At 63.9% G+C, this 112,039-nt stretch carries 100 protein-coding genes, 3 tRNA genes and 1 riboswitch (1 of these 104 cut by a window edge); of the genes, 62 read left to right on the top strand and 41 right to left on the bottom strand.

All coding sequences use genetic code 11. The features are described 5' to 3' along the window. Positions 1–170: 170 nt before the first annotated feature. Entirely contained in the window at positions 171–431 is a 261-nt protein-coding gene (locus PGP17_RS12070) for a hypothetical protein (protein ID WP_270375612.1), read from the bottom strand. 225 nt (positions 432–656) lie between these two features. Between PGP17_RS12070 and PGP17_RS12075 the strand changes: the two genes are divergently transcribed. Then, positions 657–1,103 carry a YybH family protein gene (locus tag PGP17_RS12075; protein WP_270375613.1) on the top strand — a complete coding sequence of 149 codons (447 nt, stop codon included), beginning with the start codon at positions 657–659 and terminating at the stop codon, positions 1,101–1,103. A gap of 95 nt (positions 1,104–1,198) precedes the next feature. Here the strand turns inward: PGP17_RS12075 and recQ are convergent, their stop codons facing one another. Both recQ and PGP17_RS12085 read right to left on the bottom strand, forming a co-directional pair. Further along, positions 1,199–3,037, bottom strand: coding sequence for a DNA helicase RecQ (recQ, locus tag PGP17_RS12080; RefSeq protein ID WP_270375614.1), 1,839 nt, complete (start codon positions 3,035–3,037; stop codon positions 1,199–1,201). 79 nt (positions 3,038–3,116) lie between these two features. Beyond that, positions 3,117–3,323: a hypothetical protein gene (locus PGP17_RS12085; RefSeq protein ID WP_270375615.1), complete on the bottom strand. Its 207-nt coding sequence runs from the start codon at positions 3,321–3,323 to the stop codon at positions 3,117–3,119. 271 nt (positions 3,324–3,594) lie between these two features. Here PGP17_RS12085 and PGP17_RS12090 point away from each other — a divergent pair, with 271 nt between their 5' ends. From PGP17_RS12090 to astB, 7 genes are all read left to right on the top strand, one after another. Next, positions 3,595–4,803 (top strand): CaiB/BaiF CoA transferase family protein, encoded by a 1,209-nt coding sequence (locus PGP17_RS12090; RefSeq protein WP_270375617.1) that lies wholly within the window; start codon positions 3,595–3,597, stop codon positions 4,801–4,803. Positions 4,804–4,946: 143 nt separating this feature from the next. Further along, a complete protein-coding gene (locus PGP17_RS12095) occupies positions 4,947–6,026 on the top strand; it encodes an OmpA family protein (RefSeq protein ID WP_135943448.1) in 1,080 nt (359 codons plus the stop codon). A 239-nt stretch (positions 6,027–6,265) separates the two neighbouring features. After that, positions 6,266–7,558, top strand: coding sequence for a cystathionine gamma-synthase family protein (locus PGP17_RS12100; RefSeq protein WP_135943449.1), 1,293 nt, complete (start codon positions 6,266–6,268; stop codon positions 7,556–7,558). A gap of 37 nt (positions 7,559–7,595) precedes the next feature. Next, the gene (locus tag PGP17_RS12105) at positions 7,596–8,855 is read left to right on the top strand and encodes a hydrolase (RefSeq protein ID WP_270375619.1); all 1,260 of its coding nucleotides are present in this window, start codon (positions 7,596–7,598) and stop codon (positions 8,853–8,855) included. Between the two features lie 12 nt (positions 8,856–8,867). After that, positions 8,868–9,878 (top strand): arginine N-succinyltransferase, encoded by a 1,011-nt coding sequence (locus tag PGP17_RS12110; protein WP_135943451.1) that lies wholly within the window; start codon positions 8,868–8,870, stop codon positions 9,876–9,878. Beyond that, on the top strand, positions 9,878–11,329 hold the full coding sequence (gene astD / locus PGP17_RS12115; RefSeq protein ID WP_270375620.1) for a succinylglutamate-semialdehyde dehydrogenase: 1,452 nt from the start codon (positions 9,878–9,880) through the stop codon (positions 11,327–11,329). Before PGP17_RS12110 ends, astD begins: the two co-directional genes overlap by 1 nt. A 6-nt stretch (positions 11,330–11,335) precedes the next feature. Then, positions 11,336–12,679, top strand: coding sequence for an N-succinylarginine dihydrolase (astB, locus tag PGP17_RS12120; RefSeq protein WP_270375621.1), 1,344 nt, complete (start codon positions 11,336–11,338; stop codon positions 12,677–12,679). 28 nt (positions 12,680–12,707) lie between these two features. Here the strand turns inward: astB and phhA are convergent, their stop codons facing one another. From phhA to PGP17_RS12140, 4 genes are all read right to left on the bottom strand, one after another. Then, positions 12,708–13,592 (bottom strand): phenylalanine 4-monooxygenase, encoded by an 885-nt coding sequence (gene phhA / locus PGP17_RS12125; protein WP_135943454.1) that lies wholly within the window; start codon positions 13,590–13,592, stop codon positions 12,708–12,710. Positions 13,593–13,680: 88 nt separating this feature from the next. Beyond that, the gene (locus PGP17_RS12130) at positions 13,681–14,595 is read right to left on the bottom strand and encodes a beta/gamma crystallin-related protein (protein ID WP_270375622.1); all 915 of its coding nucleotides are present in this window, start codon (positions 14,593–14,595) and stop codon (positions 13,681–13,683) included. Positions 14,596–14,724: 129 nt separating this feature from the next. Then, entirely contained in the window at positions 14,725–16,521 is a 1,797-nt protein-coding gene (ggt, locus tag PGP17_RS12135) for a gamma-glutamyltransferase (RefSeq protein ID WP_270375623.1), read from the bottom strand. Positions 16,522–16,611: 90 nt separating this feature from the next. Continuing rightward, a complete protein-coding gene (locus PGP17_RS12140) occupies positions 16,612–18,744 on the bottom strand; it encodes an AsmA family protein (RefSeq protein WP_270375624.1) in 2,133 nt (710 codons plus the stop codon). Positions 18,745–18,942: 198 nt separating this feature from the next. Between PGP17_RS12140 and PGP17_RS12145 the strand changes: the two genes are divergently transcribed. From PGP17_RS12145 to PGP17_RS12195, 11 genes are all read left to right on the top strand, one after another. Further along, positions 18,943–19,710, top strand: a complete 768-nt coding sequence (locus tag PGP17_RS12145) for a M48 family metallopeptidase (protein ID WP_135943458.1) — start codon at positions 18,943–18,945, stop codon at positions 19,708–19,710. Positions 19,711–19,828: 118 nt separating this feature from the next. Further along, positions 19,829–19,905 (top strand) — tRNA-His (locus PGP17_RS12150). 126 nt (positions 19,906–20,031) lie between these two features. Continuing rightward, on the top strand, positions 20,032–21,099 hold the full coding sequence (locus tag PGP17_RS12155) for an efflux RND transporter periplasmic adaptor subunit (protein ID WP_270375625.1): 1,068 nt from the start codon (positions 20,032–20,034) through the stop codon (positions 21,097–21,099). A gap of 75 nt (positions 21,100–21,174) precedes the next feature. After that, entirely contained in the window at positions 21,175–21,882 is a 708-nt protein-coding gene (locus tag PGP17_RS12160) for an ABC transporter ATP-binding protein (RefSeq protein ID WP_270375627.1), read from the top strand. Beyond that, entirely contained in the window at positions 21,879–23,036 is a 1,158-nt protein-coding gene (locus PGP17_RS12165; protein WP_270375630.1) for an ABC transporter permease, read from the top strand. Before PGP17_RS12160 ends, PGP17_RS12165 begins: the two co-directional genes overlap by 4 nt. Positions 23,037–23,041: 5 nt before the next feature. Continuing rightward, complete coding sequence (locus tag PGP17_RS12170) at positions 23,042–24,220, top strand: ABC transporter permease (protein ID WP_135943462.1); 1,179 nt, start codon at positions 23,042–23,044, stop codon at positions 24,218–24,220. A gap of 91 nt (positions 24,221–24,311) precedes the next feature. Continuing rightward, positions 24,312–24,519: riboswitch (cobalamin riboswitch) on the top strand. Between the two features lie 151 nt (positions 24,520–24,670). Continuing rightward, on the top strand, positions 24,671–26,479 hold the full coding sequence (locus PGP17_RS12175; RefSeq protein WP_270375631.1) for a TonB-dependent receptor plug domain-containing protein: 1,809 nt from the start codon (positions 24,671–24,673) through the stop codon (positions 26,477–26,479). Positions 26,480–26,484: 5 nt separating this feature from the next. After that, positions 26,485–27,330: an ABC transporter substrate-binding protein gene (locus PGP17_RS12180; protein ID WP_270375632.1), complete on the top strand. Its 846-nt coding sequence runs from the start codon at positions 26,485–26,487 to the stop codon at positions 27,328–27,330. After that, positions 27,327–28,331, top strand: a complete 1,005-nt coding sequence (locus PGP17_RS12185; protein ID WP_270375633.1) for a FecCD family ABC transporter permease — start codon at positions 27,327–27,329, stop codon at positions 28,329–28,331. The genes PGP17_RS12180 and PGP17_RS12185 overlap by 4 nt, the downstream gene beginning before the upstream one ends. Next, complete coding sequence (locus PGP17_RS12190) at positions 28,328–29,080, top strand: ABC transporter ATP-binding protein (protein ID WP_270375634.1); 753 nt, start codon at positions 28,328–28,330, stop codon at positions 29,078–29,080. The genes PGP17_RS12185 and PGP17_RS12190 overlap by 4 nt, the downstream gene beginning before the upstream one ends. 256 nt (positions 29,081–29,336) lie before the next feature. Further along, positions 29,337–30,020 (top strand): hypothetical protein, encoded by a 684-nt coding sequence (locus tag PGP17_RS12195; RefSeq protein WP_270375636.1) that lies wholly within the window; start codon positions 29,337–29,339, stop codon positions 30,018–30,020. Here PGP17_RS12195 and PGP17_RS12200 read toward each other — a convergent pair. Continuing rightward, a complete protein-coding gene (locus PGP17_RS12200) occupies positions 30,017–30,394 on the bottom strand; it encodes a DUF6491 family protein (protein ID WP_135943468.1) in 378 nt (125 codons plus the stop codon). The two genes, PGP17_RS12195 and PGP17_RS12200, sit on opposite strands and share 4 nt — an antisense overlap. A 68-nt stretch (positions 30,395–30,462) precedes the next feature. On the opposite strand from PGP17_RS12200, the gene PGP17_RS12205 reads away from it, so the two are divergent. From PGP17_RS12205 to PGP17_RS12215, 3 genes are all read left to right on the top strand, one after another. After that, positions 30,463–31,608, top strand: coding sequence for an NAD(P)/FAD-dependent oxidoreductase (locus tag PGP17_RS12205; protein WP_270375638.1), 1,146 nt, complete (start codon positions 30,463–30,465; stop codon positions 31,606–31,608). A 69-nt stretch (positions 31,609–31,677) separates the two neighbouring features. Next, on the top strand, positions 31,678–32,469 hold the full coding sequence (locus tag PGP17_RS12210; RefSeq protein ID WP_270375639.1) for a transglycosylase SLT domain-containing protein: 792 nt from the start codon (positions 31,678–31,680) through the stop codon (positions 32,467–32,469). A gap of 62 nt (positions 32,470–32,531) precedes the next feature. Then, positions 32,532–33,698 carry a DUF2336 domain-containing protein gene (locus PGP17_RS12215; protein ID WP_270375640.1) on the top strand — a complete coding sequence of 389 codons (1,167 nt, stop codon included), beginning with the start codon at positions 32,532–32,534 and terminating at the stop codon, positions 33,696–33,698. Positions 33,699–33,776: 78 nt separating this feature from the next. On the opposite strand, the gene PGP17_RS12220 is transcribed toward PGP17_RS12215, so the two are convergent. The 3 genes from PGP17_RS12220 to PGP17_RS12230 all read right to left on the bottom strand — a co-directional run bounded on the left by PGP17_RS12220 (position 33,777) and on the right by PGP17_RS12230 (position 35,646). Then, positions 33,777–34,271 (bottom strand): Hpt domain-containing protein, encoded by a 495-nt coding sequence (locus tag PGP17_RS12220; RefSeq protein WP_135943472.1) that lies wholly within the window; start codon positions 34,269–34,271, stop codon positions 33,777–33,779. A 23-nt stretch (positions 34,272–34,294) separates the two neighbouring features. Then, on the bottom strand, positions 34,295–34,813 hold the full coding sequence (locus tag PGP17_RS12225; RefSeq protein WP_270375641.1) for a response regulator: 519 nt from the start codon (positions 34,811–34,813) through the stop codon (positions 34,295–34,297). A 74-nt stretch (positions 34,814–34,887) separates the two neighbouring features. Continuing rightward, on the bottom strand, positions 34,888–35,646 hold the full coding sequence (locus PGP17_RS12230) for an NAD kinase (protein ID WP_270375642.1): 759 nt from the start codon (positions 35,644–35,646) through the stop codon (positions 34,888–34,890). Positions 35,647–35,852: 206 nt separating this feature from the next. Between PGP17_RS12230 and PGP17_RS12235 the strand changes: the two genes are divergently transcribed. The 4 genes from PGP17_RS12235 to PGP17_RS12250 all read left to right on the top strand — a co-directional run bounded on the left by PGP17_RS12235 (position 35,853) and on the right by PGP17_RS12250 (position 41,883). Next, on the top strand, positions 35,853–36,623 hold the full coding sequence (locus tag PGP17_RS12235; protein WP_270375643.1) for a class II aldolase/adducin family protein: 771 nt from the start codon (positions 35,853–35,855) through the stop codon (positions 36,621–36,623). 111 nt (positions 36,624–36,734) lie between these two features. Continuing rightward, a complete protein-coding gene (locus tag PGP17_RS12240) occupies positions 36,735–37,535 on the top strand; it encodes a hypothetical protein (RefSeq protein WP_270375644.1) in 801 nt (266 codons plus the stop codon). 107 nt (positions 37,536–37,642) lie between these two features. Next, the gene (locus tag PGP17_RS12245) at positions 37,643–38,761 is read left to right on the top strand and encodes an efflux RND transporter periplasmic adaptor subunit (protein ID WP_270375645.1); all 1,119 of its coding nucleotides are present in this window, start codon (positions 37,643–37,645) and stop codon (positions 38,759–38,761) included. Then, a complete protein-coding gene (locus PGP17_RS12250) occupies positions 38,761–41,883 on the top strand; it encodes an efflux RND transporter permease subunit (protein WP_270375646.1) in 3,123 nt (1,040 codons plus the stop codon). Before PGP17_RS12245 ends, PGP17_RS12250 begins: the two co-directional genes overlap by 1 nt. 14 nt (positions 41,884–41,897) lie before the next feature. Here PGP17_RS12250 and PGP17_RS12255 read toward each other — a convergent pair whose 3' ends face one another. Then, complete coding sequence (locus PGP17_RS12255; protein ID WP_270375647.1) at positions 41,898–42,620, bottom strand: acyltransferase; 723 nt, start codon at positions 42,618–42,620, stop codon at positions 41,898–41,900. 21 nt (positions 42,621–42,641) lie between these two features. Here PGP17_RS12255 and PGP17_RS12260 point away from each other — a divergent pair, with 21 nt between their 5' ends. The 3 genes from PGP17_RS12260 (at position 42,642) to PGP17_RS12270 (ending at position 44,708) form a co-directional block, all read left to right on the top strand. Beyond that, positions 42,642–42,899, top strand: a complete 258-nt coding sequence (locus PGP17_RS12260; protein WP_270375648.1) for a DUF3253 domain-containing protein — start codon at positions 42,642–42,644, stop codon at positions 42,897–42,899. Next, positions 42,889–43,488: a uracil-DNA glycosylase family protein gene (locus PGP17_RS12265; protein WP_135943480.1), complete on the top strand. Its 600-nt coding sequence runs from the start codon at positions 42,889–42,891 to the stop codon at positions 43,486–43,488. The genes PGP17_RS12260 and PGP17_RS12265 overlap by 11 nt, the downstream gene beginning before the upstream one ends. Before the next feature lie 158 nt (positions 43,489–43,646). After that, the gene (locus PGP17_RS12270; protein WP_270375649.1) at positions 43,647–44,708 is read left to right on the top strand and encodes a Leu/Phe/Val dehydrogenase; all 1,062 of its coding nucleotides are present in this window, start codon (positions 43,647–43,649) and stop codon (positions 44,706–44,708) included. Here the strand turns inward: PGP17_RS12270 and PGP17_RS12275 are convergent. The 4 genes from PGP17_RS12275 to PGP17_RS12290 form a co-directional block, all read right to left on the bottom strand. Further along, positions 44,705–45,748 carry an ABC transporter ATP-binding protein gene (locus PGP17_RS12275; RefSeq protein ID WP_270375650.1) on the bottom strand — a complete coding sequence of 348 codons (1,044 nt, stop codon included), beginning with the start codon at positions 45,746–45,748 and terminating at the stop codon, positions 44,705–44,707. The genes PGP17_RS12270 and PGP17_RS12275 overlap by 4 nt on opposite strands. Next, the gene (locus PGP17_RS12280; protein ID WP_270375652.1) at positions 45,745–47,388 is read right to left on the bottom strand and encodes an ABC transporter permease; all 1,644 of its coding nucleotides are present in this window, start codon (positions 47,386–47,388) and stop codon (positions 45,745–45,747) included. The genes PGP17_RS12275 and PGP17_RS12280 overlap by 4 nt, the downstream gene beginning before the upstream one ends. After that, on the bottom strand, positions 47,379–48,425 hold the full coding sequence (locus PGP17_RS12285; RefSeq protein WP_270375653.1) for an extracellular solute-binding protein: 1,047 nt from the start codon (positions 48,423–48,425) through the stop codon (positions 47,379–47,381). The genes PGP17_RS12280 and PGP17_RS12285 overlap by 10 nt, the downstream gene beginning before the upstream one ends. Before the next feature lie 400 nt (positions 48,426–48,825). Beyond that, positions 48,826–48,900: transfer RNA gene (locus PGP17_RS12290), tRNA-Val, on the bottom strand. A gap of 265 nt (positions 48,901–49,165) precedes the next feature. Here PGP17_RS12290 and PGP17_RS12295 point away from each other — a divergent pair. After that, positions 49,166–49,384, top strand: coding sequence for a phosphoglycolate phosphatase (locus tag PGP17_RS12295; protein WP_135943485.1), 219 nt, complete (start codon positions 49,166–49,168; stop codon positions 49,382–49,384). Here PGP17_RS12295 and PGP17_RS12300 read toward each other — a convergent pair. After that, positions 49,381–50,082 (bottom strand): HAD-IA family hydrolase, encoded by a 702-nt coding sequence (locus tag PGP17_RS12300; RefSeq protein ID WP_270375654.1) that lies wholly within the window; start codon positions 50,080–50,082, stop codon positions 49,381–49,383. The genes PGP17_RS12295 and PGP17_RS12300 overlap by 4 nt on opposite strands. 106 nt (positions 50,083–50,188) lie before the next feature. Here PGP17_RS12300 and glmU point away from each other — a divergent pair, with 106 nt between their 5' ends. From glmU to PGP17_RS12345, 9 genes are all read left to right on the top strand, one after another. Then, entirely contained in the window at positions 50,189–51,556 is a 1,368-nt protein-coding gene (gene glmU, locus PGP17_RS12305; protein WP_270375656.1) for a bifunctional UDP-N-acetylglucosamine diphosphorylase/glucosamine-1-phosphate N-acetyltransferase GlmU, read from the top strand. A 10-nt stretch (positions 51,557–51,566) separates the two neighbouring features. After that, positions 51,567–53,036 (top strand): NAD-dependent succinate-semialdehyde dehydrogenase, encoded by a 1,470-nt coding sequence (locus PGP17_RS12310; RefSeq protein ID WP_270375658.1) that lies wholly within the window; start codon positions 51,567–51,569, stop codon positions 53,034–53,036. Next, positions 53,033–53,731, top strand: coding sequence for a ribose-5-phosphate isomerase RpiA (gene rpiA / locus PGP17_RS12315; RefSeq protein ID WP_270375659.1), 699 nt, complete (start codon positions 53,033–53,035; stop codon positions 53,729–53,731). Before PGP17_RS12310 ends, rpiA begins: the two co-directional genes overlap by 4 nt. A gap of 527 nt (positions 53,732–54,258) precedes the next feature. Next, entirely contained in the window at positions 54,259–55,647 is a 1,389-nt protein-coding gene (gor, locus tag PGP17_RS12320; RefSeq protein WP_270375660.1) for a glutathione-disulfide reductase, read from the top strand. 119 nt (positions 55,648–55,766) lie between these two features. Beyond that, entirely contained in the window at positions 55,767–56,750 is a 984-nt protein-coding gene (locus PGP17_RS12325) for a class I SAM-dependent methyltransferase (protein ID WP_270375661.1), read from the top strand. 108 nt (positions 56,751–56,858) lie between these two features. Beyond that, complete coding sequence (locus tag PGP17_RS12330) at positions 56,859–57,350, top strand: potassium channel family protein (RefSeq protein WP_135943492.1); 492 nt, start codon at positions 56,859–56,861, stop codon at positions 57,348–57,350. A 112-nt stretch (positions 57,351–57,462) separates the two neighbouring features. After that, positions 57,463–59,490: an acetyl-CoA carboxylase biotin carboxylase subunit gene (locus PGP17_RS12335; protein WP_270375662.1), complete on the top strand. Its 2,028-nt coding sequence runs from the start codon at positions 57,463–57,465 to the stop codon at positions 59,488–59,490. 95 nt (positions 59,491–59,585) lie between these two features. After that, a complete protein-coding gene (locus PGP17_RS12340; protein ID WP_270375663.1) occupies positions 59,586–60,095 on the top strand; it encodes a DUF805 domain-containing protein in 510 nt (169 codons plus the stop codon). 90 nt (positions 60,096–60,185) lie between these two features. Continuing rightward, positions 60,186–60,704 carry a hypothetical protein gene (locus tag PGP17_RS12345; protein WP_270375664.1) on the top strand — a complete coding sequence of 173 codons (519 nt, stop codon included), beginning with the start codon at positions 60,186–60,188 and terminating at the stop codon, positions 60,702–60,704. 57 nt (positions 60,705–60,761) lie between these two features. Here the strand turns inward: PGP17_RS12345 and lipB are convergent, their stop codons facing one another. Continuing rightward, positions 60,762–61,454 carry a lipoyl(octanoyl) transferase LipB gene (gene lipB / locus PGP17_RS12350; protein WP_135943497.1) on the bottom strand — a complete coding sequence of 231 codons (693 nt, stop codon included), beginning with the start codon at positions 61,452–61,454 and terminating at the stop codon, positions 60,762–60,764. Between the two features lie 102 nt (positions 61,455–61,556). Between lipB and PGP17_RS12355 the strand changes: the two genes are divergently transcribed. The 8 genes from PGP17_RS12355 to PGP17_RS12390 all read left to right on the top strand — a co-directional run bounded on the left by PGP17_RS12355 (position 61,557) and on the right by PGP17_RS12390 (position 70,963). Continuing rightward, positions 61,557–61,802, top strand: coding sequence for a FliM/FliN family flagellar motor switch protein (locus tag PGP17_RS12355; protein WP_135943498.1), 246 nt, complete (start codon positions 61,557–61,559; stop codon positions 61,800–61,802). Between the two features lie 80 nt (positions 61,803–61,882). Continuing rightward, positions 61,883–61,969: transfer RNA gene (locus tag PGP17_RS12360), tRNA-Leu, on the top strand. 140 nt (positions 61,970–62,109) lie between these two features. Continuing rightward, positions 62,110–63,873 (top strand): polysaccharide deacetylase family protein, encoded by a 1,764-nt coding sequence (locus PGP17_RS12365; RefSeq protein WP_270375666.1) that lies wholly within the window; start codon positions 62,110–62,112, stop codon positions 63,871–63,873. A 115-nt stretch (positions 63,874–63,988) separates the two neighbouring features. After that, the gene (mgtE, locus tag PGP17_RS12370; protein ID WP_135943500.1) at positions 63,989–65,380 is read left to right on the top strand and encodes a magnesium transporter; all 1,392 of its coding nucleotides are present in this window, start codon (positions 63,989–63,991) and stop codon (positions 65,378–65,380) included. Positions 65,381–65,437: 57 nt separating this feature from the next. Continuing rightward, positions 65,438–66,430 (top strand): Kelch repeat-containing protein, encoded by a 993-nt coding sequence (locus PGP17_RS12375; protein ID WP_270375667.1) that lies wholly within the window; start codon positions 65,438–65,440, stop codon positions 66,428–66,430. A gap of 61 nt (positions 66,431–66,491) precedes the next feature. Further along, the gene (locus PGP17_RS12380) at positions 66,492–68,165 is read left to right on the top strand and encodes a glycoside hydrolase family protein (protein WP_270375668.1); all 1,674 of its coding nucleotides are present in this window, start codon (positions 66,492–66,494) and stop codon (positions 68,163–68,165) included. 99 nt (positions 68,166–68,264) lie between these two features. Further along, positions 68,265–69,437, top strand: coding sequence for an isovaleryl-CoA dehydrogenase (locus PGP17_RS12385; protein WP_333485402.1), 1,173 nt, complete (start codon positions 68,265–68,267; stop codon positions 69,435–69,437). Positions 69,438–69,589: 152 nt separating this feature from the next. Next, positions 69,590–70,963 (top strand): class II 3-deoxy-7-phosphoheptulonate synthase, encoded by a 1,374-nt coding sequence (locus tag PGP17_RS12390; protein WP_270375670.1) that lies wholly within the window; start codon positions 69,590–69,592, stop codon positions 70,961–70,963. A 75-nt stretch (positions 70,964–71,038) separates the two neighbouring features. Here PGP17_RS12390 and PGP17_RS12395 read toward each other — a convergent pair whose 3' ends face one another. Next, positions 71,039–71,305 carry an HU family DNA-binding protein gene (locus PGP17_RS12395; protein ID WP_135943505.1) on the bottom strand — a complete coding sequence of 89 codons (267 nt, stop codon included), beginning with the start codon at positions 71,303–71,305 and terminating at the stop codon, positions 71,039–71,041. Between the two features lie 80 nt (positions 71,306–71,385). Between PGP17_RS12395 and PGP17_RS12400 the strand changes: the two genes are divergently transcribed. Continuing rightward, positions 71,386–71,715: a hypothetical protein gene (locus tag PGP17_RS12400; protein WP_135943506.1), complete on the top strand. Its 330-nt coding sequence runs from the start codon at positions 71,386–71,388 to the stop codon at positions 71,713–71,715. 127 nt (positions 71,716–71,842) lie between these two features. Here PGP17_RS12400 and PGP17_RS12405 read toward each other — a convergent pair whose 3' ends face one another. Both PGP17_RS12405 and PGP17_RS12410 read right to left on the bottom strand, forming a co-directional pair. Continuing rightward, the gene (locus PGP17_RS12405) at positions 71,843–72,850 is read right to left on the bottom strand and encodes an NADP-dependent oxidoreductase (protein ID WP_270375671.1); all 1,008 of its coding nucleotides are present in this window, start codon (positions 72,848–72,850) and stop codon (positions 71,843–71,845) included. Positions 72,851–72,861: 11 nt separating this feature from the next. Continuing rightward, positions 72,862–73,644: a hypothetical protein gene (locus PGP17_RS12410; RefSeq protein WP_270375672.1), complete on the bottom strand. Its 783-nt coding sequence runs from the start codon at positions 73,642–73,644 to the stop codon at positions 72,862–72,864. Between the two features lie 125 nt (positions 73,645–73,769). Between PGP17_RS12410 and PGP17_RS12415 the strand changes: the two genes are divergently transcribed. Further along, complete coding sequence (locus PGP17_RS12415) at positions 73,770–74,717, top strand: Gfo/Idh/MocA family protein (protein ID WP_270375673.1); 948 nt, start codon at positions 73,770–73,772, stop codon at positions 74,715–74,717. A gap of 87 nt (positions 74,718–74,804) precedes the next feature. Next, complete coding sequence (gene gltX / locus PGP17_RS12420; RefSeq protein ID WP_270375674.1) at positions 74,805–76,157, top strand: glutamate--tRNA ligase; 1,353 nt, start codon at positions 74,805–74,807, stop codon at positions 76,155–76,157. Positions 76,158–76,223: 66 nt separating this feature from the next. Here the strand turns inward: gltX and PGP17_RS12425 are convergent, their stop codons facing one another. Beyond that, a complete protein-coding gene (locus PGP17_RS12425) occupies positions 76,224–78,284 on the bottom strand; it encodes a S9 family peptidase (protein ID WP_270375677.1) in 2,061 nt (686 codons plus the stop codon). A 69-nt stretch (positions 78,285–78,353) separates the two neighbouring features. After that, the gene (locus tag PGP17_RS12430) at positions 78,354–79,805 is read right to left on the bottom strand and encodes a hypothetical protein (RefSeq protein WP_135943513.1); all 1,452 of its coding nucleotides are present in this window, start codon (positions 79,803–79,805) and stop codon (positions 78,354–78,356) included. Between the two features lie 68 nt (positions 79,806–79,873). On the opposite strand from PGP17_RS12430, the gene PGP17_RS12435 reads away from it, so the two are divergent. Next, the gene (locus tag PGP17_RS12435; RefSeq protein ID WP_270375678.1) at positions 79,874–82,390 is read left to right on the top strand and encodes a TonB-dependent receptor; all 2,517 of its coding nucleotides are present in this window, start codon (positions 79,874–79,876) and stop codon (positions 82,388–82,390) included. Positions 82,391–82,548: 158 nt separating this feature from the next. Here PGP17_RS12435 and aceB read toward each other — a convergent pair whose 3' ends face one another. From aceB to aceA, 3 genes are all read right to left on the bottom strand, one after another. Further along, positions 82,549–84,159, bottom strand: a complete 1,611-nt coding sequence (aceB, locus tag PGP17_RS12440; RefSeq protein WP_270375680.1) for a malate synthase A — start codon at positions 84,157–84,159, stop codon at positions 82,549–82,551. Between the two features lie 11 nt (positions 84,160–84,170). Further along, the gene (rraA, locus tag PGP17_RS12445; RefSeq protein ID WP_270375681.1) at positions 84,171–84,668 is read right to left on the bottom strand and encodes a ribonuclease E activity regulator RraA; all 498 of its coding nucleotides are present in this window, start codon (positions 84,666–84,668) and stop codon (positions 84,171–84,173) included. Between the two features lie 72 nt (positions 84,669–84,740). Beyond that, positions 84,741–86,036: an isocitrate lyase gene (gene aceA / locus PGP17_RS12450; protein ID WP_135943517.1), complete on the bottom strand. Its 1,296-nt coding sequence runs from the start codon at positions 86,034–86,036 to the stop codon at positions 84,741–84,743. 139 nt (positions 86,037–86,175) lie between these two features. Between aceA and PGP17_RS12455 the strand changes: the two genes are divergently transcribed. The 3 genes from PGP17_RS12455 to PGP17_RS12465 all read left to right on the top strand — a co-directional run bounded on the left by PGP17_RS12455 (position 86,176) and on the right by PGP17_RS12465 (position 89,432). Further along, positions 86,176–87,588, top strand: coding sequence for a helix-turn-helix domain-containing protein (locus tag PGP17_RS12455; RefSeq protein WP_135943518.1), 1,413 nt, complete (start codon positions 86,176–86,178; stop codon positions 87,586–87,588). 63 nt (positions 87,589–87,651) lie between these two features. After that, positions 87,652–88,752 carry a hypothetical protein gene (locus PGP17_RS12460; protein ID WP_270375682.1) on the top strand — a complete coding sequence of 367 codons (1,101 nt, stop codon included), beginning with the start codon at positions 87,652–87,654 and terminating at the stop codon, positions 88,750–88,752. 20 nt (positions 88,753–88,772) lie between these two features. Further along, a complete protein-coding gene (locus tag PGP17_RS12465) occupies positions 88,773–89,432 on the top strand; it encodes a hypothetical protein (RefSeq protein WP_270375683.1) in 660 nt (219 codons plus the stop codon). On the opposite strand, the gene PGP17_RS12470 is transcribed toward PGP17_RS12465, so the two are convergent. Genes PGP17_RS12470 through purM form a run of 4 tightly spaced genes read right to left on the bottom strand, consistent with a single transcriptional unit; the run spans position 89,433 to position 92,625 of the window. Then, positions 89,433–90,452 (bottom strand): ligase-associated DNA damage response exonuclease, encoded by a 1,020-nt coding sequence (locus tag PGP17_RS12470; protein WP_270375685.1) that lies wholly within the window; start codon positions 90,450–90,452, stop codon positions 89,433–89,435. 33 nt (positions 90,453–90,485) lie between these two features. Then, a complete protein-coding gene (gene arfB / locus PGP17_RS12475; RefSeq protein WP_270375686.1) occupies positions 90,486–90,902 on the bottom strand; it encodes an alternative ribosome rescue aminoacyl-tRNA hydrolase ArfB in 417 nt (138 codons plus the stop codon). Between the two features lie 26 nt (positions 90,903–90,928). Further along, positions 90,929–91,588: a phosphoribosylglycinamide formyltransferase gene (purN, locus tag PGP17_RS12480; protein ID WP_135943523.1), complete on the bottom strand. Its 660-nt coding sequence runs from the start codon at positions 91,586–91,588 to the stop codon at positions 90,929–90,931. A 5-nt stretch (positions 91,589–91,593) separates the two neighbouring features. Continuing rightward, a complete protein-coding gene (gene purM, locus PGP17_RS12485; protein WP_135943524.1) occupies positions 91,594–92,625 on the bottom strand; it encodes a phosphoribosylformylglycinamidine cyclo-ligase in 1,032 nt (343 codons plus the stop codon). A 184-nt stretch (positions 92,626–92,809) separates the two neighbouring features. Here purM and PGP17_RS12490 point away from each other — a divergent pair, with 184 nt between their 5' ends. Genes PGP17_RS12490 through PGP17_RS12505 form a run of 4 tightly spaced genes read left to right on the top strand, consistent with a single transcriptional unit; the run spans position 92,810 to position 98,497 of the window. Continuing rightward, entirely contained in the window at positions 92,810–94,054 is a 1,245-nt protein-coding gene (locus PGP17_RS12490; protein WP_135943525.1) for a DUF2066 domain-containing protein, read from the top strand. After that, complete coding sequence (locus PGP17_RS12495; protein WP_135943526.1) at positions 94,051–94,743, top strand: hypothetical protein; 693 nt, start codon at positions 94,051–94,053, stop codon at positions 94,741–94,743. The genes PGP17_RS12490 and PGP17_RS12495 overlap by 4 nt, the downstream gene beginning before the upstream one ends. A 44-nt stretch (positions 94,744–94,787) precedes the next feature. Beyond that, the gene (locus PGP17_RS12500) at positions 94,788–96,977 is read left to right on the top strand and encodes an RNA degradosome polyphosphate kinase (protein WP_135943527.1); all 2,190 of its coding nucleotides are present in this window, start codon (positions 94,788–94,790) and stop codon (positions 96,975–96,977) included. Next, positions 96,974–98,497 carry a Ppx/GppA family phosphatase gene (locus PGP17_RS12505; RefSeq protein ID WP_135943528.1) on the top strand — a complete coding sequence of 508 codons (1,524 nt, stop codon included), beginning with the start codon at positions 96,974–96,976 and terminating at the stop codon, positions 98,495–98,497. The genes PGP17_RS12500 and PGP17_RS12505 overlap by 4 nt, the downstream gene beginning before the upstream one ends. Before the next feature lie 7 nt (positions 98,498–98,504). Here the strand turns inward: PGP17_RS12505 and rnd are convergent, their stop codons facing one another. Genes rnd through PGP17_RS12525 form a run of 4 tightly spaced genes read right to left on the bottom strand, consistent with a single transcriptional unit; the run spans position 98,505 to position 102,390 of the window. Next, complete coding sequence (gene rnd / locus PGP17_RS12510) at positions 98,505–99,662, bottom strand: ribonuclease D (RefSeq protein ID WP_270375687.1); 1,158 nt, start codon at positions 99,660–99,662, stop codon at positions 98,505–98,507. A gap of 50 nt (positions 99,663–99,712) precedes the next feature. Further along, positions 99,713–101,032, bottom strand: coding sequence for an MFS transporter (locus PGP17_RS12515; RefSeq protein WP_270375688.1), 1,320 nt, complete (start codon positions 101,030–101,032; stop codon positions 99,713–99,715). Next, a complete protein-coding gene (locus PGP17_RS12520) occupies positions 101,029–101,742 on the bottom strand; it encodes a lysophospholipid acyltransferase family protein (protein ID WP_135943531.1) in 714 nt (237 codons plus the stop codon). The genes PGP17_RS12515 and PGP17_RS12520 overlap by 4 nt, the downstream gene beginning before the upstream one ends. 45 nt (positions 101,743–101,787) lie before the next feature. After that, positions 101,788–102,390, bottom strand: coding sequence for a TetR/AcrR family transcriptional regulator (locus PGP17_RS12525; RefSeq protein WP_270375690.1), 603 nt, complete (start codon positions 102,388–102,390; stop codon positions 101,788–101,790). 174 nt (positions 102,391–102,564) lie between these two features. Between PGP17_RS12525 and PGP17_RS12530 the strand changes: the two genes are divergently transcribed. Together PGP17_RS12530 and PGP17_RS12535 are read left to right on the top strand one after the other, a co-directional pair. Next, on the top strand, positions 102,565–104,220 hold the full coding sequence (locus PGP17_RS12530; protein WP_270375691.1) for a DUF885 family protein: 1,656 nt from the start codon (positions 102,565–102,567) through the stop codon (positions 104,218–104,220). A gap of 150 nt (positions 104,221–104,370) precedes the next feature. Further along, on the top strand, positions 104,371–105,321 hold the full coding sequence (locus tag PGP17_RS12535) for a class I SAM-dependent DNA methyltransferase (protein ID WP_270375692.1): 951 nt from the start codon (positions 104,371–104,373) through the stop codon (positions 105,319–105,321). 140 nt (positions 105,322–105,461) lie between these two features. Here PGP17_RS12535 and PGP17_RS12540 read toward each other — a convergent pair whose 3' ends face one another. From PGP17_RS12540 to PGP17_RS12555, 4 genes are read right to left on the bottom strand one after another with little or no spacing between them, the layout of a single operon-like run. Further along, entirely contained in the window at positions 105,462–106,214 is a 753-nt protein-coding gene (locus tag PGP17_RS12540; RefSeq protein WP_270375693.1) for an ABC transporter ATP-binding protein, read from the bottom strand. A 10-nt stretch (positions 106,215–106,224) separates the two neighbouring features. Further along, on the bottom strand, positions 106,225–107,001 hold the full coding sequence (locus PGP17_RS12545; protein WP_135943536.1) for an MlaE family ABC transporter permease: 777 nt from the start codon (positions 106,999–107,001) through the stop codon (positions 106,225–106,227). Further along, positions 106,998–108,047 carry an alanine racemase gene (alr, locus tag PGP17_RS12550; RefSeq protein WP_270375694.1) on the bottom strand — a complete coding sequence of 350 codons (1,050 nt, stop codon included), beginning with the start codon at positions 108,045–108,047 and terminating at the stop codon, positions 106,998–107,000. The genes PGP17_RS12545 and alr overlap by 4 nt, the downstream gene beginning before the upstream one ends. Positions 108,048–108,087: 40 nt before the next feature. Then, positions 108,088–109,578: a replicative DNA helicase gene (locus PGP17_RS12555; protein ID WP_270375696.1), complete on the bottom strand. Its 1,491-nt coding sequence runs from the start codon at positions 109,576–109,578 to the stop codon at positions 108,088–108,090. A 137-nt stretch (positions 109,579–109,715) separates the two neighbouring features. Between PGP17_RS12555 and PGP17_RS12560 the strand changes: the two genes are divergently transcribed. Both PGP17_RS12560 and PGP17_RS12565 read left to right on the top strand, forming a co-directional pair. Beyond that, positions 109,716–110,279, top strand: a complete 564-nt coding sequence (locus tag PGP17_RS12560; RefSeq protein ID WP_270375697.1) for an RNA polymerase sigma factor — start codon at positions 109,716–109,718, stop codon at positions 110,277–110,279. Further along, the gene (locus tag PGP17_RS12565) at positions 110,272–110,652 is read left to right on the top strand and encodes a DUF6768 family protein (RefSeq protein ID WP_270375699.1); all 381 of its coding nucleotides are present in this window, start codon (positions 110,272–110,274) and stop codon (positions 110,650–110,652) included. Before PGP17_RS12560 ends, PGP17_RS12565 begins: the two co-directional genes overlap by 8 nt. 282 nt (positions 110,653–110,934) lie before the next feature. Here PGP17_RS12565 and rplI read toward each other — a convergent pair whose 3' ends face one another. The 3 genes in view from rplI to rpsF are tightly spaced (at most 23 nt apart) and all read right to left on the bottom strand, a layout consistent with a single transcriptional unit that may run on beyond the window. Then, complete coding sequence (gene rplI, locus PGP17_RS12570) at positions 110,935–111,564, bottom strand: 50S ribosomal protein L9 (protein ID WP_270375700.1); 630 nt, start codon at positions 111,562–111,564, stop codon at positions 110,935–110,937. Positions 111,565–111,576: 12 nt separating this feature from the next. Then, a complete protein-coding gene (rpsR, locus tag PGP17_RS12575; RefSeq protein ID WP_174234987.1) occupies positions 111,577–111,822 on the bottom strand; it encodes a 30S ribosomal protein S18 in 246 nt (81 codons plus the stop codon). 23 nt (positions 111,823–111,845) lie between these two features. Then, on the bottom strand, positions 111,846–112,039 hold the 3' portion of the coding sequence (gene rpsF, locus PGP17_RS12580) for a 30S ribosomal protein S6 (RefSeq protein WP_135943542.1). It continues 154 nt past the right edge of the window; the window shows 194 of its 348 coding nt (coding positions 155–348); the start codon falls outside the window, past its right edge; it ends in the stop codon at positions 111,846–111,848.

The following is a 112,039-nucleotide window of genomic DNA, read 5'->3' on the forward strand; positions in this document are numbered from 1 at the left end:
GTTCCCGCCGATGCCGACCTCACAGGCCCGGATTATCCCGATACTGACGCGGAATTGCTCGCCGCCGAGGATGCTGCGGAGCGCTACTCCCGGCTCTTCGCTGGTCGGGGATTGCGGGAGGCGCGGGAGGCCGAGCTGGTTGCCAAGCTGGAGGCTTGCCGGGCGCCGGACTAGCTCCAGCCGCTCGACCGTGTCGGCACAGGTTGCCGTTCGCCGGGGACGTCCTCGGGCGCACCGGCCGGCACGCGGCCCTGATCGTCCGCCCATATCCCTTCGACCCCGACCCCGATTCCGCATTTCTTGCACGGCCGGTTAAGCCGCTTGTGCAGGCTCGGCGTGTCCGCGCCCGGCCCGGCCGGAATCCAGACAGGCTCAAAGCAACCCTGCACGCAGGTCACGCGGTATCCCGCAATGTGGTTGTACTGGCCCATGGCTCGGAGCTTAGTCGCGCCCTCATCACTTTCCAACATTCTCGATACGTTCACGGGGAATTTCGGCTCCGATTGTTGGAAAGATCGTTGTTTTTATTGAAACTGCCATTGTCTTTTAATCAGTAGGTCCAGGGTTCGAACCCCTGCCGGCTCACCATTTCTTTCAGGATTTGATACCCTCCCGCCGGGTCGCGGATTTGCCGCCCCGGATAAAAGGGATTCGCCGTGAATTTTCTGGCCGCGATTCTGTCACTTGCCGCTGTCCAATCGTCAGACTGCCAGGCCGAAGGCCTGAGCGGCGAAGAGATTTGCGCCGTGATTTCTGCCCAGCAAGAGGCCTGGAATTCCGGGGACATCGAAGGCTTCATGGCCGGCTACTGGCAGGACGAGGCTTTGCGCTTCGCGTCCGGCGGCACGGTGACCCATGGCTGGCAGCCCACGCTGGAGCGATACCTGGCCCGCTATGACACGGCGGACAAGATGGGCCGGCTCGTCTTCTCCGATGTTGACGTGACCTTGCTGTCGGAGACTGCCGGGACCGCCTTCGGCCGCTGGACGCTTGAACGCGAGGCCGACCGCCCGACCGGGCTGTTCACCCTGGTGTTCGAACTGAAGAACGGTGAATGGGTGATCGTGCACGACCATACGTCGGCGGGAGACGCGGGAGACTAGAGCAAATTCATCCGCTCTCGATGAACTTGCTCTCACCGATCGGTCTGGAATATTTTCGAACCGAAGAACCGGTCCCCACTTCTGCTCAGAATGTTCTAGATGTGCTGCTCGACGACCTCGAGAAAGCCCTCGCCATAGCGTTCCAGCTTGCGCTCGCCCACACCGAACAGATCGCCCATCTCCACCACATCGCGCGGCCGCTCACGCGCCATCTCGATGAGGGTCCGGTCGGAGAAGACGGTATAGGCCGGCTTGCCGGATTCGCGTGCGAGTTCGGCGCGGTGCCGGCGCAGGGCCTCGAAGAGTTCCTGGTCCTGGGCGGACAGGTCGGCTTGCGGCCCCGAGGAGCGCATGCGGGCGACTTTTTCGGCCCGGCGTTCCTGAGGCGGACGGAGCCGGATCGGCGCGCGGCCAAACAGGATTTCCTTGCCGCGCTCGGTAATCAGCCATTCGCCATAGCCGTCAATCGGCTGGTCGATCGCGCCCGCCGCGAAAAGCTGGCGAAACACGCTCATCCACTGATCCTTCGACAGGTCCTCACCGATACCGAACGTGGGCAGCTGGTCATGGCCGCGTGCGGTGATCTTGTCCGTCTTCACCCCGCGCAAGACGCCGATCAGGTGCTCCAGACCGAAGCGCTGACCGGTGCGCGCGATCGCCGACATGGCCTTCTGGGCCAGGACCGAGCCGTCGATAAGGGCCGGGGGATCGTCGCAGAGATCGCAATTGCCGCACGGGTCTATCGTGTCGCCGAAATAGGAGAGCAGGGACTGGCGGCGGCAGGAGGGCGCTTCGCAGTAGGCAATGAGAGCGCCGAGCCGGCGCGTCTCCATGGCCTTGCGGGAGTCCTCGGACTCGCTCTCGGCGATCTGACGGCGGCGCAGGGCCGCGTCGCCGAGCGACCAGAGCAGCAGCGTATCGGCCGGTTCGCCATCGCGCCCCGCACGTCCGATCTCTTGGTAGTAGGCTTCCATCGACTTGGGCAGGGCGGCATGGACGACGAAGCGCACGTCCGGCTTGTCCACGCCCATGCCGAACGCCACGGTCGCGCACATGACCATGGACTCGCTGGCCACGAACCGGTCCTGCCTCTGGCTGCGCGTCTGCGCGTCGAGTCCGGCGTGATAGGCGCCCGCATCAATGCCTTCGCCCTTGAGCCGGTCGGCATAGTCCTCGCACGCCTTGCGGCTGGCGCAGTAGACAATGCCGGCCTGGCCCGGGCGCGCCTTGATGAAGTCGCGCGTCTGGTTGAAGGCGGACTGCTTGGCGGCAACGGCGAGATGAAGGTTCGGCCGGTCGAATCCGGAGACGAACTCGCTGGGCGGACCGGCAAAGAGGCGCGCGGCGATGTCGCGCCGGGCCGCGGCGTCGGCCGTCGCGGTGAAGGCGGCGATCTGGGGGCGGCCCGCGGCGTCGGCCAGCTCGCGAATACGCAGATATTCCGGGCGGAAATCATGGCCCCACTGGGACACGCAGTGGGCTTCGTCCACCGCGATCATCGTCAGCCCGCTGCGGCCGAGCTTTTCGGCCAGTCCCGGAACAGCCAGGCGCTCCGGCGCCAGGTAGAGCAGGCGCAGCGTGCCCTGTTCGAGCTTCTGCCAGGTCTCCTCGCGGTCCTGCGGGCTGTCGGCCGAGCTGAGGCTGGCGGCTTCGATCCCGTTCGCACGCAACGCCAGGACCTGGTCGCGCATCAGGGCGATCAGCGGGGAAATCACCAGCGTCAGGCCGGGCCGGATCAGAGCGGGAATCTGGTAGCAGAGCGATTTGCCACGCCCGGTCGGCATCACGGCGAGCACGTCTTCGCCGGCCAGCACGGACGCGATGATCTCGCCCTGGCCGGGACGAAATTGCTTGAACCCGAACACCTCGCGCATGGTCTTTTGCGCGTGGCTCAGATCGGGCCGGGCAGGGGAGCGGGAATCACCGGAATTCATGACCGGCAAGCTAGCGGGGTGACGCGTGGCGGCAAGAGATCGCGCTGCCTCATATCGGGGCGCACGCGCGTTATTCGCACTACCAGAAGAGGCGGACCAGAGCGTAGAGGATGACCGCCCACACCGCAGCCGAGAACACGCCGGCGAGAATCGCGCCGACCCAGAAGGACAGCGGATGGGATGTGTCCGCGCGGTCATGGACGCTGGACGCGCGCGAAAAGGCCGATCGTCCGGACCGGCCCTGCGCGCTTTCGGAGGATTTGGGCGAGTCATCGAACCTCGACACGGTTCGCGCTGATCTTCGCTGCGGTTCGATCGATAATTCACGCATAATCGATAATTCACGCATAATTGTTCGTGGCTCCCCCGACCCAATCGACATTTGCTCTATTGCAGCCTGAACTGCGCAAGGCAAGGCCGATAACGCCGTCATCGAGCGGCTGGCGTGCATGTGTGTCCGCGCGGTTGCAACTCTGGCGATGTGGGACCGCCTCGACTTGCCCGGCCCGGCCGGGGTCAATAAGGCTGGCCGCCGAAAGCTTGAGAAGGAAGTCGCCGTGACCCAGAGCGCGCTGTCGCACATCCGAGTGCTGGACCTGTCCCGCGTCCTTGCCGGGCCGTGGTGCGCCCAGATCCTGGGCGATCTGGGCGCAGATGTGATCAAGGTCGAGCATCCGCGCTCCGGCGACGATACGCGCGGCTGGGGTCCGCCTTTCGTCACCGAGGCCGATGGCACGTCCGGCGACGCGGCCTATTATCTGTGTGCGAACCGGAACAAGCGCTCGATCGCGGTGGATATTTCGACCCCGGAAGGCCAGGGCGTGATCCGCGATCTCGCTGCCAAAAGCGATGTGGTGATCGAGAATTTCAAGACGGGTGGACTGGCCCGGTATGGTCTCGACTACGCGGCCCTGAAGGCGGTGAAGGAGGATCTGGTCTACTGCTCGATCACCGGATTCGGGCAAACCGGGCCGCGCGCTCAGCTGCCCGGTTACGATTTTCTGATCCAGGCGATGGGCGGGCTGATGTCTATCACCGGGCATGACCGGCCGACCAAGGTCGGCGTCCCGCTGGTCGACCTGTTCACCGGGGTCTACGCCTCGACGGCTATCCTGGCTGCGCTGGCGGCACGCGACCGGGGCGCTGGCGGGCAGCATATCGACATGGCGCTGTTTGACGTGCAGGCGGCGCTGCTGGCCAATCAGGCCATGAATTTCCTGGTTGGCGGGGCGGTCCCGGGACTGCCCGGCAATGCCCATCCCAATATCGTGCCCTACCAGGATTTTCCGACGGCGGACGGACGCATCGCGCTGGCAGTAGGCTCGGACGGCCAGTTCGCGCGGCTGGCGGCGGCGCTGGATCATCCCGAATGGGGCGAGGACCCGCGTTTCGCCAAGAATCGCGACCGCGTGGCCAACCGCGGCGTCCTTGTTGCGATGCTCGAAGCGCAGTTCGCGCGCCATGACACCGGGCACTGGGAAGCGATTCTGCACGCCGCCGGCGTTCCGTGCGGTCCGATCCAGTCGACAGATGAAGTTTTTGCAGACCCGCAGACAGTGGCACGCAATCTTTCGTTAAAAATGCAACGAGACGGGGGGGAATCGGTGCCTCAAGTGGCCAGTCCGCTACGTCTGGGGGGCACGCCACCCGTGTATCACCGTGCCCCGCCTAGGTTTGGCGAGCACACGGACGAGGTGTTGCAAGAGAGCCTCGGCATTGACGAAAAATGTCTCAAAGATTGGAAAATACGCGGGATCGTCCGCTGAAAAGCCACGATTGCGATGATAAAACGTGGAGGCGATGGATAAAATCGGCTAACCAAGCGTTAGGAACATCGCGTCTGAGGTTCCATACACCTTCCAGGTGTTCAATGTTCACACGAAGGGCTCCGGCCCGGAGGGGATATATAATGAAAAAACGGCTTCTAACAGCTGCGGCTGTCGGGGCCTTCCTAGCTGCGCCATCGGCGTTTGCTGAGGAGGGCTGGTACGTTCGTGGTGCGCTGGGTTACGGCGCTCCGAGCGATACCGATGTTTCCGGCTCGCTGAATGGCGAAATTCAGGGCGAAGGCGATCTGCGCGAAGCGCTTGCCGTCGGCTATGAGTGGGCAAACGGCTTCCGTCTGGAAGGTGAACTCGCTCACCGCTTCAACGATACCGGTGCTGTCGGCAACCTGCCCGAGAGCTCTTCGGACATCCAGGCCTGGTCCGGGATGCTGAACGGTATCTACGAGTTCAACCAAGGTGCCTGGTGGCGTCCGTACCTGGGCGCTGGTGTCGGTTGGGTCGAATCCAGCGTTTCCATGGCCGGTTACAGAAATGCGGCGGCCTATGCCGCGGCTCCGGCCTCGAACGCGACCGACTACTTCACGGTCGATGATTCCGATAACGCGCTGGCCTACAACCTGATCGCCGGTGTTGCTTGGGATCTGTCCCGGAACCTCGTTCTGGACACCGAGTACCGCTACTTCGGCTATGGCGAAACCGACTATGATCCGTCCGTGACGATGGATCGTATCGGTGGCCACGAGGCCTGGATCGGTCTGCGTTATCAGTTCGCAGCTCCGCCGCCGCCTCCGCCGCCCCCGCCGCCGCCGCCCCCGCCGCCGCCTCCTCCGCCTCCGCCGCCGCCTCCGCCGGCCGCTGACTGCGAAGATATCGGCCGCGTGGTCTACTTCGAATGGGATCGCTCCAACGTCACCGATCAGGCCCGCTCGGTCCTGAACGCGGCGATCAGCGATGCCCGCGATTGCGGCGTGTCGTCCGTGGAAGTTGCCGGTCACGCTGACCGCTCCGGTGCCGCCAGCTACAACGTTGGCCTTTCCGAGCGTCGTGCCCGTGCGGTCCGCGACGAGCTGGTTCGCCTCGGCGTCCCGGCTTCGGCTATCTCGCTTGAGGCCTATGGCGAAAGCCGCCCGGCCGTCGAAACGCCGGATGGCGTGCGCGAGCCGCTGAACCGTCGTGCGGAAGTGACGATCGACCTGCGCTAGATCGCGCACGTCGTCTCACTGTCGAGACAAGGGAACGGCCCGGCACTTTGCCGGGCCGTTTTCTTTTGCCGTCATGCTGCATCGCAGCGAATACGAGCTTGCCTGCCAGTCGCCAGTCCGCGGCTTGACCAAGGCCGGTCCGCAGGGGCAAGACAGCGCCATAGCCTCTCGTCATTTCTGCGCCGCCGCCCCCGATCCGGGGTTCGACGCCGGCGCACTCACGAACAAGGACCATAGTCATGAGCAAGCCAGACACCCCGTATCGCAAGCGCGCCCTCGGCAATCGGCCGCTGTCGCCCGAAACGCTGGCCATGAGCTATGGCTATGACGCGAAACTGTCGGAAGGTTCGATCAAGCCGCCGATCTTCCAGACCTCCACTTTCGTGTTTTCCTCCGCAGAAGAAGGCGCGTCCTTTTTCCGGGTCATGGGCGGGCGTGCCGAAGAGGGCGATCCGGCGACGCCCGGCCTGATGTATTCGCGGTTCAACAATCCCAATGTCGAGGTGATCGAGGACCGGCTGACCGTGTTTGAAGACGCGGACGAGGCCTGTGTCTTCTCCTCGGGCATGGGCGCGATCTCCACCGTGCTGATGGCGTTTGCGAATGCAGGCGACGTGATCCTGCAGTCGACTCCGCTCTATGGCGGAACCGAAACGCTGATCCGCAACGTGCTGCCCAATTACGGGGTGAAGAGCCATGACTTCGTGGCCGGTGCGCCGGAAGCGGAAATCCGCCAGAGCCTGGAAAACGCGATGAAGGACGGCACGGTCAAGGCGATCTATACCGAGACCCCGACCAACCCGACCAATGAAGTCGTCGATCTGGAACTCATGAAGACGCTGGCCGACGAGCTTGGCGAGCGTCAGGGCTACCGTCCTCCGGTAATCGTGGACAACACGGTGCTCGGCCCGATCGGCCAGAAGCCGCTGTCCTGCGGTGCGGACATCATCGTCTACTCGCTGACCAAATATGTCGGCGGGCATTCGGACCTGATTGCGGGCGCGGCGCTGGGCTCGAGCGAATACATGAAGCCGGTTCGCAAGCTGCGTTCCGCCATTGGCACCAATCTGGACGCCAACACGTGCTGGATGCTGGCCCGCTCGCTCGAAACGGTGACCCTGCGCATGAAGGCGGCATTCGAGAACGCGCGCAAGGTGGCGGAATTCCTCAACGACCATCCCAAGGTCGAGCGCGTGCGCTATCTCGGTTTCCTGGAAGAGGGCAGCCGGGACCACAAGGTCCATACCCGTCAGGCCGGGGACTATCACGGGTCCACCTTCTCCTTCGATGTGGCCGGCGGTCAGAAGGGGGCGTTCGCGATGCTGAACGCACTCCAGGTGGTCAAGCTGGCGGTGTCGCTGGGGGGAACCGAGACGCTGATCTGTCACCCGGGCAGCACGACGCATGCCGGCGTGGATCCCGAACTGCGCAAGCGGCTGGGCTTCACCGAGGGCATGGTCCGGGTCTCGATCGGTATCGAGGACCCGGAAGATCTCATCGCGGACTTCGATCAGGCCTTGTCGAAGATCTGATCGCCCGTCTTTCCCGCAGCTGCCCGATGGGGTGTTCATGAGCGACTCCACGCTCAACGCTGACGAAACCGCCGTCCTCGACTGGATCGAAAGCCGTGGCGATCACATGATCGCCACGGTCAAGGACTGGTCCAGGATCAATTCCGGCAGCCATAACGAGGCCGGGCTGAACCGTATGCGCGGTGTCCTGAAAGACGCTTTCGGCGAACTCGACGCCCGGATAGAGGAGGTCGAGCTTCCTTCCTCCCAGGTTGTCGAGCGCACGGGCGAAATTCGCGATATCGCCTACACGCCTGCACTGAAAATCTCCCAGCGGCCGGACGCCCCGATCCGCATCGTGCTGACGGGCCATCTCGACACAGTCTTCCCCGAAGATGCCGGGTTCCAGGACTGGACGCTGTGGGACGAGGATACAATCAACGGCCCCGGGGTTGCCGACATGAAGGGCGGCCTGCTTGTCATGCTGCATGCCCTGCTGGGGCTGGAGCGTTCGCCCTGGCGCGACCAGGTCGGGTATGACGTGCTGATCAGCCCCGATGAAGAGATCGGATCTCTGGGCTCGGGACCCAAGCTGGCGGAGCTGGGCGCGCGCGCCGATGTGGGCATGACCTACGAGCCCGCGCTGGCCGACGGTTCCCTGGCGGGCGCCAGGAAAGGCTCGGGCAATTTCTCGCTGCGCGTGCGCGGCCGGGCCGCCCATGCCGGACGCGAACACCATCTCGGGCGCAACGCGATCGTGGCAGCGGCCGATTTTGCCCGCCAGCTCGACGCGCTGAACGGCAAGCGCGAGAACGTGACCTTCAATGTCTCGCGCATCGAAGGCGGCGGCGCGCCCAATGTCGTTCCAGATCTCGGAATTGTCCGGTTCAATTGCCGCGTGCCGGCCAAGGACGATGCAGACTGGGCCACGGCCCGGATGAAGGAGCTGTGCGCCGGGATCGATGCCCGCGACGGAATCACCGCCGACCTTCATGGTGGATTTACGCGCCCTCCCAAACCGATGACTCCCGCCAATCTGCGCATGTTCGAGTGGACGCGCACTGCGGGCCGCACCATCGGTCTCGACCTTGTCTGGAAGGATACGGGCGGGGTGTGCGAGGGCAATAATCTGTGGGCTTCAGGGTGTCCGAACGTGGATACGCTCGGCGTGCGCGGCGCGGATATTCACTCCGACCGCGAGATCGCCAAGCTCTCGAGTTTTCCCGAAAAGGCGAAACTGTCTGCGGTCATGCTGATGAAGTTCGCCCAGGGCGACTTTGACGCCCGCGAAGCGCGCGCGCTCGCGCGCGGCGAATAGAAAGGACGATTGATGCTGGTTGTTCGCGCCGCCCGGCGGGCGGATCATGAGGCGTTCGTCACGCTCGCCCGGAATGCCGGGTCGGGCTTTACCAGCCTGTCGCTCGACGATGACGCGCTGGCCGCCAAGCTGGCCCAGTCCGAAGACAGCTATGCGCGCCGGATCGAGGATCCATCCGATGTGAGCTATCAGCTCATGCTGGAAGATTCAGAAAGTGGCCGCGTGTTCGGCACTGCGGCGGTCAAGGCGTGTGTCGGGGTCAAGAAGCCGTATTTCGACTTCAAGATCTTCACATTGGCGCAGGCCTCACGCGAGGCCAATCAGCGCTTCGACATGGAAGCCATGCTGCTGGTCAACGACTTTGCCGGATCGACCGAGGTCGGATCGCTCTTCGTCGATGACGGGGTGCGCGGCAGTGGTGCAGGTCGCCTGATCGCGCAGTCGCGCTACATGCTGATCGCCGCCGATCCGGCGCGCTTCGGCCAGCGCGTGGTCGCCGAGCTTCGCGGTGTCGTGGATGCCGATGGCTATTCGGTCTTCTACGAACACGTCACGCGGCCTTTCTTCCGGATGACCTTCGACGAGGCGGACCGGCTGAGTGCGGCTTCGGACAACCAGTTCATCCTGGATCTCATGCCGGTGCACCCGATCTATGTGGACCTGCTGCCGAGCCAGGCGCGCGCCGTTATCGGTCAGACCCACCCGCACGGCGTGAATGCGCGCCGGCTTCTGGAGTGGGAAGGGTTTGAATACCACCGCTATGTCGACATCTTCGACGCCGGACCGCTGATGTCTTGCCGGACCGAGAATACCCGCACGGTCCGCGACAGCCGGAGGGTGACGGTGGGCGCGGTGCAGGGCGAGCCGGTCCAGGCCGTGGTTTCCACCGACGCGGTTGACGATTTCCGGTGCGTCTTCACCGAAGTGACCGTTCAGGACTCCACCGTCGGCCTGAACGACGAGGCGCGCCGTGCGCTCGACCTGACGGACTCTGAAGCAGCTCGAATCTGGATTCGCGAATAATGGCTCGTAATACGCTCTATATCGGCGGCGCCTGGAAAGCCGGGCGCGGGGATACATTCACCTCAACCGACCCGGCCAAGGGCGGGACGGTCTGGGAGGGCGCATCCGCAGATCCGCGCGATGTTCGCGACGCCTTCGCCGCCGCGCGCAAGGCGCTGGGTGAGTTCGCCCTGATGGGGTTCGAGCGCCGGCGCGCAATCGCCGAGCGCTATCGCGACATCGTCAAGGCCAAGGCCGAAGAGATCGCCCTGCATATCGCGCGCGAGACCGGCAAGCCCTTGTGGGAGTCGCGGACCGAAGCGGGCGCGATGGCCGGCAAGATCGACGTCTCGATCCAGGCATACGAGGAGCGGACCGGACGCAAATCCTTCAACACCGATTTCGGCGAGGCCGTGCTCGACCACAAGCCGCTCGGCGTGATGTTCGTGCTCGGTCCGTACAATTTTCCGGGCCATTTGCCGAACGGACACATCATTCCGGCGCTGCTGGCCGGCAACACGATTGTCTTCAAGCCATCCGAGCTGACGCCGAGCGTCGGTGCGCTGATGGTTGAATACTGGGAGGAGGCGGCTCTGCCGGCCGGTGCACTCAACCTGGTCCAGGGCGCACGCGAGACCGGTGCCGCGGCGCTGGACGATCCCGATCTCGACGGGGTCCTGTTTACCGGCTCCTGGCAGACGGGTTCGTTCATCCACAAGAAATTTGCCGGGCGGACCGGGGTTCAACTGGCGCTGGAGATGGGCGGCAATAACCCGCTTGTGGTGTGGGACGCGGAGGATGCAGAGGCCGCGGCGCGGATCTCGCTCCTGTCCGCCTTCATCACCACCGGTCAGCGCTGCTCGTGCGCACGCCGCCTGATCGTGCCGCAAGGCGCCAAGGGCGATGCGATCGTGGATGCGGTCGCGGACATGGCCGCGCGGCTGCCGGTCGATGTCTGGGACGCGGACCCGGAACCCTTCATGGGCCCGCTGATCTCCGAACGCGCCGCGGCTGCCGTGATCGACGGGCAACGCGACTGGGTTCAGGCGGGATGCAAGACCATCCTGGAGGCGAGGGCCGGGCAGGGGCCGTGCTTCGTGACGCCGGGCATGGTCGACGCGACGGGTGTGAGCACGCCGGACGAGGAGATTTTCGGCCCGCTCCTGAAAGTCTACCGCGTGGCCAGCTTCGATGAGGCGTTGAGCGAGGCCAACAATACCGCGTACGGGCTTTCAGCCGGGCTGATCAGCGATAACGAGGCGCTCTGGAAGCAATTCTGGGCGGGGAGCCGGGCCGGGATCGTGAACTGGAACCGGCCGACGACCGGGGCGGCGTCGACCATGCCGTTCGGCGGGCCGGGGCAGTCGGGTAATCTGCGCCCGAGCGCCTATTACGCGGCCGATTACTGCGCCTACCCGGTGGCGACCCAGGCCGCGCCGACGCCGGAACGCATGGCCGTAAAAGGATTGTAGGACGCGATGAGCGCGACGGTGGAAGCCAATTTCGACGGCCTGGTCGGCCCGACCCACAATTACGGGGGGCTCGCGCCGGGCAATCTGGCGAGTGCGACGAACAAGGGTGCGGTTTCCAGCCCGCGCGCCGGCGTGCTCGAAGGCCTGGCCAAGGCAAAGCGCCTGCACGACGCCGGGCTGATCCAGGGCTTCCTGCCGCCGCACGATCGGCCTTTCATCGCCGGGCTGCGCGAGGTCGGCTTCACCGGCAGCGACCGGCAGGTGTGGGAGAGCGCCTTCAAGAGCGATCCGGTCCTGGCGCGCAACATGATGTCGGCCTCGTCCATGTGGGCGGCCAATGCGGCGATGGTTTCCCCGAGCGCCGACACGCGCGACGGGCGTGTCCATTTCACGCCGGCCAATCTGATGACGGCGCTGCACCGCTCGATCGAAGGCCCGCAGACGCGGCGCGCGCTGGACCGCATTTTTCCCGACTCGGGATGCTTCGCCGTTCACGATACGCTGCCCTACCAGTCCGATTTCGCCGACGAGGGCGCAGCCAATCATGTGCGGCTCTGTGCAAGGCATGGCGAGCCCGGCGTGGAGCTTCTGGTTTTCGGGCGCGATGCGCATGAAAGCTGGCAGGCGAAATATCCCGCCCGCCAGACCAGGCAATCGGTGGAGGCGATCGCGCGCCGCCACGGTCTGGATCCGGCCCGCACGGTGATTGCGCGCCAGTCGCGCACGGCCATCGAGGCGGGCGCCTTCCACAATGATGTGGTGTGCGTGGGCAACGAGACGGTGCTCTTCCTGCATGCGCAGGCCTTTGAGGACCAGGCAACGGTCTACGAGGATATCCGCAAGGCCGCGGACGGGCTGTTCGAGCCGGTCTTCGTGGAAGTGCCTGCGAGCGAGGTTCCGCTGGAGGACGCGATCAGGTCCTACCTGTTCAACTCCCAGCTCCTGACCTGGCCGGGCGAGGACCGCATGGTTGTCCTGGCGCCCAAGGAGACCGAGGAAACCGGGTCCACGCGCGCCTATTGCGAAAAACTGGTCGCCGGCAATGGCCCGATCGGTCGGGTGGACTATGCCGATGTGCGCCAGTCCATGCGCAATGGAGGCGGGCCTGCCTGCCTGCGCCTGCGCGTCGTGCTGAGCGAGGCGGAGCGCGCGGCGGTCAATCCGGGCGCGATGTTCAGCGATGGCTTGTATGAAGAGCTGACAGCTTGGGCCGTTGCGCACTATCGCGAGGAGCTCGCTCCGGGCGATCTGGCCGACCCGGACCTGGTCGACGAGGCGCAGGGCGCGCTCGACGCCCTCACGCAGATCATGAAGCTGGGCAGCGACTTCTACCCGTTCCAGCGGGCGTAGGCAGAGCGGCCGCGAAAGCGGAGGCGGGTCAGACCCACTCGGCCTTCTTCTCGAGCCCGCCAGCCTTCGCGTATTCCTGCGTGCCCTCGTGATAGACCTTGTCGCTGGGCAGGACTTCGCTCGCCTTGTAGTCGGGCAAGCCCTTCAGGCGTTCGTAGATCGGGCCGAAATCGACATTGGCTGTCGATTCCATGAGTTCCTCATAAGAATCGATCACGAAATAGGTCTGCTGGAAATCGTCGTAGCGATAGTCGGTGCGCATGATGCGCTCGAGGTCGAAATGAATCCGGTTGGGCGAGCGCCCTTCGAGGCAGAAGCGGCTTTCCGATTGGGACGACACGATACCAGCCCCGTAGATACGCCGGCCCTCCGGCGTGTTGATGAGCCCGAATTCGACCGTGTACCAGTAAAGGCGGGTCAGGTTCTCGATCATGTCGACCTTCATCGCCTTCTCTCCGCCCTGGCCGTAAGCCTGCATGTAGTCGGCAAAGGCGGGCAGGGTGAGAAGGGGCACGTGGCCAAAGACATCGTGAAAGATGTCCGGCTCGGGCAGGTAGTCCAGCTTGTCCGCGTCGCGGATGAAGCGGCCGGAGACGAAACGCCGGTTGGCCAGATGGTTGAAGAACACGTCGTTCGGGATCAGGCCGTGAACGGTCACGACCTGCCAGCCGGTGAGCGCGTAGAGCTTCTCGTTCACCTTGCGGAAGTCGGGGATGCCGCCATCGTTCAGATTGAGCAGTTCCAGCCCCTTGAAGTGCTCGGGCGCGGCGCGGCCCTTGAGCACCTTCATCTGGCGATCATAGAGCGTGTTCCAGACGCCATGCTCCTCTTCGGAGTAACGATCCCAGCATTGGTCGATCGTGTGGTCTGCGGCCGGAGTCTGTTCGGCGACGACAGGATCGTTCACGGGCATGGGCAGGTAAGCTCCAGTCTGCTCTCAGAGGCGACCTCTATATAACGAAAGGCCCTCTCATTGCGAGAGGGCCTGCGCTATCGAGCACTTAGCGTGTGCACAAGACGTCGGTCAGCACCTCGTTGGCGCGTCCCGGCCTGCGGTCATCGAGATACCAGGCCTCTGCGCCGCGCGCGCGGGCCACCTCGAAATGGACGGCGGCGCGATGGCCGGCGATGCGGCAAAGCTGGTCGGCCGCTTCGTCGCCGCACCGATAGCTCTGGCCGTAGGAGCAGGCCGCCACTTCGAGGCCCCGGATGCGCGGGGTGGGGAAGAAGACGGTGCTCACGCCGCGCACCTCGCCATCGATCTCGCCCCCGTGACCGGGCCCGCCGGGATAACCCGGTTCCTCGTGACGGCCCGAGCGCACAGAGGTGATGCGGCGATCCAGCCCGAGGCGGGACAGGTTGCTGACGCTGCGGTCGATCGTGCGGCATCCGCCCTCGTAATCGTCGTCCACGCAAACGGTCCAGACGCCCGAGTGTACCTGGATGGACCGCGCCTGGTCGTTGAAGCCCATGCGTGTGAGGTTCGGCGTGCCATCGGTCAGCGTCACATTGCGCCCGGCATAGTCGGTGCCGGCGTAAAGCGTGATGCCCGCATCACTTCCCGGACCCCTGAACTGGACCGAGCGGACCGAACTGATCTGATCGTTGAACGCCCAGTTGGCCATGTTGGGCAGGTCTTCGGTGACCACGTGGCAGCTGCCGCCGTAATCGGCATGCACGCAGACCTCCCAGCGCCCGCCTTCCAGGCGGATGGAGCTGGCCATGTCGTTGAAATTCATCCAGTCCAGATTGGGCGCGTCGCCATCGATCCGCGCCGACCGCCCCTGGAAATTGGCGTGCTCATAAAGAACGATGGCCCCGCCGCGACCCCCGCGCTGGGCTTCGGCTGGAGCGCTCAGGCCGGAGAGGCCGGCGAGGCCAGCAAGAACAGCGAAGGCTGAGCTGCGTAAAAACATGGGTATTCTCCTGTCCTGACTAGTGCGACTACGATGACCGGGCCGGGCTGAACCGGCGATGAAGCCGGTCTTGAACTTGCGTTCACAAAGGACGTGCTCGCCGGTGTGGCTCACCGGTATCCGGTTGGTCTAATAGCCCATGGCCGAGCCATCCTTGCGGCTTTCCGAGGCCGCGGCGTAAACGCCGGTTTCGGGGTCACGCATGATGGCCTGATATCCGCCGAATCCTCCATCGCCGTCCTCGATCACGTGTCCGCGGGCGCGCAATGCCTCGCGCACCTCTTCGGAAATACCGCTCTCCACCGCGACAACACCCAGTCCGCCTGCTTCAGTGACCGGGTCGGTGGGCTGAGTAGAGCCCTGATGGCGCCAGCGCGCCGCGTCGCCGGCATCCTGCACGTTCAGGCCGAAATCGATCATGTTGGTCAGGATCTGGACATGGCCCTGCGGCTGCATGGCGCCGCCCATGACGCCGAAGCTCATCCACGCCTGGCCATCGCGTGTGACCATGGCCGGGATGATGGTGTGGAAGGGGCGCTTGCCGGGCGCGTACACATTGGGGTGGTCGGGATCGAGGCTGAACAGCTCGCCGCGATCCTGCAACATGAAGCCGAGACCGTCAGGCACGAGACCCGAGCCCATGCCGCGGAAATTCGACTGGATGAGGGAGACCATCATCCCGCTGGAATCGGCCACCGTAAGATAGGTCGTGTCGCCATGCTCGATGGCGGCAGGGTCTCCGTGTGGAACGGTCTCGCGTGCAGTGTCCGGGGAGATCAGAGACCGGCGTTCGTCCGCATAGGCCTCCGAAATGAGCGTCTCGACCGGAATGTCGGCGAAATCAGGATCGGCGTAGAACCGGGCCCGGTCCTCGAACGCCAGCCGCTTGGCCTCGATCATCACGTGGAGCGCATCCGCGCTCATGAAGCCCATTCCGGCCAGATCGTAGGGTTCGAGGATCTGGAGCATCTGCAACGCGGCGATGCCCTGACCCGGCGGCGGCAATTCCCAGACGTCATAGCCGCGATAGTTGACGCTGACCGGTTCGATCCATTCCGAAGAGAAGTCGGCAAGGTCTTCCGCGGAGAGATAACCGCCGATCCGTTCCATATACGCGTCGATGGTTTCGGCAATTTCGCCTTCGTAGAAAGCGTCGCGTCCGCCTTCGGCAATCAGGCGCAGCGTGTTGGCGAGGTCGGGGTTCGTGAAAATCTCGCCTTCGGCCGGCGCCTCTCCCTGCTCGTTCAGGTAGGTCATGCGCGCATTGTCGAATTCCTGGATCTCCCCGGCTTCGAAGCGCTCGGCGAAGATGGACATGTTCCGGTTCCAGTAATAGGCGATCAGCTGGGTCACCGGGAAACCGTCCTCGGCGTAGCCGATAGCCGGAGCGAGGATGTCCTCCATCGGTAGATTGCCGAAGCGCTCGTGCATGGCAAACCAGCCATCCACTGTCCCAGGCACCGAGACGGGAAGGACGCCGAGCGGCGGAATGCTGCCGTCCGGGCCTCCCACTTCTTCGAGCATCTGCTCGTAGCTCAGGCTTCGGGGCGAGGGACCGGCCGCGTTCAGCCCGTAGACCTGTTGCGTAGCCGGGTCGTAGACGATGGCGAACAGGTCTCCGCCGACGCCGTTGCCGACCGGCTCCATCAGGCCGAGAGCCGCGTTCGCGGCAATAGCTGCGTCTACCGCGCTTCCGCCCGATTTGAGAATTTCGATCGCGACCTGGGTGGCTAGCGGATGGGCCGTTGCCGCTGCGCCGTTGCGCGCCAGCACCGGCGAGCGGGTGGCGAACGGCATTCCGCTGATGCGATCGCCGCCTGCATGGCTCATCCGGGGATCGGAGGGAGTATCCTGAGCCGATGCGGGAGCTGACAGTGCCAACCCTGCCAGCGTGCTCGCGAGAAGGCTTGCGGTCAGTCGGATCATCTCTCTCCCCCGTGTATGAAGCCGGCGTCATTGCGCCAACCGTGCTTTGTGGGGGCAAGTAAACAGCTGCGCCTGCGCGCGATCAAGCCATTACCGGTTCGGGTTCTCCTCGGCCGTCTCGGTTTCGGTGTCCGATTGATTGTCGCGGGCAGCGCCCAGGAAACCGCGGATCAGGCTTTCCGCCCGCTCGCGGTCAGTCGGTTCCTCGGCCGGTTCTGCGGTCTCGGTCCCGGCTTCGCCGGAGGCGGATTCGTCGGGGCCGGCGGCGCCGGGGCCGGCTGAGCCCGCCCCGGTCAGGATGTCCAGAAGACCCGCGGCGCCATTCTCGCGGACACGGTCCAGATCCAACAGGTCGCCGAGGTCGCCAAGTTCACCGCGGGCTCGCGCCTCGACCAGCCCGCGGGCGATCGCGGCAAAATCCAGCGTCACGCGCGGATCGGAGAAGCTGCCGGAGATGATGACGGGGACCTGGATGCCCTCCAGCTCCGCTTCTCCCCCCTGACCCGTGAGGCTGGCGACGGCGCGCGGAGTCAGCCGGTAGTCCAGATTCAGCCCGCCGAAGTCGATCTCGCCCTGGCCGCCCACGCGCAGAAGCGGGCTGAGCATGGTCAGATCCTGATTGAGGACCACACCATCGCGGATGGCAAAGCTGCCGCGAAGTGCGGAGAAGTCGGTCTCTTCCGTGTCGCCAAAGCCTTGCGGCAGCTCGCGGTTCTCCACGGCGGTGAGCACGCCGCGAATGACGCGGGCCAGGTTGACGCCCACGATGGCGCCTTCGGCAAAATCGAACTGACCTTGCCCCTGCAACCCGTTCATGATGGCGGCGGGGCTTTCACCGCTACCCGTCACATCCAAGGTCAATGTGCCGATCCCGCGCAGGCGGTCAAAGCCGGCTGCGGCGTCCAGGAAGGGTTGCGCCTGCAGCGTCTCGAGCCGCCCCTGGAAGCTGTAGGACGGGACGGTGCTGCGGCTGTTCGCGACGAGGTTGGCCGAGCCCCGGCCGCCATAAAGCCCGAAGCCGGGCAAGGTGGCCGACAGGCGGCCGTCCGAGAGCGTGGCGTCAAGCTGGGCATCGGTCACCACAACATCATTGAAGCGCAGCTCGCCAACTTCGGCGTCCAGCTCGGCATCGAAAAGGGAGAGGACGGACAGGTCGAGCGGCGCATCGCTCCATTCTGTCGGCGCGCCGGCCGGGCTCTGGTCGGCTTCTGCCTTGGGCAGGTAAGGATTGAGGTCGAGCACGGGGATCGTGAGCGTGGCATCCAGCAGAGGGGTCGGGCGGTCGTAGGCAAAGCGCAGATCGCCGTTCGCGGCGATGGCATCCAGCGCGAGGTTTGCGCCCGTGAACACGACCTCACCCGGCGCTCCGCGAAGCTGGCCATTGGCGGAAAATGTCTGGAAAACGTCGCCTTCGGCCAGCTGGCTGCCAAAGAGCGCCGCGAATTGCGGCAGCGAGAGATCGACATCGGCCTCGCCTTGGAACTCCAGGTCGGCGCTTTCCAGAATCTCGCCATCGAAAGATATGTCACCTGCCGGGCCGCGTACGGAGACGGTGGCAGGGACGCGCGCGCCTTCGAAGAAGCCTCGCAGCGAGCCAAGCTCTGCATCCAGATCAAGTCTCTGGCCCTCCAGGCTGACCTGTCCGGTGAGAGTGAAGGCCTCGTCGACGCCGGGAAGGGCGATGGCGAGATTGACCGCGTCGAGCCGGTAGTCTCCAGCCTCGCCGAGATAGATCAGCGTGCCGTCCACAATACGGACATCGCCAAGACTGGCCTCGATCGGCAGAGCGCCCGGCTGGCGGAATCCGCCCGCATTCGCGGGCTCTGCCTCAGCCTCGTCGCTCGAGAACGTCCAGTTATTGCGGCCCTGATGCTCTTCGAGCCGGATCACCGGTTCGACGAGGACAAATTCCTCGATCACGAAATCGCGCTGGATCAGGGGCAGGAGAGCCAGCGCAAAGCGCATCTCGCCCATTTCGGCGAAAGCCGCGTCACCAAAGCCGGCCGGGTTGGCGATCGTGACGTCATCGGCCCGCGCCTGGATGCGGGGCAGCAGCGCGAAGGAAATATCGCCGTCTATCGAGACCTCGCGTCCCAGTGCGTTGCTTGCCGCAGTTTCGAGCCGTCCCCGCCAGGTGTCCGCCGGGACGATGGCGGGAAGAATCGCCGCCGCTGCGATCACCAATGCGATCAGGACCAGAACGATAATCACAAGCCGGCGCATCTCTGTTTCCTCGAACGCGTTAGGTCGAATACCAGCGCGGCAACGACCGGACGTGAATATGGTTCCGGCGCGCCGCCAACAAGGCTAGGATTAGCCTGATGGCCGTTTAATGGCGAGCCGGCGATTTGATGCCGGTGCGTGTTTTTGGGGGCCGAGGCAAAACCAGATGAGGGTCTGAGCATGGAAAACGTCGTTAGCATGAGCCGCCGCCAGCTGGTGCGCGGACTGGCGACCGGAAGCGTCGTCGCCTTCGCCGCGGGCTGCGCAGAGAACACGGCGCTGGGCCGCAGCCAGCTGATGCTGGTTTCGGAGGAGCAGATCGCGCAGTTGTCTGCACAGGCCTGGCAGCAATCGCTCCAGCGCGAACGCATCAGCCGCGATCCCCAGCTTAACGCGCGCGTCGAGCGCGTGGGCGCGCGCGTGACGCGTGCCTCCGGTCTGAACTATCCTTGGGAATACGTGGTGTTCGATTCCGATCAGGAAAATGCGTGGGTCCTGCCCGGCGGCAAGGTCGCCTTCTACCGCGGCATCCTGGAAACCATGGAGAATGACGACCAGATCGCCACGGTGATGGGGCATGAGGCGGCCCACCTTGCCGGGCGCCACGCGGCAGAGCGCGCGTCCCAGCAACAGGCCGCAGGCATCGGTCTGGGCCTGGCCTCGGTCGCGCTCGATGCGGGCGATGTGGAGAATACCGCGCAATGGGCTGCAATTCTGGGCGCCGGGGTGACCTTCGGCGTCATCCTGCCCTATTCGCGGCGCCACGAGCTGGAAGCGGACCGTCTCGGCGTCGAGTACATGGCGCGCGCCGGCTATGATCCGCGTCAGGCCCTGCGTTTCTGGGAAAGCAAGGCGGCCCAGAGCGCCGGCCGCAATGCCACGCCGGAATTTGCCTCGACGCACCCGTCCGATGCGACCCGGATCGCGGCGTTGCGCCAGTACCTCGCCGAGCAGAATTACATCTAGCTTGCGATCCGGTGGCGCGAGTGCAAGAGGGCGGGGTGACCCTCTTGCGCCGCGCAGCGCCCGGCGATAGTTTCCGCCGCCTCGCTGACGGGATCAAATGCGTCCCCGCGAGGCGTGTGCCGCCTTAGCTCAGTTGGTTAGAGCGCTAGATTGTGGATCTAGAGGTCTCTGGTTCGATTCCAGAAGGCGGTACCATTTTTCTTTCAAGACTTTAGCTGGTGTTCCGAACTAGTCATTCCGAACTGCGCGTCTCTTTCGGATGGGCGTGAGTCCGGCTCGCTCAATTCGCCTCGCCGCCGGCGATCGCGAGATGGCTTGGCGATGCGGTCCGTGCTAAATGCGGGTCGGGACAACCGGGGCGGGCACATGCAGGATCGGGTCGATAAGCTTCAGTCTCTCAGCATTGATCGGAGCGGGGAGGAGCAGCGCGGCGGTGGAGTGCCGGTTGTGGCGGTGCTGGTCCTCGCGCTGGTTGCGGCCGGACTCGGCCTGGCTGCGGGATGGCTTCTGTCTCCCGAGGCACCGCAGGGCGAGGTGCGCACAGACGCCCCGGCGGATGCATCAGGTACAACCGCGCCCCCCGTGGCGGCAGCCTCGGCACCGCGGTCCCGCGGGCTCGTGGCGTCAGGCTATGTCGTCGCACGCCGTCAGGCCACGGTGTCGGCCGAGATCACAGGGCGCATCCGTGACGTTCTGATCGAGGAGGGCGCGCGCGTCGAGGCAGGCGAGGTGCTGGCACGCCTCGACGATGACCGGGCGCGGCTCGATCTGGAACTGCTGGAGACCCAGGCCCGTGCGGCGCACCTGCGCGTGGACGCGCTGCAAGCCCAGCTCGCCGAGGCGCGCACGGTGTCCGACCGCGCCCGGCGTCTGCAGGAGCGCGGTTTCGGTCCCGTCGCCGCGGCCACGGCAGCCCAGGCCCAGGTCGACAGCCTCTCCGCTCAGCTCTCCGCGTCCCAGGCGGATGCCGCCGCCGCCGACGTGCGGGTGGCCAACCAGCGCGACCTGGTCGAGCGCCACGTCGTGCGCGCGCCGTTCGCGGGTGTCGTCATCGCGAAGAATGCGCAAGTGGGCGAGATTCTTTCACCGGTTTCGGCCGGGGGCGGGTTCACCCGGACGGGTGTCGCCACGCTCGTGGACATGGGATCGCTTGAACTCGAAATCGACGTCAACGAGGGCCAGATCCAGCGCATTCGTCCCGGTCAGCCGGTCGAGGCCGTGCTGGACGCCTACCCGGACTGGGATGTTCCCGCGGTGGTCGAGGCGATCATACCGACGGCCGATCGGAGCCGGGCGACGATCCAGGTGCGCGTCAGATTTCTTGAACTCGATCCGCGCCTTCTGCCCGATATGGCGGCCCGGGTCACTTTTATCGAAAATGGCGAGTAAGCAATATACAGGCCCGAACCAGCTGAGCTAAGGTTCTGACAAGGGTACAGGTCAGGCAAGGGGGTTGGTCGGCAGATGACCGAAGATTTACGTCAAGACACGCTCTACCAGCTCGACCACGTATCGAAGTCGTATACGCGCGGGAAAGAACGGGTCGACATTTTCACCGATCTGACCATGCAGATCGGCCGGGGCGAATTTATCGCCATCATGGGGCCGTCCGGCTCGGGCAAGACGACCATTCTCAACCTGCTCGGCGGGATCGATCGTCCGAGCGCGGGCGAGATCGCGTTCAAGGGCCAGCGCATCGATAATCTTGGCCAGGGCAAGCTGGCCACCTGGCGCGCGCACAATGTCGGCTTCATTTTCCAGTTCTACAATCTGATGCCGACTCTTACCGCCATCGAGAATGTCGAGCTGCCGCTTCTCCTTCTCAAGATGAGCGGCAAGGAGCGCCGGCGCCGGGCCGAGACGGCGCTTGATATCGTGGGGATCGCGGATCGGGCCGGGCACAAGCCGCGCCAGCTCTCCGGCGGTCAGCAACAGCGCGTGGCCATCGCGCGCGCCATTGTCGCGGACCCGGCGGTGCTGATGTGCGACGAGCCGACAGGCGATCTGGACCGGGAGTCGGCCAACTCGGTGCTGGAAACCCTTCAGCTGCTCAACACCGAGCTTGGCAAGACCATCGTCATGGTGACGCACGACCCTGCAGCGGCGAGCTTCGCAAAGAAAGAGCTCCATCTCGACAAGGGCCGCTTCGTTGAGCGGGAGGCGGTGGCATGAACCGCGCCACCCTCGTGCGCAAGTCGCTCTTCCGCAAGAAAGTGCGCGCGAGCCTCCTGATCCTGTCTATCGCCATCGCCTTTTTCATCTTCGGGGCGCTCGGCGCCTTCTACAAAGCGTTCAACTCCGGCGTCGAAGTGGCTGCCGCAGACCGGCTCGTGACGGTGAACAAGATCAATTTCACCGTGACGATGCCGCTGGCCTATCAGGCCCGGGTCGCCCAGGTCGAGGGCGTGCGCAATGTCAGCCATGCGAGCTGGTTCGGTGGCTATTACCAGGAACCGCAGAACTTCGTGCAGACGTTTGCCGTCGATCCGGAGACGTATCTGATCGCCTATGATGAACTGACCCTCCCGCCCGAGCAGCGCGAAGCCTTTCTGACTGACCGGACCTGTCTTGCGGCGGGCCGGGCATTGGCCAATCAGTATGGCTGGAGCCTCGGCGACCGGATTCCGTTGCTCAGCAACATCTGGCAGCAACAGGACGGCAGTTCGGCCTGGGACTTCACGATCTGCGCGATCTTCGACGCCGACGATGACGCGGTACCGACGAATTATGCGATTTTCCACTACGACTATTTCAACGAGACCCTGGCCTTCAATCGGGACCAGCTGGGCTGGCTGATCGTGAGCACAGCCGATCCGGCCCTGAACGCCGAAGTCTCCCAGGCAATCGACGCGCTGTTCGCCAACTCACCTGCAGAGACCGAGACCACAACCGAGGCTGCCTTCACGCAGGCCTTCCTGGAGCAGATCGGCAATATCGGTCTGATCCTGACCTCGGTGATCGGCGCGGCGTTCGCGACCATTCTCATGATCGTGGGCACAACCATGGTGCTCGCCGTCGACGAGCGGACCAAGGAGATCGCGGTGATGAAGACCCTCGGCTTCACCGCGCCGTCGATCTTCGCGATGACCCTCGGGGAGGTATTCCTGCTCAGCCTGCTCGGCGGGCTGATCGGACTCGGGCTCGCCTGGACCCTGGTCAGTCTGGCTGCAGAGTCTCTGGCCGGTTTCATTCCTGGGCTCGGCATCTCGCTCGACATCGCACTCATTGCGCTGGCTCTGATGGTAGGCTTGGCCCTGCTCACGGGTCTGTTACCGGCCATGCGCGCGATGAACGTGCAGATATCGACCGCACTCGGAAAGTTGTGACCGCCATGTTCCGCCAGAGTCTTGCCGTCACCCTGATCAATCTGAAATCCATCCCGCAACGCCCGGGCATGTCGATCGCCACGATCATTTCAGTCGCGCTGGTCGTCGGCGTCCTTCTCGGATTCTCCGCGATGGCGAACGGGTTCCGCGCAACGGTGCAGGGAACCGGCTCGCAGGACGTCGCGATCTTTCTGCGGTCCGGCGCCCAGGCCGAACTCAATAGCGGCCTGTCGCGCGACGAGGTCCGTCTGATCGAGGAGGCGCCGGGGCTGGCGCGTGACTCCGGCGGCGAGGCGATCGCCTCGGCCGAGCTTTACGTCATTGTCGACGGAACCAAGCGGTCCTCCGGCACAGACGCCAATATCCCGCTGCGCGGCGTGGGCGAGGACGCTGCGTTGCTGCGCCAGAATTTCGAGCTGGTGGAGGGGCGCATGTTTGCGCCGGGCTCAAATGACCTTGTGGTGGGCCGCAGCGTGCAGCGCGAATTCTCCGGTTTCGAGATGGGCGAAGAGATTCGGCTCGGTAACAATAACTGGCAGATCGTCGGCGTCTTCTCGACGGGCGGCACCGTGTTCGATTCCGAGATATGGGCCGATCTTGGTGTGATCCAGAATTTATATAATCGCGGCAGCGGCGTGCAGACCGTGCGAGCCAGACTCGAAAACCCGGATGCGATCGAGCGGGTGCGGGCCTATGCTGAGAACGAGCCACGGCTCAACCTGGATGTCCAAGCAGAGCAGGCCTATTACGCGAGCCAGGCAGGCGCGACCTCCGATCTCATCATGTATCTTGGCTGGCCGCTCTCCATCGCCATGGCGATAGGGGCCTTTGCGGGGGCCTGGAATACGCTCTACTCCTCGGTCGACCGGCGAACCCGCGAGATCGCAACCCTGCGTGCGATCGGATTTTCCGGCTTTCCCGCCTTCGTCGGCACGATGGCCGAAGCGCTCATGCTTTCAGCGATTGGCGGACTGGTTGGTGCGGCGGCGGTCTATCTCCTGTTCAACGGGGTCAGCGCATCGACGCTCGGGGGCAGTTTTACCCAGATCGTCTTCTCTTTTGCCGTGACACCCAGCGCGATCATTGCCGGCATCGTCATGGCGCTGGTCATCGGGTTTCTGGGCGGGCTTGTTCCCGCGATCCGCGCCGCGCGCGTTCCGATCCTGGCCGTCCACGCCGACTGACGGCGCGCGCCCGGCGCTCTGCCAGGGGCGAACGCGGACGCGGATTGTGAAACGTTTCAAACCGATGGCTTGACCGGCCAATGCTCCCCGCCCTACTAAGCGCGCTGACGGTCCCGTGCGAGCGGGCTAAGAGGGAACGCCGGAAAAGAGCCTTTTGGCTCTTAAAACCGGGGCTGTACCCGCAACTGTCAGCAGCGAGCCGCGCACCACAGCGCCACTGGAATCGATCGATTCCGGGAAGGCGGTGTTAGCGGCCACGACCTGTGAGCCAGGAGACCTGCCGTCAGGTCGCACCACCGGGAGCGGGAAAACTCCAAGGGTGGCGCGCGGGACTTTCCGTGTGCAGCGACGCGAGAGCGCGAGGGCGCCCGCCGGGTTTCCGGCGGTGTGCGCGTGTCTGTTTCGTGGTCGCGAACCGCTCCTTCGCGGCCTCCACGGGGACGACCCATTATGAAGTCTGTTTTCTATACCGCTCTATTGAGTGCGGTTTTCACAACGCCGGCCTACTCCCAGACTGCCGAAACGAGCGACACCATCATCGTGACGGGGACGAGGCTCGACACACCGGCCTCTGAAACCGGGACTGCCGTCACGGTGATCGGCGAGGCGGAGCTGGAACGCACCGCCTTCGCTCTGGACGCGATCGCGACGGCGCCCGGTGTGACGGTCAACCAGAACGGCGCGTTCGGCGGGGCCGCCACGGTGCGCATTCGCGGGGCTGCCAGCGAGCAGACCCTGGTGCTGATCGATTCAGTGCCGGTCAACGACCCGACCTCGCCAGGCGGGGGCTATGACTTTGCCAGCCTCGACACTGCGCAGATCGAGCGCATCGAAGTGCTTCGCGGGGCGCAATCGACCCTGTGGGGGACCGATGCCATTGGCGGCGTGGTCAACATCGTGACCAAGCGTGCTGCGCCCGGCCTCGGTGTGACCGGTTTTGCCGAGACAGGAAGCTTCGGAACGGTGCGCGGCGGTGCTGCCATAGAGGGTGGCTTCGAGCAGGGCGATTTCCGTCTGGGGGCCAGCGCGGTGTCGAGCGACGGCATCTCCAAGGCCGACGAGGCCGATGGGAATACGGAAGACGATGGCTATGACGCCGTGACCCTGGCGGGCCGCGGACGCTACGAGCTGGGCTTCGGCGAGCTTGCCGCAACGGTGCGCTATGTCGACTCGGAGACCGAGTTCGACTCGTACGGGGCCGTGACCGGGACCCAGGACGGAGATGAGGTGAGCAAGACGACGCAGCTCTCCGGTGCGCTGACCTTCACCAATATCGCGTTCGCCGGCGCGCTCGAGACCATGATCCAGGTCGCCGCCGCCGACATCGACCGCGAGAGCTTCACCAATGGCGTTTCGTCTTTCGGGTCGCAGGGGGAGCGCCAGGTCTACCGGTATCAGGGGACGTGGAACCTGACCGAGGACCATCGCCTGGCTTTCGGGGCGGAACGCGAGGACAGCTCGGCGGGCGGGGACTCCTCCACGATCGATGGCCTCTTCGTGCTGCTTGAGCTGCAGCCTCTGGATGGTCTGGTTCTGACAGGCGGCGTTCGCCACGACGAGGCCGATCGCTTCGGCGCGGAGACGACCGGCAAGCTCGCCGCATCCTGGCAGCTGACCGATCAGGTTCGCCTGCGCGGCACCGCCGGGACTGGCTTCAAGGCGCCGACCCTGTTCCAGACCACCTATGTCTGCTGCGGGGCGACAGAGCCGAACGCGGACCTGCGTGCCGAGACGAGCGAAGGCTTCGATGTCGGCGTGGAATACACGCTGGCCGGGGGACGCGCCGCGGTCGAGGCGACCTATTTCGACCAGACGGTCGAAAACCAGATCGGCTTCTCTTTCGCGGTCGGCGGCTACGAGAACATCGCCCGGGTCGACACAAAGGGTGTGGAGCTTGCCGCCCGATTTGCGATTACCGAGGCCTGGTCGCTGGCGGGCAATTATACCTATATCGAGGCCGAGGACGGGCAGGGCGGCGAGCTGATCCGCCTGCCGGAGCATTCCGCCTATGGCGAGCTCGCCTATGATGGTGGACGCTGGGGCGGTGCGCTGAGCGTGCGTCATAATGGCGAGGAACAGGACAGTCTGGGCCCGGTGGACGCCTGGACGCGGCTGGATGCCTCCGCGCGCTATGACCTCACCAACCGGATGCAGCTCTATGTCCGCGGGGAGAACCTGACCGATGAGCAATATCAGCAGGTCTTCGGATATGGCACGCCGGGGCTCTCGGGCTATTTCGGCGTCAGGCTGACACGTTGACAGGGTTGAGACCCCTACTGGCGGCGGCGCTTGGCGCCGCCGCCCTTGCCGGCCCCTCCCAAGGGGGCGAGCCCGCCCGCCCGCGCGTGGTGTCGCTCGACTATTGCGCCGATCAATACGTTCTTGCCCTGGCCGATGACGAGCAGATTCTGGGAATCTCCACCGGACCGGATGATGCCTACAGCGCCATGCGGTCGCACGCAGCCGGCAAGCCGCGCATTCGCGAGGCGGCCGAGGATGTGATCGCGCTGGAGCCGGACCTTGTTGTACGCAGCTTTGGCGGTGGAACCCGGGCGCGGACCTTCTACGAGCGTCTGGGCATTCCGGTGCACGATCTTGGATTTGCTCAGTCGTTCGACGATATCCGGCAGACCGTCACCGCGACGGCGCAGGCGCTCGGTCACCCCGAGCGTGGCGCGGCGCTGATTGCGCAGATGGATGCGGCGCTGCTGGCGGCGGGCGAGCAGACCACCGAGGACCGCCCGGCCGTGCTCTATGTGACTCCGGGCGGAGTCACGAGCGGAGCCGGGACCCTGGTGCACGAGATTCTGGTCGCGGCGGGTTTCGAGAATGTCGCCGCGCGCGGAGGTGCGAGCGGCTGGCGCGACCTGCCGCTCGAGCGGCTGGTCCTCGCGCCGCCGGAACTGATCGTAACGGGGTTCTTCGATATGCCCATGAACCGTGTGGACCACTGGTCGCCGACCAACCATCCTGCTCTCAGAGAGCAGCTCGCCGAGACCCCGACCATCCACCTGGACGGCGCTTTTCTGTCCTGTGGCGCCTGGTTCATGGCGGATGTCGCGCTGCAGGCGCGGCGCCGCGCCGATCGTGTCCTGGAGGAACGCCCATGAGTGCCGCCGGTCTGCCTCGGCGTGTAGTCCTTACGGGCCTGCTTGTGCTGAGCCTTGCTGCGATCGCCGTCTCTTGCCTGGCCGGCTCCGCACCGCTGAGTCTTGGCGAAACGCTCACCGGGTTTTTCGCGTCCGGCGAGGATCCGGTTGCCATCATTGTGAGGGAAATCCGCCTGCCCCGGGTGCTCACGGCATTTCTTGTCGGGGCGGCGCTGGGCGCGTCTGGCGCCCTGCTTCAAGGTCTGCTCCGCAATCCGCTGGCCGATCCCGGTGTGCTCGGCGTGAGTGCATCCGCTGCGCTGGGCGCGGTCATCGCAATCTACTTCAATCTTGCTCTCATCAGCGCCTTCGTGGTGCCCGTGTTCGCCGTCGGCTTTGCCGGTCTCGCAATCATCGTCCTCTATCTGGCCGGGGCGGCACGCCTTTCGGCGGTGCAGCTCATTCTGGTGGGTGTGGGATTGTCCAGTTTTGCCGGCGCGTTGACGGCGCTCGCCATGAACCTGTCTGCGAACCCGTTTTCGCTCTCGGACATGGTGACCTGGCTTCTGGGTTCCGTCGCCAACCGGTCGTACGCCGATATCGCCTTCGCCGCGCCCTTCTGGATTACCGGCGCAGGGCTGGCAGTATTCGCGCTGCCGGGGCTGAGAGCCCTCGCTCTGGGAGAGGATACGGCGGTCGCGCTGGGCGCAGATCTTGGCCGTACACGCCTTCTGGTCATAGCGTCGAGCGCCTTGCTGACCGGCGCCGCCGTCGCGGTGGCAGGGACGATCGGCTTCGTGGGCATCGTTGCGCCGCACCTGGTGCGGCCGCTGGTCCGTCATGATCCCGCCGATCTGGTCGCGCCCAGCGCGCTTCTGGCCGGGTTGCTGCTGGTGCTGGCCGATACGGGCCTGCGCATGATGCCTTTTGCACAGGAGCTGAAGCTTGGTGTTGCCGCGGCCCTGGTCGGGGCGCCGGTCTTCATCTGGATCGCGGCACGCAGCCGGAGTATCGGACGATGAGTATCGCGGCACTGCACTTGGTTTCCACGCGGCTTGGAACGACACTGGCGCTAGACGGAGTCGACTTCTCGATCGAGGCGGGCGAGTTCGTGGCGCTGGTCGGTCCGAACGGAGCAGGCAAGTCGACCTTCCTGAAGGTACTCCTCGGCCTCATCGAGCCGAATGAAGGTCACGCCGAGCTGGGTGGACGTCGTGTTGAGACTATCGCGCCGCGAATCCGCGGACGGATGGCCAGCTATCTGCCGCAATCGCGTCCGATCAGCTGGCGGCTCGACGTACGCGACGTGGTCGCGCTGGGACGTTTTGCCTGGAACGGCGCGCCCTATCGGCGCCTGAACGAGGCGGACCGGGCCAGTGTCGACACAGCGCTAGAAGAGGTGGATGCGGCCCACCTGGCCGGCCGTGACATGGCCGGATTGTCTGGCGGGGAGGCGGCGCGTATCCATCTCGCCCGTCTGATCGTCAATCCGGCGCCGCTCCTGGTGGCCGACGAGCCCGCCTCCGCGCTGGATCTCAAACACCAGTACGAGGCGCTCAGAACGTTGCGGCGGGAGGCTGACCGGGGACGCGGCGTACTGGCGGCTATCCACGATCTGGAATCCGCGCGGCGCTGGGCCGACCGCGTCGTCGTCCTGGACAGCGGACAGGTCAGGGCCGATGCGCGCCCGAACATTGCGCTGTCGCCGGATATCGTGCGCGAGGTCTTCGGTGTCGCACGCGACGAGACCGGTCACTATGTCCCCGTGTGACGGGTCAGACGCAGCAGGAGCCAACCTGGGCGCAGATTTTCTACATTTAACAACGGGTTATGGAATCCGGTGAAGGCAGGGCGCGAGCTTGACGTGCTCGGGTCTAAGCCTGAGGGCGTCGCAGACCCGGTTCCGATTTCCCCGCCTGTTCACAGGCTTTCCACAGATATCGCGCCAAATGCTGCAGATAGGCTCGACGGTGTGGTTAATGAGTTACTAAACTTGGCCGATTGCGACTCAGATTACGGAGACTGCCGTGGCCCGCCTCACCACTCAGGAGGGTGCCCAATTCACCATCCTCGACGATGTCCAGATCTACGACGAGGCTGAACTCGACCGGATTTGCGCACGTCATGCCATCACCGACGAAGCCACGCGCTTGTCGTTATGGCGTATCCTGGAGCGCGCGGGAAAGCGCCTGCGCGACCAGACCCGCCTTCAGGCCAGCCGGACGCAAATCTCACGTCTCAAGCAGGAGCTGCAACTGGGGATGCGTCTGAGCGCCCAGCTTGGCCATCATGTGCCGGACGGCCAGCAATTGCGCGAAGACAATGCCGGTGTCGGCCTGAACCGGTATCATCTGGCCGCCCTGCGGGAAGGCGAGCGCAGGGTCTGCGACGCGCGAAGCGATCAGCGCCGCTATCGCCTTGAAGAGGCCAGCGACATGCTGAGCTATCTTTCGGATGTGTACGAGGAGGCCTTGTCAGCCTGTGCCGGCTCCTCGATCGAAGATCCCGAGGAGACCTGGCGCGGCACGTTGCGGGGGTTCTACACGCACACGCTTGCACGCGCCTGGGTGACGCGCGACGCCGATCAAGGCGAACGTTTCCTGGCCGATTGCCGGATGGCTCTCGACCGGGCGCCGGGCGGCGAAGGCGAGGAAAATGTTGCGCAGGCTGCGCCTTCCAAAGGCCGGGCGCACGGATCGGGGGCGGGTTAGTCCTGTCCGCCGGCGCGCTCTGCGACCAGGGCTTCGGCCTGCTCCTGACTTTCGACCTCTTCCACGGTATCGATGGCGCACCGCCAGCCATCAGACGGGATGATGTACTCTGCCACGGGTGGGCAGATGCGTGCATTGTCCCCGAAGGAGGTGGCGATTTGCGCGCCGAAGGAGAGGCCCGAGCAGCGCGTGCGCGTGGTGATCAGATAGTGGCGCGAGGCTCCGCTGTTGAGAACCACGTGCCGGTCATCGATCACGGTGTAGCCGTTGATGTTGCGCAGAGACACGCATTCGGAGTCCTGAGCGGATGCAGGGCCTGCAATCACGCAGGCTGCCGCAAGGCTTGCGGCTGCGAAGAGGATGGGCTTGGGCATGGTGATCGTCCTCGTGTTCGCGCTATCTCGGAGGCCGGTCGCAACAATTCTGACTTGGACCGGACCCGATGTCGGAGAGTATCATAACGCATTCGCGCCCGTTTCGTATCGCAATTGCCGGCGCGGGCGCATCGGGGCTGGCCTGCGCCGAGGCGTTGAGCCGCCGCGGCGCTCATATCACCCTGTTCTCCAGCGGACCGGCGGGGCAGGGCGCACTCGCCGCGTCGGGCGGAATGCTGGCAGCCGGCTTTGAGTCTGCCTTCGAAGCGACGGAAATTGCAGCCTTTTCCGGTATTGCCTTCCGAGCCCTGTCGCTCTGGGACGACTATGCGGCCCGCATCGAACGGGAAACCGGCCAATCCATCGGCTATGAGCGTGCCGGCTCGATCACGCCGGCTTATACGCCGGACGATGTGAACCGCCTCAACGCGGCGGCTGCTCGCGCGCAGGCCGCCGGGATCGAGGTGGAGGCCCTGACCGGCGAGGCTGTCAGGTCAAGCGAGCCTGCGCTGGCACCGCCCCTGGAGGCCCTGGAGTTTCCGTCGGACGGGCAGGTGGACAACCGGGCGCTCGGGCAGGCCCTGCGTGCGATCGCCCTGACGCGCGGCGGCGTCCTACACGAGGATACTCCCGTGATCGCCGTGGACAGCGACGCGGACGGAAGCTGGGTGGAAACGCGGCGCGGCCGCGAACGTTTCGACGCGGTCATCGTCGCGACCGGGGCGAGATTGCCGCAGGGGCTCTCGCAGACCTTGCCCCGCCCGACACCAGTAAAAGGCCAGATGATCGCATTCGACCTGCCCCGTTCCGAAGCTCCCCAGCGTATCGTCCGCGGCCTATCAATCTACCTGGCCGCCAAACCGGAAGGGCGCCTGATTGCGGGCGCCACCAGCGAGCCCGGCGTCGATACGCCGGGAACGGATGACGACGTGATCGCCAGACTTGCCGATGCGGCGCGCCAGGTGTTGCCGGCGTTGAACGATCGGCCGGTCGTCGAACGCTGGTCGGGCGTACGCCCGCGTATGGGAACCGGCCTCCCGGTCCTGGGCGCGACCGAGGTCGCGAACGTTTTCATTGCGACGGGCGGGTATCGCAATGGCGTGTTGCTGGCTCCCGCAATTGGCGAGGCGCTGGCCGGAGCGGTGCTGGACGGTGCGTTGCCGGACTGGTCGGCAACGTTGCGACCGCTCGCGCCCGGCGGCGATAACGGTTAACCAACTCTTATGACGGCTCTGAGAGAGTGCGAGTCGATTCTTGTATGCCGCTTTGTGAAGGAGCGCTTCGTGGTTGAAGCTGTTTCTGCCCGTCTGGTGTCTCCGTCCCAGCTCTTGCAGTCGGCCGCCGATGCAACGGGCGCCGATTTCGACTATCTACTTCAGACGGCTGCGCGAGAGAGCAATTTCGATCCCAATGCCCAGGCGCGCACATCGAGCGCGGCGGGCATGTTCCAGTTCATCGAGCAGACCTGGTTTGCCATGATGTCACGCCATGGCGAGCAGCATGGTCAGGGCGATCTGGCGAACCAGATCACTCAGAATTCGGACGGCCGGTTTACGGTCGCCAACCCCCAGGCTCGTCAGGAAATCCTCGATCTGCGCTTCGATGCCGGATTTTCCAGCCTGATGGCGGGAGAACTGGCGGCTGAGAATGGAGCCATCCTGCAGCAAGCGACGGGCCGGGAACCGACGGGCGGCGAACTTTATGCCGCCCATTTCCTCGGCGCTGGCAATGCGGCGCGCCTGATCCAGGCTGCGGAGTCGCAGCCTGCAGGTCGGGCCGACGAACTGTTTCCTGCCGCGGCCCGGGCCAACCGGCCGATTTTCTATGACAATGGCCGGGCGCGCAGCGTGAGCGAGGTACTGTCCTCGCTGACCGGGCAGGGCGGGGCGGCTGTCGTGCCTCCGGAAACCTTGGTCTCCGGACCGGCCCCCGATCGCGAGGCTCTGAGCTCTGCGGCCCGTTTCCACGCCTCAAGCGCGCACATGCCCGGACGTCCGGTTGCGGTTCTGTCACCGGGGGTCATCGAGATTCTGGCCTCACTCGACGCGCCGCGATCACGCTCCGATCGCAGCTGAAATCCCTCGTTAACGAGTCTTAGCGCATTCTTGCGACCGACAATAAGAGATTGAGGTCTGCCATGAGTGTTCACGGCCTTCGTGCTCGTCTGACCCGTGAAGACGTACAGCGCCTAACCGATACGAACGATCCGGAATCGCGCGCCATGGCGGCGCGCAAATTCTGCGCGCGCATCGCCGAGCAGGGCCTCAGCGATGCAGACCGCACTGCCGGAGAAGCGATCCTCGGCGTGCTTGCCGATGATGCTGCCGAAATGGTCCGGCGCGCGCTTGCGGTGACGCTGCAGCGCTGCCCTCATTTGCCCGAGGCCGTGGCGCGCAAGCTGGCTGCGGACCTGGATTCGATTGCGCTTCCGGTCATTGAGGGCTCTCCGGTCCTCAGCGACGAGGATCTCATCGAAATCATTCGCCATGCTGCACCGAACCGCCAGGTGGCAGTCGCGAAGCGGACCAGCGTCTCCAAGGACGTGGTGCGCGAGATCGTTACCCATGGCGTGTCAGAGGCGGTGGGAACTGCGGCGGCCAATGACGGTGCCAGGTTCGATGCCGGCTCTTATGCTCTCACGTTCGAGCGCTTCAGCGCCGAGCCGGAGGTTCTTGAACGCTTCATCGACCGCTCACGCCTGCCGCTGGAAGTGACGGAACGCCTTATCGCGGCAATCTCCGATGCGGCCATCGAGCGTCTGGTGTCGCGTCACGCCTTACCCCCGCAGCTGGCCGTGGAGCTGGCCGAGGGTGCGCGCGAGCGGGCGACGGTCGATCTGGTCGACCAGGCCGGTCTCTCGCCGGATCCGCGCCGTTTCGTGCAGCAGCTTCAGCTCAACAGCCGGCTGACGCCTTCGCTGATCCTGCGGGCCCTGTTTCGCGGACACATGGCGTTCTTCGAATATGCCGTTGCAGAGCTGGCCAATGTCGATCACGCCAAGGCCTGGATGCTGATCCACGATGCCGGCCCGCTGGGCCTCGATGCCGTGTTCCAGCGCACCGGTCTTCCTGCGCGCATCCTGCCGGCTATCCGCGCCGCGATTTCCGCCTACCACTCGATCGAGCTGGGCGATGGCGGCCCGGCCGACCAGATCCGGTTCAGGCGCATCCTCACCGAACGCGTCTTTACCCAGTTCCAGGGCGCGCCCGAGGCCGATCTCAACTATTGCCTCGCCCGTCTCGAGGCCGACGAAGCGCTGATCGAGACCGCTCCCGCCGAACCCGTGGTTCTCAAGGCGTCCTGATCTCGCTTCCAGATCGAACAAGAAGAAGCCCGCGCCGGGAGCAGCGCGGGCTTCTTTTTATGTCAGATTTCCAAAGTTTCAGGTCGGTTCGCCGACGAGGGCGACGACACGGGTTTCCAGTTCCTCGGCAAGCTGACGGCCAACGGGATCCTGGTCTGTGCGGATGTTCTGAATGAGCGCCGCGCGGATCGTATGAACATGGGCTTCGGCCAGCGGCGTCGGCACCGTGCTGCGCTTCTCCGGGGTCTCGATCAGACGGGCCAGAGAAGCGGCGATACGCGTGACGAGTGGAAACTCGTAGGTGGACCCCAGTCCGCGAAGATCATGGGCGACTGTAAACAGCGCATCGCCATGGTCGCCGGCCAGGCCGTGGGTCTTCACATCCTTCAGAGCGGCTTCCAGCTTGTCGACTTCCTGGCCCAGCCAGTTGCCAAACTCGCCGCTGAGCTGGTCCAGCGCCTTCTCGGCACGCGCGATGGCTTCCGGGTCAGCGGCAGGCAGGCGGCCCCCGACCTTCACGCGGAGCATGTTGGGCGGAGTGATTATTTCGATCGGCTTTTCACGGCTGGACATGCATTTGCTCCCGGCAAGGTCAATCAGGCGGTCTGGTATTCGTCTTCACGGCGCTCCGGCCCCTCATAGTCTTTCGGTTTGAGGCGGCGCCGGTCCGGGCCGAAGAATTCCTTGGTGCGAACGAAGGATCGCGGACGGTTCACGATGGTCTGGATGCGCAGGTAGAGGCTGTCAGAGGCGAAGGGCTTTGCCATGAATTCTGTCACGCCGGCATCGCGCGCCTCGCGTACCTTGGAGGTCTCGGTGTAGGCCGTGAGCATGATGATCGGGACGAAGGGGCAAGGGCTCTTCTCCTGCGAGCGCAGCATGCGCACCAGCGTCAGACCGTCCACCGGGCTCATCTTCCAGTCCATGATGATCAGGTCGATGGGCTCCTGGCGCAGCGTCGCCAGGCAGTGCTGGGCGGTGGCGGCTTCAAAAATTGACTCGCATCCGAAAGCGCTCAGCACGGTCCGGATCAGGCCGCGCATCGCCGCATTGTCATCCACGATCAGGATGCGCAACTTGGAAAAAGCGTTGGCTGCTTCGACCTCACCGGCCACGACAATCCCCCCGGAACTGGTTTCTTCACCATTCCGAATATCCGGATTTGCTTAATGTGACGCTAAACCGGTGATCAGGTCGAGAATTGTTCGACCAGAATCCGTTCTTCCAGCGCGCGCCCCTCGTCGAACAGCATGTGGAGCGTGATCTCGCGGGATTCCCTGATCGAGAGGTGACAGGTCTCACGAAACTCCTTGTTGTCCGCCACAGCGGATACGGGCCGCTTGTCCGGTTCGAGGACGTCGATTTCCACGGTGGAATCGTGAGGCAGGAGAGCGCCGCGCCAGCGGCGCGGGCGGAATGCGCTGATCGGGGTCAGGGCCAGGAGCTGTGAATCCAGCGGCAGGATGGGGCCGTGAGCAGAGAAATTATACGCAGTCGACCCGGCGGGCGTAGCTAGCAGGACGCCGTCCGCGGAGAGCTCGGGCATGCGGACCGTACCGTCGATGGAAATCTTCAGCTTCGCCGTCTGGCGTTTTTCGCGCAGCAGGGAGACTTCATTGATTGCGAGAGATTCAAAGCACTCCCCATTGATCCGCTCGCCCACCGCTTTGAGCGGATGGATGTCGGCCTGGGTTGCGTGCGTCAGCCGCTCGATGAGGTCGGTATCGCTCGGTTCGTTCATCAAAAAGCCGACCGACCCGTAATTGATGCCGTAGACGCGCGTGGAACTCCCCATGACGGAGTGGAGCGCATCGAGCATTACCCCGTCGCCACCCAGTGCGACCAGGACATCGGCGTCCTCGCGCGCAACCTCGCCATAACGCTTGCTGAGGCTGGCGCGCGCGGCCTGCGCATCGTCCCGGCGGCTGGCATGGAAAGCGAGTTTCATGGCGAGAAATCTCAAGTGACCGAAAACAAGAAGCAAATTTGCGGGGATTGAACCCTTAGTCTTGTTGCGGTGCAAGGTGCGTCCTGCGCGCTGCAGGTTTGCCGGCTCCGCGCCTTGCCGGCACGATTGACCTGAAGCCGCATGAGAGCGATCCTTGAGAAAATAAAGAACGCGGTTCGCGAACCGCAGTCACAGGGAGACGCATCATGGACGATCAGGCCAATATCTCTGTCAAGGAACAGGTCTCGGAGCAGGAATGGAAAGCGCGCTGCGATCTGGCCGCGCTTTACCGCCTTGCCTTCATGCATGGCTGGGACGATCTGTTCTTCACGCACATCTCGATGCGTATCCCGGGCGAGCCGGACCATTTCCTGCTCAATCCGTTCGGACTGTTGTTCGAGGATGTGACGGCGTCGAACCTCGTCAAGGTCGATGAGGAGGGCAATGTGCTCCCGCCTAGTCGCTACGGGATCAACCCGGCCGGCTTCACGATCCACTCCGCCGTCCATGCGGCGCGCCCCGACGTTCATGTCGTCATGCACCTGCATACCGACCAGGGCGTGGCGGTGTCTGCCCAGAAGCGCGGTCTCCTGCCGATCTCCCAGCTCGCCATGAACGTGATGAAGGATGTGGCCTACCATGGCTATGAAGGCATCGCTCTGGAAGCCGAGGAGAAGGAGCGCCTGGTTGCCGATCTTGGCGCGAAGAATCTGCTCATCCTTCGCAACCACGGGACGCTGACCTGCGGGGATCACCCGTTCGCGGCCTACACCCGGATGTATCTGCTGGAGCGCGCCTGCAAGGTTCAGACGCTGGCTCAGTCAGGCGGAAACGACCTCATCGAGTGGGACACCAAGATGCAGGAGCGCGTCTACGGTCAAGGCGAGCAGGCCTTTACCAACGATCTGTTCAAGGAGATCGGGTGGGCGGCGATCCGCGGACGCGTTGACCGTCAGAGCCCCGGCTACGATGCGTGATCCAGGTGCCGTGAATTTCGAATAATTCGCGTCTCGAGAGAAAATTTTCTGGACTTGCCACTCTTTGCGCTGCCCAATGGCGTCTCAGGCAAAGGGTGGCGGGGATGAGACGTGGCGCGATGGCCCACAATTGCGGCAGCCGGTATTGTCGCCGCCTTGCTCGCATTGCTTCTCTCCGTGCCCGCCCGAGCCGGCGCCTGGACGCAGAAGCGCGGCGACCAGATCTACGTCCTGACCGCCGGGTGGCACGGGCTTGACCCGGCGGATGGACCGGCTCTTTTCAAGAAGCAGGAAATCGCGCTCTACGCGGAGTGGGGTCTGACCGACCGCATCACGCTCTATGGGCGCCTGGCGCGGCAGACGGTCACGCGTGACGTGTGGAGCGAGACCGAGCAGGACACGGTCGTCGTCACCCAGTCCGCACTGGGCGGCAATGAGGCGGGCATACGGGTCGGGCTGTTCCAGCGCAGATCCTGGGCGAGCGCCATTCAATTTGGCACGACGTTCGAAAGCTCGGGTGAAAATGTCAGCAATGCCGGGCTTGGCCAAGGTGGCGGCGACCTTGAAATACGTGCGATGGCCGGTCGTTCATTGTCCCACCGGGGATTTGCCGAGGCCCAGCTGGCTTGGCGCCAGCGCAGCCTTGAGGACCGTGGCGAAGTGCGGCTCGACCTCACGGCGGTCTACCCGGTCAACACCCACCTGGATGTGATGGCTCAGACCTTTTCGGTCTGGTCCATGGACACCGACCCGACGCGCTATCGCTCTTTCTCCGGCCACCGCGCGCAACTCTCCTTGTTGGCCGATGGCGGTCCAGGCCGACTTTATCAGCTGGGCGTGCTGGCCACAGTCGCGCGCGACGGAATGGCAGACGAGCGCGCGTTAATATTGGGCATAGCCCAGCGCTTCTAGCCGGGAACATTACAGAGATTTTAGTGCGCCCCCGCAGTGTTTTGCGTGGTTGTGCGTTGCTTTTTTAGTGATTGGGCGCATATCACGCCCGCTAGCTGGAGACCAAAATGAAGCGCGCCGCATTCCTGATCTTCGCCCTTGTCGTTTTTGCGGCGATGGCCGTTGCCGTTCTGATCCGCTCGATGGCGGGCGAGGACGATGTCGCCAACGGCTGGGGCGGCGGGGGTGTTCCGGTGGAGGTGAGCCCTGTCGAGACACGCGAATTTGTCGATATCGTCGAAGCTCTTGGCACGGCCGGTGCCAATGAGGGGGTGACGATCACTGCCAAGGTCTCCGACACTATCTCGCGTATCAATTTTGACTCAGGCGACTACGTGGAAGAAGGCCGCATCCTGGTCGAGCTGGCCTCTGCTGAAGAGGCGGCCGGGCTCAACGAGGCTCGCGCCACGTTGCGTGAAGCAGAGCGCGAAATGACGCGTATCCGCGATCTCACCGAACGCGGTGTGGCGCCGCAATCGCGCCAGGACGAGGTGCTGGCCGTTCTCGAACGCGCCCGGGCGCGGGTTTCCCAGATCGAAGCGCGTGTGGCCGATCATATCATCCGCGCTCCATTCTCCGGGATTATTGGCCTTCGCCACGTCAGCCCCGGCGAACTGATCGGACCGGGTGACGCCATCGCGCGTCTGGACGACACGAGCGTCATCAAGCTCGATTTCACCGTGCCGGAACGCTTCTTGTCGGTCCTCGCCGAAGGCATGCAGGTCGAAGCGCGCACCAGTGCTTCGGAGCAGACATTCACCGGTGAGATTGCCAGGATCGACAGCCGCGTCGATCCGGTGACGCGTGCCGTGACGGTACGCGCCCTCATCGACAATGAGGACGGTGAGCTTCGCCCCGGCCAGCTCATGACGGTGGAAGTGCGCCGCGACGAACGCCAGCGCCCGGCCGTGCCGGGATCGGCTGTAACGCGTTACGGAAACGAGGTTTTCGTTTTCGTGCTCACGCAAACCGAACGCGGTACGAGTGTAGAGCGCCGGCTTATCGAGCCGGGCATCCGAATCAACGGAATGATCGAAGTGCTTTCCGGCCTGGAAGTCGGAGAGCGCATCGTCTCCGAAGGCGTTCACCGGGTCAGCGAGGGTATGCCTGTTACGGTTGCCGATGAGGCTCCCGCGTCTCCCAACGGTGCGGGTTCGGCGACGACATCCAGCGGCGGAGTGCGCTGATGACCCTCTCGGACGTCGCGGTCCGCCGACCGGTTCTTGCCTTCGTCATCAGCGCACTGATCGTCGTCTTCGGTGTTCTGGGACTCCAGTCTCTCCCTCTGCGCGAGCTGCCCGATGTCGACCGGCCGGTGGTGTCGGTGTCCGCCAACTACCCCGGGGCGAACGCGGAAGTGGTGGAGAACCGCGTCACGCAGGTCATCGAGGACCGGTTATCGGGAATAGACGGGATCGAGACGATCATATCGTCTTCGCAGGACGGCGATTCACGTATCACGATCACCTTTTCGCTGGGCCGCGACATCGAAGCGGCCGCCAACGACGTGCGCGACGCAGTGTCCCGGACGCTCGATCAGCTTCCCCAGGACGTGGAAACGGTCGAGGTGCGCAAGCAGGACTCCGATGCGCGTCCGTTCATCTGGTACAATCTCATGTCGGACCGGATGACCAGCGAGGAGCTGTCCGACTTCGCCGGCCGCAATCTGGTCGATCCGTTTTCGGTGATCGACGGTGTCGCCCAGGTACGCATCGGCGGCGAGCGGCGCTACGCGATGCGAATCTGGCTCGACCCGGCCGCGATGGCCGCGCGCGGCGTGACCGTCACCGATATCGAGAATGCGCTGCGTTCCCAGAATGTCGAGCTGCCCGGCGGGTCGGTCGAGACCTCCGACACCCAGATCGTGGTTCGGGTCGAGCGCCTCTTCTCCAGCGAGGAGAGCTTCGAGCGCCTGCCGATCACCTCGCCGAGCAGCGGGCACGTGATCCGGCTGGGCGAGGTCGCCGATGTCGAGCTGGCCGCAGAAGAGCCGCGCACCCTGTTCAGGGGCAATCAGCAGAACATGGTCGGGCTCGGCTTCGTGCGTCAGAGCCAGTCGAACGCCGTCGAGGTCGCCGACAACGTGGCCGCCGAAGCCGAGCGGCTGAGCGCCGGGCTGCCCCAGGGCATGCAGTTGATGGTCGCGTCCGACGATACCGTTTTCATCGAGGAATCGATCAAGGAAGTCTGGCGCACGCTGGGCATCGCTGCCCTTCTCGTGGTGCTCGTGATCTATCTTTTCCTGGGCAGTATTCGTGCCGCGATGATCCCCGCCGCCGTAGTGCCGGTCTGCCTGATCGGCACATTCGCGATCCTTTCCGCCTTCGGCTTCTCCATCAATATCCTGACCCTGCTCGCGATGGTGCTGGCGATCGGGCTGGTCGTGGACGATTCCATCGTTGTGCTGGAGAACATCCAGCGCCGGGTCGATCTCGGCGAACCGCCCGCACTCGCGAGCCTGCGTGGAGGCCGGCAGGTCTTCTTTGCCGTGATCGCAACGACGGCGACCCTCATCGCTGTCTTTGTGCCACTCGTCTTCCTGCCCGGGTTCATCGGACGGATATTCACTGAACTTGCCGTGACGATCTCAGGTGCGGTCATCCTGTCCAGCTTCGTCGCGCTCACGCTTTCGCCGATGATGGGGTCAAAGCTGCTCAAGCCGAGCGGCCAGGCCAAGGGACCGGCCCGCTGGGTCGACCGGGCCGTCTCCGCGGCGCGATCGAACTATCGCAATAGCCTGGAAATCGCGCTCAAGGCGCCTGTCGCGATCGTGCCGGTTCTCATCATCGCCCTGGCCGGTTCGGCCTTTCTGTTCGCCAAGCTTCCCGGGGAGCTGACACCGCCCGAGGACCGGGGGAGCTTCTTCGGCTTCTTCTCCGGCCCTGAGGGCGCGAGCTTCGACTATATTTCCGAGCAGGCGATGGAAGTCGAAGACATCATGATGGAATATGTCGAGGCCGGTGAGCTGCGCCGGGTGCTCGTGGTTGCGCCGGGCTGGGGCGGCGGCGGGTTCAGCTCGGGCATCGTCATCGGCTCCATGGTGGACTGGTCCGACCGCCGGCCCGGCGAAGAGATCATGACCGACATCAACACGCAGCTGGGTCAACTGACGGGCGTGCGCGCTTTCGCCTCGATGCGCTCCACCATCGGTGGCGGGGGCGGCGGCGACGATATCCAGTTCGTCATCCAGGGTAGCGAATACGATGCGATCAATGCCGAGGCCGAACGCCTGATCGAGGCGATCGGGCGGGAAAATCCCAACCTCATGCGCGCTCGCAAGGATTACGAGCCGACAAGCCCGCGCCTGCTGGTCGATATCGACCGCGAGCGTGCGGCGGCGCTGAGCGTGAGCGTTGCCGATATCGGGCGTACGCTGCAGACCCATCTGGGCTCGCGGCGCATCGGTCAGTTCATCGATCGGGGCGAAGCGTACAACATCATTACCGAGAACCGCCGGGCCCAACGGTCCAGCGCACAGGATCTGGAAAGCCTGTATGTGCGCGGTCTCGAAGGCCAGCTCATCCCGCTCTCCAACCTGGTCAGCGTGCGCGAGGTCGGCGAAGCGTCGGAGCGCAACCGCGTCAACCGGCAACGCGCGATTGCCGTTTCGGCCACGCTGGCAGAGGGTTATTCGCTGGGCGAGGCGGTCACCTGGCTGGACGACTGGGCCGAGCAGACCTTGCCGGCCAACATGAGTACCGAATATCTGGGGGGTGCGAAAGAGTATCTTGATGCCAACAACGCGATCTATTTCGCGTTCGGCATGGCCTTGCTGATCGTCTTCCTTGTGCTGGCCGCCCAGTTCGAAAGCCTGATCCAGCCACTGGTGATCATGCTGACCGTGCCGCTGGCCGTCGCAGGCGGGCTTTTCGGCCTCTACATGGCCGGGTCCAGCCTCAACATCTATTCCCAGATCGGGCTCGTCATATTGATCGGCCTGGCGGCCAAGAACGGCATCCTCATCGTCGAATTCGCCAATCAGCTGCGCGAGGAGGGCAAGGATGTCATTACCGCCACGCTGGACGCCGCCGAGACGCGCTTCCGTCCGATCCTGATGACCGGTATCTCGACTGCCATCGGCGCTTTCCCGCTCGTGCTCGCCTCGGGGCCCGGTTCGGAAAGCCGCATCACGATCGGCGTGGTGATCTTTACCGGCGTCATGGTCGCGACCCTGTTCACTCTGTTCGTGATTCCGATGGCCTACGGTGTGCTCGGCCGCTTCACCAAGACGCCGAACTGGGTCTCGCGCCAGCTCGAGGCCGAAGCGCGCGCCAATGGCGACGGCGCAGTCGCCAATCCGGCGGAGTAGGGCGCTCTCCGACTTCAGTCGCCCCGGCGGGGCCAGATCTTCGATCGCAGCCAGCCGAGCGTTGAATTGCCTTTGAGCACGTCGCGATAGGCCTGGTCGAAGAAGCGCTCGACCTCTTCAGGCTGCTCCAGCATGTCGAGGCGCGTCTGGAAAGGGCCGTCGGGATCGAGCGCCTTGACCTTGCGCGCGGGAATGCCGGCCCAGACCTCGTTCGCCGGGACGTCTCCCGTCACCACGCTGCGCGCGCCGATGACCGCATTGTCGCCAATGGTCACGCCCTTGCCCACAAAGGCGCCGTCCCCGATCCACACATTATTGCCGATGCGCACCGGCTTGCTCTCCGGGCGAGGGTCGATGCGGTTGTACAGCCCGTGCCAGTCGCTGTCCGTGATCGTGGCTGACTTGGCCACCAGACAGGCATCGCCGATCCGGATCGAGCCTCCGGCCAGGATTCTCACCCCGCCGGCAAAAAAGCAGCAATCACCGATCTCGATCTCACCGGGCGTGTCGCCCGGCGACCAGACAGTGAAGGTCACCGGCTGGTCCTTGCGCGAGACGATATGGATATTGCGCCCGGCGCGCACATTGGGCCCGAACACCTCGACATTCCAGGGCCGCACGATCTTGGGCTCCTCGCCCAGCGCCTCGAAGTGCGGCGCCAGGAAATGACCCGTCCACGCATTCTCGAAGCGCTCCCAGAGTGCATGCATCCAGTACGGGCGGTGGTCTCGGCGCATTCGACTTCCTATTCTAGGGTCATGAGCGAAGATCTTATCGAAAGCGCGATTCTCGATCTGGTGGAAAAGCGCGGTGCCTCCAAGTCCATCTGTCCCTCTGAGGCGGCCAAGGCGGCATTCGGAGACAATTGGAACGGACATATGCGCCATGTGCGCGCTGCGGCCGTGCATCTGGCCCGTCAGGGCAAGGTGACGATACTGCGAAAAGGGAAGCCGGCGGACCCCGAGAATTTCAAAGGTGTCTACCGGCTCAGCCTGCCGGCTGCCGATGGCGACTGAGGCGTTCGAACGGGTCAAGGCCGAGGCGCGCGCCTGCCGGGTCTGCCAAGGCGCGCTCGATCACCCCTGTCGGCCCGTGCTGACAGGGACGGACAGCGCGCGTATCCGCATTATCGGCCAGGCTCCGGGCACGCGGGTTCAGAAGAGCGGTGCGCCCTTCACCGATCCCAGCGGAGACCGCCTGCGCGACTGGATGGGTGTGACGGCGAAGGAATTCTACGACGAGCGCCTGTTCGCGATCACGCCGATGGGCTTCTGCTTTCCCGGGCTGGATGCCAAGGGCGGGGACAAACCGCCGCGGAAGGAATGTGCGCCGCTCTGGCAGGACCGCTGCACGAATGCGCTCTCCCGCGTCGAACTCACTTTGCTCATCGGTGCGCATGCCCAGCGCTATCATCTGGGAGAAATGGCCGGGCGCACCCTGACCGAAACGGTGCTGCGCTGGCGAGAATACTGGCCGCACCATGCTGCATTGCCGCACCCGAGCTGGCGGAACAATGCCTGGCTGAAGCGGAATGCGTGGTTTGACGGGGAGGTGCTCCCCGCCTTGCGCGCTCGCATTCGCAGCATCCTTGATGAGGCAGCCTGAGACGCCCCAGGCCATTGTCTGTGCTCAACTTGCGCGCGGAGCCGGGGTCTAGTAGACCCTCGCGCAACCGGCCCCGGGCCGCCGATCCGCGCATGAAACAAGACGCGGCGGGGTAACGGGAACTCCGATCGACAACGCTGCTAGAGGACTCCCCGCATATGAGCGTGTTCGACCATCCCGCTTTCGACGACCACGAAAAAGTCCTGTTCGCCCACGACGCCAAGACCGGGCTCAAGGCGATCATTGCCGTGCATTCCACCGCCAATGGTCCGGCGATTGGCGGTTGCCGCATGTGGTCCTACAAGGATTCCTCCGAGGCTCTGACGGACGTGCTGCGTCTCTCTCAGGGCATGAGCTACAAGAACATCATGGCCGACCTTCCGCTGGGCGGCGGCAAGTCGGTCATCATGAAGCCGCAGGGCGATTTCGACCGCGCCGAGCTGTTTGAAGCTTTCGGCCGCGCTATCGATGCGCTGTCGGGCAATTACTATTCGGCGGAAGACGTCGGTGTCAGCCCGGAAGACATTTTGAATGCGCGCCGCGCGACACAATATGTGGTCGGTCTGCCCGGCGGGACGGGCGATCCGTCCCCCGTCACCGCTAAAGGCGTCTTCCTGGGCGTGAAAGTGGCGGCGGAGCGCGCGCTCGGCTCGGCGGACCTGTCCGGTGTCAAGATCGCCGTCCAGGGCGCGACCGGCCATGTCGGCGCCTATCTGGTCCAGCACCTGCACGAAGCGGGGGCTGAGCTCTTCCTGGCCGATATCAACGAGTCCGCCCTCAAGGATCTGGCCGCGAAAACAAATGCGACCATCGTGCCGATCGACAAGATCTACGGTGTCGAAGCGGACATCTTCGCTCCGTGCGCCCTCGGCTCGGTGATCAATCCGGACACGATCGATACGTTGAAAGTCAAGGCCGTGGCCGGTGCGGCGAACAACCAGCTGGCCACACGTGACATGGGCGCCGAGCTTCAGAAGCGCGGCATCTATTACGCGCCGGACTATGTCATCAATGCCGGCGGCATCATCAACATCATGGGCGATCTCGATCCGAAGTACGACGCCAAATGGGTCGAAGGAAAGCTGCAGGGCCTGCGTCAGACCCTCGGCGAGGTGATGGACCGTGCCGAAGACGAAGGCACTCCGGCCAACATCGTTGCGGACAAGATTGCGCGCGAGCGCATCGAGGACGCGCGGGTTCGCAAGGCCGAAGCTGCCTAGGCGGTTACGACCACCGCAAAGCGTTCATCGAGCCGGAGGCGGACCGCGTCTCCGGCTCGTATCGTATCTGTGACCGGGACGCGCGCGGACACCTCGCGCCCGTTTTCCAGACGCAAGGAGAGGCGCGCCGAGCCGCCCGCCGCCTGCCGCATCGTGACCTGGGCCAGCGCGCCATCCGCCGCGGCGCGATCGATCACGATACCCTCAGGCCGAAGCAGAACCTTGACCTGTTCGCCGTCATCGCGTCCGGGTGCCGCCAGAGCGCCGAGCGGCGTCGAGGCACGTCCTGACTCGACGCGCGTGATAAATGCCTCAACATCGCCGAGCAGGCGGGCCGCCGTCTCGCTGACAGGAGACAGGTAGAGACGGTCGGGCGCACCGGTCTGGACGATCACGCCCTTGTTCATCAGGGCGATCTGATCGGCGACCGCCATGGCTTCCTCGGCATCGTGAGTCACGATCAAGGCGGCAGTCTCCGCCTCGCGCAATGCGTGCGTCGTCGCTTCGCGCAGTTCGGCGCGCAGCCGTCTGTCGAGGCCCGAGAATGGCTCGTCGAGCAGCATGACGTCGGGGGAGGGGGCGAGCGCGCGCGCCAGGGCGACACGCTGCTGCTCACCGCCCGAGAGTTCGTGCGGATAGGATTTGGCCTTGTGGGCGAGTTCCACGCTTGCCAGCCGGTCTCTGGCCAGCTCGCGGCGCTTTGCGCTACTGCCGCTGCGCAAGCCGAAGGCGACATTGTCCAGCGCGGTCAGATGGGGAAAGAGCGCATAGTCCTGAAACACCACACCGCAGCGCCGCGCCTCGGGATCAAGATGGACCGTGTCTCCGCTCCAGGTCTTTCCGGCGAACCGGACGGTACCGGCCTCCAGGCGTTCGAGCCCGGCTATCGCGCGCAGGAGGCTGGACTTTCCCGAGCCGGACGGTCCCAGCAGGGCCGTTACCCGTCCGCAGGTCAGGCTCAGCGATGCGCGGTCGACCGCCGGGCGGCCTTCGGCAAACGATACGACCGCATCGCAAACCTCCAAAAGGTCGCCTTTCATTCTGCTTCCTTCCTGACCAAGCGTTCGCTGCGAGTCATCTGGCGTGCAATCCAGATCATCGGGCCCAGCGCGGCAAGTGCGATCAGCAGGGCAGGCAAGGCGGCCATGCCAAGCCGCTCGTCAGAGGCATAGTTGTGGGCGGTGACCGCGAGCGTGTCGAAATTGAAGGGACGCAGGATCATCGTCGCGGGCAACTCCTTGAGAACCTCGACAAAGACCAGCAGGCCGGCGAGCAACGCGCCCGAGCGGATGAGGGGCCAGTGGACGCGGATTGCGACCTCGACCGGGCCGGCGCCAAGCGTCCGGGCGGCACCGTCGAGCGTCGGCGTGATGCGGGCCAGCGCGCTTTCGGCCGGACCGATTGCGGCTGCGGCGAAGCGCGACTGGTAGGCGAAGATCAATCCGAGAATGCCGCCGCTCAACAGCACCGGAAGGGGCATGCCGAACAGGCGCGTCCATACCGCATCCATGCCGTTCTGGGCCCATCCGAAAAGCGCGAGCACGCCCACGGCGGCGACCGCGCCTGGGACGGCATAACCAAGTCCGGCCAGGCGCGCCGCAAGTACGGCGGGCAGGCGCCGTGTCCGCAGGGCGTAGGCGGCGATGACGCCGAGTATTGCCGCCACTCCGCCGGAGATCGCGGCGAGCTGAACCGAATGCCACAGCGCGGCGCCGAGATCGCGCCCGACGGCTGAATGAGTTGCCAGCCATCCAAGCCGCCCCATCGGTATGATGAGCCCGGCCATCAGGGGCAGTGAGAGAAGGCCGATCGCGAGCGCGCTGCGTACCGGCGAGAGTTGCACCCGGCGCGGCGGGCGCTTGCGTCCCGACGCGGCGGCCTGACGCGCCCGCCGGCGCTGGAACCGCTCGATGAAGAAGATGAGGAAGGCCAGCGAGACCAGCACGAGCGCCAGCCTGGCCGCATCGGCCACCGAGCCCTCGCCCGCCCAGGCGCGAATGATCCCGACAGACAGGGTGGGGGCACCCAGGTGAACGACGGCACCGAAATCGGCCAGGGATTCCATCACCACCAGCGCAAGGCCTGCAGCGATTGCCGGACGGGCCATGGGAAGCGCCGCGCGCTGGAAAGCCTCGATCGGACCGCAGCCGAGCGTGCGCGCCGCGTCATAGGCTTCGCTCGACTGGCTGGCGAACGCCTCGCGCGCAAGCAGGTAGACGTAGGGATAAAGCGTGAAGGCAAAGATGAAGCCGGCCCCGACCGGTCCACGCACCACCGGGACGAGCCCTCCGAGGGGCCCGGTCGACTGGGTGAGGTCATACCAGCCATAGGCCGCCGCATAGGCCGGCATCGCCAAGGGGAGCGCAAGCAGCCATTCGAAAGCGCGCCGCCCCGGGAAGGCATACCGCGCCACCGTCCAGGCTGAGGCACTGCCGATCGATCCGGCTGCGGCAACGGCGATCACGCCCACGATGGCGGTGTTGGCCAGCCAGATCGGCAGGCGTGTGCCGGCTATATGGCCGAAATAGTCGGTCCACGGTCCGGTAACCGCGACGATGGCCACCGCAATCAGCGGCGCGGCGCAGATCAATGCGACGAAGACGGCCCCCCACAAGGGCGCGAAGCCGCCCCGGGACCGGGACGGCTCCGCCGCATCGTCATGGATGTCGCTTACTGCCATCCCACGCGGTCAAAGATGCGCTGCGCTTCGGAGGCATTCTCGCCGAGAACGTTGACGTTCAAATCGTCGGCGCTGAAATCGTGCAACTCGTCGAGCAGTGCGTTGTCGTACTGCGTCGAGGCGACTGCGGGAAACTCGTTGGTAAGCTCGGCGAACGCCCGCTGCGCCTCGGGCGAGAGAAGGAAGCGCAGGAAGCGGCGCGCATTCTCCGTGTTGGGCGCGCCCGCTGCGAGACCCGCGCCGGAGACGTTGATGTGCGTGTTCTCCGGGAAGAATAACTCGGTCGCATTCGCCACCGCCTGGTCGGCCGGATTGCCGGAATTGGCGATGCGTGCCCAGTAATAGTGATTGACCAGGGACACGTCGCAATCGCCGGCAGCGACCGCGCGGATCTGGTCCGTATCGGCGCCCTGCGGCGCGCGGGCAAGATTGTCCACGACGCCTTGCGCCCAGGCCTCGGCGCCATCCGCGCCCAGACGGTCGATCATCGCCGCCAGCAGGGACTGGTTGTAGACATTGTTGGACGAGCGCACGCAGACCCGGCCTTCGAACCGGGGATCGGCCAGGTCCTCGTAGCCGGAGAGCTCGGAGACGTCGACGCGTTCCGGCGCGTACACGATCACGCGGGCACGCGTGGCGAATCCGAACCAGAGATCGTCGGGATGATGAAGATAGGCGGGAATCTGCTCCATCGCGCCCTCAAGGCCGGCGGGCTGGAACAGGCCGGCTTCCGCCGCGCGGTAGAGGCGTCCGGCATCCACGGTAATCACGACATCGGCCGGGGAGCGGTCACCGTCTGTGCGCACGCGCTCGACCAGCAGGTCGCCGCCCGCCTCGATCACATTGACCTCGATCCCGGTTTCCTCGGTGAAGGCCGCGTAGACCGCATCGTCGGAGGCATAGTGGCGCGCGCTGAAAACGTTGACCACGCCAGCATCCTGGCTAGCGTCTTCTGAGCCTTCCGGTTGTCCGCATGCACTCAAAAGCAGGGGGATGGCCAAACCGGTCAGGCCGAGCAGGGTGGACGAGCTCTTCATATGCCTCTCCTTTAAAAATCGCACTTTGAGGCATGCCTGCCACTTTTGAGAACAGTTCGCAAGTTTTTGGCTGCGCGCTGACGTCTCAGCGCTGTCGAGCCGTCCGGAGTCCGCGAATCGCTCCGATGGCTTACGGCGCATAATTGCGCGTCGCCGGGAAAGCCAGTCCGGTCGCTCTGGAATAAAATATTCTGGCTGGCTGCGACAGAAGACCGCATCGCCGCTTGCGGCGCACTGCGAAGGGCGCCGGGACACCCTGATCTCCAGGCGCGCCAGGCAGAAAATTTCCCGGGATAGGCCTGGCCGCCAGTCTCATCCGACGCGGCTTTGCAGGATGCAAAAAGCCCCGGTTCCAACAGAACCGGGGCTTCGCTAAGCGGCTGTAATTTTAGCGCTAAATTGGTGGGCGATACTAGGATCGAACTAGTGACCCCTTCGGTGTGAACGAAGTGCTCTACCGCTGAGCTAATCGCCCGCAAGGCCGTGTCCTATACGAGGGAGGCGAATTTTGGTCAAGCAGAAGGAACGGCCCGCCTGCACCTGCGTTGAAAAGGGGAGCAAGTCATCATCCGAGGAAAAAATTTCGCTGAACGGGGTCCGTCACACTTTCGTCAAACAGAAAGATGACATATATGAGCGTCGCTTGCTTGCGGGCTCACCTCTGCAGGCATCGTTTTCCGCCCAGTTTGGCAAGTCCCGACGCGCCGTGGCCGCGAGCGCGTAAAGAGGAGGTCCTCCCCATGGCCACTAATGATCTTTGCACCCCTGAGGGTGCACGCCGTCTGAAAGAACGAATTGAAGCCTATTGGAGCGAGCGCGGTTATGACGTGAGCGTCGACTTGGTCGATGCCGGCTTCATGCCCGCCATGCGCTCCGCGCGCACCGATGTGCGCTCCAACCTGGTCAACGGTCTGCCGCGTCCGGCAAACGACCGCGCCAGCGAGCGCCGCTCGGCCTAGGCCTTGGCGCTCAACCGGGCCGACACGGCCTCGGTCAGGACGGTTTCAAACTCGTCGTACTGCTTGAAAAGCCGGTCCGCGCCCAGTGTGCGGACCGGCTTTTCACTATAACCCCCTTCAAAGAGCAGGCAGATGGCGCCGGCCGCACGGGCCGCCAGCGCATCCGGCTCTGAATCGCCGACCAGAACGCCCAGCGCCGGTGTGCCCCCGAAGGCCGCAAACAGATGCGCCGGGTCCGGCTTCTTCGCGATGCCGCTGTCCGCTCCGACGATCCGTTCGAAACGATCACTCATCTTCAGCTGGTCCAGCAGGGCCTGAGCCAGGGTTTGCGGCTTGTTGGTGCAGACTGAAAGACGCGCGCCGCGCGTTGCCAGACGGTCGAGCACGGCTTCGACATGCGCAAACGGGCGGCTGTCGACGGCGATCTGGTCGCGATAGACCTCCAGGAAGCGCGTCAGGCAATCATCGATCTCCGGCTGTCCAGCCTCGACATTCTGGCGTGCGAAGGTGCGCTCGATCAGGGCGCGTGCGCCGCGTCCGACCATGGCGCGCACATCGTCGACGCGGACTTCGGACAACCCGCAAGGCTTCACCGAGGCATTGAGGGCCCGCACCAGGTCCGGCGCAGTGTCGACCAGGGTCCCGTCGAGATCGAACGCGATGGGCAGGCCGGCAATGGGGTCGTCAGTCAGGGTCATCGGCTGTTCCGGTCCGGGTTGCGCACGAGCGGTCGCGTGCCTTTCAACAATCGGCTATAGCGCTTCGGAATATGGATGCCCACGCTTGCCAAGTGAGTCGCCGCACATGAAGACGTCCCGCGCCGCCATCATTCTTGCCGCCGGTCAGGGAACGCGCATGAAGTCTGCGCTGGCCAAGCCCCTTCACAGTGTTGGCGGCCGCTCCATGCTGGACTGGACGCTGGCACTGGCCGACGCGGTCGCGGCCGACCGCAAGGTGACGGTCTGGGGCGCCCATTCGCCGGCAGTGAAAGACGCTGCGGAAGCGGCCGGCTCGGCGACAGCGCTCCAGGACCCGCCGCAAGGCACCGGCCATGCAGTCGCCTGCGCGAAGGACGCGCTGGACGGTTTCGAAGGGCACGCCGTTGTCCTTTACGGCGATACGCCGCTGATCCGGCCCGAGACGGTGGAGGCGGTCTTTTCCGCCCTCGCTGGAGAAGCGTCCATTGCCGTGCTCGGCTTTGAAGCCGACGACCCGGCCGGATATGGCCGCCTCATCGAGGATGGCGCGGACGGTCTGGACGCCATCGTGGAGGATCGCGAGGCGAGCGAGGCCGAGCGCGCGATCCGCCTGTGCAATTCCGGAGTTCTGGGCGCGCCGGTACCGCTCCTGTTCGACCTCCTGTCCGAGGTCACCAACGAGAATGCCAAGGGCGAATACTATCTCACCGACATCGTCGCGATTGCACGGTCGCGCGGGCTGAAGTGCAAGGCCGTGCGCGGCGCACAGGCCGAGATGCTCGGCGTCAACTCGCGCAGCGATCTGGCCGAGGCCGAGGCGGCGTTTCAGGCGCGCCGGCGCCGGGAGATGATGGAGAGCGGGGTTACACTGATCGCGCCGGACACCGTGTTCTTCAGCCACGATACGGGCATCGCCGCGGATGTGGTCGTTGAGCCCAATGTCGTGTTCGGTCCCGGCGTGAGTGTCGCGTCGAATGTTCGCATCAAGGCCTTCAGCCATCTTGAGGGCGCGTCACTGGGCGAGGGCGCCGAAGCCGGTCCGTTCGCACGGCTTCGTCCGGGTGCCGAACTCGGGGCGAATGCGAAAGTCGGCAACTTCGTCGAGGTGAAGAAGGCACGCCTCGGAGAGGGTGCAAAAGCCAGCCATCTCACCTATCTCGGAGATACGGATGTCGGTGCGCACGCCAATATCGGAGCCGGAACGATCACCTGCAATTATGACGGGTTTTTCAAGCACAGGACGGTGATCGGCGAGGGCGCCTTCATCGGCTCGAACACCTCGCTGGTCGCTCCGGTGACGATCGGCGCCGGTGCGATGACGGGGTCGGGCAGCGTTATCACCGAGGACGTCCCGGACAATGCCCTGGCGCTTTCTCGCGCCCGTCAAAGCGAGAAGCCGGGATGGGCGCAGCGATTCCGCGAGGCGATGCAGGCCCGCAAGGCGAAGGCGCAGGCCAGGTCGAAGAAGGATTAGAAGCGATACGATGAGCGATTTGAAACAACGTCTTTCCGACCCCGGTCTGTTCAGGACCGAGAGCTATGTCGATGGAAAATGGGTGTCGGGGGAGACCCGTTTTCAAGTTTCCAACCCGGCCAATCGCGAGATCATTGCCGAGGTCTGCGATGTCGGCGAGGCCGGAGCCCGCAAGGCGGTCGCTGCCGCCCATGACGCCTTTGCCAAATGGAAGAAGACATCTGTCTTCGAGCGCGCCCGGCTGGTGCAGCGCTGGCACGAGCTGATCATGGAGCATGTGGCCGACCTCGGCACGCTGATCACCGCCGAGATGGGCAAGCCCCTCAAGGAAGCGCGCGGCGAAGTCGCCTACGGGGCAAGTTTCGTGAAGGTCTCTGCCGAGGAGGCCACCCGCCTGCACGGTGAGACGATGGCGACCCAGTTTCCGGGCACGCGCGGATGGACGATCCGTCAGCCTGTCGGGGTTGTGGGCTGCATCACGCCCTGGAATTTTCCCTCTGCCATGATCACGCGCAAATGCGCGCCGGCCCTGGCTGCCGGCTGCACCATGGTGGTCAAGCCGGCGCCGGAAACGCCGCTCTCCGCTCTGGCGCTGGCCGAGCTGGCCGAGCGCGCGGGCATTCCCAAGGGCGTCTTCAATGTCATCTGCGGCGATGCGACAAAAATCGGCCCGGTTCTGACCGGCTCGCCGGAAGTCGCCATGATCGGCTTCACCGGATCGACCGAGATCGGCAAGCTGTTGATGCGCCAGGCCGCCGACGGCGTGAAACGCGTCTCGCTGGAACTTGGCGGAAACGCTCCCTTCATCGTGATGGACGATGCCGATATCGAGAAAGCCGCCGATGGCGTGCTGGCCTCCAAATTCCGTGCCGGCGGTCAGACCTGTGTCTCGGCCAACCGCATCATCGTGCAGGAACGGATCGCCGACCGGCTGGCCGAAGCGCTCAAGGCGCGCATCGAAAAGGTGAAGGTCGGGTCGGGATTTGACGATGGGGTCGATGTCGGACCGCTGATCCACGACGAGGCTGTGACGCGCGTGGGCCGGCTGGTCGAGAATGCGCGCGAGCAGGGCGCCTCCATTCTGGCTGGCGGACGCTCGCTCGCCGACGAGCTGGGTGGCAGCTTCTATGCGCCCACGCTTATCTCTGGCGGTCATGCCGGTCTCGATATCGCGCGCAACGAGATCTTCGGGCCGGTGGCATCGCTGTACCGGGCCCGGGACGAGGCCGAGATCCTGCGTCTGGCGAACGATACGCCCTTTGGGCTCGCCGCCTATGTCTACACGCGCGATATCGGACGGGTCCACAGGATCACCGAAGGCCTCGACTACGGCATGGTGGGCGTGAACGCGCCCATGGTCGGCTCGTCCACCACGCCGTTCGGCGGTGTGAAGGAATCCGGTATCGGCCGGGAAGGCGGCAAGTGGGGCGTGGAAGAATTCACCGAGCTTAAATTCGTGATGCTGGGAGATGTCGAATGAACGTCCAGAAGGTCAACGCGGCGCGCGCTGCGCTTGATTACGTCGAGGACGGCATGACGCTCGGCCTGGGGTCGGGTTCGACGGCGGAGGAGTTCGTTCGCCTGCTCGGCACGCAAATGGCGCAGGAGCCGATCCAGGTGCGCGGCATCGCGACCTCCCGGGGCACCGAACAGGTCGCGCGCGACGCCGGCGTGCCGCTGATCTCGATCGAGCAGGCCCACAAGATCGACCTGACCGTCGATGGCGCAGACGAGGTCGACGGCCGGTTCCGGCTGGTCAAGGGCGGCGGCGCCTGCCTTCTGCGCGAGAAGATCGTGGCCAGCGCGTCCGACCTCATGGTCGTCATCATCGACGAGACCAAGCTGGTCGAGACGCTAGGCGCCTTCCCGCTGCCCGTGGAGGTCGATCCGTTCGGCTTTACCATTACCGCCAAGAAGGTCTTCGATGCGCTTCGCCGCGCCGGCGTTCCTCGGCCGGATGTGTCCTTGCGGCGCCTCGGCGACGGGCTTGAGCCCCTGGTCACCGATGGCGGCCACTACATTCTCGATTGCAGCTGCGGCGAAATCCCCGATCCGGAACGGGCCGCTGCCGCCCTGATCGAAATTCCCGGGGTAATCGATCACGGCCTCTTTCTTGATATTGCCCGTGTCGTGATCGTGGGAGAAGACGACGGTGCGCGGGCGATGGAGCTGTAGCGGGCGAGGTGTCCTAGACGCCCGATATGAGCGGTCTATGAGATTAGCCTTCAAATCTTTTTGAATCATCTCGTCGACGACGCCGTCTTGAGCTTTCAATGCTCCTAAAATTTTGTTTCTGGATTTCCAGCGGCGCTTTTCTCAGTAGCCAAACTTGAAAAGTTTGGATGCACTCGTCTGCAACGTCGCGAGCGTAGGCGCTTCGGCAAAGTACGATCGCTACAAGCAACACGGGGCAAAGAAGGATCGCCCAAAAGACCTCCGCCCCAACTGATAACAAGTTCACTAAACTTCGCATGTCGACCACTCCCCGGCGTTGATGTCGAGGGCCCATTGTTCACAGGCTCAGTTCCGCGCAACGCACCACTAGCTGAGAGTGCTATTATCCGCTCTGCATGGCAGGCCATGCGCAGAAAATCCGCTAGCGGTAAGTGCCTTTACGCCTAGCTGGCCACCGATGCTTGCGTCTTCATCGTGCCCGCCCCACCTTGCCCTCCATCTGATGACTGCCGCGCGGGAGCCTGCTTATGGCCGACTACGACTATGACCTTTTCACCCTCGGCGCCGGTTCGGGCGGGGTGCGCGCCTCGCGCCTGTCCGCACTGAAAGGGGCAAAGACCGCGATCGCGGAGGAATACCGCCCCGGCGGCACTTGCGTGATCCGTGGCTGCGTGCCGAAGAAGTTCATGGTCTATGCGTCCGAATTCGCCAAGAATTTCGAGAAGGCCAAGGGTTATGGCTGGAGCTTCGGTTCGCCCCAGTTCGACTGGGTCTCGTTTCGCGATGCCATGCATGCCGAGGTCGACCGCCTGTCCGGCATCTACGAGAAGAATCTGCAGAATTCCGGGGTCGAGCTGATCAATGACCGGGCTGTCCTCGAAGACGCGCATACGATCCGGCTGGTCAACGAGAACCGCACCGTCACCGCAAAACACATCCTGATCGCGGTCGGCGGTACACCCACCCTGCAGGAAGATCTGGAGGGTATCGACCTCACGCTGACCTCGAACGATCTGTTCAATCTGGAGACACTGCCCCAGCACATCGTGATTGCGGGCGGAGGCTATATTGCCTGCGAATTTGCCCAGATTTTCGCCGGTCTGGGTGTCGATGTCTGCCTGGTCTACCGGCGTGAGACGGTGCTGCGCGGGTTTGACGACGACGTGCGCACCTTCGTTCACGAAGGCCTGAAGAAGGCGGGCGTGAGAGTCATCACCCATGCCAACTTCGAGAAGATCGAGAAGGGCGAAAAAGACGGCTGGCGCAAGGTCCATCTGGATACCGGCGACGTGCTGGACTCCGATGCCGTGGTGCTGGCCATTGGTCGTACGCCCGCGACCCGGGGGCTGGGCCTGGAGAAGGCCGGAGTCGATCTGGACGAGCAGGGGGCGGTGGTCGTCGACGAGTATTCGCAGAGCAGCGTCGACCACATCTATGCCATCGGTGACGTGACCAACCGGGTCAATCTGACCCCGGTCGCAATCCGCGAAGGCATCGCGTTCTGCGAGACGGTCTTCGGCGGGAACAAGACGGCCTACGATCGCTCATGCATTCCGACGGCGGTCTTTACCCAGCCGCCTGTGGGCACGGTGGGCCTGACCGAGCAGGAAGCGCGTCAGGATTGCCAGAAGGTCGATGTCTACAAGTCGACCTTCCGGCCGATGAAGGGAATGCTGACCGAAAACCCCGACCGCATGATGATGAAGCTTATCGTGGATGCCGGTAACGACAAGGTTGTTGGCGTTCACATGGTGGGCGACGACGCACCGGAGATCATCCAGGCGGTCGGTATTGCGGTGAAGAGCGGACTGACCAAGGCGCAGTTCGACGCGACCTGCGCCGTCCACCCGACGGTGGCCGAGGAGCTCGTCACAATGCGCGAGAAATGGGTCCCGCCCGAAATCGGCGCCGGTTAGCCGCCTTGCCAGCTCTCATCCAGGGAACGCAATCCAGCGCTTCGCAGGGTCGATTTCGCTAAGGCCCGCAGGTGTAATCGTGTATAGAGGCAGTCACCAGATTTCAGGGAGGAAGACTGATGACCCGTTTCATGATGGCTGCCGCATCCTCGATTGCGCTGCTGGCCGCGTGCTCGCCGCAGGGCGCTGACGAGAGCGAGACCGATGCGCCGATGAATGGCGAGGCGATGCCCGCCGACGAGGCTGACTCGATGAGCGCGCCCGGCCAGGGCGAAGAGATGAGCCAGGAAGACAGCGACGCAATTGCTTCGCTTCTCGCTGGCGCCCAGCTCGTCGATATCCTTGCCCACGAACGCCGCGAGGGTGATCGCGCGCGCGACGAATACCGCAATCCGATGGAAACCATGGCCTTCTTCGGGCTGGAACCGGGCATGACCATTGCCGAAGCCCTGCCGGGTGGCGGCTGGTACACGCGCATCCTTCTGCCCTACGTGTCCGCGGACGGCCGTTATGTCGCGCTGAATTATCAGGAAGACGTATGGGCCCAGATGTATGGCGAGAACTGGAACGAGGAGTCCCAGGCCGAGATCCGCAACTGGCCGGAGACGGCTCCGGCCGCGCTTGCGGAGAATGGCCCCGTCTCTGCAGACGCCATCTCTGCCTACATGCTGGACGCCATTCCCGAGTCCGAAGACGGGCAAGGCGATGCGGTCCTGTTCATCCGCGCGCTGCACCATCTGAACCGCTTCGGCTCCGAGCACATGGATGTGGCGCTGGGCGAGGTCCACGACTTCCTCAAGCCCGGCGGCATTGTCGGCGTGGTCCAGCACCGCGCCCCGGCTGACGAGACCGATGCGCGCGCATCCGGCGACCGCGGCTACATGCGCGAAGCCGACGTGATCGCAGCGTTCGAGCGCAACGGATTTGCGCTGGAGGAAAGCTCCGAAATCAACGCCAACCCGGCCGACACCGCGGACTACGAGAACGGTGTCTGGATGCTGCCGCCCTCCAATGGCGGTGACAGCGAGGGCGAGGACGTTCCCCCGCTCCAGTCCGTCGGCGAGAGCGACCGCATGACGCTGCGCTTCGTCAAACCGGAATAGGCGCACCGCGCTGGCAGACAGGCAGAACCCCGGGTATCCGCGCCCGGGGTTTTGTCGTTATATGGCCAGCTTCATCAGGACATGGCTCAGGATCGGAAAGGGGGAGTCATGCTTGCCATACCCTTGGCGATTTCCACGGCGTTGGTGGTGATCACCGTCGCGATTCACATGGCGGGACTGGCCGCGCTCATCGGCGTCATGCGTGCGCGCGCCGATCACATCCAGCCGTTCCGGAATGCGTGGCGGCAAGTGGGAATGATCCTTCTGGTCATTCTCGCGCTCTTCCTGATCCACACGATCCAGATCTGGATCTGGGCAGCGGTCTATGTCTGGCTGGACGCGTTCGACACGTTCGAGGCCGCCCTCTACTATTCCACGTCCAGTTTCACCACTGTGGGGTATGGCGACCTGGTCCCCGATCAGCGCTGGCGCATCCTCGGCGCGATCGAAAGCGCGAACGGCTTCTTGCTGCTGGGCTGGTCGACCGCCTTCCTGATTTCTGTCGTGAGCCGGCTGCGGTCGATCGAATTTACGTGGCTGGAAGAGCGGTTCGAGCGCAAGGTGGAGGCCGACACCGGGCAAGCCGGCAAGCCTGACTAGGCGTGGGCCTCGCCCTTCCACGGTGCGCGGTGGCTTGCCCCGCCTTGCCAGTGCGGGCTAAACCCTTGCTCCATACACCGATCCGGCTTTCAAAAAGGGGCTCACCGGGCTCATGTTCAACAAGATTCTGATCGCCAATCGCGGCGAGATCGCCGTCCGCGTCATCAAGACCTGCAAGCGTCTGGGCATTCCCACCGTGGCGGTCTACTCCGAAGCGGATGCCGCCTCCCTGGCGGTCGAGATGGCCGACGAAGCCGTCTTTATCGGCCCCCCGGCTCCCGGCGAGTCCTACCTGAACATGGACCGGATCCTGGCCGCGTGCGAGGAGACCGGGGCTGACGCGGTCCATCCTGGCTTCGGCTTCCTGTCGGAAAACGCGAAGTTTCCCGAGGCGCTGGCCAAGAAGAACATCGCCTGGATCGGGCCGAACGTGTACGCAATCCAGTCGATGGGCGACAAGCTGGAGTCGAAAAAGCTCGCGGCCAAGGCCGGGGTCAGCACGGTTCCCGGCTTCAAGGGCGAGATCGAGGACGATCAGCAGGCGGTCGAGGTCGCGGACGACATCGGCTACCCGGTCATGATCAAGGCCTCGGCCGGCGGTGGCGGCAAGGGCATGCGCATCGCCCGCTCCGCGTCAGAGGTCAAGGACGGCTTCAAGGCCGCGCGCAACGAAGCCAAGTCCTCCTTCGGCGACGACCGCATCCTGATCGAAAAATTCGTCGAGAAGCCGCGCCATATCGAGATCCAGGTCCTCGGCGACAAGCATGGCAATGTGATCCATCTCAACGAGCGCGAATGCTCCATTCAGCGGCGCAATCAGAAAGTGATCGAGGAGGCGCCGTCGCCTTTCCTCGACAAGAAGACGCGCGACAAGATGGGCGAGCAGGCCGTGGCGCTCGCCAAGGCGGTCGATTACGACAGCGCCGGCACGGTCGAGTTCATCGTCGACCCGAACAAGAATTTCTACTTCCTGGAAATGAATACCCGCCTCCAGGTGGAGCACCCGGTTACCGAGCTGACTCACGATATCGACCTGGTCGAACAGATGATCCGCGTCGCCGCGGGCGAGGAGCTGGAGCTCACCCAGCGCGATGTCCGCATCAAGGGTCATGCCGTCGAGGCCCGGCTCTATGCCGAGGACCCGTATCGCGGTTTCCTGCCCTCCATCGGGCGTCTGGAACGCTATGTCGAGCCGGAGCAGGGCCCGATGGGGCCGGGCAAGCTTCGCATCGATTCCGGGGTACGCGAGGGCGACGAGATCTCGCTTTTCTACGACCCCATGATCGCCAAGGTCATCGGCTATGGCGACACGCGCGAAAAGGCCATCGATGCCTTGGCCGACAGCCTGGACCGGCTTCACGTCGAAGGCTTGCAGGCCAATGCGCCCTTCCTCTCTGCGGTCCTGGACGAGACCGATTTCCGCAAGGGCAACATCCACACCGGCTATATCGACGAGCATTTCCCCGACGGGTTCGCGGGTACGGTCGCACGCGAGGATCAGCTTCGCTTCATGACTGCGGCGGCAGCTTTCGTGCACACGACATTCGTCCAGCGCGCCACCCAGATTGCCGGGCGCCTGACTCCCGCGCCGAATGCGGGCGAACTTCACGACTGGGTCGTGATCATGGACGGGCACAGATTCGCGGTGGAGATGCGTCTGCCACAGGGCGCGATCGGTGAGGAGGTCCCCGCCGAGCTGTGGTGTCCGGCTCTTTCCACCGGGCGCATGGCACTCGCCACAAGCTGGCGGCCGGGCGATCACCTCTTCGAGGGCGAGTTGGATGGCGAGAAATTCGCGCTGACCTTTTCCGACCGGACCGAGGGCTACCGCCTGCGTCATCGCGGTTTTGCCGCCACGGTGCTGGTCTGTACCCCGCGTACCGCCGAGCTGCACGCCCGCCTGCCGGAAAAGGAAGCCGCCGACACAGCCAAGCTGATCACCAGCCCGATGCCGGGCTTGGTCATGTCTGTCAATGTCGAGGTCGGCCAGGAGGTCAAGGCCGGTGAAGCCCTGGTCGTGGTCGAGGCCATGAAGATGGAAAACGTCTTGCGTGCCGAACGCGACGGCACGGTCAAGTCCATCGAGGCCGGCGCGGGCGACAGCGTCGCGGCCGACGAGCTGCTGATCGAATTCGAATAGACCTGGCTGAAGGTGAACGCTTCATCGCCCCTCTTTCTTGACAGGGCTGGCGACGCACTCAACGCTCCGGCCTTGTAGTTCTGGGAGGACGTAGAATGGATTTCACGAATCTGCTTTTCAGCCCGAACGGGCGAATTGGTCAGAAAGAGTATTGGGTCGGAATCATGATCCTCATCCTCGGCAACATTCTTGCCGGGATGATCCCCATTTTGGGGACGCTTCTGTGGCTGGGCCTGATCTATGTGGGCGTCTGCGTCTACGGGAAGCGGTTGCACGACATCGGCAAGACCGCCTGGATCCATGCTCTTGTCTGGGGCGTTTCGATCGCTCTCACGGTTCTCGCCTTCGCCTTTGCAGGCGGTAGCCTGCTGGCCGCCGGCCTGAACAATAATGAGGTCGATGCCGCAACGATCCTGGCCGCCAGCGGCAGCTTGCTGCTCTTCACCGGTCTGGGAAGCCTGATCTGGCTCGGATACACGATCTGGCTTGGCGTGATTGCGGGCGAGGCGGGTTCGAACCGGTTTGGACAGCCTCCTGTTCGCACGATTTCATCTGAACCGGTCGATTCCACGCCGCCCGGCGGTAACGAACCGCCCGCGGCCTAGACGTATCCAGCGTATAGAAACGTTGATGACAAACGCGCGGCGGGTCATACCCGTCGCGCGTTTCGTTTGTTGCTGACCCGGTGATCCGAGATGAACCTGAAGACTGCCTTCTTGCCGGTCTACCGCGCCGATGCGGACGATTACTGGCTTGGACTGGGCGTTATCGCCCTGATCGATGCGTTGCGTATAACCCTCGCCGGTCCGGGTGCGGGGCTACTCACCTTTTTGATCATCGTGTTCTTTTTCATCGCCCTCCATATCAACCGGCTTCGCGATGCGGGCCGGCCAGGCGCTCTTGCCATGATCGCGGCCGCTGTCGCGCTCGCAGCCAAGGGAATCGTTGCCCTGATCGCGATGGCGGTGTCGCTCACACCGCTGTTATTCGAGTATTTCCAAAGCCAGGGGATCAATACCGAGGACCCGCAGGCGCTTCAGGAAGCCTCCCAGGACCCGGCGCTGATGCAGGGCTTTCAGACCTATCTGGAGAATCAGGGGCCCGAATTCGCGCTTCAGCTGGCCGGGGCAGGCGCGTGGCCTTCGCTGTTCGGCTTCTGGATTGCAGCCTTGCTGATGGGGTTGTGGTACGCGCGCATGGGGCCGCGGGCCTGACCTCTGCGTCAGCGCGGGCAGGCTTGTACTCGCTGAGAAGCTGGTAGCCGCCAGTGTTCAAGGCCGGTCGGCAACCGGCGGCTCTTCAGGTTTCGTCTTGCCGAACACGCCTTCAAAAGCCTGTTTCAGCGCCAGGTCCGCGTCTTCCATCGTGATGGGCAATCCCAGATCGACCAGGCTCGTCACGCCGTAGCGCGGATCGGAGATGCCGCACGGCGTGATGCCGCCAAAGTGGGACAAATCGGGCTCCACGTTCAGCGCGATCCCGTGAAAGCTCACCCAGCGCCGCAGACGTATCCCGATGGCGGCGATCTTGTCCTCGCGTTCCGGGCCGCCCGGCTGGGTCCGGTCGACCCAGACCCCCACCCGGTTGCAGCGCCGCTCGCCGGTCACGTTGAAGCGCTCCAGCGTGTCGATGATCCATTGTTCCAGGTTGCGAACGAACTGGCGCGCATCCCGCCCGCGCTTGGTCAGGTCCAGCATGACGTAGGCCACGCGCTGCCCCGGCCCGTGATAGGTATATTCTCCGCCCCGTCCGGTCTTGTGCACAGGGAAGCGATCCGATTGCCGGAGGTCTTCCGGCTTCGCGCTCGTTCCCGCCGTGTAGAGCGGCGCATGCTCGAGCAGCCAGATCAGTTCTCCCGCCTCGCCCGCGGCAATGGCGGCAGCGCGCGCCTCCATGGCCTCGACGGCTGCCTGATAGTCAACCGGCGTTTTCGAGACTGCCCAGCCCACGCCATCCATCTGCATATTGTCGTCATCCTTAACGGGTCTGAAACCGGCACCGAACATCGTGGTCCTCAAGGTGCCTGACAAGGCATCGGAGTGCAGCGCGACATTTGGGATGAATTCATGAGCCAGCTCGGCCAGGTCAAGGTGGAGATATCGGTCATTCTCGGGCGCTCGCGCCTGCCGATCCATCAGTTTCTCCGCATGGGACGCGGCGCGGTGATTCCGCTCGATGCCGCGGAGCATGACGAGGTGTGGATTCTGGCGAATAATCACCCCATTGCGCGGGGCGAAATCATGATCCAGGGCGACCGGGTCGCAGTGCAGATCACCGACGCGGCGAATGTGCCCGACTTTTTCGCAGACTGACTGTTCAAGCTCTATCGCCCCTTGCACAAGGGGACTTCACAAATCTGACCGGGCTTGCTACACGCCCGGCTCCCAAGTTCGCGGCCGTGGCGGAATTGGTAGACGCGCAGCGTTGAGGTCGCTGTGGGGTAAAACCCGTGGAAGTTCGAGTCTTCTCGGCCGCACCATTTGGGAACGTCCCGACAACCGGGCATTCCTCACAATCAGGATTGAGGCCGGGCATCTGATGCTCTGGCGACGCAGGAAGCGCAAATCCTGGCGGGGATTGGGTTGAGTTTCGCTCTGTCCGCTCCGCATAGGGAGCACCATGAAGCGATACGTCATTGCACTCGCCGTCATAGCCGCCATTGGCGCATGGCTTGTGCTGCACGATTCCAGCACCCGCATCTATGAGTTCAGCGGCGTAGAGGGCCCCACTGCGCCGACGCTGATTAGCGGCGCGGAGCCTGCTCGGGTGCGCGACTATGAGCGGGGCGGGACCAACCGGCTGGCCGTGCTGGTCACCGATCCTGCGTCCAACTGGCTGGGTCTGGTCCGTGGCTTCAAAGCGCATGGAATCCCGTTCACGATGACGCGGGATCCGGCCCGCGCGATGGGCCACGAGGTGGTGCTCGCCTATCCTTCGATCTCCGGCCGTCTGCTGCCGGCCGAGGCGCTTGGCGGCCTGGCTGATCATGTTCGACGCGGGGGCACCGTGCTGACTTTCGATCTGGCCGGGGGCGGTCTGGAAGCGCTTTTCGGTGTGGCATCGCGGCATCCAGGTCGCGGCCGGTCCGAAATCCGCTGGCTCGACGCTTCGCTGGCGCCTGGCGATCGGTTGACCCGCTTCAACAGTCCGCGCGCCGAAGCCCAAGTGGGCAGCTATGGGATCGTCCCGACCACGGCTGTGCGCATGGCCAACTTCGACGACGGCACCGCGGCGGCGGTGTGTCGCCGTGCCGGCGGCCGTGCCTGCATTCTCGGTCTGGATCTCGGCTCTTTGACAAATCGCGCGATGAATGGCCGGTCAGAGCAGGTGTCTGCCCAGGCGGTGAACTCCTACGACCCGAGCCTCGACCTCATGTATCGCTGGATTCGGGACCTTTATGTGGAGGGCGAAGATACGCCCTATTTGATCGGCACCGCGCCAGCCGGCTGGCAGGGCAGTCTCATCCTCACCCACGATATCGATTTCACGCGTTCCGTGGCGAATGCACCGCATTTCGCTCAGGCTGTGCGGAGCCGAAATCGGTCCGCGACCTTCTTCATCCAAACCCGGGTTATTCGCGACTGGAACGACGACGTCTTCTTTAATGAGGAAAACCTGGAGCCGATGCGCGAGACCGCGCAAGGCATGGAGATTGGAAGTCATAGCGTTTCACACTCGCGCTCATTTGCCTCCTTTCCGCTCGGAAGCGGGTCCGAGAGCTATCCGGACTATCGCCCGTTCGTGGAGAGCTTTACCGAAACGCGGGACGGGACTGTTCTTGGCGAATTGCGGGTATCGCGGTTTCTGCTCGAGGAGGTGCTTGGAGTCGAGGTCGCGTCCTTCCGCTCAGGGTATCTGGCCAATCATCCAGCTCTTCCTGAAGCCTTGGCGGCAACCGGTTATCGCTACTCTTCGACCCTTGCTGCGAACACAGTCCTGACCCACCTGCCATACCAACTGGCCCATGCCCGCTCCGGCAATGCGCTGGTTCCAGTCTGGGAGTTCCCCGTTACGATCGAGGATGAAAAGCCCCCGCGCCTTGGCGACCGGTTCGATGCGGCGGTTGACGTCATCGATGATGTGACTGGCCATGGCGGCGTGGCCACCGTGCTGATCCATCCCGATATCACGGGCCATAAGCTCGAGTTCGAAGAACGCCTGATGGACCATTATGCAGGCCGATTGTGGATGGGCTCGCTGCGCCAATTTGGCCGCTGGTGGAGCGCCCGCAGCCTTGCAGAAGTGGATTTTGACGGAGACGCCGTAGCGGTCACGGCGCCGGAGACCCTGACAGATCTGGTGATCCTGTTTCCCAAGACTGGCGGCTCACTCGTTCTGGACGGTGTTCGGGGCTCTCAACGGGTGCCGGTCGCGCGTCCGTGAACGCCGGGAACTGGCTGGCTCTTGCGCGCAGGCACAACCGTTCAGTGCGCTCGATTTCTAGCTGGATGGCGCCTATCTTCGCTCCTCGTACGCGCTCCGCCAGCCCGAGGTCTCCATGTCCGACTCTGCCGACCTGCTTGATGAGACCGTCCCGCATGACGAAGAGGAACAGGTCACGCACAAGCTGATCGGGGAAATCGTCGACGCCATCTCCGACTCCGATGCGGCGCTCGCCCACGGCCTGTTCGAAGACCTTCACCCCGCCGACGCCGCCGATGCGGTGGAACAGCTGAGCTACGACCAGCAGATCGCGCTGGCCGAGCTGGCGCCACGCGTGTTCGGCGGTGAAATGCTGGCCGAGCTCCAGGACGATACGCGCGCGGACATCATCAACGAACTCGATCCCGGTCATCTCGCAGAGGCGATCCAGGATCTTGATTCCGATGACATGACGCTGGTGGTCGAGGATCTCGACCCGGAAATGCGCGCGCGTGTCCTGGCCGAGGTATCCGACAGCGATCGCGAGCGGCTGGAAAGCTCGCTGGCGTTCGAGGAGGACACGGCCGGGCGCCTGATGCAGCGCGAGTTCGTGGCAGCGCCCACCTTCTGGAGCGTGGGCAACACGATCGACCACATGCGCCGCGCCGGCGAGGATCTGCCCGATCTCTTCTTTGAAGTCTTTGTCGTCGATGAAGCGTTCAAACCGGTCGGCTCCATCCCGGTCTCGCGCCTCATGCGCTGCGGTCGCGATGTCAGGCTGGCCGACATAATGGTGGCGCCCCAGGCCATCATCCGGCCTGATCGCGATCAGGAAGAGGTGGCCTATCTCTTCGAGAAATACCACATGATCTCGGCCCCGGTCGTGGATGATGATGGCCGGCTCTCAGGCATGCTGACCGTCGATGACATGGTCGATGTCATTCAGGAAGAGAACAAGGAAGACATGCTCGCGCTGGCCGGCGTGAACGAGGCTGGCTCATCGGACACCGTCTGGTCTTCCGTGCGCGCGCGTGCGCCCTGGCTGCTCGTCAACCTGGGAACGGCGGTGCTGGCGTCCGGGGTCATCGCCATGTTCGAGGGCGCCATCGCCCAGCTTGTGGCGCTCGCTGTCCTCATGCCCATCGTCGCCTCGATGGGCGGCAATGCCGGTACGCAATCGCTTGCCGTCGCGGTGCGGGCCATCGCCTCGCGCGATCTGACGGTCTCCAATGCGGCGCGTGTCATCTGGCGCGAGTTTGCCGCGGGCGCGGTGAACGGGCTGATCTTCGCCATCCTCATGGGGGCGATTGCAGGCGTGTGGTTCCAGAGCTTCACACTGGCCTGGGTCATTGCGCTGGCCATGATCATCAATCTGGCCTGCGCCGGACTGGCAGGCATCCTCGTGCCCCTGGGCCTGAAGCGCTTCGGTGCGGACCCTGCCGTCGCCTCATCGGTCTTCGTGACCACGGTGACCGATGTGGTGGGGTTTTTCGTCTTCCTGGGCCTGGGTGCCATGGTATTGCTTTAGTTCGTCTCGACAGTGGCTCGGCCGGGGGCGTGAACAAACGCTTGAGAGGGCTTTTAGATGAAGTTTCAACACACCTTGGCCCTTATGGGTCTCGCTGGCGCATTGAGTGCGGCGCCCGCGCTTGCACAGGACGCGGCCGGTTCGCAAAACTCCGATCAGGGCCTGACCACGACAGCGTGGCGTCAGGGACCTGATCTCGAAACGCCGCGCGCCGGTCTCAGTGCCGTGGAGTTTGAGGGCAATCTCTATGCCGCCGGCGGTGCCGGCCTCGTCAATCCGCGCGACGATTTCGAGGTCTATGAAACCGCTACCGGGCGCTGGCGTCCGCTTGCGCCTCTGCCCACCGGGCTGGAGCGTTTCGGCATGGCCGCGGGCGATGAACGGCTCTGGATTGCGGGCGGGTACAGCTCGGACTCGACCAGCAGTGCGACCTCCGGGGTCTGGTCCTACGATCCCGAGATGGATGTCTGGCAGGCCGAGGCCGATCTTCCCGGGCCCAAGGCGGCGTTCTCGCTCGTTGCATTCGATGGATCGCTTTACGCCATCGGCGGAGAGGAGGGCGCTCCGGGTGTGTTTGTCTACGACATCGAGGCCGGCTTGTGGTCGGCGATCGAAGCGCCTCCCGAGATCAACCGTCGCGGCGCGGTAGTAGTCGTAGTAGGAGACGAAATCTGGCTTCTCGGAGGCGCCACGGGCGGCGAGGCGACCGCTCGCGTCGACGTTTTCAACCCGCTGACCGGCGTCTGGCGCATCGGTCCGGCGCTGCCTGAGCCACGTGCCGGCCATGCCGCCGCGCTTCACGATGGGGTGATCTACGTTTTTGGGGGCCGTAGCCCGGACCTGCGCCGCACCCTGTCGGACATGCTCTACCTGCCGGTATCGCAACGCCGCTGGCAGAGCGGTCCGCAACTCATGGTGCCACGCACCGAAGCGGCCGCTGCCAGCAATGGCAACCAGATATTCCTGATCGGTGGCGGAGCTGGCTCCGGCTTCTTCGCGCCGTTCACCGCCGTGAGCTCGGTCGACATTTACACCCCGTCCGGGGAGTAACGGCTTCGGGTTTGCATCACACCCTCCGTGAAGGCGTTAAACGTTTCTAAACGGGACAGCGATGAAACCGCAGTTGAAATCGAGCCGCGCAGCGCGGGAGCTTATCAAGGCCCATGAACCCTTCCGGCCCGAAGCGGTCCGCAGGGGTCGCCGGTGGGTCGTGGGGTATGGTCACACGACGACAGCGCGCGAAGGCGTGGCGGTCTCGCGCGACGACGCCGAACTCCTGATGATCTACGACGTCCTGAACGCCGAGCAGGCGGTTGAGGCCGGTGTCGGTGAAAGTCTCGCCAGACCGGTACGTGACGCGCTCGTCTCCTTTGCCTGTTCGATCGGTCCGGGTGCTTTCAAGGTCTCTGACGTGGCGCGATTGGCCAAAGCGGGCCGGATGGAGGATGCAGCCCGGGCGATGGAAACCTGGGTGCGAGCCGAAGAAGACGGCCGCCTGGTCGTATCCGACCGTCTGGTCGCGCGCCGCGCTGCAGAAAAATCGCTATTCTTGAAAGGGCTTGAGTCTGCGGACGACGCGGACACGGAAGCCTCCTCACGCTCCGACGCGACCGGATCAGGAGAATCTGCATCCGGAGCGAGCCCGATTGCAGTGATCGAGCCTGAGGTTGCCGACATCGGCGCTTCCCTGGGCGATGATCTCGAAGAGACAGCCCAGCCGCGTCTCGGTCCGCTGGTCGATCTGGAAATCGAATTTGAAGATCCGCCGGAAGGCGAAGCAGACACCGGCGAAGCGCTTGGTCTGGACCAGGTTGAAGACAATGACACGCCGCTTGATCGCGCGCTTGGCCCGGAGCCGGATAGCGAACCTGACGCTTCGCTTGAGCCGGCCGAAGCGGCGCTGGAGCGTTCGGTGGGCCCGGCCGAAGACATCAAGGATGAGCCTGCCGTCGATTCGGCTGAAGAGGGGACCTCCCCTCATGAGGCGTCTGTCGAGCCGGCGGACCCGAGTATTGAAACGCCGACCGCCTCCTCCTCGCTGGAGAAGGCGGAACAGGATGCGACCGTGCAGCGCGTCATGACCCGTATGGCCCGGGAGATTGCCACGTCGGTCAGCGTTCCGACCAGCGATTCCGACTCCGCCGCGCCGGAGCTCAGTCCGGAAGTTCAATTGGGCTATGCCTTCCTGCAGCCCATTTATGGTCAGGCAAAATTCGCCCAATCTGGTGCATCCCCGGCGCCCGCTGCGGTCGCTCCGGTCAAGGCCGATTCTGCTCCGGTGAGCGCGGCGCCAGCGGACAAGCGATTTGTCTATGGCACGGTATCGGTAGGCCCGGTTCCTGTGCGCGGAGCACCCGTCACGGTCCAGCCTCCCGTTCACGATGACGGCCCCGCGCCGGCGCCTGGTTTCTCTGGCGAAGTGGGCGGCGTGACGCGCCCCGCTGAATTTGAAGAACTCGACTACACCGATGAGGAAGAGCTGCATCCTGAACTGGTTGCAGGGCGAGAGGCCCACGATGCGTTCCATCATGAGACGTCCCAGTCTCCGTCGCAGGCTGACGGGCGGTGGATCTACGCGTTGAACTTCACCATCGGTGCAGGACTAGGCGGCTTCGGAGCATGGGATCTCATCCGCCATTTCGATCTTTATCAACGCGAGGGCTTTCTGGTGACGGGACCGGTGTCGTTGGCGCTCGGGCTCGTACTCATGACAGCCTCGGGCTGGATGCTTGCAACACGGGCCAAGCCCTCTGATGATACGCCGGTGAGATCCTCCGTCGAATAATCGAAAATCGTCGCAGGGTGTCAAAACGGGATAGGGATAGGCTGCGCAACGTCCGGCCGCGCGCTTGACGGCGACGGGCGAAGTGGTATCTCCGCCAGCATGATCTCTAATCAATATCCCACTCTGGAGTTTGATCTCGGCGATACCGCCGACATGCTCCGTGACACCGTTCAGTCCTTTGCGTCCGACCATATCGCGCCGCGTGCGGCCGAGATCGACTCCAAGGACGAGTTTCCTGCCGATCTCTGGCCCAAATTGGGTGAACTCGGCTTGCTTGGTATCACGGTCGAGGAGGAGTTCGGAGGCTCCGGGCTCGGCTATGTCGAACATTGCATCGCGATGGAAGAGATTTCGCGGGCCAGCGCATCGGTCGGTTTGTCCTACGGCGCCCATTCCAACCTCTGTGTGAACCAGATCCGGATAAACGGATCTCAGGCGCAGAAGGAAAAATACCTGCCCAAGCTCATCTCCGGCGAACATATTGGCGCGCTCGCCATGTCGGAGACAGGCGCAGGGTCAGATGTGGTCTCCATGAAGTTGAAGGCTGAAAAAAAGGGTGATCGTTACATCCTGAACGGCTCGAAAATGTGGATCACTAACGGGCCGAGCGCAGACACGCTGGTCGTCTATGCCAAGACCGATCCCGCGAGTGGGTCCAAGGGCATCACCGCCTTCATGATTGAGAAGGGGATGACCGGATTCTCGATCGCGCAGAAGCTCGACAAGCTCGGGATGCGTGGCTCGGAAACCGGTGAACTGGTGTTTGAAGACTGCGAAGTGCCCGAAGAGAATATCCTCGGCGGCATCGGTGGCGGCGTTAAAGTTCTGATGAGCGGACTGGACTACGAGCGGGCAGTTCTGGCGGCCGGTCCGGTCGGCATCATGCAAGCCTGCATGGACGTGGTCATGCCCTATGTCCACGAACGCACACAATTCGGTCAGTCGATCGGTGAGTTTCAGCTCATCCAGGGCAAGCTGGCTGACATGTATACCCGCATGAATGCATCGCGCGCCTACGTGTATTCGGTCGCCCAGGCCTGCGACAGGGGAAAGACGACGCGCAAGGACGCTGCAGGCGCAATCCTGTTTGCGGCCGAGGCGGCGACCCAGTCTGCTCTGGACGCCATCCAGATTCTTGGTGGCAACGGTTATATCAACGAGTATCCGACGGGTCGCCTGCTGCGCGATGCAAAGCTCTATGAAATCGGCGCCGGAACCAGCGAGATTCGCCGCTGGCTTATCGGACGTGAACTCTTCGAACAAAGCCGGTAGGCGGAACTTACGCATTATCGCGTGACCAGACCCCCGGCCAGATTGGCCGGGGGTTTTTTTGATGCATTATGACGCGGCTGCAGCATGAGGGCTTACCGCACGCGACTTATCCACATACAGTAATCATCCAACGCAGAGTGACTGGCAAGGCAATGAATACGCAAACATGGACCCCTGATAGCTGGAAAACCAAGCAAGTGCGGCAGCTCCCCACTTATCCGGATGCCTCCCAGCTCGACGATGTACTCGACCAGTTGCGCCGGCGCCCCCCGCTTGTTTTTGCGGGTGAGGCGCGCCGCCTGAGGCGCCAGTTGGCCAATGCGGCCAATGGCGATGCTTTCGTCCTTCAAGGAGGCGATTGCGCGGAGAGTTTCAAGGAGTTTTCCTCCGACAATGTACGCGATACCTTTCGCGTGCTGCTTCAGATGGCCGTCGTGATGACGTTTGCTGCAGCCAAGCCTGTGGTGAAGGTCGGTCGGATAGCAGGACAGTTCGCCAAGCCGCGCTCGTCCGATGTCGAGATTCAGGATGGTGTCGAGTTGCCGAGCTATCGCGGGGACTCCATCAACGACATGGCGTTTGCGCCGGAAGCGCGGGTGCCGGACCCGCACCGTCTGATCAAAGCGTATGACCAGGCAGCCGGCACGTTGAACCTGCTGCGCGCACTTGCCTCGGGCGGTTATGCCGATCTGCACAATGTCCACCAGTGGACCTTGGAGCGCTTGGGCAACAGCGCAGCCGGCGAGCGCTATCAGGAATACGCCGACCGCATCGGCGAGGCGCTGGCGTTCATGCGCGCGTGCGGCGTGACGCAGGATTCAGCCCCGTCGCTGGAGGGCGTGGACTTCTTTACCAGTCACGAAGCCCTTCACCTTCCCTTCGAGGAAGCCCTGACGCGCGTGGATTCCTCTACCGGGCGCTACTACGCCACCTCTGCACACCTGCTCTGGATCGGCGATCGTACCCGCCAGCCGGACGGGGCCCATGTTGAATTCATGCGTGGGCTGGAAAACCCGATTGGCCTCAAATGCGGCCCTAGCCTGGATCCGGACGAACTCCTGCGCTTGATCGACATCCTCAACCCGCAAAACGAGGCTGGGCGGCTGATCCTCTATGCGCGCATGGGCGCAGACAAAGTCGGTCAGGGGCTGCCGCCGCTGGTGCGCAAGGTCAAGGCCGCCGGTAAGCGGGTCGTGTGGTCCTGCGACCCCATGCACGGCAATACGACCAAGACGCAGAACGGCTACAAGACCCGGATCTTCGATTCAGTGCTGAGCGAGCTTCGGCAATTCATCGAAGTCCTGCGGGCCGAAGGTCTGGAGCCTGGCGGGGTCCATTTCGAAATGACCGGCCAGGATGTGACCGAGTGCGTGGGCGGGGCAGGACACTTGTCCGAGGCTGACTTGTCCTCGCGGTATCACACTCATTGCGATCCGCGCCTGAACGCCGATCAGGCGTTGGAAATGGCGTTCCAGATTTCTGACGCGCTCAAACCCGCCCAGGGGTTTCGCCGCGCAGCGGAATAATGCTGGCAGACCCACAATTGAAAACGCCGCCCGGATCAACCGGGCGGCGTTTGTCATCGTGGCGATGTGGATCGCTTAGATGTCTTTCAACGAGGACGCCGGGCGGAAGGCCAGCGAGGTCTTCGCCTTGGACATCATCTTCTCGCCGGTACGCGGATTGCGGACTTCGCGAGCTTCACGGTGCTTCGGGTGGAAGGTGCCGAAGCCGGCGAGCTGAACGGTGTCGCCTTTCTTCACGGCGCCGGTGACAGAGTCGATCACCGCATCTACCGCTTCGCCAGCTTGCGTGCGGGTGATGCCGGACGCGTCGGCGACGGCTTTAGCGAGTTCAGATTTGTTCATTGAGGGGACCCCCCTTTGGTGTTCTGGCGGCATCGAAACAGGACATCCCGACTTGGCCGCTCTTCCGATAGGACAAGCGAATGAAGCGCGATTCTTGCCAGGCAATGCAAGCCAATACGGAAGAAAACAGCGGTTTTCCGCAGTCAGACCGGCGAAACTTACGCTTTATGGTTAATAATCAGGCGCGCTTCTGGCTCATCGTTTGCATTTTAGAAACCATGAGACAGGTTTCTGATCCATTCTTGAACGCTTTGTCGGTTTCCAGTCTGGCCGTGTGCGCAGCGATTCTCGCGTTCTGGGGGATCGACACCCTCACGGGAAGCTCCGATTTCGCTGCGCTGGCGGGCGCTGTCGCGGGAGGCGGCCTTCTCGGCAGACTCAAGCGGCGGGCTTCTTACCCGCAGGGGTAGAGGGAGTCCGGGCGGCCGGGAGTTTCTGCGTCTGCGACATTTGCCGGCAGTCGTTTCTGGAATCGCAAAGGCCGGGCACAAAGCCCGGCCTTCACGATGATCAACCGTCGGGTAGGCCCGATCTCGCTCAGAGCTTGACCAGCATCTTGCCGGTGTTGGTACCGCTAAACAGCCCCATGAACGCTTCGGGCATGTTCTCGATGCCCTCGTAGACCGTTTCCTTCGACTGGACCTTGCCTGCCATCATCCAGTCGGACAGGTCCTTGATGAAAGCGTCGTTCAGATCGACGTGATCCATCACGATGAAGCCCTGCATCCTGAGCGATTTGCCGACGATCTGGACCAGGTTGGCGGGCCCCGGCACCGGGCGATCGTCATTATAGCGGGCGATCATCCCGCACGCAGCGATGCGTCCATACTGGTTCAGCACATCGAGCGCCGCCTCTAGATGGTCCCCACCGACATTTTCGTAGTAGGCATCAATGCCTTTTGATCCGATCGACTTGGCCGCAGCGCGAAGCGCGCCGGCGAGATCGTCGGTGGCCTTGTAGTCCACGGCCGCGTCTGCGCCGAGTTCCTCGCAAAGGGCGCACTTGTCTTTTCCGCCGGCTGTCGCAATCACCTTGGCGCCCATGGCCTTGGCAAACTGGATCCCGGCCGTGCCGACCGCACCCGCGCCGGCGCTCATCCAGAGTGTCTCGCCGTCTTTGAGGTCGATAATGCGCTTCAGACCGACATAGGCGGTCAGGCCCGGCATGCCGGCGATGCCGAGATAGGTCTGCGCAGGCAGAAGGTCGGCATCGACCTTCATCAGTCCTTTGGCCGGCGCGGTCCAGGCCTCGCGCCAGCCATGCATCGAAAACACGTAATCGCCTTCGGCGTACTTGTCGGACTTAGATTTGACGATGCGCCCGACAGCGCCGCCTTCCATGGAACCACCCGGCTTGAACGGATCGACGTAAGTCTTCACCCCGATCATCCGGCCCCGCATATACGGGTCGACAGAGAGCCATTCGTTTTTGACCTGGACCTCGCCATCGTTCGGCTCGGGCACATCGACCTCGGCAAGTTCGAAATAGTCCGGCTTGACCGGACCGGTGAAGTTCTTGGTCAGGTGGATTTCGCGCGATTTCATGATCGGTCCCGTTAGCTGGATGAAGCTTCAATGCTGATCTCGATCAGCTGAAGAAGCGAAAGGTCGAACCGCGAAACGATATAGATTGCGAGCGCGAATTGAAGCCCCGCTATGACGGCTGCAACCAGAATGTTACCGATCACGACGCCTAGAAAGAGTGCAACGAGTTCGAAGGGGCCAAGCTTGAACACGCCGGCGCCAATCCTGACAAAGGCCGCCAGATAAATGACCATCGCCAGGCCGCCGACCACAGCGGCGAGAAGCTCGAGGCCAGTCAGGCTGAGCACCACCGCCACCAGCGTGATCACGCTCAGCGCATTCATCGCAACCAGGTAGGCGCACACATGGCCCCACCACGTGATCGACGGACGGTAGAGCTTGAGAATGACGATGAAGATGGCTGAGGACACGATAATGACGGGCCAGGCGGACATGCGCATCCAGGTATCAAACGCGGCCTCAAGTGCGGCCGGGTCGACCCCCTGGGCTCGCACATGGTCCATGGCTGCGTCCCGCCCGCCCGGGGCGAGCGCCAACTCGAGCGCAAAGTTCGTTCGAGCATCCAGAAATGTCATCAACGCCAGCACGGCGCCGGTCAGGATCACGAAGACCCGCAAGGGGGAGATGAAGCGGGAGCCGTTCTCGAAGGCATCGCGCAGCACCGTATTGGGTGTGACGACGGACGCGAACAGCGTACCAAAGAACCGGCGCAGCGATCCCTCCGCGCCAAATGCCGCAGCGATGTCTGAAACGCTGGGCCCATCCGGACCTTCGCGCTGTTTGTCCTGGGCCATCATCAGCCTCCCCGAACAAACGATAGCGCTTGATCCGGGCACACAACAGCGTCAACGGCAAGTCGCCACAAAAAACCTGAAGCGCGGCTTTGCAAGGCAGGCCCCAGTATGCTCTTTGCATGCTCATGAGCGAACAAGCAAAACCCTTGCGTGCCGGGGTCGTCGGTGCGGGTGTGTTCGGCGGTTATCACGCCAGCAAATACGTCGCTGATGAGCGGACAGAATTCATCGGTGTCTTCGATCCGGTTTCAGACCATAGCGCTCGTCTCACGCAGACCCATGGCGGCGAGGTTTTCTCCAGTCTGAGTGCGCTGATTGAGGCGGCTGATATCCTCACCGTGGCGAGCCCGGCCATGTTTCACCACGATGCCGTGAGCCGCGCTCTGAGCGCAGGGCGGCATGTCCTGGTCGAAAAGCCGGTGGCCGCCAGCGTGAGCGAGGGCAGGGACCTCGTTTCTTTGGCGAAGGAGCGCGAGCTGATCCTTCAAGTGGGTCATCAGGAGCGCTTCGTCTTCGATGCGATGGGGCTGTTTGGCGAGCTTCCCCGGCTCAAGCTGTTGCACGCGCGCCGGATGGGTACGCCGTCGCCGCGCAATCTCGACGTATCGGTCACGCTTGACCTGATGATCCACGACATTGATCTGGTGCTGGCGCTCGCCGGGCAGGGGCCGCGGCACATCGAGGCGGAACTCAAGGCCGATCGTGGCGGGTTGGGAGACCATATCTACGCCAGCCTAGAGTTCGAGGACGGGTTTACTGCAACCTTGGAGTCCAGCCGTGTGGCCGAAGTGCGCGACCGTGTGATGTTGCTCGGCTACGAGGGGGGGGATCAGGTCGAGGTCGACTTCCTCAACAAGCGTTTTGCCAATGAGGGGGCGCTGCGTCTTGATCCCGACTTTGCGGACGCACCGCAGGCCAGGGATTCCCTCGGCGCTAATGTCGGTGCCTTCGTCGGCGCGGTTCTGGATCCGAAGGCCCGGTCGGTTGCCGCGAGCGGCAGCGATGGCCTGCTGGCGCTCGAGACTGCGCTGCGGATTGACGAAGCCGCCGGCGGCGACAGCCGCCTGAGTTGATCTGTCAAAGAGAGGCGGGTGTTTGACGCGCACGGGCGTGCGTGGCAAAGCGCCTGCCTGACTGCCTATTTTCCAGGATTACGACCGATGACTGTGAAAGTCCGCTTTGCTCCCAGCCCCACCGGGCGCATCCATGTCGGCAATGTGCGCACGGCGCTCATGAATTACATGTTCGCCAAGTCCCACGGCGGGCAGTTCGTCCTGCGCATTGACGATACCGATCTCGAGCGTTCGACCAAAGAGTATGAGCAGGGCATCAAGGAAGACCTCACCTGGCTCGGCCTTGTCTGGGACGAGACGTTCAACCAGTCGGCGCGTTTTGCACAGTACGAGAAAGCCAAGGAGAAGCTGATCGCGGACGGTCTGCTCTATCCCTGCTACGAGACCGAGGACGAGCTTGACCGGAAGAGGAAGATCCAGCGCGCACAGGGCAAGCCTCCGGTCTATGACCGTGCTGCGCTGTCGCTGACCGAGGCGGACAAGGCGACATATGAGGCCGAGGGGCGCAAGCCCCATTGGCGCTTCAAATTGTCGGGTGGCCGCATCGAGTGGAACGACCTGGTGCGGGGAGCCTCGCACATCGAGACCAACTCGGTCTCCGATCCCATCCTGATCCGCGAAGACGGCAGCTATCTCTATACCCTGCCTAGCGTTGTGGATGATATCGACGCCGGGATCACCCACATTATCCGCGGCGAAGACCATGTGACCAATTCGGCCGCGCAGATCGAGATTTTTCATGCGCTTGGCGGACCCGATGCCGCGCCGGAGCTTGGCCATCATCCATTGCTGGTCGGTGCAGATGGGGAAAAGCTCTCCAAGCGTCTGGGCTCGCTGTCCGTTCAGGGCCTTCGTGAGGAGGAGGCGATCGAGCCATTGGCCATTCTCTCTGTCCTGGCCAAGGTTGGCACCTCCGATCCCGTCGAAGTTCGTCCCACCGTTGAGGCGCTTGTCACCGATTTCGATCTGTCCAAGCTGTCCCGCACTCCTGCCCGTCTGGATCCGGCAGACATGCGGCGCCTGAATGCCCGTCTGCTACACGATATGCGGTTCGACGCCGTCTCCGAGCGTCTGGCCGCGATGGGCGCGCAGCTCGATGCTCTGGCCTGGGAAGCAATTCGGCCAAATCTGGAAACGCTGAACGACGCCAAGGACTGGCATGTTTTGATTGCGGGGCCGGTCACTCCGGCTATAGCCGAGGAAGATGCCGAGTTTCTCCGGGCCGCAGCCGAGCTGCTGCCCGCCGACCCGCTCGACGCGCAGAGCTGGTCGACCTGGACGTCTGCGCTCAAGGAGCAGACCGGGCGTAAGGGCAAGTCACTCTTCATGCCTTTGCGTCAGGCTCTGACCGGTCAAAGCCACGGCCCGGAAATGGCTGTCCTGCTTCCGCTGATTGGCGCTGACCGTGCCAGGCGGCGCTTGACTGGCGACGTCGCCTGATCCTCTCAGCCGGGCCGGTGTCGGCCCGGCTGAAAGAATGTGCGGCCGGGTAGCGGAGCGGTGGCGCTAGTTGTCGGCGTTCGCCGGATCGTGTGCGTCGAACCATGCCAGGATGTGTCCGGCCTTCTGGAGCAGGCGGGAGGGGCGTGAATCGGCGATGCCGTGATACGCGCCGGGAATGCGCACCAGGCGGGACTCGACGCCGCGGATCTGCAACGCGTTGTAGTATTGTTCGGCTTCGAAAACCGGCGTGCGGCGATCCTCTGCGCCAACAATGACGAGGGTCGGCGTTTCCACGTCGCCGACGTGTGAGAGCGGTGATCGTTCCCAATAGACTTCCGGCGCTTCCCAGGGCGTCACGCCGAACCAGTACGGCATCACAGTGGGGCCGATGTCTGCGGCCAGGATGAAGCTGGTCCAGTTGATCACAGGCTTGGCGACTGCGGCGGCGGCAAAGCGAGTGTCGTTGCCGATCAGTTCTGCAGTCAGGACACCGCCGCCCGACCCGCCGGTGACAAACAGGCGGTCAGAATCGATGAAGCCTCGTTCGACGACCGCGTCGACGCCGGAAAGAAGGTCGTCCACATCCTCGCCGGGATAGGCTTTGTCGATGAGATTGGCGAAATCCTCACCGTAGGACGTGGAGCCTCGCGGATTGGTGTAGAGGACGACATAGCCGGCGGCCGCGTAGAGCTGGACCTCGCCGGAGAAGTGCGGCCCGTAGGCGGTGTGCGGCCCGCCGTGGATTTCGAGGATGAGCGGATAGTCCTGGTCTTCGTCGAAATCTGGAGGATAGGCGATCCAGCCTTGGATCTCGCGCCCGTCGGGCGCCGAGCTGGTCCACGTAATCTCCTCGACCCGGGCCAGAGCGCGCTGGCCCAGAATGTCATCGTTAAGGTCGGTGATGACGGAGACGTTCCCCCGCCGGTTACCGACGCCGACATTGGCGAGGTCGTTCGCCGTGCCGATGCTGGCAGCGAAGCGGCCGTTGTCGGAGATGGAAAAGGCGCCCGATGTGTAGGGGCGTCCAAAGACCAGCCCGCCCAGGTCATCGGTCACGGCCTGTAAATTCCCGTTCGTGCCGACATAGGAAAGCAGGCTGCGGCCGCGATCGTCATAAGTGATCCACAAACCGTTGCCCGAACTGTCCCACTCGGCCGCGCCAATCCCGCGATCGAGATCGGGCAGCAGCTCGCGTGGCTCGCCGCCATCTAACTCAAGCAGGAAGAGATGAGTGTTCTGTTGAGAGGCCTGGCGGTTCTCAAATCCTAGATACGCGAGAGTCTCGCCGTCAGGAGAGATGGAGGGCGAGGATTCTGCCCCGGGGTAGTCCGTAATCTGACGGGGGTCTGCACCATCGAGCGAGACCGCATAGATGTCGCTCTCGGAGAAATCGAAGTTGGTTTCTGCATCGCCGCCGTAGGAATATAAAAGCTCCTGACCGTTCGGTGCCCAGACGGGCGCGCTCGGCGAGCCACCGGCAAGCTCGGTCAATTGCCGGGGCGTGCCGCCTTCGGCGGAGATGACGAAGATCTGCTGCCCGCCATCGGGAAGCTCACCCACGCCGTCGAACTCGTAGCGCACGGTTTCGTCGACAAGGGCGGACTCTGCCCAATCAGCACCCGGCGGCGGCGTTGGCATGCCGATATCGACCTGCGGACCAGGGCCGCGCACGAAGGCCGTGAATGCCAGCCATTCTCCGTTCGGTGACCAGCTGATATTGCTCGCCCCGCTCGGCAAAGTGGCCAGCTTGGCCGTGACGCCCCGATCCGGCCAGACCACGCGTAGCTGGGTTTTTTCGTTTTCGCTGGCCACGAAGGCCAGGCGCTCACTGTCTGGAGCCCATACAGGGCTTGAATAGTTGCCGGGCCCGGTCACCAAAGGCAAATGATCGGAGCCGTCATAATCGACAATCCACAGCGCCGAGGCGGTCTGATCGGTCATGATATCGTTGGAGCGGCGCTGATAGACGACGCGATCGCCATTCGGGCTGATCTGCGGGTTGGCTGCCATTTCCAGGCTGAAGATATCCACGAACTGGAGAGGTTGCTGCCCGCTCTGGGCCGCGACCGGACCAAAGCCGGCAAGAGCAATTGCGGCTGCAGCGCCGAGCAAACGATATTTCATGAGAACTCCCCTGTTATTTTGTATCAGGCAGAGTAGTCACTGCGGATGTCCAATTGCAATCGGCCAGCGTCACGCGGCAGAGGACAGGGCGCGGGCTCGGGACAGCTTGTGCGGGGCCGACAAGCCTGGCTGTTCGCCGAAGGCCGGACCGATCAGCAGCTGCGCGGGGGAGGCGAGGGCCGCCTTGAGCGCGTTCCAGTCCCGGATGCCATCCAGATAGATCGGGACGCCGAGGCGTCTGGCGATGGCCGTGAATCGTTCGATTTGTGCCGGCAGGCTGTCTCGGTAGTGCGCTGGCAGGCGCGCTCCGACGAGGGAGGCGCCGGAATCGCGAAATCGCTCCAGGCTCAGCGCATCGAGCGGCGCGCGGATCATGAGTCGGCCGCAGCAATTGAGCACGCTCCGGCAGCTCTCGTTGACCTGGCTCGCGGGGGCATCGATCGGCGCGTTTTCCACGTTGAGAAAGATGAGCTTGCGCAATTCATCCGGCATCTGAGTGAGGGTGGACGCAAACCGTATGCGGCTCGGTCCGTGCGAGAGCACGCTGTAACCGACAGGAACGATCACGCCGCATCGAAGGCGCTGCTGTGTGAGAGCCTTCAACGCGCTCTGGGCCTCGGCCAGCACCTGCAGGTCTATTGCAAGCCGATCCGCTGATCCGAATCCCTGGCCGAGAATCTCATCCTGCAGCAACCAGCCTGATTGGTCCGGACGAGCCTTGCGCCCGACCGCGGCGAAGGCCGCGACCGCTTCCTGCTTGGGGTTCCAGGCCGACCAGAAGACGGTGTCGTCGATCTGTCTGCGTTCGCCGATCTCTCGGACAGTCTTCCGGGCGGAAACGGAGATTTCGGTTTCGTCTACCTCGGCAGCATCAAGCTTGGCGGCGAACTCGGCCACGGACAAAGTCTCGAACTCTGCCTCGACCGATAGCCGCCGGGTCAGGTCTTCACCAAGGAAGAAAGTTTGTAGCTCCTGGCGAATGGCCTCGGTCAGCGCCTCTGCCTCGAGGCCGCTGGTGTCGTGGAACACCACCAGATAGCCGGAGGCACAACGGATGACGAGATCCTCGTCGGCAAGATGGCTTTGGATGATCGATTCGGCCGCAACGAAGACTCGGCTCTTGATATTATCCCAGTTATCCCCGGCCGCTTCGCGCACCGCAGCAAGGTTGATGAATTCATACTGGCTGATATCGACATGCTCGGCGCTTGCCAGATGTCGTCTCAGCGCGTCGAAAGCAGATCCACTCATCGCCCTGTACCCTTGCAGGCCAGTAGTCTGGCCCAGGTGTATGGAGATTTTGTAAGCGGGGAAGCACAACGATTCTGCTGCAGCGCAACAGAATCGTTGTGCATTGCAGTGTAGTGCGGGGACATCTTCGCAGATGCAGCGTAATGATGAATAATGACGTGTCCGTATTGCAACGCTTTTGTAAAAACGCAGAGAAAGACGGGTGTTGCACCGGTTTTCCTGCCTGTGCCGGTGGTTTGAGGTCTTCTCGATCCGGAGCGAATGCGACATGGTGGCGCCAAGTGCATTGCAGCACACGTACCGCGCTAAACAAGCGGGCCAGTCTCGGGAGGACTTTTATGACTTTACGTTTCACGCGCGCATTGCTTTTGGGCGCCGCATCTACGCTGGCCGTGGCCAGCGCAGCGACGGCACAGGACGCTCCGCAGGATCGTCGCACCGTTGACGTCATCACGGTGACGGCCCAGCAGCGCGAACAGAGTGCACAAGACGTTCCGATTTCCATCGGGGCCTACGACACTCAAGCGCTGAACCAGTCCGGCGTTCAGGACATCAAGGATCTGATTTCCATCGCCCCAGGGCTGATGGTCACCTCCACCCAGTCGGAGACGATCACCACCGCCCGTATTCGCGGCGTCGGTACGGTCGGGGACAATTTCGGCCTTGAGAGTTCTGTGGGCGTCTACATTGATGGTGTCTTCCGGTCGCGCAACGGCGTCGGTTTCGGCGACCTGGGTGAACTCGAGCGGATCGAAGTTCTGCGCGGCCCGCAGGGGACCCTGTTCGGGAAGAACACCTCGGCCGGTGTGCTGAGCATCACCACGCAGGCGCCTGAATTCGAATGGGGTGGCGGCGCTGAGGCACAACTCGGCGATTACGGCTATCGCCGCTTGAGCGGCTCGATCACCGGGCCGATCTTCGAGGACCAGCTGGCCTTCCGGCTGTTTGCAGCAGATGCCGAACGTGACGGCTATACCGATCTGATCGTCGGCAAGGGAGCCAATGCAGAGCTCACCGAATCCGAAACCGAGAATTACCAGACCATTCGTGGGCAGCTTCTCTGGACGCCCAGTGCCTCGGTCGAAGGCCGCATCATCGCGGACTATTCCCAGCGCGACGAGTTCTGCTGCTCGGCCGTGGCTTACGATTACACGCCGACCGCCTATGCGCTGGTCCGGGCTGTGGGTGGTGACGTCAACTACCCCGCCGATCCCGATGAGCGTATCGCTTACGCCAACCGGACGTACGATCAGACGGTCGAAGATCGCGGCATCTCGGCTGAATTCGACATCGACATGCCGATCGGCACGCTGACGAGTGTGACCGCTTATCGAAACTGGTCTAACTCGCGCGGGCAGGACGTCGACTATACCAGCGCCGATATTTCCTATCGCGATCCGGAGCACAATTTCACGGACCTGTCGCGCCTGTCTCAGGAGCTTCGGCTGAATGGCAATTGGGGCGATCTGGACTGGCTGGTAGGTGGATTCTATTCGCACGAAGACCTTGAGCTCGGCGACGCCCTTCAGTTCGGCGAGGACTGGGAAGCTTTCCTCAGCCTCGCGGCCTCGAATGGCACGAACCCAACCTTCATTTCGGACACGCTGAACGCGATCGCGCTCGGCTTCGTTCCGCCATTCCCAGCTCTCCCTGGCTACACGCCGCAACCGGCGGGCTCTTTCTTCCCGGCCGGATCCGGTCCGAACCAGGATCTTTACAACCAGACGGCTGTCAGCTGGGCAGTGTTCACGCACAACACCTATCAGTTCACCGATCGTTTCGCGATCACGGCAGGTCTGCGCTACACGCACGAAACCAAGAACGTAGTGGCGAGCTTTGACACGAACTCTCCGCTTGGTTGCAGCCTGTTTGAGACCTATGGCGGGTTTGACCCGATCTCGACGTTTGCCGGAACACCGCTTGGCGGCCTGGTCCCGTCAGCCTGTCTTCCGTACGCCCGTTCCGGTCTCGACGCCAACGGCTACGACCAGGAACGCTCCGACGAGGAAGTCAGCGGGACGCTCCGGGCGACGTATGACCTTACCGACGACGTCATGGTGTTCGCGGGCTATTCACGCGGCTTCAAGGCAGGTGGTTTCAACCTCGACCGTCAGCTGAACGGTCCGATCGGGCCGAACGGGTATACCGATCCGGACACATCCTTCGCTCCTGAGATCATCGATTCCTATGAACTCGGCTTCAAATCCCAGTTGTTCAGCAACGTGCTGCAGCTGAATGCCACGGCCTACTGGCAGCAGGTTGAAGACTTCCAGCTCAACACCTTCAACGGGCTGGCCTTCGTTGTGGAGAGCGTCGACGAATCCGAGACCAAGGGTGTGGAGATCGATTTCGCCTATGCCACGCCGATCGAGGGTCTCGATCTGTCCGGCGGCTATGCGTACGTGAACTCGGAATACACCGACGTGAACACCGGCGACCCGCTCGTCGATGCAATCGAAGGCAAGGATTACTCGCTCTCACCGGAGCACTTCCTGACGGGGCAGGTAATCTACGAGCGCCCCTTGTTCGCCGGCCTGATGGGCAGTGCGAGCCTGGATGCCCGTTATGTGTCCGAATACAACACCGGCTCTGACCTCGATCCGGAGAAGGTCCAGGAGTCCTTCACCCTGCTGAACGCACGTCTCGGCTTCGGTCCGGAAGAAGGTCCGTGGTCCGTTGATGTCTGGGGCCGCAACCTCACCGACGAGACCTACGCTCAGGTCGCGATCGACGCCTTTGCGCAAGGCCGCCGTGGCGGAGCTGGCACCTCGAACGATCCCCGCTCGACGGCCAGCTACATGGCCTTCCTCGGTGCCCCGCGCACCTGGGGTGTGACCGTGCGGACCGAGTGGTAAGCAACTGAAGGCTTGGCCTCCAGGCCAGCGCCAGACACAGGAGGGCCGGAGCCATTGCTCCGGCCCTTTTGCGTTCGTGCGATTGCGCTGGCGCACAAAAAAGCCGGAAGCGGGCTGCTTCCGGCTTTTGGCATCGAGAAGGACGGGGGCCGGCGGTCCTAGGCCGACGCGATTCTGCGATAGGCCGGCAATGTCAGGAATTCCTCGAAGCTGTCGTCCATGACCAGCTCACGGAAAATTTCGACGGCTTCATCGGCGCGATTGCGGCTCCAGGTCTCGTTGCCAAGCTCGGCCTTGAGCTCCTCGACCACGCTTGTGATCGCCTTCTCCAGATAGGCCCTGTCGACTGTCTCGCCGCTTGCCAGGACTGCGCCATGCACCCGCCATTGCCAGAGCTGGGCCCTGCTGATTTCAGCGGTGGCCGCGTCTTCCATCAGATTGTGGATCGGCACGGCTCCGCGCCCCGTGAGCCAGGAGGAAAGGTAGCGGATCGCGACATCGATATTGCCGCGCACGCCTTCATGGGTGATGTCCCCGCCTGGCGGCGTCAGGTAGAGGTCGCGGTCTTCTGCGACTTCGGGGACTTTGGATAGCTGATTGGGGCCGTCCATCACCTTGTCGAACGCAGCCATCGCGATCGGCACAAGGGCAGGGTGGGCGACCCAGGCACCGTCATGACCCGCTTCGGCTTCGCGCGTCTTGTCCGCCTTCACCTTGTCCATGGCCGCTTCATTCTTGGCGTCATCGCCCTTGACCGGGATGAAGGCGCTCATCCCGCCCATCGCATGCGCCCCGCGCCGGTGACAGACCGCGATAACCCGCTTGGCATATTCGGCCATGAAGGGGACTGCCATCGTCACGGCCGCCCTGTCGGGCAGGATCTTCGAGCCATCGGTCCGCTGGCGCTTGATATAGCTGAAGATATAGTCCCAGCGTCCCGCATTCAGGGCGGTGAGGTTTTCGCGCAGGGCGTAGATGATCTCATCCAGCTCGAATGCCGCGGGCAGGGTCTCGATCAGAACGGTAACCCGCACCGTCCCGCGCTCCAGCCCGAGCGTCTCCTCGCAGTGGCGGATGACCAGAGACCACAGGCGCGCCTCGTGGCGCGTTTCCAGCTTGGGCAGATAGAAATACGGTCCCGTCCCGCGCTTTTTCAGCTCTTCATGATTGTGCAGCAGGTAGAGCGCGAAGTCGAAAAAGGCGCCAGCCATCGGCGCGCCGTCGATTTCCAGATGGGCCTCGTCGAGATGCAGACCGCGTGCCCGCACGATCAGGACCGCCGTATCCTCTTTCAGCGCGTAGCTCTTCCCGCTCGTCTCGTCGGTGAAATCAATCTTGCCATGAACGGCATCGCGAAGATTGATCTGGCCGTCCATCATATTGGTCCAGGACGGGCTCGAGGCATCCTCGAAGTCGGCCATGAACCCTTTCGCGCCGGAATTCAGCGCGTTGATGATCATCTTGCGATCCACGGGTCCTGTGATCTCGACACGGCGATCGGCCAGGTCGGCCGGGGCGGGCGGCACGGTCCATTCGCCGGCCCGGATAGCGGCCGTTTCGGCAGGAAAATCGAGCTGTTCTTCGCCCGAATCGAGCCGTGCTTGACGTTCCAGACGCGCCTTGAGCAATCGTCTGCGCTCGGAATCGAAACGGCGGTGAATGCCGGCCAGAAGCTCCAGGGCTTCGTCGGTCAGGATGGAGTCGTATCCCTCGCGAATTTCGCCGCGTACCGTTACGCCGTCCGGCGTGGAAATTGTCGTTCCGCTCATTGGCAGACCTCCTATGAATGTGTGTCGTGAACCGGATGAGGCGCGCTGACCACACCGTCGAGATCGGCATAGATCCAGTCTCCCGGGTCCACTGTGACACCGCGCACGCTGACAGGAACGCCGAGCGTGCCGATGCCGTGCTTGTCGGTCTTCATCGACACGCTTGCGAGCGCCAGGATACCTATCTCGATGCCCGCGAGTTCGTGACGGTCCCGGATCGCGCCGTTGACGATGAGGCCCGCCCAGCCATTCCTCGCGCCCAGCTCGGCGAGATTGCCGCCGACCAGGGCGCGGCGCAGCGATCCGGCATTGTCGACGACCAGAACGCGGCCCTCACCGGGCTCGCCGAGGCAGTCTTTCACCACCGAATTGTCGTCAACGGTGCGCAGAGTCACGCAGGGGCCGTGAAACAGGGCCACGCCGCCAAAGGACTGCAGCCCAGGAAGAAAGACGCGCATCGTGTCAGGATGCGCGTCGCAGAGATCCGCGGTGCGGATGGTCTCGGTCATTTGACGTCCCGGTCCGGTTGGAAAGAGAACAAGGGCAGGGCGGACACTTTGGTCCGCCCTGACGGGTCCTGTCTATTCAGCCGGTTCTTTTTTGAACTGCGCGGTCTCGGTCGACTGGCCCATCGCCGTGGTTGAAGATTCACCACCCGACAGCGTCGTGTTGACCAGGTCGAAATAGCCGGTGCCGACTTCGCGCTGGTGACGCGTGGCGGTGTAACCGTCCTTCTCCGCGCCGAACTCGGCCTGCTGGAGCTCGGAATAGGCGCCCATGCCGCGATCCTTGTAACCGCGGGCCAACTCGAACATGCCGTAGTTGAGTTGGTGGAAGCCGGCCAGCGTCACGAACTGGAACTTGTAGCCCATCGCCCCGAGCTCGCGCTGGTAGGTTTCGATCGTCGCCTTGTCCAGATTGGCTTCCCAGTTGAACGACGGCGAACAGTTGTAGGCCATCATCTTGCCCGGAAACTCTTTCTGGACCGCTTCGGCAAAGCGCTTGGCCTCGTCGAGATTCGGCTTGGAGGTTTCCCACCACAGCAGATCGGCAACTTTCGCATAGGCGAGACCGCGCTTGATGCAGTGATCGACGCCCACACCCTGCTTGAGGCGATAGAAGCCTTCCGGTGTCCGGCCCGCATCGAAATCGATGAACTCGTGGTCGCCCTCATCGATGTCGGAGTTGATCAGAGTGGCCGATTCCGCGTCGGTCCGCGCGACCGTGATCGTGGGTACGCCCATGACGTCGGCTGCCAGGCGTGCCGCGTTCAGATTACGCACGTGTTGCGCGGTCGGGATGAGAACCTTGCCGCCCAGATGGCCGCACTTCTTCTCGGCCGCGACCTGATCTTCAAAGTGTACACCGGCCGCGCCCGCCTCGATGAAGGCCTTCATGATCTCGAAGCAGTTCAGAGTTCCGCCAAAGCCGGCTTCGGCGTCGGCCACGATCGGCGCGAACCAGTCGCGTTCGGCCTTGCCTTTCTCGGCGACTTCGATCTGGTCGGCGCGCTGGAGCGTGCGGTTGATCTTGCGCGCCAGCTCCGGCGCGGAGTTGGCAGGGTAGAGCGACTGGTCGGGATACATGGCGCCGGCCGTGTTCGCGTCGGCGGCGACCTGCCAACCGGACAGGTAGATCGCTTTCAGCCCGGCGCGAACCATCTGCATGGCCTGGTTTCCCGACAGGGCGCCGAGTGCGTTGATATAGGGTTCGCTGCGCAGCAAATCCCACAGCTTGACCGCACCGCGCTCAGCCAGGGTGTGCTGGATCTGCACGGAGCCGCGCAGCTTCTGCACGTCTTCCGGGCTGTAATTGCGTTCGATACCGTCAAAGCGGCCGCTCTTGGCGCCGGGCACGAGATCGTAGAACGAGGTCATGGATGTGTCCTTTCAGGTGTATGTACTTTGACAAGGACTATCGTGCATGGACCGCAATGCGTCTATTTCTCTATGTACAGAAAGCGGATAGCGTGTATCATGATGTATTGTGTAATCTTGTAAAGATGTAACGTTTTGTATGACTGAGCGTCAGGAAAAGCTTTTTGCGGGGGCCCGCCTGCGCCGCCTGCGCAAGGATATTGGCCAGACACAGGCCCAGTTCGCCGAGGCGCTCGGCGTGTCGGCCAGCTATCTCAATCTTCTCGAGCGTAACCAGCGACCGGTTACGGCGCGCGTTCTATTATCCCTGGCGCAGGCCTTCGATATTGACGTGCGCGCATTCGCCAGCGAGGGCGACCGGCAGATCCTGGCCGATCTCGATGCGCTGGCCCGCGATCCGGTACTCAAGGGGGTGGACCTCGACCAGCGCGATCTGCGCGATCTGGTTGATGCCAATCCGCGTGCGGCCGATGCCTTGTCCCGGCTGTACCAAGCCTGGCGCGAGGCAAGCACGAGCGCGTCCGATCTCGCTGCCCAGATGGCGGGCGGTGCAGGCGACGGGGCGGTGGTCTCGCCGCTGGAGGAGGTTCGCGACGCGCTCGACGGCCGCCAGAACCATTTCCCCGATCTGGAGGCTGTGGCCGAGACCCTGCGCGCCGGTCTGGATCCGGATATGCCGCTCGAGCTGGCGTTAAGCCAGCGCTTGCGGACGGAGCACGGAGCGGCCGTGCGCCTGTATGACGACGAAGTGATGGACGGGGCGCTCCGGCGCTTCGACTTTCATGCTCGCAAGCTCCTCCTGTCCGAGCACCTGAGTGCAGAAGGACGCGTCTTCCATATCGCCGCCACTCTGGGCCTGCTGGAAGCCGGGGATGTTCTGGATGAAGAGGCGGCTCGCGCAAATTTTTCCGGTGACGGGGCAGACCAGCTCTATCGCGCTGCATTGTCCAACTATCTCGCGGCCGCGATCATGATGCCCTATGACGCCTTCTACCGGCTGGCGGAGAAGACGTGCTACGACATCGATGCCATTGCGCGCCGCTTCCAGGCCAGCTTCGAGCAGGTCTGCCACCGGCTCACAACCTTGAACCGGCCCGGCAGCCGGGGCATTCCTTTCTTCATGATCCGGGTGGATCAGGCCGGCAATGTCACCAAACGCTTTGGCGGCGGGGTTATCCCTTTTGCGCGTTCCAGCGGGGGCTGTGCGCGCTGGCGTCTTCATGATGCCTTCCGCATGCCGGAGCGCATTCACGTCAACCTGATCGAGTTGCCGGACCGGATGCGCTTTGTGTCGGTCGCCAAGGCGGTAACCCGGCCCTTGCCGGGCGGCTCGGTTCAGATGCAGACGCTCGCGCTGGGGTGCGAAGCCAAGGAGGCCGAGCGTCTGGTCTACCGGGTGCCGGACTTCGAAGCCCCGCTCGAGGTGGGCTTGTCCTGCCGCCTGTGCGAACGTCGCGGCTGTGCCGAACGGGCTTTCCCGCCCTTGCAGCGCAAGCTGCGCCTTGATCCGCACGTGCGTGGTCGTGCGCCGTTTACTTTCGGTGAGGAATAGGCTTCCCGAAAGGCGCGCACTTCGATCTATTGTGTTCGACGCTGCCAATCCAACGGGATGCTCATGCTGACACCGCGCCGCAAAATCCTGCTTGCAGGTCTCGTCATCTTCCTGGTGTTCGGCGCCCTGGCGATATTCGCGAGTCCGCTTTCGGCCCGCAACCTGGAGGCGCGTCTTCAGGACGCGGCAGATGAAGCCCTTTATTCGGTGCGCGCTGAAGGCTGGGCAGAGGTCCGGATGGACGGGCAGGTCGCCATCGTGACAGGCCTTGCGCCTGACCAGGACGCGCAGTCACGCGCGCTGGACGCAGTCAGTCGGGCGGCGTGGGCAGGCGGCATCGTTGCAGGCGGCATCACACGCGTGATCGACGAAACGCGCGTCGACCTTCAAGACACACGATTTCGCCTGCGGGCGGATCTGATTGGCAGCCGGCTCACCCTCAGCGGCTTTGCTCCGGATGCCGTGGGCCAGGCGCGTCTCAATGATCTGGCTGTCTTGTTATTTCCCGGTCGTGCCAGCGTCGATGTTCAGCTCGCGCCCGGCGGTGCCCCGGCAAACTGGGAAGCGGCCGCACGCCTGATGCTGGGCGAACTGGCGCGCCTGGATACCGGTTCCGCGGTCATGGCCGGCGATCGCCTGGTCGTGACGGGACTGTCGACCAACGCGCAAACGGTGGCTTCGGTGCGCTCGGCGATGAGCAATTCGCCTGCAGGCTACGTGGCGACCGCTCTCGTGCGAGCCCCCGGCGGGACTTACGAGGCGGAGATCACCGATTTCCGGCTTTGCGAAGCCGCGGTGAATGCCGCACTGGGCCCGCGACCCGTAGCCTTCACCCCGGGAAGTGCACAATTGAACGAGGCTTCGCGCAATACGTTGCGCAGGGCCGGAGAGGCTTTTGCCCGGTGCGATACGCCGCCGCTGGGCGTTGCCGTCCAGGTCAATGAAGGCGAAGGCGGCGAAGCGCTCGCGCTCGACCGGGCCCGCTCGGTGATCGAAGCGATGAGCGCGGCCGGCCTGGAAGAGGACCGGTTTCTGGCCTCGACCCTGCCGGCAGATGGAATAACTGCGCTCCGCTTCGAGATTCAGGCACCTGTCGAGGCGCAGCAGGACACGGGCGCGGAACCTGTGAGTGCGCCTGAAGTTGGTGAAGATGACCCGCAATAGAAAACAGGGAAGGGGCAACCATGCTGTGGCTGACTTGGCAAATGTGGATTCTTCTGGCGCTGGCGCTTTTAGGCGGCGGCATTGTCGGCTGGATGGCGCGCGGCCGATCTGACGAGGCGGAGCCCGGCGCTCAAGCCGCGCCGGACAAGAACAAGCCTGCGGCCGCCCCGTCGCCCGCTCCGGCCCCAAAGCCCGAGGCGCGTCAGGAAACGAAGCTCGAGACCAAAGCCAAGCCGGCCAAGACGGCTTCAGCGGGCAAGGTGGCCACTCCTGACCACGCCAAGGCCGAAACCGGCGCTGCCGACAAGGCCGCCGATCCGGTGGCCGTGGGTCCGACTGCGCCGGTCGCCCCCGACAAGGGGGCCAAGACCGGGACGACGGCGAAACCGAAGCCTGCGGCCAAGCCCGCTGCCAAGCCGCGTGCCAAACCCGCAGCAAAGACCGGCTCGACGGGGACGAAGCCGGTATCTGCCGATTCAGGCGGGGACGGCGATATTACTCAGATCAAGGGGCTGGGTCCGCGAGCGGCTGAGAAGCTGAATGAAGCCGGGGTCACGCGCCTGTCCCACATCGCGGCGTGGAGCGATGAGGACATCGACCGATACGATGCGATGATCGCCGGCCGCGGGCGAATCCGGCGCGATGACTGGGTGGGTCAGGCGAAGGCTCTGACGTCCTAGCTAGTCGTCTTCATCCTCATAGCCAACCAGGCTCAGGGGCCGGGCGGAGACGCCTTCCAGCTCGGCCCAGCGGGCAAGCGCGTCATCCCGCCCGTGTGTGATCCATAATTGCTCGGGGTTCACGTCTTTGACCGTCTGGGTCAGCTCGTCCCAGTCGGCGTGATCTGACAGGATCAACGGCAATTCCACGCCGCGCTGGCGCGCCCGCGCCCGCACGCCCATCCAGCCGGATGCAAAGGCGATGACAGGATCGGGAAACCGCCGTGCCCAGCTTGTCTGGAAGGAGGAGGGCGGTCCGATGACGACCTGACCGGCAAAATCGGTCTTGTCTCCCGCACCGTCCTTGACCGTGGCATCGCGCAGCTCGCCCAGCTCGACCCCGTGGTCGCGGTAGAGATCGCACAGCGCTTTGAGCGCGCCATGAATATAGATCGGAGCCTGATACCCGGCTTCGCGCAGCAGGCAGATCACGCGCTGCGCCTTGCCCAGCGCGTAGGCACCGACCAGGTGTGCGCGATCGGGCGAGGTCTTCAGGCTGCCCAGCAGCTTGGCGATTTCATCGCGGTCGTCGGGGTGACGAAAGACCGGAAGGCCGAAAGTGGCTTCGCTGACGAAGACATGGGCAGGCACGACCTCAAAGGCCGCGCAGGTCGGGTCCCGGCGGCGCTTGTAGTCTCCCGACACGCAGATGCGCAGCCCCTTCCATTCCAGCAGGACCTGGGCGGAGCCCAGCACATGCCCGGCAGGATGCAGGCTGACGTCGACCTCGCCGATCCGCGTCACCTCGCCATAGGCGGCAGGCGTGCGCGAACGGCAGAATTCCTCACCATAGCGCGCGGCCATGATGGCCAGCGTCTCGGCAGTTGCCAGTACGCGATCATGACCGGCGCGGGCGTGATCGGCATGGCCGTGCGTCACCACCGCCGTATCGCTGGGGCGCATGGGGTCGATGAAAAAACCGCCGGGCTCGCACCACAGGCCCTTCGCGGTTTCTCGAAGCAGGGTTTCCGGCTTGATCATGATGGGATCAGATAGGCGCGCAGCAGGCCGATTTCACTCCGCACGCGGTGTACGGCGCAGCGCTTTCTTGTCGCTACGCTGCTTCTTGGCCTGCTTCTGGCGGCGCACCGAGGACAGGGAGGGCCGCGATTTCTTTCGAGGTTTCGGTGTCTTGGTCGCAGCGATCAACAAGGCTTTGAGCCGTTCGCGCGCGGCCTCGCGATTGCGCGCCTGGCTGCGCTCGCCATCGGCCTGGATGATCAGCTCGCCGGTCTTCGTCATACGGCTCCCGGCCAGGCGCATCATTCGGTGTTTGACCGCATCGGGCAGGCTGGGTGAACCCTTGACGTCGAAGCGCAGCTGGACCGCGCTCGACGTCGTGTTGACGTGCTGACCGCCAGGGCCGGAGGCGCGCACGAAGCGCTCCTCGATCTCGCTCTCGTCGATGGCCAGCGTCTCGGTGATGCGCATGGCGTGCCTCCCCGGCGCGTCCGGGGCTAGACGCTGGGGTTGAAGATGCGGCGGTCGGGGTCGGCGGCGACGTTTGCCTGCATGCGAACCCGTTCGGCCGTCACGCGCGCCTTTCCTTCCACGAGTAGTTTCAGACAGGTGGGGTAAAGCCGGTGTTCAGCCTCCAATACCCGGCGCGACAGGCTGTCTGCATCGTCGCCCGGCAGGACCGGTACGGCAGCCTGTCCGATGATCGGACCGTCATCCATTTCCGGGCGCACGAAGTGTACGGTGCAGCCGTGAATTCGAACCCCGCTCTCGATGGCGCGCTCATGCGTGGAAACCCCTTTGAATGCGGGCAGCAGGGAGGGGTGGATATTGATCAGCTTGTCGCGCCAGCGGTCGATGAAATAGGGGGTCAGGATGCGCATGAAGCCTGCCAGGCAAAGAAACTTGATCTTCGCCTCACGCAGCTGCCGGTCCATTTCCTCTTCGAACAATTCGCGCTCTTCAAACAGCGTGTGATCGATACACGCGGTCGCGATGCCGGCTTCGCGCGCACGGTCCAGGCCCTGCGCGCCAGCCTTGTTGGAGACTACCAGGCCAATTTCGGCCGGAAAGTCGTCTTTCTGACAGGCATCGATCAATGCCTGCAGGTTGGACCCGCGCCCCGAGATCAGGACGCCGACTCTCGTTTTCTGGACCATGGGTGCTAGCTCGCCTTCAGACTGCCGATAATGGCGGCGGTTTCGCCCGAGCCATTCAGGGCGGCGACCAGGGCTTCGGCCTTGTCGGCCTCGACGGCCGCAATCATGCCGATGCCGCAATTGAACGTGCGGCGCATCTCGGCTTCTTCGATATCGCCCGCCTCTTGTAGCCATTTGAACACATCGGGACGCTCGAAAGTTGCGTAGTCGACATGGAAACCCAGGGGTTCAGGCAACATGCGCGGCGTGTTCTCGGTAATTCCGCCGCCGGTAATGTGGGCCAGGCCCTTGATGTCACCGGCCCGGATCGCGGGCATCAGCGATTTGACGTAGATCCGGGTCGGCTCCAGCAACGCCTCTCCCAGCCTGCGTCCCTTCGCGAAGGGTGCATCGTCCTGCCAGTTCAGGCCCGCGCGCTCTGCCACCTTTCGGATCAGCGAATACCCGTTCGAGTGCGGCCCGGACGAGGCGAGCCCGATGAGCGCATCCCCCGGCTTCATATCCTCGTGGCGCGGCAGCAGCGATCCGCGCTCGGCAGCGCCCACCACGAATCCGGCCAGGTCGAAATCGTCGCCGGCATACATGCCGGGCATTTCTGCGGTTTCCCCGCCGATCAGCGCGCATCCCGCCTGAAGGCAGCCCTGCGCCACGCCGGAAACGATCTGGCGGCCCCGCTCGGGGTCCAGCTTGCCGGTGGCGAAATAGTCGAGGAAGAAAAGCGGTTCCGCGCCTTGGGCCAGCACGTCGTTGACGCACATGGCCACCAGGTCGATGCCCACCGTGTCCAGCTTGTTGGCGGCGATGGCGAGTTTGAGCTTGGTGCCGACGCCATCTGTGCCGGAGATCAGGATCGGATCCTTGAAGCCGGCCGCTTTCAGATCGAACGCGCCGCCGAACCCGCCCAGATCGCCATCCGCACCCGGACGGCGGGTGGCGCGCGCGAGCGGCTTGATCGCCTCGACCAGCGCATCTCCGGCATCGATGTCGACGCCGGATTGGGCATAGGTGAGACCGGATTTGGAGGATGATTGCGACATGGTCGCGACTCCTGCATTGAGGGACGCTCGAGGGCAAAGCGTGCTGTTTAGACCGTCTGGGCCGGGTGCGTCGATATGTTCTGCAGAAGATGAGCTGTCAGACAGGATCGTTTGCGGGCTTCACCGTAGGCCAAGGACTTGTATAGTCGGCCCCGACGACGCAGTTCGTGGATTGGAGAGGCGAATGTTGACCCGGTTTCAGCAGGGCTTGGGCGCGGTGGCGCTGGTGGCCTCGACGCTTTGGGCTGGAGAAGCGGCCCTTGCCGCCGACCCGTTTACCGTCACCAACGTGATCATCGACGAACGCGCCGACAATGCCACAGAGGCTCAGCGCCGTGCCTTGCAGGCAGGGCAGATTCGCGCCGCGCGCCGGCTCGTCGAACGCATGACCCTGCCCGAAGACCGCGCCGGTTCGGTTGGCGCAGGTCAGGTACAGCTTGCAGACCCGCAGACAGGGCTTCAGCAACCGGCTTCGGCCGGTCTTCCCGAATTGACTTCGGAAATGGCCGCCCGTCTGGTTGCGGGATACGACATCGCCAATGAGCGCCGCTCGACCACACGCTATATCGCTGAAATGTCTGTCGGGTTCGATCGGCGCGCGGTCCGCACATTCTTCGAAAGCTACAATGTGCCCTTCGTGCAGGCCCAGGCGCGCCCCATTCTTGTCGTGCCGGTACTGGACACCGGTATCGGGGCGGTGTGGGAAGGTCCCTGGTACGATGCCTGGCGCCGCGAAACGCACGAACACGCTCTCACCCCGTTTATCGGCCTGGGATCACGGTTCGAGGACCCGAGCGGGCCTGGCCTTGTCGGCAATTATCTTGAGACCGACCTGGAAGCCGATACGGAGGCTGACGCCGACGCGGGCGAGGCCACTGAAGATGCAGAGCCCGCTCCCCTGGGGCGCCGGGTCCTGTCCGTCGCCCATGCGCGGTCGGCAAACGAACCCGTGTTGCGCGAACTCGCGTCGCTGTACGGGGTCGATCGCGTAGCCGTACTGACCGCAAGCGAGGGCGCGGGCAGCGTGCGCACCGGCGGAATCCTGTTCGATTTCAGCGGCGACGAGACAGCGACCACGCAGGTCGAGGATTTGTCGGTGGCGGGGGATTACACCGCGCTGGCCGGTGCATTGGTTGATCGTTTCGAAACGGCCTGGAAGCGCCAGACCGTCGTGCGGGGCGGCGACGAATCCAGCGTTCAGGTCACCTTGCTCTACGACAATATTCTTGACTGGCAGGCCCTTCAGACCGCGGTAGCCGGCGCGTCTCTGGTTTCCAATGCACGTCTTGACGCACTCTCCACGCGCGGGGCGGTGATGACACTGGCCTATCGCGGCGGGCTTGATCAGGTGGCGTCCGAATTGCGGTCTCGCGGCGCGCGCCTTGACGAAACCGAGGATATGGGCTGGACGGTTCGCCGCTCTCGATGACAGCCTTCTCCGCCTCCAGCGGGGGCGGTCAGCTCGCCCTCGATCTCACGCTCGATCCCGATTATCGCGCGTCCAGCTTCGCCGTGAGCGAAGCCAACGCGAACGCGCTCGCGCTCGTCAATCGCTGGCCGCGCTGGCGCCAGGGTCATCTCCTGCTGGTCGGGCCGGCTGGCAGCGGGAAGACGCATCTCTCCAAGATCTGGTCGGAACGCGCGCACGCCATCGTGCTCGAACGCGATCGCGTGGAGCGCAGCCTGTCGCGGGTAACACGAGGTACGAGTGTTCTGGTGGAAGACTGCGATCCAGGCGTGGACGAACCCGGGTTGTTTCACCTTCTCAACCGGGCGGCCGGGGATTCCGGGGTCAGCGTCTTGTTGACCGCGCGCAGCTTTCCCGGTGACTGGCCGGTCACGCTTCCCGATCTCGTCTCACGTCTGGCCGCAGCCGAACGCGCGGTCTTGCACGAGCCCGATGACGCGCTGCTGCGTCAAGTTCTGGAGAAGCTGTTTCGCGACAGGCGGACCCCGCTGGGCGCTGGCGTTCTGGAATACCTCCTGATGCGGATGGAACGTTCGGTCGATTTTGCGCGCCGCCTTGTCGCGGTGCTCGACAATGCAGCCCTGGCACGCAAGGGACCGGTCACCCGCGCCCTTGCGCGCGACGTGCTGACGGCCCTATCAGGCGAGTAGCATTGGTTTCGAGTCCGTCAGGACGAGAGCGGAGAGAGCGTTTCATGAACGACAGTGTGCCAGCCAGCTTTGCCGATCTCGATCTTGAAGCCTTCAAGTCCGATCCGCGCCGCTTCATCAATCGGGAGTTGTCCTGGCTGGAATTCAACTGGCGTGTGATGGAAGAGGCGGAAAATCCGTGCCACCCGCCGTTGGAGCGTCTGCGCTTTCTTTCGATTTCCGCCAGCAACCTCGATGAGTTCTACATGGTTCGCGTGGCTGGCCTGCGTGCCCAGGTCCGCAACGGTCTTGACCGTCCCGGGCAGGACGGGCTGACGCCGGCCGAGCAGCTGACCCAGATCAACGAGGCGGCAGGCAAGCTGATGGCGCGTCAACAGGATGTCTGGCGTGACATCTCCGCCCTCTTGAAAAAAGAGAGCGTGCAGATGCTGGACACCAAGGCGCTGACCGCAGCGGACACGGCCTGGCTCCGGGACGATTTTCTGGCCCACACCCTGCCGGTGATCACGCCGCTCGCCATCGATCCGGCGCACCCTTTCCCGTTCATCCCCAATCTGGGGTTCGCGATCGTTCTCAAGCTGAAGCGGGAGCGCGACGGCAAGGTGATGAACGCACTCATCCCCTTGCCTGCCGGGGTGAAGCGCTTCGTCGAACTTCCCGATAAGGGCAAGGATCGCAAGGGACGCGTCATAAAGCGCTATGTCGCGCTGGAAACGGTTCTCATCCTCTTCGTTGACGCGTTGTTTCCCGGCTACGAGCTTATGGGAAAAGGCGCTTTTCGTCTGATCCGCGACAGCGATATCGAAATTGAAGAAGAAGCCGAGGATCTGGTTCGCGAGTTCGAGCAGATGCTCAAGCAACGCCGCCGCGGTGTCCTGGTGCGCATCACGATCGAAGCGTCCATGCCTGAGGATTTGCGACGTTTCATCACTCAGCAGCTTCATGCCCAATCACAAGACATCGTCTTAATAGATGGAATTCTTGGGCTTTCCCAGCTTTCCCAGTTGATCGGCGATGATCGGCCGGATCTGAAATTCCCGCCTTACGAGCCGCGCTTTCCAGAACGGATCAAGGATTACGGCGGCGATACGTTTGCGGCGATCCGGGCCAAGGATCTGATTATCCACCATCCCTATGAGAGCTTCGACGCGGTGGTGACCTTCCTCGAACAGGCTGCCTCCGATCCCGATGTCATCGCGATCAAGCAGTCTCTCTATCGCACGTCGAAGAACTCACCCATCATCGCGGCCCTGATCGAGGCCGCCGAAGCGGGCAAGAACGTCACCGCGCTGGTCGAGCTCAAGGCGCGTTTTGACGAGGAGGCGAACCTGAAATGGGCTCGCGATCTGGAGCGCGCCGGGGTTCAGGTCGTCTACGGATTCATCGAGTACAAGACCCACGCCAAGGTCTCGCTCGTCGTTCGGCGAGAGGGCGGGGAGCTGCGTACCTACGCGCATTTTGGCACGGGCAATTACCACCCGATCACGGCAAGGGTCTACACAGACCTCTCGCTGTTTACGGCCGACCCGGCCTATGGCCGCGATGCAGGCCGCATCTTCAACTACGTCACCGGCTATGCCCGCCCGACCCAGCTTGAGAAGCTCGCCATCTCGCCCACCGGAATGAAGGAACTGATCCTTGCGAAATTCGATGCCGAAATAGCCAATGCCAAGGCCGGCAAGCCGGCGGCGGTCTGGGCGAAGATGAACTCGCTGGTCCACCCGGAAATCATCGACAAGCTCTATGAGGCCAGCCAGGCCGGCGTTCGCATCGAGCTCATCATCCGGGGGATTTGCTGCCTGCGTCCGGGCATTCCCGGCTTGTCGGAGAATATCCGGGTCAAATCCATCGTCGGCCGCTTCCTGGAGCATTCGCGCATCTGCTGCTTTGCCAATGGCGCGCCGATGCCGTCCAATCAGGCCCAGGTCTTCATCACGTCGGCCGACTGGATGCCGCGAAATCTCGACCGGCGCGTCGAGCAGCTCTGTCCGGTGGAGAACCCCACGGTGCACCGCCAGGTTCTCGATCAGATCATGGTCGCGAACCTGAATGACGAGGCGCAGAGCTGGTACATGAATCCGGACGGCACTTACACGCGGGTCGATACGACCGGCATGAAGAAGCCCTTCAGCGCCCATAGCTATTTCATGACCAATCCCAGCCTGTCCGGGCGCGGCGAGGCGCTCAAACACGATCAGCCGCCGGCGTTTCCCTATATCGGCGACCGGCGATGAGCACACTGGCCCAAGCCGATCTGCCGGCCGCCGATCACGCCGGGTCTGCCGCGCGCAATATCGCGGTGATCGACATCGGGTCCAACTCGATCCGGATGGTGCTGTTCCGGCTGGAGGGCCGGGCGCTCTTTCCCATGTTCAACGAGAAGACGATGGCGGGTCTGGGCCGCGGAGCGGGCGAGACGGGCCTGCTGAACCCGGAGGGCGTGGCTGCCGCCATCCGTACGTTGAAGCGCTTCAGAACGCTGCTCGATGCCAAGCAGGTGACCGAACGTCACGCCGTGGCGACCGCGGCCGTGCGCGCGACCACGGACGGGCCGGCATTCGTGGAGCGGGTCCGCGAGGAGTGCGGCCTCGAGATCCGCGTTCTGTCCGGGGAGGAAGAGGGACGTCTGTCAGCAGCCGGAGTTGTCGCCGGGATGGGCGATTGCGACGGCGTCACGGGCGACCTTGGCGGGTCAAGCCTGGAATTGACGCGCATTTCGGGCCGCGAGCTTGGCCCGGCTATCTCGCTTCAGGTCGGCCCGCTGGCCATGCTGAAGGACAACAGTGACCAGGAAGCGTTGCGCAAGGCGATAGACGACGCCCTGCGCAATGCCGAACCGGTCTTTCAGGGCTCGGGCCCGGTTTTCTACGCGGTCGGCGGCGCATGGCGGGCGTTCGCGCATCTGGCGATGGCCGGCGAGGACCACCCGCTCCATGTGCTGCACCAGTTTGAATTGTCGCGCGACGACGTCTTCAAGTACGCCGACTTCGCCGCGGCTCAGTCCGAAAGCTCGCTGTCCTCCACACCGGGGGTCTCCTCCAAGCGCGCGGCCATGCTGCCCTACGCCGCCCAGCTGCTGCGCCGGGTGATGAAGCTGGGCAAGTTCGAGCGCGTCGTGTTTTCGGCCAATGGCTTGCGCGAGGGTGTGATCTACGCGGCCGAGCCTCGTCTTTACCTCGAGGGCGACCCGCTTTTCGCCGCTGCGGAGGCGATGGTGTCCGCCGTGTCTCCGGAGCCTGCATTCGGTGTGCGCCTGGCCGAGTGGATCGAACCTGTGTTCGAGACCGAGCCGGAAATCTTCAGCCGGGACCGCGACCGGGTAGTCCGCGCTGCTGCCGCACGGCTCACAGATTACGGTGTGCGCATGCACCCCGATCACCGCGCTGACCTGGCCAGCAACCAGGTCCTGTTCGGACCGCTGAGCGGGATCAGTCACCGCGAGCGCGCCTTTCTGGCGCTGGCGATCCATCATCGCTACCAGGGCAAGAAGCCTCCGGGCGAAGAGAGCGCGTGCCGCCGGCTGCTGGACGATGAGGCCGAGGGTGCGGCGCTGCGCCTTGGCCTGGCCCTGCGCCTCGGAGCCGCGCTCTCGGGACGCACGGTAGAACTACTGGATCACTTTCGCCTTGAACGCACACCAAACGAGCTGGTGCTTCGGGTGGCCAAGGGAATGGAAGACACCGCGGTAGAGCGCGCACTTCACCGCCTCGATCAGCTGGCCGGCGTGATGGATCTCAAGGCCGCGGTGCTGTGAACCCGGTCTAGTCTTCCAGCTCGATCGCCTCGACCTTGCCGTTCTCCAGCACCAGCGCGATCTCGCCGCGTTTCAGCTCGAGTGCGCGCTGTCCAAACACGGTGCGGCGCCAGCCTTTCAGCGCACCGACATCTGCCTCGTCATCGGCGGCGATCGCTTCGAGGTCGGGCACGGTGGCGATGAGGCGAGGGGCGACGCCTTCGTCCTCGGCAACGACTCGCAGGAAGACCTTCAGCAACTCGACGACCGGGCCGAGATTGGACGGCGGAGGACCGGATTTCGAGACTTTTGGCGCGTAGCTGTCCGCATTGTCCAGCGCAGCGTTCAATGCCTCGATCAGCCGTTCCGCGGGCTTGGAGCGTTCAAAGCCCTTGGGCACGGCACGCAGGCCGGTCAGCTGGTCGAGCTCGGTCGGCGCGGCATGGGCGAGCTCGTACAGCCCGTCATCCTTGATGATGCGGTTGCGCGGAATATCCCGCGTCTGCGCCTCGCGCTCGCGCCAGGCCGCCGCCGCGCGCAATGCCGCCAGCCATTTCTTGGTCGTCTTGCGCAGTTTCAGGCGCTTCCAGGCCTGTTCAGGATCCATCCGGTAGGTGTCCGGGTTGGTGAGCGTCTTCATTTCCTCGCCGACCCAGTGTTCCCGGTTGCTCGTCTTTAGACGCGCCTGGAGCTTGGGGTAGAGGTCGCGCAGATGGGTGACGTCGGCGAGCGCATAGGTGAGCTGCTTCTCGCTCAGCGGGCGGCGCGACCAGTCGGTGAAGCGCGAGCCCTTGTCGATGGCACGGCCGAGCAATTCGCCGACCAGATTGTCGTAGGAGATCGAGTCGCCGAGCCCCACCGCCATCGCCGCAATCTGCGTATCGAACAGGGGGGTGGGGATCAGCTCCCCGCCCTTGTGGAAGAAGATTTCCAGGTCCTGGCGGCAGGCGTGAAAGACCTTAACCACGGAGGTGTCGCGGAGCAGCTCGAAAAGCGGCTCCAGGTCGATCTCCTCCGAGAGCGGATCGATCAGCACCTCGGTCTCGCCGCCTGCTGCCTGGATCAGGCAGAGCTGGGGCCAGAACGTGGTTTCGCGCATGAACTCGGTGTCGAGCGCGACGAAATCGTTCTGGGCAAGGGCGTCGCAGGCGGCGGCAAGGTCGGAAGTCGTCGTGATGAGTTTCATGACTGGCCCGTTTAGCGCCGCCCGCGCGCTTTGGCGAGACGGGGGGTGGCCTAGAGCTGCTTTTGGTTTCGCCGCATCAGGCGCCAGATCGCGAAGGCCGCCGCTCCCGCCGAGACCAGGGCGATCGCCAGGAAGGCCGATTGCAGCGGAAGCGAGAAAATCCCGATTCCGGCAAGCGAGAACTGGCCCAGCGTCGCGGCTGCGGCGTTCAGGATGCCGCCGGCGGCCAGCAGGCGCCCACGATACTCGGCCGGGGCGCGGTGTTGTGCCATGGCCTGCAAGGGAACCACGAACAGACCGGCCGAAATCGCCGACAGGCCGAGATCGATCAGAATGCGCCAATTGGCCGAGTCGCGTGCGAACGTGACCGCATCGACCAGCTCGCCCGGTGTGCGCCCGGCCGTCTGCAGCGCGATATCCACCGGAAAGATCACAAGGCCGATTGCGCCGGCAATCGTGAAGGCGAGCGCGTCCTCGCCGCGGCTGAGCAGCCCGCAGGCCACGGCGCCGAGGGCAGCGCCCAGCGTGAAGATCACCGTGAAGAGGAGGACCACGCTTTCGTCCGCGCTCAGAACCTCCAGGGCGAACAGGGGCATCAGCGTGATGATGGAGGCGGCCAGCATCCAGAACCAGGCGGCGCCGAGCAACGGGCGGAGTACGGCCGGCATGGTCGCGGCGAAACGCAGGATGCGCCAGGTGACCGCCGCGATATTCCACTCGATCTTCAGGTCCGGATTGCTGGCCGGTGCCGGGCTACCCTGGCGCATCACGATCCAGCCGATGACCGCGATGGTGACAAGAATGACCGAGATTGCGGCAGGTCCGGACATGGCCTGACCGCCCAGCGTGACCCCTTGGACCGCCAGGACCGTGCCCAGCCCGGCTCCGATCAGGATGGCGATGTTCAGACTGCCTGACACCATCGCATTGCCGGAGACCAGCTCGCGTCCCGTCAGCAGGGTAGGCAGGGCAGAGTTGCGCGCCGGGGCAAAGAAGGCCGACTGGGTCCCCATCAGAAAGAGTACGCCCAGCAGGATGAGCGGCTGGTTGAGCAGGAAGCCCGCAGCCGCCCCGATCATCAGGAATATTTCCGCAAATTTGGCGAAGCGCATGATCTTCGTGCGGTCGTAGCGGTCGGCGACCTGACCGGCGACGCCGGAAAACAGGAAGATCGGCAAGGTCAGCATGGTCGCGGCAATGGGCACCATCAGGCCCCGGTCGAGCCCGAATACCGATAGTCCCTGATACGTGGCCAGCGTGACCAGCGCGTAGCGAAACAGGTTGTCGTTGAAGGCCCCGAGCGCTTGCGCGCTCATCAAAGGCAGGAAGCGGCGCTGAGCCAGGAGGGAGGCCGCAATCTTCAGGCTCATCGGATCAGTCCTTGTGCAACGAGGGCATCGGTGCGCGTTTCGATCCGGCGCTCCAGCTCGCTCATGAAGTCCTCTTTGTCGCGTCCCGGCGCGATGGGTTCCAGGAATTCGACGGTAACCGTACCGGGTGTTTTCGCGTAGCTCTGGCGGTCCCAGGCGAGACCGAGATTGGTGGCGACAGGAACGCAGGGCCGCTCCAGACGGTCATAGAGATGGAAGACGCCGGAGCGGTAGCGGTGTTTCTCGCCGGGGGCGGAGAGATTGCCCTCCGGGTAGATCAGGACATGGCGGCCCTCATTGCGCAGGCGGGCAATGCCGCCATTGAGGACCTCTTGCGCGCGCTCGCCGCCCTGGTTGGACAGAACGATCGCCCCGGCCTTCTTCAGGATGGGCCCGACGAGCGGGAATTTGTAGAGATGGTCGCCTGCCACGAAGCCGAGATGCTGGATCGTCGCCAGCATGACGAAGCCATCCCCCCAGCTCTGGTGCTTGGCCCCGAATACGCAGGGCTCGTCGGGAATATTCTCCTGTCCGCGTACGTCGATGCGAACGCCCGCCAGATACCGCAACGCGGCGACCTGGGTTGAACCGTAAAGCCACAGACCCCAGCCCAGCGGGCGCTTGCCGGGCAGGGCGGCAAGCAGCAGGCAGAAGATGGCGAAGAAGAGTGTCGTGATCCAGTAGGCCACGAAAAAGGCGGCGGCGCGCATGGCGTCGTCTCCAGTTCTGTTTCAAGGAAAAGAGCAGGGCGGTCGTCAGACCGTGCGCAGTACCAGCAGCGCGGCATCGGCCAGGCGATCGGCCATGGTGGTCATCTGCACGTCGAAGCGTCCGACCATGCGGTGGGCGGTCGGTTGCAGGACGACGCCGAGCGCGGCGGCAGCCTTGATCTCGGGGTCGCCCTGAGGAAGATCGCCGGCTTCCATCGCGCCTTTCAGGCGTCCGGCAATCAGACCGACAGGGTCCGGGCAGCCTGGACGTGCCTCGACACCGAAGCGGTGCATGTGGGTGAGGTGGTAGGCGAACAGGTCCGGATCGTCGTCGGCCGCCTCGCAATAGACGCGCACCACACGCCGCACCGCATCCTCAAATCCGTACGCCTCTGCCAACGCGCATTCGAGCAGGTTGTAGAGGCGCACATGGATTGTCTCGAACAGGGCGACGGCCAGCGCATCCTTGCTCTTGTAGTAGCGGTACATCGCTCCGTCGGAGATACCGGCGGCACCGGCCACCGACTTGATGGATACGGCGTCCACGCCTTCGCGGGCAAACAGTTCCAGCGCAGCGCGCTCGACGCGGGCCTTCAAGTTTCCGGCATTGGCGGTTACGCCGCGCCGCGCTTCAGTCTCGTGAGCCATGATGCGTCCCTCTTAAGCCGTGTGAATGAACATTCACTTACTGGAGGGTGTTTGCCTTATCCGATTTGTGTCGTCAAGAATGAATGTTCATTTACGCAAGATTTTTTTTGAGTTTCGCTTGATTTTTAAAGCGCCAGCTTGTCCGCTGGACCCGATCACGCGGGGGAGAAAATCATGAGAATCAGAAATTTGGCCGTCGGGCTCTTCCTGCCCGCCATCGTGGCACTGGCGCTCGCGATACCGGCTCACGCCCTTCAGGGCCCGCCGCGGGGCGAGGGCGATTATGACAGCTTCGTCGCGCTCTTCTCCCAATTCGAGGCCTGGGCGGATGAGACGCCAGGCTCGGACCCCCGTGTGCCGGATTATTCCGATGACGTTGTCGGCGATCGGATCGACGACCTCAGCGACTTCCAGGCGCAGTTGTCCGACATGAATGTCGCCGCATGGGAGAGGGCGCACCAGGCCGAATATCTCGCCGTGCGCGCCAGGATGGATGAAGCCGAGTTCTGGTTGCGCGTATCGCGGCCCTTCGAACGCGATCCGGGCTATTATGTCGACCGGATGTTGCGCCCCGCCTTTACAGAGCTGCCCGTGGAGGGTGAGTCGCTGAAGACCTTGCAGGCGCGCCTGAACGCGATTCCTGTCTTGGTCGAGGTTGGCGAACGTAATCTGGACGCGGTGGCAGCCGACTATGCCGATCTGGCGCTGCACAATCTGACCACAGCCGACGGGGTGGGTCACGGCCATCCCTATCGCGAGGTCCCGCCGGCCGGCGTGATCGGCTGGTACGAGGACCTGCTTGGCCGCGCACAGACCGCACAGCCTGACCTCGTTCCCGAGATCGAAGCGGCGCTCTCATCCGTGCGCGAGTTTCACGCCTGGTTGCTCGAACGCCGGCCCGCGATGACTGCGGATGCGGGCGTGGGTGAAGCGCGCTTCGACTGGTACGTGAAGAACGTCAAGCTCCTGCCCTGGACGTCCGCCGAAATCGTGACATTGGGCGAGCGCGAAATCGACCGGCTCTGGGCGTTTTACGCATTGGAACGCCATCGCAACCGCGACCTGCCTGAGCTGGAGCCGGCGCAATCGCGCGAGGCCTATCACGCACGCCTCGCCGAGACCGATGCCGATATCCGCGCCTTTCTGGAAGACCACGACATCATCACCATCCCCGATCATATCGGGGAACTCGATTTCAACGTGCCCTGGATCGAGCGGCCGGGCGGACGCAATTTCTGGGAAGAGATCCAGTACCGGGATCCGAGCCCCGATCATTTTCACGCCGTCATCCCCGGCCACCGTTTCGACGCGCTGATGGTGCCCGAACACCCGGTGCGTGAGCACATTGCCGATGGCGTTCGCGCCGAGGGCTGGGCCACCTATCTGGAGGAAGCAATGGTCCAGGCGGGCTTCTTCGAGGATCGGCCGCGCGCGCGCGAACTCATCTACATCTTCGGCATATTCCGCGCCGCACGCGTGCCCGCGGATGTGTGGCTGCAAACCAACCGGATGAGTGCGGAGGAGGCGGTGGCCTACTGGCGGGAGCTGACGCCGTATCTTGATGAAGACGTCGCCCGGGTCGATGCGGAAATCTATCTGCGCCGCCCGCCGGGCTACGGGCTCGGCTATCAGATCGGAGCCCTGCAGATGCAGCAATTGCTCGCGGACAGACGCCGCCAGCTTGGTGACGACTTCTCGCTGCGCGAGTTCCACGACGACTTCCTCGCCCATGGCCGGCTGCCGCTCGCTCTGATCCGCTGGGAAATGACCGGCCTGGACGACGAGGTGTCTGAACTTTGGGGCCGCGAGCCGATCCCGGGCTTCCAGTAGGGCGAGTGACGCTGCGGCAAAGCCGATTGACAGGGGCCTCGGCGCGGCTCTAATGCGCGCCCGATGCACGCGGCATTTCCCGATTGTGCAGCGTCTCTCCGCCGCGTGGCCACGGTCGGCCAATGAGCGGACTCCTTGGAAGTTGCCCTCATGGCTGCGAAGCCGTTTTTCTCTGCCGACCCGGCGGCCGACAGGCGTGCGGCTTTTGCCGACGCCCTGGCCGCCGACGGGGACCTGCCCGGTGCCATCGAGGTGCTGACCGGCGCCCTGGAGCGTGTGCCCGGCTGGGCCGCGGGCTGGTACCGGCTGGGTGAGTATTGTGAGCGCGCCGGACAACGCGATGCGGCGACGCAAGCGTTCGCCCGGGCCGTCGACGCCGACCCGGCCGATGCGCTGGGGGCAGGGATGAAGCGCGACCTCCTGAGTGCCGCGCCGGTATGCGAATCCATGCCGGCCGCCTTCGTCGAGCTTCTCTTCGATCAATATGCGCCGCGGTTCGAGACGTCGCTTGTCGGCCAGCTGGGCTATCGCGGCCCGGAGCTCCTGTTCGCTCAGCTCGCCTCGGCAGGATTCACGCGGGCGCAGCGGGCTCTGGATCTGGGGTGCGGCACCGGGTTGATGGGCGAGGTCCTGCGCCCCCATTGCGGCACGCTCATCGGCATGGATATCTCGCAGGCCATGTTGGACCAGGCTCGCGCGAAGCACGTCTATGACCGGTTGGAGAAGACCGACATCGCAGCGCTCGAGATCGCTCCTGACCGGTATGATCTGATTGTGGCCGCTGACGTGTTCGCCTATCTCGGCGCCCTGGAACGCATCATCGCCTGGTGTGTGGCCTCGCTTGTGCCCGGTGGCCGGCTCGCCTTCACGGTGGAGGCCGGCGAGGCTCCGGTCGCGCTGAGGGAGAGCCGGCGTTTTGCCCATTCCCCTGAGTATATTGCCGACCTGCTGGGCCAGGCCGGGTTTGCCGGTGTCGACATGACGCCCTGCGTGCTGCGCCGCGACCGCGGCGCCGACATCGCCTCTCTCTGCGTCTGCGCCAGCCTGCCCGCCCTGACTCCCGACCGGGAGGATGACGGCGAGGCGCAGGTCTGCGCGTGAGGTGCCGAGGGGCACCGCGAGCTTCTCCTCCGCTGGGCGCGGGTCGTTTAGATTAGGTCTTCAGGCGCGGCCGCGCGCTCGCTCCTCACCGCGGCCACATGATAGTCGTGATAGGAGTAGGAGTCCGGAAAGACGGACTCTCAGCCTTCGGGCGAATAGCGCCCGGCGACGAAGTCGCACACGGTGGGGTTCTCGCAGGAATCCACCCCTTCAAGGTCACCGCGCCAGAGGATATTGCCGTCCCGGATCATGGCCACTTCGTCCGCGATGGCGCGCATGGACGCCATGTCGTGCGTGATCGTCACGGCGGTGGCGCCCAGCGTCTTCACCTGGCGCACGATGAGCTGATTGATCAGGTCCGCAGTGACCGGATCCAGCCCCGTCGTGGGTTCGTCGAAGAAGAGTATGTTCGGCTTGCCAACGACGGCTCGGGCGAGCGCAACGCGTCGCTGCATGCCGCCGGACAGCTCGGCAGGTCGCCGGTCGGCGATGTCGGCCTCAAGGTCGACCTGGTCGAGCGCGGCGATGGCGCGCTCCTTGGCTTCATCCTTTTTAACGTGCTCGGCATGGAGCAGGCGAAACGACACATTTTCCCAGACGGACAGCGAGTCAAACAGCGCGCCGGACTGGAAGAGCATACCGATCTGCTGGACCCCGGGGTCGTTCTCGCGCCCGTACTCGACCGCTTCGCCGTCGATCTCGACGCTGCCTGAATCGGGACGCAGCAGGCCAAGGGCGAGCTTGATCGTGACCGATTTGCCCGTACCAGATCCGCCAATGATGACCAGCGACCGCCCCTCATAGGCGACCAGGTCGAGGCCTTCGAGCACGGTTTTGCGCCCAAAGCTCTTGGTCACGGATTTCCAGGCTATCTTGATGGTCTCGTCCCGCATGATCGCTCCGTCAGACAAACCAGGAGGTGAGCAGGAAGTTCGCGGCAAAGATCAACACGGCTGCGCCCACGACCGCATTCGTCGTGGCCCGGCCAACGCCTTGCGCGCCGCCAGCGGCATTGTAGCCGTGATAGCAACCCATGACCGTCAGGAGGAAACCGAAGACGGTCGCTTTGATCAGCCCGGAGACGACATCCCAGCGGGTCAGGATATCGACGGTATTCTGCACGTAGATCGCCCCGTCAAACCCCAGCGAGGTGGTCGATACGGCAAATCCGCCGAGGACACCGATCACATTCGCGATCGCGACCAGGATGGGCAGGACCAGCACGCCGGCCAGGACGCGCGGGGCGATGAGGTATCGCATCGGATCGGTGGACAGGGTGTGCAGCGCATCGATCTGTTCGGTGGCGCGCATCGCGCCGATTTCGGCTGCAATGCCTGCCGAGACGCGTCCGGCCAGCATCAGCGCCGCGATCACCGGCCCGAGTTCGCGCACGATTCCGAGCGCGACAATATTGGGCACGAAGGATTCGGCATTGAAGCGCGACCCGCCCGTGTAGATGTTCAGGGCCAGCGCGCCGCCGGTGAAGATCGCGGTCAGGCCCACCACGGGCAGGGACAGAAAGCCGATTCGCCAGATCTGGCTGAGGAGCTGACCAAGGAAATAGGGCGGACGCACCATGGCGAAGACAGCCGCAGCGGCAAACAGGGTGATGGCGCCGGCACTGCGCATGAGTGCAAGCACGCCTCGGCCCGTGGCCCGGAAAGGATTTGGCAGGCTCATCGATCGCTTTCGTATACGCGCGTCAGGCGGCTGCCAAGCCGCGTGAGGAGTTCATAGCCGATCGTTCCCGCGGCGGCCGCTGTTTCATTCAGTGCGCTTGCGAGGAAGCGCACCCTGTCGCCTGGCTTGAGTTGACCCGGGACCGCGCTGACGTCGACGACGCTGAGGTCCATGGAGACGCTTCCGAGCAGGGGTATGCGTGTATTCCCGATCCGCCCGGCCGCTCCTGGCGAGGCAGCGCGCAAGAAGCCGTCGGCATATCCCAGCGCGAGCGTGGCGGTGAGCATTGTCCGGTCGGCCGTGACCTGGGCGCCATACCCTATGGTCTCGCCTGCCGCGATCTCGCGAAGCTGCAGGATGGGCGTTTCGATAGCGACGACCGGTTCGAACGGTCCTCCGGACGTGTTGGCCGGGTGGGCGCCATATAGTCCGATCCCGGGCCGGACGAGGTCGAAATGATACGCTTCGCCCAACAGAACCGCGCCGGTATTGGCAAGGCTCGCGCGGCAGGGTGGCAATCGGCGCACAATGTCGGCGAAACGATCTCGTTGGGCGTCATTCTTGGGGTGGTCAGGCGCTTCTGCGCAGGCGAGGTGACTCATGATCAGGCGAAGATCGAGCCCGGCCAGCGGGGAGGCGCCGGTGATGAGTTGCTCGGTCTCTTTGGACGAAAGACCCAGACGATTCATGCCGGTATCGAAATGGATCGCGCAGGCGCCGCCGCCATCTTCTCGGAACGCCTCGATCTGGTCGGCGCTGTTCAGAACCGGGATCAGGCGGGCTGACACGATCCGCGCACGTTCGCCCGGCCAGTAGCCGTGAAAGACGAAGATTTCCGCCTCAAGGTCTTGAAGGGCTTGGCGCAAGGCCTCCCCTTCACGGGTCGTGGCGACAAAGAAGGTCCGGCACCCTTCCTCCGCAAGGCGAGGGGCGACACGGGCGGCGCCGAGGCCGTAGGCATCGGCCTTCACGACGCCCGCAACCAGTGTCGTGCCGGCCAGGTCGCACAACGTACGGTAATTTCGCGCGATCGCGTCGAGATCCACGACCAGCCGCGGATCCGGAGAAGCAGCCGCAGGAGCGGAATTAATCGTAGCTGTTATCGTACCGCCCCGTCTCTTCGAGGTCGGAGAATTTGGTGCGCTCGGGGTCAAAGGCGACCTTGACCGACCCGATGGGACCATGACGCTGCTTGCCGATGATGACTTCGGCCTGATTGCGGATTTCGCGCATCTCGTCTTCCCATTTCAGGTGCTCTTCGGTGCCCTCGCGAGGCTCGAGGCGTTCGAGATAATAGGCTTCCCGATAGACGAAAAGCACCGCGTCCGCATCCTGCTCGATCGAGCCCGATTCCCGAAGGTCCGAGAGCTGTGGCTTCTTGTCCTCGCGTTGCTCAACCTGGCGAGAGAGCTGAGACAAGGCGATGACAGGTACGTTCAATTCCTTTGCCAGAGCCTTGAGGGACTGGGTGATCTCCGAAACTTCCTGGACCCGGCTATCAGCCCGGGAGTTCGAGGTCGTGATGAGCTGAAGATAGTCGATCACGATAAGATCGAGCCCGTGCATACGCTTGAGGCGACGTGCTCGTGCAGCGAGCGCACCGATGGAGATGCCACCGGTGTCATCGATATAGAGCGGACAATCCTGGATCTGCTCGACTGCGTCGCGAATGTCTTCATATTGTGCCGCATCGATCCGGCCCTGGCGGATGTGATAGCCGGAAATACCTGTGTAGTCGGCAATGAGGCGGGTTGCGAGCTGTTCGCCGCTCATCTCCAGCGAGAAGAAGCCGACAACGCCGCCTTCAACCGTCTTGCGGGTGCCGTCGGCCAGCTCTTCGGCCTTGTAGTTGCGCGCGACGGAGAAGGCGATGTTGGTCGCGAGCGCGGTCTTACCCATCGAGGGCCGTCCCGCGAGGATCAGTAGGTCGGACGGGTGGAGCCCGCCGAGCTTGGCATCGAGCGTTTTCAACCCGGTCGACGTGCCCGACAATCCGCCCCCGCGCTTGTAGGCGGCCTCGGCCATAGCGACCGAATCCCCCAGCGCCTGTGCGAAGGGCATGAAGCCCTTTGACGCCGCACCACTCTCGGCGAGCCGGAAAAGCGAGCGCTCGGCGCTCTCGATGAGGTTTTTGGCCTCGTCCTCGACCCCGGCGTCCATCGCGGTTTTCGTAATTTCCGAACCGATGGTGATCAGGGCCCGGCGCAGAGCAAGGTCGTAGACGATCCGCGCATATTCCGGGGCGGCGGCGGGATCTGGCGCTTCTCGCATGAGATCGGCGAGGTAAACCGAGCCGCCGATTTCCTTCAGGCCCTCGTCGCGCTCGAACCTGTTCTTGAGAACGACGGCATCCGCCAGCTGGCCCTGCTGGATCAACTTGGTCGCTGCTTCGTAGATACGTCCGTGCACGGGGTCATAAAAATGGGTCGCGCGCAGCCAGTCGGCGACCCGGTGGAAAATGTCGTTCTCATACAGGAGAGCGCCAAGGAAAGCCTGCTCGGCTTCGATATTGTGCGGCGGGGTGAGGCTGTGACGATCGTCCGGCCCGGCATCGTGATGAGTGAGTTCAGCGGTCATAGAGACGATTTTACCTGAGCGGAGGAGGGGGCGCATTAAGAGGTTCTGCACAGTGTGTGTGGATCGCTGTGGAAAATCGCAGTTTGATTGAACCATTCGCGCATTTGCGCGCACCCTTCCTTCAAAAGGAGGGGTCTGTGCCTCGATCACGTGATGCCGAACGCAGCCTGGACGCTTACCTGCTGGCGGAAGTCCGACTGGGTGATCGCGGCGCGCTGGACCAGCTGGTGCGGCGCTGGACGCCTCGCATGACCACTCATGCCTGGCGCCTGCTTGGCGATCGCGAACAGGCGCGGGACGTGGTCCAGGAGTCGTGGACGCAGGCGCTGCGAGGGCTGAACCGGCTGAGGCAAGACCGCGCCTTCTCGGTCTGGATCCTGCGGATCGTCACGCGGCGCTGTGCGTACCAGATCCGGGGGCTTCAGCGCGAGCGGGCGCTCGCCTCCGACGTGCGCAATGAGCCCGACCCGCCGAACCCGGCCGTGCGTGTCGAGCTGGCGCCCGACCAGCAGCGGGTGCGTGCGGCCATCAAGCGCCTGCCGGCAGATCAGGCGGCGGCGATCGCGCTTTTCTACCTCCAAGATCTGTCCATCGCGGAAATCGCGGTGGCGCTGGACGTGCCGGCGGGCACGGTCAAGACCCGCCTGATGCATGCGCGCACCAAGTTGCGCGCCTTTCTGGAAGGAGAGATCGATGAATGATCTTGACGACATGATCCGCAACGCGCTGGACGATGAGGAGCAGGGCCTGCTGCACGAGCTCGAACGCGAGCCGGGATTCTTCGAGCGGGCGTTTGCGATGGCCGCCGGGCCAACAGGCTGGGTCAATCTACTGCTGATGGGCACCCAGGCCGTGTTCTTTCTGATCGGCGTCTGGTTTGCCTGGCAGTTCTACCAGCAGGATAGCGCGCTGGCGGCACTCCACTGGGGATTGCCGTCCGCGGTCCTCGTGATCGTCGGCGCGCTTCTGAAGACCAGCCTGATGCCTGTGATGGAAGCCAACCGGCTGGCGCGCGATATCCGGCGGCTGGAATTGCGTATCGAGCGGATGCGCCACGAAACGGCGTCCCGCTAAGGGCGGGCTTTTTCCGCTTTTCGCCTGGGCCAGCCTCCTGGGGGGCTCCGGCGATACGGCGCTGACCAATTTTCCGGCTCGGGTCGCGCTTGATTTCGGCTTGAGCGCGCTTTTGTTCGCGGCGCCCTCGCGCACCGCTTCGTGGACAAGCGCCGCCAGCGTTGCCGCATCCTTCTGGCGATAGGCGCGAACCGTGTAGGTCATGACAGGACCTCAAACAAAAAAGGGGCGGCTCCGTGAGGAGACCGCCCCTGATTTGTACGCTCGAAGCGAAGACTCAGCCTAGGCCTTGTCTTCCTCGTCAGCGCTGGCTTCGGCTTCGTCAGCCTCGTCCTCGTCGTCACCCAGCTCGTCCGGCTCGGCACCGGCTTCGAAGAGCTGCGCGGCCTGGGCTTCAGCCAGGGCGCGGTCCTCTTCGGCCGCTGACGCGATCACGTCCTCGCCGGTCGCCTGACGCTCGGCCTCTTCAGGCGTACGCGCCACGTTGATGGTCACGGTCACATCGACATCGGGGTGCAGGACCAGGCGCACTTCGTGCAGGCCCAGCGTCTTGATGGCGGTGTTCAGGTCGACCATGCCGCGAGACACGTTGTACTCTTCGGTCGAGGCCGCCTCGGCGATATCGCGCGTGGAGACCGAACCGTAGAGCTGGCCGCTTTCGGACGCCTGCCGGATCAGCACGAATTTCGCGCCGTCCAGGTGGGAGCCTTCCTCGCGAGCCTTCTGGGCACGCTCTTCGTTGCGCTTTTCAAGGATTTCACGCTCGCGTTCGAAACGGGCGAGATTGTCCTTGGTGGCGCGAAGGGCTTTTTCCTGCGGCAGCAGGAAGTTGCGGGCAAAGCCCGGCTTGACGTCAACCACGTCGCCGATGGCGCCGAGCTTGTCGACACGTTCAAGAAGAACGACTTGCATTGCGCTCTCTCCTTAATCGACGGCGTAGGGCAGCAGGCCCAGGAAGCGGGCGCGCTTGATGGCGCGAGCCAGTTCACGCTGCTTCTTCTGGGACACCGCGGTGATGCGCGACGGCACGATCTTGCCACGCTCGGACATGTAGCGCTGGAGCAACCGCACATCCTTGTAATCGATCTTCGGCGCATCATCGCCGGAGAACGGGCAGACCTTGCGGCGGCGCGTGAAGGCGCGGCGCGCGGGGACGTTCGAAATCGACATATCAGCCATAATTCAAATCTCCTTTAGCGCGGCTTGCGCTTGCGGTCGTCACCCTTGCGAAGGATCGCGGAGGGTTCCTCGGAGAGCTCGTCGACCTTGATCGTCATGTGACGCATGACGTCGTCGGCATAGCGCTGGCGGTAATCCAGGGCGTCAAGCACCTTGTTGCCGGCTTCCATGTCGATGTAGCCGTAATGGCCCTTGCGGTTCTTGTTGA

The sequence above is a fragment of the Marinicauda sp. Alg238-R41 genome (genome assembly GCF_947331485.1).
GTDB classification, from domain to species: Bacteria; Pseudomonadota; Alphaproteobacteria; order Caulobacterales; family Maricaulaceae; genus Marinicauda; species Marinicauda pacifica.

What these genes read in the sequence shown, in the direction of transcription:
- PGP17_RS12070 (WP_270375612.1), bottom strand. Translation starts at nt 431, where the DNA reads ATGGGCCAGTACAACCACATTGCGGGATACCGCGTGACCTGCGTGCAG.
- recQ (WP_270375614.1), bottom strand. Translation starts at nt 3,037, where the DNA reads ATGAATTCCGGTGATTCCCGCTCCCCTGCCCGGCCCGATCTGAGCCAC.
- PGP17_RS12095 (WP_135943448.1), top strand. Translation starts at nt 4,947, where the DNA reads ATGAAAAAACGGCTTCTAACAGCTGCGGCTGTCGGGGCCTTCCTAGCT.
- PGP17_RS12100 (WP_135943449.1), top strand. Translation starts at nt 6,266, where the DNA reads ATGAGCAAGCCAGACACCCCGTATCGCAAGCGCGCCCTCGGCAATCGG.
- PGP17_RS12105 (WP_270375619.1), top strand. Translation starts at nt 7,596, where the DNA reads ATGAGCGACTCCACGCTCAACGCTGACGAAACCGCCGTCCTCGACTGG.
- PGP17_RS12110 (WP_135943451.1), top strand. Translation starts at nt 8,868, where the DNA reads ATGCTGGTTGTTCGCGCCGCCCGGCGGGCGGATCATGAGGCGTTCGTC.
- astD (WP_270375620.1), top strand. Translation starts at nt 9,878, where the DNA reads ATGGCTCGTAATACGCTCTATATCGGCGGCGCCTGGAAAGCCGGGCGC.
- astB (WP_270375621.1), top strand. Translation starts at nt 11,336, where the DNA reads ATGAGCGCGACGGTGGAAGCCAATTTCGACGGCCTGGTCGGCCCGACC.
- phhA (WP_135943454.1), bottom strand. Translation starts at nt 13,592, where the DNA reads ATGCCCGTGAACGATCCTGTCGTCGCCGAACAGACTCCGGCCGCAGAC.
- PGP17_RS12130 (WP_270375622.1), bottom strand. Translation starts at nt 14,595, where the DNA reads ATGTTTTTACGCAGCTCAGCCTTCGCTGTTCTTGCTGGCCTCGCCGGC.
- ggt (WP_270375623.1), bottom strand. Translation starts at nt 16,521, where the DNA reads ATGATCCGACTGACCGCAAGCCTTCTCGCGAGCACGCTGGCAGGGTTG.
- PGP17_RS12140 (WP_270375624.1), bottom strand. Translation starts at nt 18,744, where the DNA reads ATGCGCCGGCTTGTGATTATCGTTCTGGTCCTGATCGCATTGGTGATC.
- PGP17_RS12145 (WP_135943458.1), top strand. Translation starts at nt 18,943, where the DNA reads ATGAGCCGCCGCCAGCTGGTGCGCGGACTGGCGACCGGAAGCGTCGTC.
- PGP17_RS12155 (WP_270375625.1), top strand. Translation starts at nt 20,032, where the DNA reads ATGCGGTCCGTGCTAAATGCGGGTCGGGACAACCGGGGCGGGCACATG.
- PGP17_RS12160 (WP_270375627.1), top strand. Translation starts at nt 21,175, where the DNA reads ATGACCGAAGATTTACGTCAAGACACGCTCTACCAGCTCGACCACGTA.
- PGP17_RS12165 (WP_270375630.1), top strand. Translation starts at nt 21,879, where the DNA reads ATGAACCGCGCCACCCTCGTGCGCAAGTCGCTCTTCCGCAAGAAAGTG.
- PGP17_RS12170 (WP_135943462.1), top strand. Translation starts at nt 23,042, where the DNA reads ATGTTCCGCCAGAGTCTTGCCGTCACCCTGATCAATCTGAAATCCATC.
- PGP17_RS12175 (WP_270375631.1), top strand. Translation starts at nt 24,671, where the DNA reads ATGAAGTCTGTTTTCTATACCGCTCTATTGAGTGCGGTTTTCACAACG.
- PGP17_RS12185 (WP_270375633.1), top strand. Translation starts at nt 27,327, where the DNA reads ATGAGTGCCGCCGGTCTGCCTCGGCGTGTAGTCCTTACGGGCCTGCTT.
- PGP17_RS12190 (WP_270375634.1), top strand. Translation starts at nt 28,328, where the DNA reads ATGAGTATCGCGGCACTGCACTTGGTTTCCACGCGGCTTGGAACGACA.
- PGP17_RS12200 (WP_135943468.1), bottom strand. Translation starts at nt 30,394, where the DNA reads ATGCCCAAGCCCATCCTCTTCGCAGCCGCAAGCCTTGCGGCAGCCTGC.
- PGP17_RS12205 (WP_270375638.1), top strand. Translation starts at nt 30,463, where the DNA reads ATGTCGGAGAGTATCATAACGCATTCGCGCCCGTTTCGTATCGCAATT.
- PGP17_RS12215 (WP_270375640.1), top strand. Translation starts at nt 32,532, where the DNA reads ATGAGTGTTCACGGCCTTCGTGCTCGTCTGACCCGTGAAGACGTACAG.
- PGP17_RS12220 (WP_135943472.1), bottom strand. Translation starts at nt 34,271, where the DNA reads ATGTCCAGCCGTGAAAAGCCGATCGAAATAATCACTCCGCCCAACATG.
- PGP17_RS12230 (WP_270375642.1), bottom strand. Translation starts at nt 35,646, where the DNA reads ATGAAACTCGCTTTCCATGCCAGCCGCCGGGACGATGCGCAGGCCGCG.
- PGP17_RS12235 (WP_270375643.1), top strand. Translation starts at nt 35,853, where the DNA reads ATGGACGATCAGGCCAATATCTCTGTCAAGGAACAGGTCTCGGAGCAG.
- PGP17_RS12245 (WP_270375645.1), top strand. Translation starts at nt 37,643, where the DNA reads ATGAAGCGCGCCGCATTCCTGATCTTCGCCCTTGTCGTTTTTGCGGCG.
- PGP17_RS12250 (WP_270375646.1), top strand. Translation starts at nt 38,761, where the DNA reads ATGACCCTCTCGGACGTCGCGGTCCGCCGACCGGTTCTTGCCTTCGTC.
- PGP17_RS12255 (WP_270375647.1), bottom strand. Translation starts at nt 42,620, where the DNA reads ATGCGCCGAGACCACCGCCCGTACTGGATGCATGCACTCTGGGAGCGC.
- PGP17_RS12260 (WP_270375648.1), top strand. Translation starts at nt 42,642, where the DNA reads ATGAGCGAAGATCTTATCGAAAGCGCGATTCTCGATCTGGTGGAAAAG.
- PGP17_RS12265 (WP_135943480.1), top strand. Translation starts at nt 42,889, where the DNA reads ATGGCGACTGAGGCGTTCGAACGGGTCAAGGCCGAGGCGCGCGCCTGC.
- PGP17_RS12270 (WP_270375649.1), top strand. Translation starts at nt 43,647, where the DNA reads ATGAGCGTGTTCGACCATCCCGCTTTCGACGACCACGAAAAAGTCCTG.
- PGP17_RS12275 (WP_270375650.1), bottom strand. Translation starts at nt 45,748, where the DNA reads ATGAAAGGCGACCTTTTGGAGGTTTGCGATGCGGTCGTATCGTTTGCC.
- PGP17_RS12280 (WP_270375652.1), bottom strand. Translation starts at nt 47,388, where the DNA reads ATGGCAGTAAGCGACATCCATGACGATGCGGCGGAGCCGTCCCGGTCC.
- PGP17_RS12285 (WP_270375653.1), bottom strand. Translation starts at nt 48,425, where the DNA reads ATGAAGAGCTCGTCCACCCTGCTCGGCCTGACCGGTTTGGCCATCCCC.
- PGP17_RS12295 (WP_135943485.1), top strand. Translation starts at nt 49,166, where the DNA reads ATGGCCACTAATGATCTTTGCACCCCTGAGGGTGCACGCCGTCTGAAA.
- PGP17_RS12300 (WP_270375654.1), bottom strand. Translation starts at nt 50,082, where the DNA reads ATGACCCTGACTGACGACCCCATTGCCGGCCTGCCCATCGCGTTCGAT.
- glmU (WP_270375656.1), top strand. Translation starts at nt 50,189, where the DNA reads ATGAAGACGTCCCGCGCCGCCATCATTCTTGCCGCCGGTCAGGGAACG.
- PGP17_RS12310 (WP_270375658.1), top strand. Translation starts at nt 51,567, where the DNA reads ATGAGCGATTTGAAACAACGTCTTTCCGACCCCGGTCTGTTCAGGACC.
- rpiA (WP_270375659.1), top strand. Translation starts at nt 53,033, where the DNA reads ATGAACGTCCAGAAGGTCAACGCGGCGCGCGCTGCGCTTGATTACGTC.
- gor (WP_270375660.1), top strand. Translation starts at nt 54,259, where the DNA reads ATGGCCGACTACGACTATGACCTTTTCACCCTCGGCGCCGGTTCGGGC.
- PGP17_RS12325 (WP_270375661.1), top strand. Translation starts at nt 55,767, where the DNA reads ATGACCCGTTTCATGATGGCTGCCGCATCCTCGATTGCGCTGCTGGCC.
- PGP17_RS12330 (WP_135943492.1), top strand. Translation starts at nt 56,859, where the DNA reads ATGCTTGCCATACCCTTGGCGATTTCCACGGCGTTGGTGGTGATCACC.
- PGP17_RS12335 (WP_270375662.1), top strand. Translation starts at nt 57,463, where the DNA reads ATGTTCAACAAGATTCTGATCGCCAATCGCGGCGAGATCGCCGTCCGC.
- PGP17_RS12340 (WP_270375663.1), top strand. Translation starts at nt 59,586, where the DNA reads ATGGATTTCACGAATCTGCTTTTCAGCCCGAACGGGCGAATTGGTCAG.
- PGP17_RS12345 (WP_270375664.1), top strand. Translation starts at nt 60,186, where the DNA reads ATGAACCTGAAGACTGCCTTCTTGCCGGTCTACCGCGCCGATGCGGAC.
- lipB (WP_135943497.1), bottom strand. Translation starts at nt 61,454, where the DNA reads ATGCAGATGGATGGCGTGGGCTGGGCAGTCTCGAAAACGCCGGTTGAC.
- PGP17_RS12355 (WP_135943498.1), top strand. Translation starts at nt 61,557, where the DNA reads ATGAGCCAGCTCGGCCAGGTCAAGGTGGAGATATCGGTCATTCTCGGG.
- PGP17_RS12365 (WP_270375666.1), top strand. Translation starts at nt 62,110, where the DNA reads ATGAAGCGATACGTCATTGCACTCGCCGTCATAGCCGCCATTGGCGCA.
- mgtE (WP_135943500.1), top strand. Translation starts at nt 63,989, where the DNA reads ATGTCCGACTCTGCCGACCTGCTTGATGAGACCGTCCCGCATGACGAA.
- PGP17_RS12375 (WP_270375667.1), top strand. Translation starts at nt 65,438, where the DNA reads ATGAAGTTTCAACACACCTTGGCCCTTATGGGTCTCGCTGGCGCATTG.
- PGP17_RS12380 (WP_270375668.1), top strand. Translation starts at nt 66,492, where the DNA reads ATGAAACCGCAGTTGAAATCGAGCCGCGCAGCGCGGGAGCTTATCAAG.
- PGP17_RS12385 (WP_333485402.1), top strand. Translation starts at nt 68,265, where the DNA reads ATGATCTCTAATCAATATCCCACTCTGGAGTTTGATCTCGGCGATACC.
- PGP17_RS12390 (WP_270375670.1), top strand. Translation starts at nt 69,590, where the DNA reads ATGAATACGCAAACATGGACCCCTGATAGCTGGAAAACCAAGCAAGTG.
- PGP17_RS12395 (WP_135943505.1), bottom strand. Translation starts at nt 71,305, where the DNA reads ATGAACAAATCTGAACTCGCTAAAGCCGTCGCCGACGCGTCCGGCATC.
- PGP17_RS12400 (WP_135943506.1), top strand. Translation starts at nt 71,386, where the DNA reads ATGAAGCGCGATTCTTGCCAGGCAATGCAAGCCAATACGGAAGAAAAC.
- PGP17_RS12405 (WP_270375671.1), bottom strand. Translation starts at nt 72,850, where the DNA reads ATGAAATCGCGCGAAATCCACCTGACCAAGAACTTCACCGGTCCGGTC.
- PGP17_RS12410 (WP_270375672.1), bottom strand. Translation starts at nt 73,644, where the DNA reads ATGGCCCAGGACAAACAGCGCGAAGGTCCGGATGGGCCCAGCGTTTCA.
- PGP17_RS12415 (WP_270375673.1), top strand. Translation starts at nt 73,770, where the DNA reads ATGAGCGAACAAGCAAAACCCTTGCGTGCCGGGGTCGTCGGTGCGGGT.
- gltX (WP_270375674.1), top strand. Translation starts at nt 74,805, where the DNA reads ATGACTGTGAAAGTCCGCTTTGCTCCCAGCCCCACCGGGCGCATCCAT.
- PGP17_RS12425 (WP_270375677.1), bottom strand. Translation starts at nt 78,284, where the DNA reads ATGAAATATCGTTTGCTCGGCGCTGCAGCCGCAATTGCTCTTGCCGGC.
- PGP17_RS12430 (WP_135943513.1), bottom strand. Translation starts at nt 79,805, where the DNA reads ATGTCGCATTCGCTCCGGATCGAGAAGACCTCAAACCACCGGCACAGG.
- PGP17_RS12435 (WP_270375678.1), top strand. Translation starts at nt 79,874, where the DNA reads ATGACTTTACGTTTCACGCGCGCATTGCTTTTGGGCGCCGCATCTACG.
- aceB (WP_270375680.1), bottom strand. Translation starts at nt 84,159, where the DNA reads ATGAGCGGAACGACAATTTCCACGCCGGACGGCGTAACGGTACGCGGC.
- rraA (WP_270375681.1), bottom strand. Translation starts at nt 84,668, where the DNA reads ATGACCGAGACCATCCGCACCGCGGATCTCTGCGACGCGCATCCTGAC.
- aceA (WP_135943517.1), bottom strand. Translation starts at nt 86,036, where the DNA reads ATGACCTCGTTCTACGATCTCGTGCCCGGCGCCAAGAGCGGCCGCTTT.
- PGP17_RS12455 (WP_135943518.1), top strand. Translation starts at nt 86,176, where the DNA reads ATGACTGAGCGTCAGGAAAAGCTTTTTGCGGGGGCCCGCCTGCGCCGC.
- PGP17_RS12460 (WP_270375682.1), top strand. Translation starts at nt 87,652, where the DNA reads ATGCTGACACCGCGCCGCAAAATCCTGCTTGCAGGTCTCGTCATCTTC.
- PGP17_RS12465 (WP_270375683.1), top strand. Translation starts at nt 88,773, where the DNA reads ATGCTGTGGCTGACTTGGCAAATGTGGATTCTTCTGGCGCTGGCGCTT.
- PGP17_RS12470 (WP_270375685.1), bottom strand. Translation starts at nt 90,452, where the DNA reads ATGATCAAGCCGGAAACCCTGCTTCGAGAAACCGCGAAGGGCCTGTGG.
- arfB (WP_270375686.1), bottom strand. Translation starts at nt 90,902, where the DNA reads ATGCGCATCACCGAGACGCTGGCCATCGACGAGAGCGAGATCGAGGAG.
- purN (WP_135943523.1), bottom strand. Translation starts at nt 91,588, where the DNA reads ATGGTCCAGAAAACGAGAGTCGGCGTCCTGATCTCGGGGCGCGGGTCC.
- purM (WP_135943524.1), bottom strand. Translation starts at nt 92,625, where the DNA reads ATGTCGCAATCATCCTCCAAATCCGGTCTCACCTATGCCCAATCCGGC.
- PGP17_RS12490 (WP_135943525.1), top strand. Translation starts at nt 92,810, where the DNA reads ATGTTGACCCGGTTTCAGCAGGGCTTGGGCGCGGTGGCGCTGGTGGCC.
- PGP17_RS12495 (WP_135943526.1), top strand. Translation starts at nt 94,051, where the DNA reads ATGACAGCCTTCTCCGCCTCCAGCGGGGGCGGTCAGCTCGCCCTCGAT.
- PGP17_RS12500 (WP_135943527.1), top strand. Translation starts at nt 94,788, where the DNA reads ATGAACGACAGTGTGCCAGCCAGCTTTGCCGATCTCGATCTTGAAGCC.
- PGP17_RS12505 (WP_135943528.1), top strand. Translation starts at nt 96,974, where the DNA reads ATGAGCACACTGGCCCAAGCCGATCTGCCGGCCGCCGATCACGCCGGG.
- rnd (WP_270375687.1), bottom strand. Translation starts at nt 99,662, where the DNA reads ATGAAACTCATCACGACGACTTCCGACCTTGCCGCCGCCTGCGACGCC.
- PGP17_RS12515 (WP_270375688.1), bottom strand. Translation starts at nt 101,032, where the DNA reads ATGAGCCTGAAGATTGCGGCCTCCCTCCTGGCTCAGCGCCGCTTCCTG.
- PGP17_RS12520 (WP_135943531.1), bottom strand. Translation starts at nt 101,742, where the DNA reads ATGCGCGCCGCCGCCTTTTTCGTGGCCTACTGGATCACGACACTCTTC.
- PGP17_RS12525 (WP_270375690.1), bottom strand. Translation starts at nt 102,390, where the DNA reads ATGGCTCACGAGACTGAAGCGCGGCGCGGCGTAACCGCCAATGCCGGA.
- PGP17_RS12530 (WP_270375691.1), top strand. Translation starts at nt 102,565, where the DNA reads ATGAGAATCAGAAATTTGGCCGTCGGGCTCTTCCTGCCCGCCATCGTG.
- PGP17_RS12535 (WP_270375692.1), top strand. Translation starts at nt 104,371, where the DNA reads ATGGCTGCGAAGCCGTTTTTCTCTGCCGACCCGGCGGCCGACAGGCGT.
- PGP17_RS12540 (WP_270375693.1), bottom strand. Translation starts at nt 106,214, where the DNA reads ATGCGGGACGAGACCATCAAGATAGCCTGGAAATCCGTGACCAAGAGC.
- PGP17_RS12545 (WP_135943536.1), bottom strand. Translation starts at nt 107,001, where the DNA reads ATGAGCCTGCCAAATCCTTTCCGGGCCACGGGCCGAGGCGTGCTTGCA.
- PGP17_RS12555 (WP_270375696.1), bottom strand. Translation starts at nt 109,578, where the DNA reads ATGACCGCTGAACTCACTCATCACGATGCCGGGCCGGACGATCGTCAC.
- PGP17_RS12565 (WP_270375699.1), top strand. Translation starts at nt 110,272, where the DNA reads ATGAATGATCTTGACGACATGATCCGCAACGCGCTGGACGATGAGGAG.
- rplI (WP_270375700.1), bottom strand. Translation starts at nt 111,564, where the DNA reads ATGCAAGTCGTTCTTCTTGAACGTGTCGACAAGCTCGGCGCCATCGGC.
- rpsR (WP_174234987.1), bottom strand. Translation starts at nt 111,822, where the DNA reads ATGTCGATTTCGAACGTCCCCGCGCGCCGCGCCTTCACGCGCCGCCGC.